Here is a 114,616-nt window from a genome sequence, read left to right on the forward strand (position 1 = left end):
TAGCTGTCAGTAAGCCATGCTCCAGGTCAGGGTGTAGGTGCGCCCACGGCCCTGGTAGTCATACAGGTACGCCGGGCCGTAGGTCGGTGCGTAGAACAACGTCGCCCGCTGCCCCCAGACCGTGCTGTACTGTTTGTCCAGCAAGTTCTGAATGCCTGCGCTGAAGGTGCCGAAGCCGGTTTCCTGGCTGCCCAGCAGGTCGAAGGTGGTGTAACCGTCGATCTCGTGGTCGGCATCGTCCTTGAGGGTGAACGCATGGTTGGCCTGCAGGCGGGCACTGCGGCCATCGCCCTTCCAGCCAACAAACGCCGTGGACTTGGACAGGGACGCATAACGGGCATCGCGTTTCATCCAGCCACCGTCGACGTCTTCTTCCTCGGAGCGGGTCAGGTGCAGCGTACCCCCGGCTTCCCAACCGCTCTGGAAGTGGCGGGTCAACGCACCTTCGAAGCCAAAGTCACGGCTCTTCTGCTCTTCGACATTGATGGTCAGCGTCTGCGAATCGACATTGATGATCTTGTCCGACCAGATGTAGTACAGCGCCGCCTGAGCGTCCCAATCCACGTCGGCATAGCGCCAGCCCAGCTCGACCTGGCGGCTCTTGATGCCGGCCAGCGGGTTGTCTGCGACGCTCAAACCCGGCTTGCCGTAATACTTGGCCGGGTCCGGCAGGTCGAAACCTTCACCGTAGTTGGTCCACACCTGATGGCCATTCTTGAAGTCGTAGATGACGCCGACGTTGTACAGGTTGACCTGGTAATCGTTGCTACCGCCGGGTACGCCTTTGAACTCGCTGACATCCACGTCCATCTGCTGGCGCCGGGCGCCGCCGGACAAGGTCAGGTTGTCGGTGGCATGCCAATCGAGCTGGGCGTACACCGACACACCGTCAACCCGGTAGCTGGGGTAACGCGCGGCCTTGCTGGCCTTTTCCATGTCCAGCCCACCGCTTTCGGATGAGGTCAGGGCGTCGAAGGTGGTCTGCTCGGCGTTGAAGCGCTCGCGGTCCAGGTCGACGCCGTAGGTCAGCTTGAGCGTGTCCCACTGCTTGGCGAACAGGCCTTTGAGGCTTGTGACCTCGAAGTTCTGTTGTGATGCGGCGAAGTACACCCCGCGCGAACCGGTGGGTGTGGCGCGGTTGTAGTACGGGAACGGGTAGAAGTTGTCGTCTTCCTTGCGGTACGAGGCCTGCAGGTAGAAGTCTTGGCCCAGCACATCGGTGTGATGGTAGTTGGCGTTGAGCAACAGGCGCCGGGTACGTGGCTCCAGGTCAGAGGAATAGCCACTGCGCAGCTCAGCGTCTTCCAGGTCCGAGGGGGCGTTGTAGTTGAGGTTGGGGAAGTAGATGCCGGTGCTGCCGTGGTTGCCCGAGTCGTAGTACTGGGCCAGCAAGTCCAGGCTCTGCTCATCGGTCAGCTTCAGCCCCAGGGTGCCGAGCAGGTCAAGGGTGCGGTTGTATTGCAGGTCGGTCTGGGTATTGTCGATGAAGATCTGATCGCCAGCGCCGTCATAGAAGGCTTCGTTCTGTTCGCCGGAAATACCAAGGCGGGCACTGACCCGCTCGTTGCCGCCGCTGATCGACTGGGCGATGCGGGTGGCCAGGTCATCACTGTTGTTGAAGCCGCTGCTGGCACCCAGCTGGGTCTCGAAGCGGGCCGGGCCGGGCTCACCCTTCTTGGTCACGATGTTGATGATGCCGCCGGTGGCGCCGCCGCCGTAAAGGGCGCTGGCCCCCGACAGCACTTCGACGCGCTCGACGTTGAACGGCGAGATGCTGTCGAACTGGCGCGACAGGCCGCGCGAGCTGTTCTGGCTGACCCCGTCGATCATCACCAGCACATTGCGCCCGCGCATGTTCTGGCCATAGTTGGTGCGCCCTTCTGGCGCCAGGTCCAGGCCAGGCACCAACTTGCCGATGGCTTCCTTGAGGCTCACCCCGCTGTCGATCTGCTCACGCAGTTGCTGCTGGTCGACCACCCAAACGGTGCCAGGGATTTCGCTGATCGCCGTGCTGGTGCGCGAGGCCACACTGACCTCGATGGGCTTGAGGTTGACGGCCTGCGGAGCGGCGTCCGCCTTGCGCAGGGTAACCGTGCGGGCATCGCTGAACTGCCAGCTCATGCCACTGCCCGCCAGCAACTGCTGCAGTGCCTGCTCGATGCTGTAGCTGCCCTGCAACGCCGAGCTGTTCAGGCCCGCGACATCGTGGGTGGTGTACAGCAGGTGCAACCCGGCCTGGTCGGCGAAGGCCGTCAGTGCCTGGTCCAGCGCCTGGGCAGGCAGGTCCAGCTGCACTTGGCGGGCTTCCACCGGGGCCTGTTGCGCACCACTTGAGGCCATCGCCTGCAAGGGGCCAGCCAGCATGGCCAAGGCAGTGCAAGACAACAAGGCGTGATGAAGGGGACCGCTGCGGCGGTGCGTAGGCTTGAGCGTAAGGGCCACGAATGAGCTTCCAGGCAAGTCGTAAATGAGAATGGGTTGCTGATCAGTCCCACTACGACGATCTGGCCTGGCTGAACTTGCAGCGGCAGATGAAAAATATTTAGATTATTTTTTACCGGCTCAGTGCACCACGGCCAACCACGGCAAGTAGGTGACCTGCAGGCCATAACGTTGCTCAAGGGTGCGCAGCAGCGCCTGGGGTTCATCGAGGTCGAATACACCGCTGACTTCCAGGGCCGCCAGCTTGGTGTCTGACAGCAGAATGCGACCCTGTTGGTAGCGCTCAAGCTCCGCCAGCACCTGCCCCAGCGGCTTGCCGTTGAAGATCAGCTTGCCGCGCTGCCAAGCGGTCTGTGCACTGGCGTCAGGCGACACCGGTACGCTGCGCTCACCCACCGTGGCTTCGCCCTGGGCCAGCACCACGCGGCCATCACGGCGCACGCTGAAGGTCGCGCCCGTGCCGCGCACCGCCTCGCCTGCGCCATCGACCACAAAGGGCCGTGGGTCACTGGCCGTCTCGAACAAGGCTTCGCCCGCATTGAGCACCACGCGGCGCTCGCGGTCGGTGAACGCGACGGTCAAGGCACTGCCGCTGTTCAGCAGTACCCGCGAGCCATCGGCCAGGGTCACCGCCTGCCGTTGCCCGAGGCCTGTGTGGTAGTCCGCCAGCCAGATAGGCGCCTGCTGCCAGCCGTTATAACCCGCGACCAACAGCGCCAGCGATGCTGCCAGGCCTGCGGCCCAGTGCCGTTTGCGTCGGGCAGGCGGTGGCGCGACAACCTGAGCGGTTGGGGTGTGGCCGATGTCCAGCCACAGTGCCTCTGCCTCGCGCGCGGCCTCGGCATGCGCCGGGCTCAGTGCGCACCAGCGCTGGTAGCGCGCGTGGTCCGCCGCACTGGCGTTGCCCGAATGCAACAACACCTGCCAATCGAGGGCATCGTCAGAGAGGTCGCTGAGCGGTTGGGCGGCTGGCATGGCATAAGGCTCAGTCATGGTTGTGTTTGAGCCAGTCACGGCAATGGCGCAGCGCCTGGCCGATGTATTTTGCCACCATGCTCTCGGAAACGCCCAACCGTTGTGCGATCTGCGCCTGGGTCAGGCCTTCGACGCGGTTGAGCAACAGGGCCTGGCGGGCATTGCTGGACAGTTGCAACAGCGCCTCATCGAGTATCTGCAAGCGCTCGCGGGCGAGCAGCGTGGCCTCGGGCGCAGGCGCCGGGCAGGCCACTTCACCGGTACCCTCGGCGTCCTCGTGGCGGGCGGCGATACGCTGTTCACGGCGCAAGGCATCGATCGCCAGGTTGCCCGCCACCCGGAAAATGAAGCTGCGTGCATGCAGCACCGGCACGGCCTGCTCGTCGATCTTCACCAGCTTCAGGTACGTCTCCTGCGCGACGTCGGCAGCACGCTGCCGGTCGCTCATGCGCCGAGTCAGGAACAGCAAGAGGTCGTCGTAGTGCTCCTGGAAACTCGCCAGCAGACCAGACACGGGAGACGTCAGCATGGGGTAGGAGAAAGGCCAGTAAGAGGAATTGTCGGGCGTTAATGAGAAACAGTATCTTTCATTAGACGCGCTACTTTCAACGTCAACGCGCATTTGCCACACTGGCGGTTGAATTCTTCAGGCAAGGTTGCAACCCATGACTGCCCGATTGCACCGCTGGTTGCTGATACTGCTGATGGCTTACGGCCTCAGTGCCTGCGCCTTGTTCCAGGCGCGTGACCCACTGAATATCAACGTGATTGGCATCGAGCCACTGCCTGGGCAGGAGCTGGAACTGCGCATGGCGGTGAAAATACGTGTGCAAAACCCCAACGAAACCGCGATCGATTACAACGGAATCGCGCTCGACCTGCAGGTGAACGGCCAGCCGCTGGCCGCCGGTGTCAGCGACCAGCAGGGCCACATAGGCCGTTTCGACGAGGCGGTAATCGTGGTGCCGGTGAGCGTGACCGCGTTCTCCTTCCTGCGCCAGGCCTATGGCCTGGGCCAGCGGAGTTCGCTGCAAGGGCTACCCTATGTATTGCGCGGCAAATTGGCCGGTGGGCTGCTGGGCACCGTGCGCTTCACCGATGAGGGCACGCTGGACCTGCCCAAGGCAGCCGGCACCTACTGGTAGACCACTCAGCGATTGCTGTTGGCGGCGGCCATCATCTTGTTGACTTCGCTGCGCACCATGCTGGCGTATTCAGGCGGCGACATGGCCTCCAGTTCAGCCCGCACCCATTCCGCCCATTTACCCTTGCGCCGAGGCTTTTCGGAGATAAGCCGGGCGGCTTCGCCCTTGGCCTTGCCCAGGTTGCTCTGCCACAGTTCGAACAACCGCGCCTTCTCTGCCTCGATCTGCGCCCGTTCCTCGAAGCTCTTGTTGGCCAGATTGAAACTCATGAAGGTACCTGCCTGCTGAAAATGGCCGCTATCTTACACCGTAGCGACGCGTCATCGGAAAGCCGGCGCAACTTTCCCGACGCACCGGCATCCATTGTTCACCCCCCCATTGACGAGGATGAGTTCATGGCCCGAAAAAACGCCGTACAAGCCGCCAGCGATCAGATCAAGGATCAGGTCTTCAGCGAACTGCAGTCACTGATCGAAGAATCCGAAAAGCTGCTCAACGACAGCGCTGCCCTGGTTGGCGAGGAGGCCGAAACCCTGCGCGCGCAAGTCAGCCTCAAACTGCGCCAGGCTCGCCAGGCCGCGAGTAACGTCCGTGACAAGGCTCAACCGGTGGTGGATGCCACCCAGGACTACATCGGCGGCCACCCTTGGCAGACCGTCGCGGTGTCCGCAGGCTTCGGCCTGGTGGTCGGCCTGTTGCTGGGTCGCCGCTACTAAGCCCATTTAATGAACGCAGTGCCGCCTGAACGTTTTCAGGCGGCCTGCGCCATTGGAATGCCGCTATGAAAGCGCAGTTCCTGGTCGGGTGACTGGATCAGCTCGGCTTCTGCCTCACGTACCAGCTCAACCCTGCGGGCGATGTCCGCTTCTTCGCCATACTGATGGGCCAGCTTCAGGTAGCCCTGGTAATGGCGCGCTTCACTCTTCAGCAGGCCGTGGTAGAACGTGCCCAGCTCTTCATCCAGGTGCGGCACCAGCGCGGCAAAGCGCTCGCAACTGCGTGCTTCGATAAAGGCCCCCACCACCAAGGTATCGACCAGCTTGACCGGCTCGTGGGCACGTACCAAGCGGCGCAAGCCGGAGGCATAACGCCCGGCCGACACTGGCCGCAAGGGCACGCCCCGGCGCTTCATCAGGCGCAGCACCTGCTCGTGGTGCACCAGCTCTTCACGGGCCAGGCGCGACATCATGTTGATCAGGTCCAGGTGCGTGTTGTACTTAGCGATCAGGCTCAGGGCAGTGCTGGCGGCCTTGAACTCGCAGTTCTTGTGGTCGATCAGCAGGGTTTCCTGGTCGGCAAGCGCCGCTTCGATCCAGGCATCTGGGGTCGGGCAGCCAAGAAAGGCGTCGATTTCGGGGATCAAGGACATAAGCGTGCAACCAGACAGAACAGGCAGGGCCGGCGATTATACCGGCGGCAACCGGCAGCGCCAGTGACTATGCTTGATGTACATCAAGCGGCGACGGGTGAGACGCCGACTATAGTCAGGCACTGGTCGCCATCTTTGAACGGAGCTCACGCCCATGCAAGCCGTCCGCAGCATCCTCGTCGTCCTCGACCCCGCGCATGCCCACAGCCGGGCCTTGACCCGTGCCAAGCTGATCGCAGGCGTGACCGGCGCGCGCCTGCACCTGTTGATGTGCGACAAAAAGCAGGATCACAGTGCGTTGCTCAGCCTGCTGAGCAGCCAGTTGCACGATGACGGATACGACAACGTCACCCATGAGGCAGCCTGGCGTGACAACCTGCACGACACCATCATCTATGTGCAGCAAGCCGAGGGCTGCGAGTTGGTTATCAAGGAGCATCGGCCGGACAACCCGCTGAAAAAGGCACTGCTGACCCCCAGCGACTGGAAGCTGCTGCGCCTGTGCCCCAGCGCGGTGCTGATGGTGAAAAGCGAACGACCATGGGCCGGCGGGGTGATTCTGGCGGCGGTGGATGTCGGCAACCAGGATGAGGACCACCGCCTGTTGCACGCGAGCATCATCGACCATGGCTATGCGATTGCCGGCCTGGCCAAAGGCGATTTGCACGTCATCAGCGCACACCCCTCCCCCATGCTGTCCGCCTCGGACCCCACCTACCAGCTCAGCGAGACCATCGCCGAACGCTACCGGGAAGCCTGCCGCGCGTTTCAAGCCGAGTTCGACATCAGCGATGACCGCCTGCATGTCGCCGAAGGCCCAGCGGATGTGCTGATTCCCTACACCGAGAAAAAATACGATGCCGTGGTGACGGTGATCGGCACGGTGGCCCGCACGGGTATTTCCGGGGCATTGATCGGGAATACCTCCGAGGTGGTGCTCGATTCGCTCGAAGGGGATGTGCTGGTGCTCAAGAGCGAAGAAGCGATTGCCCACCTGACAGAGCTGGCCCGCGGTTGAAGCAAGCGTGGCCCTTGTAGGAGCAGCCTTGTGCTGCGAAGAGGCCGGTGAAAGCAGCATAGATTCACTGAGCTGGCACCGGCCTCTTCGCAGCACAAGGCTGCTCCTACAAATACAAAGGGCGGCGCGTTTACACCAGCGCCTCGCGCACTTTCGGGTCCAACCCCTCCCCCGCATTGGCCTCGCTCCACGCCAGCAACTGCCGGCGCATTGCCGGCGTCCAGAAGCTCTGGATGTGCTGCCTTACCCCTTGCACCGCCAGCTGCCGGTTCGGTTCGCTGTCAAAATAATGGGCAATCTGGTTGGCCATCTTGACCAGGTTGTCATTGCTCATCGGCGCACCTCGGCTTTCTCATGCTGCTCGGCAGTACGGCGCTCTTTGAGCAGGCGGCGCTGTTCGTCGCTGAAGTCCTGGTAACGCTTCTGCCATTCAGACGGGTGGAACACTTTCACCACCTCCACCGCCGTGACTTTGTATTCAGGGCAGTTGGTGGCCCAGTCGGAGTTGTCGGTGGTAATCACGTTGGCCCCCGACTCAGGGAAGTGGAACGTGGTGTACACCACCCCCGGCGCCACCCGCGCACTGACCTTGGCGCGCAGCACCGTCTGCCCAGCGCGGCTGCCGATACCGACCCAATCGCCATCGCGGATGCCACGGCTTTCGGCGTCGGTGGGGTGCAGCTCAAGGCGGTCGGCGTCATGCCAGGCGACGTTGCCGGTGCGGCGGGTCTGGGCGCCGACGTTGTACTGGCTGAGGATACGCCCGGTGGTCAGCAACAGTGGGTAGCGGCTGTTGACCTTCTCGTCAGTCGGCACGTAGCCGGTGAGCATGAAGCGCCCTTTGCCCCGCACGAACTGGTCGATATGCATGGTCGGCGTGCCATCGGGCGCGGCATCGTTGCAAGGCCACTGCAGGCTGCCATGGCGGTCGAGCTCGGCGTAGCTGACGCGGTGGAAGGTCGGCGTCAGGCGCGCGATCTCGTCCATGATCTCGGCCGGGTGGCGGTACTGCATCGGGTAGCCCAAGGCGTTGGCCAGGGCCACGGTCGCTTCCCAGTCAGCTTTGCCGGCCAGGGGTTCCATGACCTTGCGCACCCGCGAGATACGGCGTTCGGCGTTGGTAAAGGTGCCGTCCTTTTCAAGGAACGAACTGCCCGGCAGGAACACGTGGGCGAACTTGGCCGTCTCGTTGAGGAAGATGTCCTGCACCACCACGCATTCCATGGCCAGCAAGGCGGCCGTGACGTGCTGGGTGTTGGGGTCGCTCTGGGCGATGTCCTCACCCTGGCAGTACAGCGCCTTGAAGCTGCCATCCAGGGCCGCCTCGAACATGTTGGGGATGCGCAAGCCTGGGTCTGGCTGCAAGGTCACCCCCCAGGCCCGCTCGAACTCGGCACGCACACCTTCGTTGGAAATATGCCGGTAGCCGGGCAGTTCATGCGGGAACGAGCCCATGTCGCACGAGCCCTGCACGTTGTTCTGCCCCCGCAGCGGGTTCACCCCTACCCCTTCGCGGCCGATGTTGCCGGTGGCCATGGCCAGGTTGGCGATGCCCATCACGGCGGTGCTGCCCTGGCTGTGCTCGGTCACCCCCAGGCCGTAGTAAATGGCCGCGTTGCCACCGGTGGCGTACAGCCGCGCGGCGGCGCGGATCTGCTCGGCAGGCACGCCACAGACCGGGCCGAGCACTTCTGGCGCGTTTTCTGGCAGGCTGACGAAGTCGCGCCAGCGGGCGAAGTCCTCGGTCTCGCAGCGGGCGTCGATAAAGCGCTGGGCCAGCAAGCCTTCGTTGACGATCACATGGGCCAGGGCGTTGAGCATGGCCACGTTGGTACCGGGGCGCAGTTGCAGGTGCAGCTCGGCGCGGGCGTGGGGCGAGTCGACCAGGTCGATACGCCGTGGGTCGATGACGATCAGCCGCGCGCCCTGGCGCAGGCGGCGTTTGAGCTGCGAGCCAAACACCGGGTGGGCATCGGTGGGGTTGGCGCCGATCACCAGCACCACGTCGGCCTGCATCACCGAATCGAAGCTCTGCGTGCCCGCCGATTCACCGAGGGTCTGCTTGAGGCCATAGCCCGTGGGCGAATGGCACACCCGCGCGCAGGTGTCGACGTTGTTGTTGCCAAACGCCGTGCGCACCAACTTCTGTACCAGGTAGGCTTCTTCGTTGGTGCAACGGCTGGAGGTGATGCCGCCGATGGAATCACGCCCGTACTTGAGCTGGATGCGGCGGAACTCGCTGGCGGCATAGGTTACCGCCTCGTCCCAGCTGACTTCTTGCCACGGGTCTTCGAGGCGCTTGCGGATCATTGGCGTGGTGATGCGGTCCGGGTGGGTGGCATACCCCCAGGCGAAGCGGCCTTTGACGCAAGCGTGGCCATGGTTGGCGCCGCCGTTTTTGTCCGGGACCATGCGCACCAGCTGGTCGCCCTTCATCTCGGCACGGAACGAACAACCGACACCGCAATAGGCGCAGGTGGTAATCACCGCACGCTCAGGCTGGCCGAGCTGCACCAGGCTTTTTTCGGTCAAGGTCGCGGTTGGGCAGGCCTGTACGCAGGCGCCGCACGACACGCACTCCGAGGCCAGGAAGTTGTCCCCGCCAGCGGCCGCCACACGCGAGTCGAAGCCGCGGCCAGTGATGGTCAGGGCGAAGGTGCCCTGGATGTCTTCGCAGGCGCGCACGCAGCGGCTGCAGACGATGCACTTGCTCGGTTCATAGTCGAAGTACGGGTTGGAAACGTCCTTTTTCTCGGCGAGGTGATTGGCGCCGTCATAGCCGTAGCGGACCTCGCGCAGGCCGACCTGGCCGGCGACGGTCTGCAGTTCGCAGTTGCCGTTGGCCGTGCAGGTCAGGCAGTCGAGCGGGTGATCGGAGATGTACAGCTCCATCACATTGCGCCGCAACCCCGCCAGGCGAGGGGTTTCGGTGCGCACCACCATGCCTTCGCTGACCGGAGTGGTGCACGACGCCGGGTAACCGCGCATGCCTTCGATTTCCACCATGCACATGCGGCACGAACCGAACGCCTCGAGGCTGTCGGTGGCGCACAGTTTGGGGATGCTGGTACCAAGCATGGCGGCGGCGCGCATGACCGAGGTGCCAGCAGGCACGCTGATGGCACGGCCGTCGATGTTCAGGCTGACCTGCACCTCGCTGTCGCGTGCTGGGGTGCCAAGGTCGGTCTCGGGGTCGAAGAAATTGATCACTGCGCGGCCTCCGTGTGGGTCAGCCCGAAATCGGCGGGGAAGTACTTGAGCGCGCTGGCCACCGGGTAAGCGGTCATCCCGCCCATGGCGCACAGCGAGCCGTACTGCATCGTGTCGCACAGGTCGCGCAGCAGCAGGGCCTGGTCGTGGCGTTCGGTGAAATCGGTGGTGGCGATCAGCCGGTCCACCACTTCCATGCCACGGGTCGAGCCGATGCGGCACGGGGTGCACTTGCCGCACGATTCTTCGGCGCAGAACTGCAGGGCGAAGCGGGCCATGCTGGCCATGTTCAGGGTGTCGTCCGCCACCACCACACCGCCGTGGCCGAGCATCGCGCCCATGGCAGCGAAGGCTTCATAGTCCAGCGGTGTGTCGAAGTGGCTGGGCGGCACCCAGGCCCCGAGCGGGCCGCCGACCTGTGCGGCCTTCAATGGCCGGCCGCTGGCGGTACCGCCCCCGTAGCCTTCCACCAGTTCGCGCAGGGTCAGGCCAAACGCGCGCTCCACCAGGCCACCGTGGCGGATGTTGCCCGCCAGCTGGAACGGCATGGTGCCCAACGAACGGCCCATGCCGAAATCGCGGTAAAACGCCGCGCCCTTGGCCAAAATGATTGGCACAGACGCCAGGGTAAGCACGTTGTGCACCAGCGTCGGCAAGCCGAACAGGCCCTGCAGGGCCGGCAGGGGCGGCTTGGCCCGGACGATCCCGCGTTTGCCTTCGAGCGATTCCAGCAACGCGGTCTCTTCGCCGCAGATATAAGCGCCAGCACCGACCCGGACTTCCAGGTCGAAGGCCTGGCCGCTGCCGGCCACGTCGTCGCCCAGGTAACCGGCGTCGCGGGCTATGGCAAAGGCCTGGTCGAGCACGCGAATGGCATCCGGGTATTCCGAGCGCACGTAGATGTAGCCTTTGTCGGCACCCACGGCGAGGCCAGCGATGATCATGCCTTCGATCAGCAGGAACGGGTCGCCTTCCATCAGCATGCGGTCGGCGAAGGTACCGGAGTCGCCTTCGTCGGCGTTGCAAACCACATACTTTTGCCCAACCCCGGCATCGCGCACAGTGCGCCATTTGATACCCGCCGGGAACGCGGCGCCACCCCGGCCACGCAGGCCAGAGTCGAGCACAGCAGCGACCACTTCGGCACCGTCCAGTGCCACGGCGCGCTCCAGCCCGGCAAAACCGCCATGGGCGCGGTAGTCGTCCAGCGACAGCGGCCGGGTCACGCCGGCGCGGGCGAACAGCAGGCGTTGCTGGGATTTCAGATAAGGAATGTCTTCAACCGGCCCCAAGGCCAGGCCATGCGCCTGGGGCTGGCCGGCCAAGGCATCGAGTAGCGCCGGCACATCGTCCGCAGTCACCGGGCCGAAACCCTGGCGCCCTTGGACGCTGTCGCATTCGACCAGCGGCTCCAGCCAGTACAGCCCACGCGAACTGGTGCGCTGGATATCGACCGCCAACTGCCGGCGCTCGGCCTCGCGTTGCAGGGCCTCGGCAACCTGGTCGGCACCCACGGCACGGGCCACCGAATCGCAGGGGATGTACACCTTCAGCATGTTTCGCCCTCCAGGCAACCGTTCACCAGGGCACGCAGGCGCTCAGGCGTGAGCCGCGCGTGCAGTTGGCCGTCCAGTTCCAGCGCGGGCGAGCAGGCGCAGGCGCCCAGGCAATACACCGGGCGCAGGCTGATAGCGCCGTCGGCGCTGGTGCCATGGTCGTCCAGTGCCAGTTGGTCGCGCAGTTGCGCGGCCAGGGCCTCGGCGCCACGGCTCTGGCACGACTCGGCCCGGCACAGGCGCAGGGTATGGCGTGCCGGCGCGGTGGTGCGAAAATCGTGGTAGAAGCTGATCACCCCGCGCACTTCGGCCAGGCTGAGGTTCAGGGCATGGGCAATTTCAGGGACGGCCGCATCCGGCACGAAGCCGATGTCTTGCTGAATGGCGTGAAGGATCGGCAACAGGGCGCCGGGTGTGTCCTTTTCACGGGCCAGGATGCTGTGGATCAAAGGCAGGTGGAGCAGTTCATCAGGCATACAGCGGACCTCGGCATCACGGACCCTGCCTGTGTTGTTGTAGGGGCAGGTGTCCGGCGTGTTCTGCTGCGGCGTGCCGGCCACGTCACGGTTGCGGGGTGTCGGCAGCCTCCTTGCCCACGGCCGTGCGTCTGCGCGCACTGGTCCAGGAGCATCCTGCAAGCATGGCACTTGTGGCGCCGGAGGGTTGCATGCGAACGACCAGGCGCATCCTGAAACCGACGTGAGGTTCAGGCTGTTTCAGTTGCCCCGCTTTGCAGTCCGTCAGCCCAGCACGACATGCGGCACAAACCGCGAACTGTCTTTGGTAATCAGCGAATCATCCTCACGAATCCCCATCCCTGCCGCCTTGTCGCCGACCACCCACGAACCGATCAGCGTGTAGCTGTCGCCAAACCTGGGCAGCGGCGCAAACCCTTGCAGGATGTACGGTGCGTCGTCATAAGGGCCGTCTTCGAAGACCCGCTGCCCCGTGCCGGTGCGGATATCGACATTGGCCCCTTCCCGCGAGAAATACGGCTTGCGCACCCACCCTCTAGGCACTGGCCGCGAAGGGTTGTCGTCGACGAAGGCGGGCAACAGATTGGGGTGCCCTGGGTACCACTCCCACAGCAACGGCAAGATGCCCTTGTTGGAGATCAGCGCCTTCCAGGGCGGTTCGACGAACTGCGTGTCGCACCTTGGGATAGCCCTGCCGAAGTCTTCGTGGAAGATATGCTCCCAGGCATGCAGCTTGAACAGCCTCGGGATCGGCCGCCCCTCCAGGTCGACGAACCGCCCCTCGCCATTCAGGCCGATGTCCTCCAGGTCGATGTGCCGGGTATGAATACCTGCGTGAACGGCCATCTTGCGCAGAAAATCCGTGGTGCCACGGTCTTCCACCGAGCCGGAGATGGTCGAGAAGTAGAACGTGCCCTGCCCCGGCTGCGCGGCAAACGCCTGCACCAGGTCTTCGGCCAGGGTATTGAACTGGCTGGCCTGCGCGGGCAGAACGCCTCGCTGGATCTGTTCTTCCAGCCAGATCAGCTGAAACGCCGCGGCTTCGTACAACGAAGTCGGCGTGTCGTAGTTGGCCTCGATCAGTTTCGCCGGGCCATGGCCGTCATAGCTGAAATCGAAACGCCCATAGAGGTGCGGCTCCCGCGCCAGCCACGATTGCCGCACCAGGTCGAAGAATGCCGGTGGAATCGCCAGGCGTGCCATCAGCGCCTCGCTGTCGACGATGCGCCCGACAGCCTCCAGGCACATCGCGTGCAGCGCCTCGGTCGGAGCCTGCAGGTCCCGCTCGACCTGGGCCTGGCTGAACTGGTAGTAACCCCGTTCATCCCAGTAACGCTCGCCGTCGAGGGTGTGGAAGGCAAAGCCTTCTTGCTGGGCTGTCTTGCGCCAGCCTGGGCGCTCTGCGAGTTCGACCTTGCGCATGCTCACCCCCCGAAGAAGCTACCGGACTTGCCGCCCCAGCCGCTTCGAGCCGTCGCCTGGCTGCCAAACCCACCCCGCGAGATGGATGCAGACACCGCCGAGCGCGACGCGCTGCGGCCTGAGGCGCCATAGCTACCGCCGCCGCCGGAGCCACCGCCGCTGCTGCTCTGCTCGTCTTTGTTGCTGCGCTGAATGCCCCCGGCCGTACCGTAGCGCTGCCCAAGCAGGCCATTGCGCTGCCCGGCACCCTCACGATACGCATACAGCGGCTGCGCGCGGTAACGGCGGTCGGCGCTGCTGGTCATCTGCCCCAGTAGCATGCCAGCCACTACGGCGGTAGCGACATGGCCATAACCGCCGCCCTGGGCGTGCGCCGCATCGACCTGGGCCTGGGTCACCTCGCCGGTGGTCTCCAACGCGAACCCACTCATGCGCGGCATGTACCGGCCACCGACGCTGATCTGGCAGCCATCAGGGGAAAATTCTGCTTCGCAGGCGGGCTTGGACACATAGGTCGGCGTGGTGCGCCGGTACTCGGCCAGCGCCTGTTTGTAGGCATCGTTGCAGGCCTTCTCCGGCACCTTGTCGCTGACACAGGCTTCGACACTGTCGTAGTTCACCTGCTGGCTGACGGTGTAGATCTCCTCTTGCGGGCTGCACGCGGTCAGGGCCAAGGGCAGCGAGCTGGCCAGCACCAGCTTGACGGAGCTGCGTCTCATTGGGGGTTTCATGGGAGCTCCTTGGGCGTCAGGCCGACGGGGTCATGCAGGCCGAATTGAGGAAGCCGACGCTGATCGCCACGCTGGCAGCGTAGATGGCCGCGGCCAGCTCACCGGCGGCGATACGCCTGGACAGGTCGCGCAGCACCAGGCTGGTAATGCCAAAGGCAATCAATTGAACCACAGCGGCGATCACGACCCAGGCCACGAAGTCCAGGATGCCAACGCTGTAGGCAATGATATTGCTGGCCGGCAGCGAGAAGCCGATCAGCGAGCCGCCCAAGGCAATGGCCGCGGCCGGGTTGTTCTCACGAATGAGCGCGAACTCCCGGTGCGGGGTAAGGCGGGTGTAGATGAACTGGAACAGCCAGAACAGCAACAGTGCCACGCTGATATAGAGGATGAAGCCAGTCACTGCAGAGGCATTGAGCGACAGGCGTAGCGCGTCGAGCATGGTGAGTCCTTGTCAGGTTACGTGGAAGTCCGTGGGGAGCAGGGTGATGCCGAGCGAGGTGGTGAGGGTGGCCTTGCCCGCCTCGTCTTCCTCCGCCGACAACAGCAGAAATTCGCGGCGCTCAGGCAGGCCGGTGTCGCGGGCGTAGAGCATTGACAGGTGCTGGATGCCATAACGGGCGTCGGGGCTGACCACCCGCTCATACAACGGCACCAACCTGGCCTGACCCGGCTCACGGCCCCACTGGCGGGAATACAGACAGCCGTCGTGTTCGTAGATCGGCAGGCCGACCTTGGACTGGCTACCGACAAGGCGCTGAAGGTGCGCCTCATCGCGGAGGGCTACGGCGCTGTGATAACCGAACAGCACGCTATCGCCCACCTTGTCGCCGTTCATCAGCACTTGCAGCCAGTAGTCTTCGTTGTCCAGGTAATACCGCAGCAGGTGCACCGAATCGCCGAGGTCGACCTCGCCGGTGGCCCAGACCGTTTCCGGGCCGGGAACCTGCAACGCTGAATAACCCTCGAGCAGGGGCTTGAGTGATGCGTCGGGTATGAACCGGCGGCCGTTGAGCAGGCCGAAGGGCGGGTTGGTACTGGGCGAAAGCGGCATCGAACCTTTCCTGAAGCGGGGCAATCCTTGCGAGGGGCGATACCTTAACGGGTTTGGCCGATTGAGCCAATCCAAGCACTGTTTGCATTGATGTCAGGCGCGGCCCTTGTAGGGCCGTGCCTGGCAGGCCTCACGCCACCGCTTTTTCCACCCGGAGCCCGGCCTCCAGCTCGCGCACCAGCGGCAACACATGCTCACCGAAGTACGCCACCTCCTCCTGGAAATGCAGGAACCCTGAAAGGATCAAATCCACCCCCACCGCCTTCAGCGCAATAATGCGCTCGGCAATCTGCAGCGGTGTGCCGATCAGGTTGGTCTTGAACCCATCGTTGTACTGCACCAGGTCCTCGAAGCTGGACGTGGCCCAGTTGCCCTCGCCTTCCGGGCTGGCCGCCCCGGCGTTCTTGACCTCATGCCCGAACGCCTTCACCGCCTCAGGGTTGGCCTTGTCGATGATCTCCTGCAACACCGCCCGCGCCTCTTCCTCGGTGTCGCGGGCAATGATGAAGGCATTCACCCCCACCTTGATCGCATGGCCGTTGGCGGCTGCCTTGGCACGCAGATCGTCGACCTGGGCCTTGATCCCCTCCACGGTATTGCCATTGGTGAAGTACCAGTCCGACACCCGCGCCGCCATGTCCCGCGCTGCTCGCGAGCTGCCACCCTGGAAGATTTCCGGGTGCGGCTGCTGCAGGGGTTTGGGCTTGAGGGTGTAGTCCCGGAAGCGATAGAAATCGCCGTTGAAGGTGAAATTGTCTTGGGTCCAGATGCCCTTCAGCGCACGGATGAACTCCTCTGAACGGCGGTAGCGCTCGTCATGGTCCAGCCACGGTTCACCGATGGCGTGGAACTCGCCCTTGAACCAGCCCGACACCAGGTTGATGGCGATCCGGCCCTGGGTGAACTGGTCGATGGTTGCCAGTTGCTTGGCCGCCAGCGCCGGGTTCCATGGGCCTGGAAGGATAGCCGCGATGACCTTGAGCTTCTCGGTGGCGGCCAGCAGCGCATGGCTGATGGTGACCGACTCGTGCTGGTTGTCAGCGCCGTAACCGGCAGTGAAACGGATTTGCGACAGGGCGTAGTCAAAGCCCGCCTTTTCGGCGATCTGCGCCAGTTTACGGTTGTAGTCGATGTCCCAGCTGGTGCGTTGCTCGATGGTGCTCACCACCAGGCCACCGCTGACGTTGGGGACCCAGTAGGCGAACTTGATTGGGGCTTGGCTCATGGGGAGGCTCCTTGGCTGTCCTCGAAGGGTTGAAGGAGACAACGCAGCAACCGTGCCAAACAAAAATAGCGTTGAGCCTCAATGGGATAGCCAACAGCGCAGACCGGGCGCGGTGCCCTCTGCGCAGCAGACTGTCGAAACACTGTTGCGGGGGCAACACGGCTAGCAGCGACTGGGAGGGTTCTTGCCGATATCACCTTCGGCAAAGATCTTCATTGTTTACATCCTCACTGTGGCGCGCTGACGCATCAGCGGTGCTTGCGCATGCCCATGTGCGCATCATCCATCAGCGCCTTGGCCATTTCGCAAAGAAAGTGCGAGGCCCACACCAACACAGGTTCGTCGTCCATCACGCCGATGAACGAGGCTCGTCTTGAGCAGTCCATCAGCACCGACGCCTGCTCGATTGCATGGTCGCAGCAGTTGCCGGGTTCTACGCGAAATAGGCGCTTGCCCTGTATCACGCCGTCCAGGCACGACGCGGAGCCTATGGTCAAACCCAGCGTGCCGGTGCGTTCTGGTAATACCTTGTCCATTGCATATCTCCCTGCGCTTTCGCGCTGAAAACAACGTTCGCAAGCGCGTCGACGCCCCCTGTAGGAGCGGGCTTGCCCGCGAAGGGCTGCAAAGCAGCCCCGGCATCGGTGAATGTCAATGCAGCGTCTGCATGTGCGGCCTGGCCGTGAGTTGCACCTGCGCAACCGCCGATTCCAGCAATGTGCGCACCGCTTCCATTTCGTGCATGACGGCCAGGGTCATGATGGAGGCAGGCGACTTGGGAAGCATGGAGACGGCGTGGTGGGCGACGGCCAAGGCGCAGAGTACGTACTCCGAGGCCTGGATCAGGGTGTCTTCGAGGTGATGAGGTGTATCGGGGGAGCACGGTGGGTCGGGGACGATCTTGAGCATGGCGAGTCTCTCTAGTTGCACTATTCAGATCGCCACCTGCTCACTTGCAGATGATTGGGTGGCGGCTACATACAGGCCTGCAAGGCCGGGGGCAACTAGAGAGAATGCCCGGCTGGTCCGAGGACCACCCGTACGTAGCCACCATAAAGCGCAGCCGGATGCAGAGCATCTGTGGCTGATGGTGGACTCTTCCTAGTTGACCCTACAGGCTTGCAGACCTGGTCGTTGATTTCTCACCGACGCGGCCAGACTAGAAGGCTCTCCCCCTCACTTCAATGACGCAATGGCCTGCAAAGAGTTATTCAGAAACGCCCTACAAAGAAGAGCCAAAATCTGATCATTTCCGGTAGCTCTGTATCAATTTCGTGCCGCATTTTCCCGCTTGCTCTAAACATATGGAAATCCGTATATTCGATTATCCATATGTAAAGAGCACCTCCATGATCACCCCACCCGAGGTCTTCAAGAACCTGGCCGACGAGACCCGCGCTCGCGCCACCCTGCTCATCGCCAGCCTGGGCGAGCTCTGCGTTTGCGAGCTGATGTGCGCCCTCGACGACAGCCAGCCGAAAATCAGCCGCCATCTCGCCCAACTGCGAAGCAGCGGCCTGCTGCTGGATCGCCGCCAAGGCCAATGGGTGTATTACCGCCTCAACCCGAACCTGCCCACGTGGGTGCACGACATGCTGCAGGTGACGTTGCAGGCCAATGCCACCTGGCTGCAGGCGAACACAGCCCGCCTGCAGCACATGGCCGACCGCCCCGTCCGCGCAGCCGCCTGCTGCTGAAGCCGCCACCCCGCGAGAGAGCCTTCCAATGCAAGTCCTGTTCATGTGCACCGCCAACAGCTGCCGCAGCATCCTCAGCGAAGCGCTGTTCAATCACCTGGCACCGCCAGGCTTCGCAGCCGTCAGTGCCGGCAGTTTTCCCAAAGGCCAGGTGCTGCCGCGCAGCCTCACCACCCTGCAGCAGGCCGGCATTTCCACAGAAGGCCTGCGCAGCAAAGGTAACGATGCCTTCGCCGCCAACCCGCCGGACATCGTCATCACCGTCTGCGACAAAGCTGCCGGTGAACCCTGCCCCGTGTACTTCGGCCCGGCCCTAAAAGCCCACTGGGGCCTGGAAGACCCTTCCGAGGTCGAGGGTGACGAGGCTGCGATTGACGCCGCGTTCAACGCCACGCTGGCCATCATCGAGCGACGCTGCAACGCCCTCTTCGCCCTCCCCTTCAATACCCTCGGCCACGACGAGCTCCAGCGCGAGCTGGACCGCATCGGCACGCTTTAAGGAGGCCCCATGTCCGAGCAACTGCCCAACCTCGACCTGTCCCTGTTCGACGCAGCCCCAGCCGCGCCCCGTGCCAGCGAGCACAAACCGCGCATCCTGCTGTTGTACGGGTCGACCCGCGAACGCTCCTTCAGCCGCTTGCTGACCGAAGAGGCCGCCCGCCTTCTGCAGCATTTCGGTGCCGAGACGCGCATCTTCGATCCCTCCGGCCTGCCGTTGCCTGATGACGTGCCGGTAGAGCACCCCAAAGTGCAAGAACTGCGTGATTTGGTGCTGTGGTCCGAAGGCCAGGTCTGGTGCTCGCCCGAACGCCACGGCGCCCTGTCGGCCGTGTTCAAGGCGCAGATCGACTGGGTCCCCCTGGCCCTCGGCGCCGTACGCCCCACCCAAGGCAAGACCCTGGCCGTAATGCAAGTGTGCGGGGGTTCGCAGTCGTTCAACGTGGTTAACCAACTGCGCGTACTGGGCCGCTGGATGCGCATGTTCACCATCCCCAACCAGTCCTCGGTGCCCAAGGCGTACCTGGAATTCGACGATGCCGGCCGCATGAAGCCATCGCCCTACTACGACCGGGTGGTCGACGTGATGGAAGAGCTGGTGAAGTTCACCCTGTTGCTGCGCGACCGCACCGAGTTTTTGGTGGACCGCTATTCCGAGCGCAAAGAAAGCGCCGAGCAGCTTACGGCGCGGGTTAACCAGCGCTCGATCTGAGTGATTACCGGGGACGGCGCGGCTTTGAAGCCGTCCCCGGCCCTTGACGCAACCTGCGGGTATCAGTACGTTTTCAGCCCCTTCCTTTTCGGCCCCCTCTGCAGTGCACCGCCCAGGCGTTAATTCGCGAAGCGGGCATTCAAGATGCCGACACTTATACGGTCGCCTAATGGCGTGCCGCTACTCCGTTATCAAGTGAACAAGGTTGATTACATGATCATTCGTCAGGCCAACGCCGCAGACCATCCACTGCTGCTCGACATCTGGCTGCGCGCCGTTCGCGCCACTCACCATTTTTTGCAGGCATCCGACATAGACGCGCTGCTGCCGCAGTTGCGCGATGTTTACCTTCCCGCTGTCGAGTTGTGGGTCGGGGTCGATGCTGAAGATTGCCCGTTAGGCTTCATCGGGCTGAATCAGGAGCATGTGGAAATGCTCTTCATCGACCCCGACCTGCGTGGGCGCGGCATTGGGCGTGCGCTGCTGGATTACGCACGCGGTTCGCGGCACACGCTGAGTGTGGATGTGAACGAGCAGAACCCTGAGGCTGTGGGGTTTTATCTGCATTATGGGTTTGTGCAGACGGGGCGCTCTGAGGTGGATGGTGAGGGGCGGCCGTTTCCGTTGTTGCATATGAGTTTGCCGAGTGGAAGGGCCGAGCTTGATGGGCAGTTGGGCTCGCGGAGCTAAGGCATCCGCCCCATGCCGTTTACTGGGCATCCCTAGCGCTCCAAACGTATGATAGCCGTACTCCTTGACAGGCCTTCACTGTATGGCTAGGCCTTTATGAGTAGGGCTATCATGCGTACTGCACAACATGACGGCCAGCCGAATCTACCTACTGACAAACACTTGAATTACCCTGCTGCAAATGTACATAGGCAACACCTATGAGAAACAGCATCATGCCTACAACCACTGAGACTTTATACGTTGCAAAACTGCAAAACCTGATCGTAAAACAACCAAGTCTGCAAAAGAACTCATTCGCAAGACACCAACCATTTCCGACCTTGATATGATCTCTTTCATTCTCGCCTCCACGTTCGCAAAAGTTGAAGTGAAGATGAATACTTACGATTGAGCTTTCCGAGACAGCCTTTGCGAGGGTTCACGCGCTGAGCGAGGAAAGCGAAGCATCTCCTACGACCCATGAAATCTAGACAAACTATTCAGAAGTAGAAATGACAATCCAAAACTCATCTACGCGCGAATGAACCTGAATGAAGCTTTGGAGGAGGTAAAGCTACATGCCACGGGCATTTTCGACGATACTGAAAATCTGGCTGCATTCATGACCATAGACTTTGCATCACTGAACAATGCGTGCCTGCAGTACTTATCGAAGAAGAACCAGCCCCCACATCTTGCGGGTGCCCAGGTGATCATGACCGCGGTGGGTGAGGCAAATCCAGGGACAGGGTTGGGCACTGACATTATGCTCTAATTGTTTGAAAAGGCTGTGACTGTGCCCGCATACACTCGGGTTAACCACGCTTGATGATGCGGGTGCAGATGGTTGCAAATCGATGTATATTTAGTTCATGGGCGTGATTGCTGCAAGTTTCAGTGACTGCTAACCCCGATTGAACGAAATTAGGCTAAGCTGAGCGATCTCCCAAAGGCTGGTAGCTGGTTGCTCAAACCCTACATAGTCGAACACAGCAACCCGCCAGAGCAGGTCCTTAAAAATGGTTAATTCGGTACAACTCGAGCTCATAGACGCGATAAATACTGCACGATCACCAATTGGAGCATTCATGCTTGGAATAGCAGGATATGCAGACCCTAACTCTCAACTAGCCAAACGAGCACACAACATAGTCATCCCTACTAAAGCCAGCCCATCACTACACACTGACAGCATCGGAAGAATCAATAGCCCCCTGGCTTATCATCTACCGCTAAAACCATCTATGGAGCACATAAAGAAAAACCCTAACAAAAATATTGAATTCTTGACCCTACCTATTAAGGCTGCAATCCTTCATGTAGGTGACGCCTTTTCTCGCTTTGGATATTTAAACAAAGCGCCTGAGCTTGAGTTCCTTAGGCACATTAGGAACGCCATCGCCCACGGGAACCGCTTCAATATAAAAACAGAACTAAAAAAAGCAGCTCAGTTCGACTCATATACGATTACTAAGTCCCTGAACGGCACAAAACTTTTGGCCGACGGAACTGAAGATGGTTTTTTGTACGCAGGGGATGCGTTAGCGCTCTTTGACTATCTGGAAGCTCGCCTTTCGGAAAATTACTATTTACTTCCAGACTAAAAACCGGAAATGAAATCAAGTAGATATGGTGTATTGGGGGCTCTACAGCCCATCGCAGGCATCAGCTACTAAGGGTCAGCGCAGGCCTTGAGATTTAAGTAGATCATCTGTTTGAGCAGATCCGAGGCATTACGTGAGGAGCCGTCAGATAACCGAAGCTTCCTGCATGGCTCGCGGCTGTCACATGACGTGATTTGAATGAGCGCTTATCGCTATATTCGACCAACGCCATCAGATCTATCAGAGCAAGATTGCTGCGATATGCGCGCCCAGGGTTGAGAGGAGTGTTGCCTGTATTGGGGCTGCTTCACAGCCCGTCGCAGGCAAGCCAGCTCCTACAGGTGCGGCGTAGGCTTTGAGATTTACGTTGCCGACGCTGGTGCTGGGTGCCAGCGATGGTCCTTAACGTCGAGAGGAATAGGGGCTTCGATGGCCGAACCTGGCTGGGAGGTAGCGCGATATCGAGTATCGCTATGATGCAGTGTGATCACGTCGGGCCAGTCTCGGTGAGGCGGTCTAAATGAGTGCCCATGGCTCACAGAGGTTGAGGTATGGAGGCCTCATGTCGCGCCAATAGCATCCGAAGAACCTGTTTCCGGACGAACCGCGATTTCTCTTGGTAAACTAGCTACCTTCCCTCCTCAAGCGAACATGGCCTGTGTAACAGGCTTAACAATCCGCCAGTGTGTGCACTGCTCGTTGCCACGGGAATTTGCTACACGTCGCCGCCCGGTTGCTAAATCGCAGCCACCGCTTGCTGAAATCGCCCTGAAAACCCCGAATCCGGTACGAAACACGTTGAACGAAATGACTGCAAAATCAGGCACTAACCCAGTTGCGACAAGGCCTGAGCCGTCGCGCCGGTTCTCCGTTGCACCGATGATGGACTGGACAGACCGCCACTGCCGCTTCTTCCTGCGCCTGCTCTCCACGCACACCCTGCTCTACACCGAAATGGTCACCACCGGCGCCCTACTCCACAACGACGCCCACCGTTTCCTGCGCCACGACGTGTCCGAGCATCCGCTGGCCCTGCAACTGGGCGGCAGCGTGCCGGCCGACCTGGCGGCCTGCGCGCGCCTGGCCGAGGAGGCGGGCTACGACGAGGTAAACCTTAACGTTGGCTGCCCGAGCGACCGGGTGCAGAACAACATGATCGGTGCGTGCCTGATGGCCCACCCGGCGTTGGTGGCTGATTGCGTCAAGGCAATGCGCGATGCGGTGTCGACGCCGGTGACGGTCAAGCACCGTATCGGCATCAATGGCCGTGACAGCTATGCCGAGCTGTGCGATTTCGTCGGCCAGGTGCGCGAGGCTGGGTGCCGGAGTTTTACCGTGCATGCGCGGATTGCGATTCTTGAAGGGCTGTCGCCCAAGGAGAACCGTGAGGTGCCGCCTCTGCGCTACGACGTGGCGGCGCAGCTGAAAGCGGACTTCCCGGACCTTGAGATCGTGCTTAACGGCGGGATCAAGACGCTGGCGGAATGCCAGGCGCACCTTGAAACGTTCGATGGGGTGATGCTGGGGCGTGAGGCGTATCACAACCCTTACCTGCTGGCCGAGGTGGACCAGCAGTTCTTTGGCAGCGAGGCGCCGGTGATCAGCCGCAGTGAGGCGCTGGCGTTGTTGCGGCCTTATATCGTGGCGCACATCGAGAGCGGTGGGGCCATGCATCACGTCACGCGGCATATTCTGGGGCTGGCCCAGGGCTTCAAGGGGGCGCGGCGGTTCCGGCAGTTGTTGTCGGCGGATATTCACAAGGCGCCAGAGCCGTTGGTGGTGTTTGATCAGGCAGCGGAGTTGATGCAGGGTCATTGATGAATGAACCAGGGATGGATAGGCAATGAAGAAAAGGCGCACGCGTTCGCAGGGCAGCTTGGGCGTGGCACTGGCGATCTTTGCCCCGGTGGGCATCATTCTGGCGGTCGCCTCGCAATACCCGACGATGATCGAGCGCAGGGGTGAGGCGAGAAAGGCGCAGGCGCGTGCGGCACAGCCGGCGCCTCGCCCTGCGGGGACCACGTTGGAAATCATCATGCCCGACGGCAAACGGCTCCAGGAAGGGCAATCGGGCACGTTGGGCGAAGCCCTGAAAAGCAGGTAGTCGGCACCCTTGGGAACCTCGGGGCTGTGGGTGAATCGAATCATCACCTTGCGTAGAACTTCAGGGGCTTGCCTGCCGTTTTGGGCTGAGACCTTGGGGCTGTTGCGCAACCCCATTCGCGACGCAACGCCGCGCCCACACGCGGTTTGCCCGAGCGGCTTCGACGGGCCTTGAGCGGCCGCCGGGGCTCGGGTAATGTCGAGTCATTGCACAGGACAGAGCACGCCCATGACCTCCAAGCTGGAACAACTCAAGCAGTTCACCACCGTGGTCGCCGACACCGGGGACCTGGACGCCATCACCCGCCTGAAACCGGTCGATGCCACCACCAACCCGTCGCTGCTGCTCAAAGCCGCCGCCATCCCCGGCTATGCCGACCTGCTCAAGCAGGTAAAAGGTGATGCCAAGGGCGATGTGGACCTGGCCTGCGACAAGTTCGCGGTCGCGGTCGGTTCTGGGATCCTCAAAGTCATCCCTGGCCGTATTTCCACCGAAGTGGATGCGCGCTTGTCGTTCGATGAGCCGGCCCTGCTGGCCAAGGCCCGCCAGTTGATCGCGCTGTACGACGCCGCCGGGGTCAGTAAAGACCGCGTGCTGATCAAGCTGGCCTCGACGTGGGAAGGCATCCGCGCCGCCGAGAAGCTGGAGAAGGAAGGCATCCAGACCAACCTGACCCTGCTGTTCTCCTTCGCCCAGGCCCAAGCCTGCGCCGATGCCGGGGTGTTTCTGATCTCGCCGTTCGTGGGCCGTATCTACGACTGGTACAAGAAGAGCACCGGCAAGGAATACGTCGGCGCCGAGGACCCGGGCGTGCAGTCGGTCACGCGCATCTACGACTACTACAAGACCAATGGCTACAACACGGTGGTCATGGGCGCCAGCTTCCGCAACATCGGTCAAATCGAGCAACTGGCAGGCTGCGACCGCCTGACCATCAGCCCCGAACTGCTGCAGCAGTTGAGCGATGACCAGGGCGAACTGCCGCGCGTGCTCAAGCCGGGCAACACGGGCGAGGCCAAGCAGGTATTGAGCGAGAGCCAGTTCCGCTGGGCGATGAACGAAGATGCCATGGGCACCGAGAAGCTGGCCGAGGGTATTCGCCAGTTCGCGCGGGATCAGGAGAAGCTGGAGAAGTTGATGGCTGAAAAGGCCTGATACATTTTGGGTTTGCCTGACGGGCGGGAAATGTTCAGCATTTTCCGCCCGTTTTTGGTTTGGCGCTAAGCTGCGCCAGGCTTCCGAGGTATTTTGAATTCGATGGCCTATTCGCGGGCAAGCCCGCTCCCACCGGTACCGTGCTGCGTGAATGGGCTGTCTAGCCACCAGAGCTGTTGATGACCTCTTCCCTACCCCTCGTTCTCGCCGGCCCGGTACTGCGCCGCCTGGAGCCACAGCGCCTGGCCATTTGGCTGGTCGCAACGCAACCCTTGCAACCTGAATTTGCCCTTGATGGCGTAGAGCACTCGGCCAAGGTCACTTGCCAGGTGATCCCGATAGGCCAGCACGCGTTCATTCATTTGCTGGATATCCACGTTGCCCAGCCGCTCCCCTGCAACCAGACGCTGGGCTACGACCTGCGCATCAATGGCCAGGGCATCGCAGACTGGGCACCCCACATGCTCTACCCCGGCGAAACGCGCCCACACTTCGTGTTGCGTGATCGCCTGGACCATTTGCTGCACGGTTCTTGCCGCAAGCCGCACCACCCCGCCGCCGACGGCCTGCTCTGCGCCGACCGTTTGCTGCAACAGTGCCAACACCCCGAACAACGCCCCGCGGTGCTGCTGATGACCGGCGACCAGGTGTATGCCGATGATGTCGCCGGGCCCATGCTGCGCGCGATCCACGTGCTGATCGAACGCCTGGGGCTGTTCGACGAACAGCTGGACGGTGCAGTCGTCGCCGACAGCGCGGCGCTCTATCGCCACCCGGCCAGTTACTATCACCGCGCCGACCTGCTGCCCGCGCAGGAACGTAACGACAGCCTGCGCGAGCGCTTTTTCGGGGGTAAACGCAAGCCGATCTTCTCGTCCAGCAACGCCGACAACCACTTGGTAACCTTCGCCGAGGTCATGGCCATGTACCTGCTGGCGTGGTCACCTGAACCCTGGCGGCTGGTCAACCTGGACATGCCCGCAGGCCTCACCGATGAACGCCAGGCGCGTTATCGGCAGGAGGTGCCACTGATCGAGGCCTTCGCCGACAACCTCGGCCAGGTGGCGCGGGTGATGGCACACCTGCCGTGCCTGATGATCTTCGACGACCACGACATCACCGACGACTGGAACCTCTCGGCGCAGTGGGAAGAAACCGCCTATGGCCACCCGTTCTCGCGGCGGATCATCGGCAATACGCTGCTGGGCTACCTGCTGTGCCAGGCCTGGGGCAACGACCCGGATGGCTGCGGGCCATTGGTCGAACGCTGCCAGGCGCTGACGGGTGCGCCACTGGCCAGCCAGGCACAGGATGAACTGATCGGCGAGCTGTTGCGCTTCCAAGGCTGGCAGTTCAGCCTGCCCAGCAACCCACCCTTGCTGGTACTCGACACCCGCACCCGGCGTTGGCGCAGCGAAACCAGCCTGGCAAAGCCTTCGGGCCTGCTCGACTGGGAGGCGCTGAGCGAGCTGCAGCAGGCGCTGCTCGATCATCCTTCGGCGATTATCGTGTCACCGGCACCGATCTTCGGGGTAAAGCTGATAGAAACCGTGCAAAAGGTATTCAGCTGGATGGGCTACCCGTTGCTGGTGGATGCCGAGAACTGGATGGCCCATCGGGGCGCGGCCCAGGTGATTCTGAATATCTTCCGCCACTCGCGCACGCCCGGGCATTACGTGGTGCTCTCAGGGGATGTGCACTATTCGTTCGTCTATGAAGTGCTGATTCGTCACCGCCAGCGCAGCCCGCACTTGTGGCAGATCACCAGCAGCGGGATCAAGAACGAATTCCCCAGGCGTTTGCTGGATGTGCTCGACCGGCTTAACCGCTGGCTGTATTCACCGCGCTCGCCGCTGAACTGGTTTACCAAGCGGCGGGAGATGGAAGTGGTGCCGCGTACGCCCAGCGGTAGCAAGGCGGGTGAGCGGTTGTGGAATGGTGCGGGGTTGGGGCAGGTGTTTTTTGATGAGCAGGGGCGGCCGGCACGGGTGTTTCAGTTGGATGCCGGTGGGCGGGATGTGACGGAGTTTGTTGGGCCGGAATGAATGAAGGTTGCCTGTGCCGGCCTCTTCGCGGGTAAACCCGCTCCCACAGGGTTACCGAAGTTCCTGATGCAACGCTAACCCTGTGGGAGCGGGTTTACCCGCGAAGAGGCCGGTACAGGTTTAAAGCGTACTCAAGACCGCTCCAGCGCATTCACCAGGTCATGAAACGCTTCGCGGTTGGAGTCATTGAGCCCCATGAGGATCTTGTGGGCCTCCAGCACCTTGGAGCGCACCACTTCTTCGTTCTGGTCCTGCGACGGCAAGTCGGTCAGGCACTCTGGGCACGGTATTGGGCGATCGACGATGTTGAACACCTGATCGAAGCCCATGGACTGCAACAACCGGGAAATGTCCGGGTTGGTGGTGACCACAGTCGGCAGCAGCCCCACTTTCTGGCGCGACAGGATCGACAACTTGGCCAGCAGGCCCAAGGTGGTGCTGTCGATGCTCTCGGTTTCAGTCAAATCGATGACGATGGCCGAGAAGTTCAGCGCGGTGAAAATCTTCTCGATCGTCGCATCCAGCGCCGAACACAGGGTCAGGCGCACTTCACCGACGAACTTCAGTACAAAGGTACCGCTTTGCTCGGCGAACTGAATTCTACCGGTACTCATTGAAGGTTCCTGCTCAACACCAATAGGGCGATATCATCCGGCATCTCCCCAAGCGTAGCCAATCCAAATCGTTGCCGCAGCCCATCCAGGCTGCCACCCGCTGCCTTGACGATTTCTGGCAAGGCGGCTTCTTTATCTTTGAGCGTGTCACCTGGCAAAAGGTCCAGAATGCCATCGGACATCAAGCTGAGGCTGAACACTGGCGGCAGCTCCACCACCAGGTCCTGGTAACTGGCCTCGTCGAACAACCCCACCGGCAGGCCGCGGCCTTCCAGGTAGCGGGTATTGCCCGGGGTGTACAGCACCGGCAGTGGCAGGTGGCCGCCAACGGCATAGGTCAACAGCCCGGTGTCTTCATCGATCACGCCGCCCACCATGGTCACATGCTTGCCCAACTTGCAGTTGATCAGCCCGCGGTTGATGTGGCTGAGCACTTGCGAGGGCTTGAATTCACGCATCTTGCTCCCGCGCTTGAATTCGAACAACAGGCGCGTGGTCATGAACTTCAGCAACACCGTGACGAACGCCGACGAGGCGCCGTGCCCCGAGACATCGGCGAGGTAGAAGGCAATGCGCCGATCATCCACGCGGAAGTAGTCGGCAAAATCACCCGACAGGTACAGCGACGGGATGATCTGGTGCTCGAAGGCAAACTCGCCGGCCACCCAGGGGCTTTCCGGGAGCATGTTCATCTGCACCTGCCGGCCGGCGGTCTGGTCTTCCTGCAACAGGTGCAGGCTGGCCTCCAGCTCGCGGTTGGCGGCTTCGAGCTTGTCGCGGTAGCGCTGGTTTTCCAGCACCAGTCGCGAACGGTCGAGGGCCCGGCGCACCGAGTGCTCGAGCACGGCAAGGTCTTCCAGCGGCTTGATCAGGTAGTCGGCGGCGCCCAGGCGCAAGGCCTCGACCGCATCGCTCATCACGCCGGCACCCGACACCACGATCACCGGCAGCTGCGGCGCGCGCTCGCTGATCTGGCGGATCAGTTCGAGCCCGCCCATCTGCGGCATGCGCAGATCGCAGATCACAAGGTCGGGCTGGTGTTCTTCGAAGACCTGAAGCCCCTGCTGGCCATTACCGGCCTGGAGGACGCTGAAACCACTGTCTTCAAGATAGGCGGCGAGGCTCGCACGGACCACGTCGTCGTCATCGATGATCAGCAGCGTTGCACTGGTTTTCTGCATGTGGGCGAACGGCGCCGATTTAGGTTGGTGCAGCGGTGTCGGCAAGGCTGACGGCCAGCTACGGGAATACTCTGTGGTAACACTCTACTTGAGTTGTAGGACAAGAAGACCCGCCCGGCAACTGTCAGAGGTACCCTGTAAGGCGCAGACGGTACTCCCATCCGCCAGGCGTTTCAAGCGTGCAAGGGTCGACCTCGCTGCTCTTTACAGGGCAAATCACCGAGAGTTATAAGAAAGCCGACCCGCGCAACCTAAAGGGAAGGATGCAGCATGCCCCAGACACCCTCTAACCACAGCGAAAAACGCGATTTCATCCGCATGCGCATCGACACCGACATCAGCCTGTTGCACCAAGGCCAGGTGATTGCAGCCGTGTGCCTGGACCTGTCCAGCGGGGGCATGCAAGTGCAGGCGCCGCAGCGGTTTCAGGTAGGGGATACGCTTGAGGTGAGGATCGATTCCGATCACAAGGCGCTGAAAGGCCTGCATGCCAGCACCGAGGTGGTGTGGATCGCCGACCAGCCCGACGGGCAGCAGAAATTCGGCCTGCGCATCCTGGCGATGCATTAACGCTGGGGCTGCTTGGCAGCCCCGATGGCTTAAATCAGAAACAATCAGAAATCATCTTCGACTTCGCCGTCCTTTACCTTGAACTCGCGGTTCTGCAGGTAGGCGTTGCGAATGAAGATGTACTTGTCGCCCTGCATCAGCTTCTCAGCCGACAACAGGCTGGCACGGGTATCGACGACATCAACCGCGAGGCTCGTGTTACGCGTCGGTACGTGGTTGATGTAGCGGTAGGGTTCGGTGTAGCTGTCCGGGTACTTGGCCAGGCCGTCACGCACGGTGCTTGGGCCCAGCAACGGGATAACCACGTAAGGGCCACTGCCCACGCCCCAGTAACCCAAGGTCTGGCCGAAATCTTCGTCGTTGCGCTGCAGGCCCATCTTGGTGCCGACGTCGAAGAAGCCACCAAGCCCGAAGGTGGTGTTGACGATCAGCCGCGCCGTGTCCACACCCGCCGCATGCGGTTTGAGCTGCAGAATGTCATTGGCCAGGTTGGTGACATCGCCCAAGTTGCGGAAGATGTTATGGATGCCATCTTCGAGGAACTGCGGCGTCACTGCCTGGTAGCCCTTGGCCAATGGCTTGAGGGCATAGGTGTCGACCGTATCGTTGAACCTGAAGATCGGCCGGTTGACCGCCTCCCAAGGGTCTTCCTCGGTGGCCGCTTGGGTGGCCGCCACGGGCGCCAGCAACAAGCTGGCGCAGACACAGGCCTGGGTGACTCGTTCGATCACACCGGCACCGATCCTACGCATAGATGTCTCTCCATCGAATTTCTTGGCCGCAGCCGCACCGGGCGTGCTGCTGATAAGGCGCAAGTATAAGGGCTTGCGGGCTGATCACCAGCATTACACATTTTTGCTCAAGATTTTGTGAACGTATGTTGCCTCGTCATCGGCTGGTAACAATAGCGGCCTAGCCTGCGGACTATTTCAGGGAAGTTGCCATGCACGATGCGTCCGCCTTCACTGCTGTGCTGTTTGGCCTGCGTGGCTGCCTGGTCCAGGGTGCTAACGGCAACCCCCTGCCCGCGCCCGGCGCCTTGGCAACGCTCACCAGCCTGCGACAGCGCCAGGTGCCCTGCATCTGGCTGGACGACCTGAGTGCCACACAGGGCAAACGCCTGGCCACTGTGCTGCCCGACTGGCTGCCGGGGCACGCGGTCAACGGCGTGCGCTGGCCCGCGCCAAATGCCTGCTGGCAGGCGCTGATGGCACTGGACAGCGCGCGCCTGGATGGCTGCGTACTGGTCAGCGGTGACCCTGCGCTGCTGCAATCGGGCCTGAACGCCGGCTTGTGGACCGTGGGCCTGGCGGCCTGCAGCCCGTACTGCGACCTCAGCTCCCGGCATTGGCAAGCCATGAGCCAACAGGAACAAGACCTGGCCCGTGGCAAGGCCACCCTCGCGCTGTTCAGCCTTGGCGTGCACTCGGTGATCGATCACCTCGAGGCCCTGGACACCTGCCTGCAGGACATCGCCCAGCGTCGGCGCAAAGGCGAAAAACCCTGATACAGCACCTTTGACGCGGATCATGCAAAGCGGCTGCGAGTGGATTACATTGAAAGCAGGCCAGAACCTTTGCCGCTTCGCTGAGGTCCATGGCTTGCCAAGCCATTGATGGAGAAAAGCCAATGCCTGCCCGCGAATTGCAAGAGCGACTGAACAGCTTGCGCGAGCAACTGGACCGTAACGTGCCGCTTTCGGAAGAGGAGCTGGCCGCGCTGCATGAGGAAGCCAGACAAATTGAAGCGCAGCTGAAGCTTGAGGAAGCCACACCGGACAACAACCTGGTGGATGGCGTGAACCTGGCGATCGAGCGCTTCGAAGCCGATCACCCGGACCTGACCGCTACCCTGCGCAGCATTGCCAACTCGCTGCACAGTATGGGTATCTAAATAGCTGGGGGCGCTTCGCACCCCTTTCGCGGGCAAGCCCGCTCCTACAGGACAGCGCGGTCTAAGGGCTGCGCTAAAACCTGTGGGAGCGGGCTTGCCCGCGAATGGGGCGCGAAGCGCCCCCAACGGCCGTGATTTTACTGCCGAACCAGCCGCCCATTCACCGGGCTGATCGCCCCCATGCTGCGGTACGGGTTGATATCCAGCCCACCCCGGCGCACATACCGTGCATACACCGTCAAATGCTCCGGCTGCAGCAGGTTCTTCAAGTCCAGGTAAATCCGCTCCACGCACTGCTCATGGAAGTCGGCATGCTGCCGGAAGCTGATCAGGTAAGTCAGCAGGCTGGCAGGGTCCAGTGCCCTGCCCTTGTACTCGACCACCACACTGCCCCAATCCGGCTGGCCGGTGACGGGGCAGTTGGACTTGAGCAAATGGCTGTGCAGGGTCTCTTCAACCACACGCTGCACATCGCAACGCAGCAACTCCGGCTGCGGCTGCTCATAGTTGCTGATGGCCACATCCAGCGCATCGATGCACTGCCCCGGCAATGCCACAACGCCCTGAGCCTCCACCTCGGCCAACGTGCGAACCTTGACGCCGACCGGCTTGCCAGCCGCCGCAGACAAGTCCTTCTCCAGGCAGGCCTGCAGCTCGCCAATCGAGGCAAAAACCGTTTGGTTCAGCGAGTTCAGGTACAACTTGAACGACTTGGACTCGATGATATTCGGCGAGTCTGCAGGAATGGCGAACTCGCCGATCGCCACCACCGGCTTGCCCGACGGCAGCAGCCACGACAGCTCGAAGCAGTTCCAATAATCCACGCCCTGCCACGGCAGGGTCTGGGCAGTAACGCCCAGCTCGGCCCACTTGGCGGTACGCGGGATCGGGAACAGCAGCTCAGGGGAGTAGGTAGCGATGTATTCGCTGGACTTGCCCAGCGGGGAGTGTTCGGCGGCGGGATGCATGGAAACTGACCTGAAGGTTCGAAATGCCCCTAGTCTACCGTTTTTGCGCCCCGCCTTGGGCCTGATGTCACTCGATGGTCAATGGCCCGACCATCCCTGCCTGGTAATGCCCAGGTACGTTGCAGGCAAACTCGATGGGTGCCGACTTGCGGAACGTCCAAGTCAGTTCGGCACGCTGGCCAGGCGGTACCAGCACGGTGTTGCCCCCGCCGTGGCCGTGGCCTTCACCGTGGTTCATCTGGCCGTGGTCCATGCCTTCATGGTTCATGCCTGCGGTGAACAGCTTACCTTGCATCGCAATCATTTCTTTCTGGTGCTCGGCATGCATGGCCTTGTCGCCCAGGTTGAATTCGTGGGGCAACTTGCCCTCATTGATCAGCACGAAGCGCACCGTCTCGCCCGCCTTGACCTCCAGGCTTTTTGGTTCGAAGGCAATGTCCTTGAGCACCACCTCGACCGTACGGGTGGCCTTGCCAGCCGGGGCAGGCTCGCCAAAGGCGAAACTGTCGGCACTGCCCGCAAACGTGGGCAGGCTTGCCACGGCAAGGGCGGCGGCGATGAATAGGCGTTTCATGATGACTCCAAAATACACAACGTGATGAGAGCACCTTAATCAGGTGGGGCTGGCGGCTACCTGACGGGAAGATTACAACTTTGTCAGTTTGGGCGAGCGCCGACATCGTCACGTATCATTTCCCGGTAGACGCTGCGCCCCCTCCAGAACTGTGGACACTGCATGAAACTGTTGATCGTTGAAGACCAGGCCCGCACCGGCCAGTACCTGAGCCAGGGCCTCAGCGAGGCAGGCTTCGCCACCGAACTGGCAGCCGATGGCGAAACTGGCCAATACCTGGCACTGACCGGCGACCATGACTTGCTGATCCTCGACGTGATGCTGCCAGGCCGCGATGGCTGGCAGATTTTGCAAGCAGTGCGCCAGGCCGGTCTGGACACCCCCGTGCTGTTCCTGACCGCCCGCGATGCGGTAGAAGACCGTGTGCACGGCCTGGAGCTGGGCGCCGACGATTACCTGGTCAAGCCGTTTGCCTTTTCCGAACTGCTGGCCCGTGTACGCAGCCTGCTGCGCCGTGGCGCCAGCCCGAGCCAGGACACCACCTTGAGCCTGGCCGACCTGCGCCTGGACCTGATCCGCCGCCGCGCCGAGCGCGCCGGCCAGCGCATCGACCTGACCGCCAAAGAGTTCGCCCTGCTCGAACTACTGCTGCGGCGCCAGGGCGAGGTACTGCCCAAATCGCTGATTGCCTCGCAGGTCTGGGACATGAATTTCGACAGTGACACCAACGTCATCGAAGTGGCCATCCGCCGCCTGCGCCTGAAAATCGACGACCCGCACACCAGCAAGCTGATCCACACCGTGCGGGGCATGGGCTATGTGCTGGAGGAGCGTCAGGATTGATGCGCCGACTTTCCCTCGGCAGCCGCCTGGCGCTGCTGTTCGCGGCCTGCACCGCTGCCGTTTCGCTAGGGGCTGGCGTGCTGTTCAGCCGCGCCAGCGAGCAGCACTTCATCGAACTCGACCAACAGCTGCTGGAATCTCGCCTGTCGCTGTTTCGCACGCAGCTGGCCGGCGTCGTCGGGCCCGCCGAACTGGGCGCCCGCCTCCCCGCCCTGCGCGATGAACTCAGCCACCAGGCCGACTTGGCCCTGCGCATCAGCGGCCATGACGGTAGGCCGTGGTTCGACAGCCGCACGCAATTGCCCGACACCACGCCACCCTCTGGGCTTGCCACTCTACACACCGACGGCGCCGACTACCGCAGCCTGGCCATGCCCCTGAACCCGGCCGACCCGCAGTCTGCGCAGCTGACCCTGTACCTCGACATCACCCACCATCAGCACTTCCTGCAGGGCATGCAGCGCCTGATCTGGCTAACGGTCGGCCTCTCGGCCCTGGCCACCGCCCTGCTCGGTGCCTGGGCCGTACGCCGGGGGCTGAGGCCGCTGCGGCAGATGGGCCAGGTTGCGGCCAGCGTGTCGGCCCGCTCGCTGACCACCCGCCTGCCAGTGGCGCAGATGCCGGAAGAGCTGGCCGAACTGGCCACCACCGTGAACGCCATGCTGCAGCGCCTGGACGATGCCTTCCAGCGCTTGTCGGCATTCTCCGCCGACATCGCCCACGAACTGCGCACACCATTGTCCAACCTGCTGACCCACACCCAGGTCACCCTCACCCGCCCGCGCAGCCTTGAGGAATACCGCGAGGCCTTGCATGGCAACCTGGAGGAGCTGCAGTGGATGGCGCAGATGATCAACGACATGCTGTACCTGGCCAAGGCCGACCATGGCCTGCTGGTGCCTGGCCAAGCCACGCTGGCACTGCATGAAGATGTCGATGCATTGCTGGAATACTACGCGCCGCTGGCCGAGGACCGCGACGTGACGCTGCTGCGCGAAGGCCAGCTGCTGTTGCAGGGCGACCGCCCCATGCTGCGCCGCGCATTGTCGAACCTGCTCGACAATGCCTTGCGCTTCACCCCACCCGGTGGGCAGGTACGCGTGACGCTGGAGCCTGGGTTACGGGTTTGCGTGGCCAATACCGGGGCGGCAATCGCACCGGCTGCATTGCCCCGCTTGTTTGACCGGTTCTACCGGGTGGACCCGGCGCGGCGCGAAGGCAGCACGGAGCACGCCGGGTTAGGGCTGGCGATCACCCGGTCGATCGTGCAGGCACATGGTGGGCGTATTCGGGCAGAGTGCGAGGGTGGCTGGACGCGGTTTGTGATCGAGTTACCTGGCAATCAATAGAACCGCAGCTCCTGCATCGGCGTGTAGGAGCAGCCTTGTGCTGCGAAGAGGCCGGTGCAGGCAAAGCAGATTGCTGCAGCCTGCACCGGCCTCTTCGCAGCACAAGGCTGCTCCTACACTGAACGCGGATCAGCGCTTCAAACCGCCAGGCCAATCGCCGGTTGCACCTGCGATGCCCGATACGCCGGGTAAATGGTCGCCAAGAAGCTCATCACCAACCCCGCCGCACAGATGATCACCACATCGCCCCACTGCAGTTCCGACGGCAGGCTGCTGATGAAGTACACGTCCGAGGTGAAGATATGCTGGCCGCTGACCCGCTCCAGCCAGCCAACGATCTGGCTGACATTGAACGCGGCAATCACCCCCAGCACACCGCCGATCAAGGTCCCGACAATACCGATCAAGCTGCCCTGGACCATGAACGTACCCATGATCTGCGCAGGCGTGGCACCCAGGGTGCGCAGGATGGCGATATCCGGCCCTTTGTCGTTCACCACCATCACCAGCGTGGCAATGATGTTGAACGCCGCCACTGCGATGATCATCATCAGCAGCAGGCCGATCATGGTCTTTTCCATCTTCATGGCGCTGAACAGGCTGCCCTGGGTGTGCGACCAGTCATCGGCACGGTAGGCATCGCCCAGGCCGGCCGCGATGGCTTTGGACACCTGCGGCGCCGCATACAGGTCATGCAGCTTGAGCCGCACGCCTTGTACCTGGCCCGGCGCCCAACGCTGCATTTCGCCCGCATCGGCGACGTGAATGTACGCCTGCGAGCCATCCAGCTCTGCACCGACCTTGAAGATACCGACCACGGTCAGGCGCTGCATGCGCGGGGTGATGCCACCCGGCGCCTTGCTGATTTCCGGCACGATCAGGGTCAGCTTGTCGCCCGTGTTCAAACGAAAACGCCGCGCGCTCAGTTCACCGAGCACCACGCCAAACTCACCTGGCTTAAGGTCCTGCAGGCGGCCCTGGACAATATGCTGGCCGACAATGGAAACCTTGCCTTCCTCTGCCGGGTCGATGCCGCTGACCTGGATCGGCTGCATCGCGCCCTTGTAAGAGAGCATGCCTTCCATTTCGGTGATTGGCGCCGCGGCCATCACCGCCGGGTCCTTCAGCGCGGCATCGGCGACGGTGCGCCAGTCATCCAGCGGCTGCACACCAAGGATGCTGGCATGGGGCACCAGGCCGAGGATGCGCGAGCTCATCTCGCGCTGGAAGCCGTTCATTACCGACAGCACCACGATCATCGCCAGCACGCCCAGCGACAGGCCGATCATCGAGGTCATCGAGATGAACGAGATGAAATGGTTGCGGCGCTTGGCACGGGTGTAGCGAGCACCAATGAACAAGGGCAAGGGTCTGAACATGTAAAACACCCAATGAAAGAGTTGCGGGGCGGCTCAGGCCACCCCGTGCAAGCGGCTCAGATCGCCACCAGGTGACCGTCGTCGAGTTTCAACACACGGTCCATCTGGCGCGCCAGGTTGAGGTCGTGGGTCACCACCAGGAACGCGGTACGCGAAGCGCTGGACAGCTCCTGCATCAGTTCCTGAATACCCTGGGCGGTATGGTGGTCGAGGTTGCCGGTCGGCTCGTCGAGCATCACCAGGCCCGGGCGGTTGACCAGGGCGCGGGCGATCGCCACACGCTGGCGCTCACCGCCGGACAACTCAGCAGGCTTGTGGTGCAGGCGGTGGCCAAGGCCGACGCGCTTGAGCAGGGCCTCGGCGCGCTCACGCGCCTCAGGGATGGCGGTGCGGCCGATCAACAGCGGCATGCACACGTTCTCCATGGCGGTGAACTCGGGCAGCAGGTGGTGAAACTGGTAAACGAAGCCCAGTGCCCGGTTGCGCAACAGGCCACGCGCGCGCTCACCCAGGGCCGACAGCTCCTCGCCCGCCAGCCAGACACTGCCCTGGGTAGGCGTGTCGAGGCCACCAAGCAAGTTGAGCAAGGTGCTCTTGCCAGAGCCCGAGCTGCCGACGATGGCCACGCGTTCACCCGGGTGCAGCTCCAGCTGCAAGCCAGACAGCACCTGCACCGACTCCGGGCCCTCGTCGTAGGACTTGCCCAGGTTGCGGCAACTCAGAACGGCTTTATCACTCATGCGCGACTCACTCATAACGTAGCGCCTCTGCAGGCTGGGTGCGGGCCGCACGCCAGGCCGGGTACAGGGTGGCGAAGAAACTCAGGACCAGTGCCGCGGCACAGACCATGTACACGTCATTGGCCATGATCTGCGACGGCAGGTAATCAATGAAATACACGTCGGCGTTGAGGAACTTGTGCCCGATCAGCTTCTCAATGCCGGCAATCGCCGCACTCACGTTGAGCGCGGCAAGAATGCCGACCCCGGCGCCGATCAAGGTACCGATCACCCCGATCACCGTACCCTGCACCATGAAGATGGCCATGATCTGCCCAGGCGTGGCGCCGAGGGTGCGCAGGATCGCGATGTCGCCGCGCTTGTCATTGACCACCATCACCAGGGTGGAAATGATGTTGAACGCCGCCACCGCCACGATCAGCAGCAACAGCAGGCCGATCATGGCCTTTTCCATGCGGATCGCCTGGTAAAGGTTGCCATGGGTGCGGGTCCAGTCACGGCTGTAGAACTCCTGCTCGCCCAGCTGTTGGGCGATAGACCAGGCCACGCGCGGCGCCTGGAACAGGTCGTCGAACTTCAGCCGCAGGCCTTGCACCTGGTTCGGTTTCCAGCGGTGCAGGCGGGACAGGTCGCTGATGTTGGTCAGGCCCAGGTAACCGTCGATTTCGCCGGCGCCCACGTGGAAGGTACCGACCACGGTAAAGCGCTTCATGCGCGGGAACATGCCGGCCGGGGTCACGCTGACCTCGGGGGCGACGAAGGTCAGCTTGTCGCCGATGGCCACACCCAGCTTGGCGGCGGCCTTGTCGCCGATCATGATGCCCCACTCGCCCGGTGCCAGCTGGTCGAGACGGCCTTGCTGGACGAAGTTGTCGATGATCGACACCTCGCGCTCGCGGGCCGGGTCGATGCCATTGAGCAGCACCTTCTGCACCTTGCCTTCATGGGTCAGCAGGCCCTGCATCTGGGTGAAGGGCGCTACCGCCACCACCTGCGGATTCTGCTTTACTTGTTGGGCAAGCGCAGGCCAGTCGTCAAGCGGCTGGCCGCTCTCGAGCGTGGCATGGGGAATCATGCCGAGCACGCGGGTACGCATCTCGTGGTCGAAACCGTTCATGACCGAGAGCACCACGATCATGACCACCACGCCCAGGGCGAGGCCGATCATCGAGGTCAGGGAAATGAACGAGACGAAGTGATTGCGACGTTTGGCACGGGTATAACGCGTGCCGATGAATGCGAAAAGAGGTCTGAACATGTCGGGGCTTGTTCGGATGAAAGGGAACGTCCTTGTGGCGGGGCGCTTACGGCGGCTTTACACTCGGACCACCGCCGCTACCATGGGTTCGCCATGACGACATTAGACGAAGAAGATCGCCGCGAATACTACCGCATCGCAGATCGGATCGCACTTCAAATCAACCCCTTGAGCGCGGCTGAAGCCCTTGACCCAGAAGTGTTGCAGGATGATTCGCCGCTGTTCAACCTGCTCAGCGAGCTGCACCTGTCCGACTTCGAAGCCCAGCACCTGCTGCGCCAGCTGAGTGACAAGGACCGCACCCTGGCGGCGTTTTTGCGCGCGCAAAGCAAACGCCTCGACCTGCTCAGCGCCGTGGTCGCGCAAACCCTCATCGGTGAGGTCGGCCAGCCGCAGGCAGTGGTCATCTCCGAAGGCGGCATCGAGTTCACCCAGGCCCAGGCCATCGCCCCCGACACCCGCGTGAAGGTGAAGATGGTGCTGATGCCCCGCGCCCACGGCCTGCTGCTGCGCGGCAAGGTTACCCACTGCGACCCACGCCCAGGCGGCGGCTTTGAGGTCGGCACCGAATTCATCGACATGACCGACGCCCAGCGCCAACTGCTGGCCCGATACATCCTGCAGCGCCAGCAACAACAACGGCGCCAGCAGTTGGAGCAGAATGACCCTGCCTCCTGAGCCTCTTCCCCTTGAATTGAAGGAACGAACGTGACCCTGATCTACGGCCATCGCGGCGCCAAGGGCGAAGCGCCCGAGAATACCCTGAACAGCTTCCGCCAGTGCCTGTCCCACGGCGTCAATCGCTGTGAACTGGACCTGCACCTGTCGGCCGACAACGAACTGATGGTGATCCACGACTCGACGCTCAAGCGCACCACCGGCCGACGCGGCAAGGTGGTCGAGCACCCGGCAGCCGACCTGGTCACCTACGACGCACGCAAAGGCGGCCCGGGCCATGTGCAGCCCTGCCCTATCCCGAAACTGGAAGAACTCTTCGAAAAATGCGCCTTCGAGCATTGGCAACTGGAGGTCAAGAGTGCCTCGCGCACCCGCGCCGCCACCACGGTGCTGGCCATTCGTGAACTGGCCCAGCAGTACGGCCTGCTGGACAAGGTCACCATCACCTCGAGCTCACGCGACGTGCTGGGCGCCGCACAAGAGCTGGTACCCGACGTGTCTCGCGGGTTGGTGGCCGAATACGCCTGGCTCGACCCACTGAAGGTCGCGCAAAACTACGGCTGCGAGTTGCTGGCTTTGAACTGGACACTGTGCACCCCAGAGCGCCTGCTCAAAGCCCAGGGCCAGGGGTTGCATGTGTCGGTGTGGACAGTCAACGAACCGGCACTGATGCGCCGGCTCGCTGATTTTGGCGTGGACAGCCTGATTACAGACTTTCCCGGTTTGGCCAAGACCACCCTCGGGTAGGGCTGAAATCGGTATCCCCGACCGGCTCAGGCCACCGGTCGGAGCCGCTTAAAAAAGCCGGTTCAGGCCGTCGTAGGCAGCTACCCGATAGGCTTCGGCCATGGTCGGGTAGTTGAACGTGGTGTTGACGAAGTACTTCAGGTTATTCAGCTCGCCCGGCTGGTTCATGATCGCCTGGCCGATGTGGACGATTTCCGAAGCCTGGTAGCCGAAGCAATGCACGCCGAGGATTTCCAGGGTTTCGCGGTGGAACAGGATTTTCAGCATGCCCTGTGGCTCGCCGGCGATCTGCGCGCGGGCCATGCCCTTGAAGAAGGCCTTGCCCACTTCGTACGGCACTTTGGCCTGGGTCAGTTCCTGCTCGTTCTTGCCGATCGAGCTGATCTCCGGAATGGTGTAGATACCGGTCGGCACGTCATTGACGAAGCGCCAGCTGCCATTGTCGACGATGCTGCCCGCTGCCGAACGGCCCTGGTCATGGGCGGCACTGGCCAGGCTCGGCCAACCGATCACATCACCGGCACCGTAGATGTTCGACACGGTGGTGCGGTAGGCCTCGTCGACCTCGATCTGGCCGCGGCTGTTGACCTTGATGCCGATGTTTTCCAGGCCCAGTTTGTCGGTGTTGCCGGTACGGCCGTTACACCACAGCAAGGCGTCGGCCTTGATCTTCTTGCCCGACTTCAGGTGCAAAATCACACCGTTGTCCAAGCCTTCGACCCGGTCGTACTCCTCGTTGTGGCGCACGGTGATGTTGTTGTTGCTGAAGTGGTAGCTCAGCGCCTGGGAAATTTCCGAATCCAGGAAGCTCAGCAACTGGCCACGGTTATCGACCAGCTCGACCAGCACACCCAGGCCGCTGAAGATCGAGGCGTATTCGCAACCGATCACGCCGGCGCCGTAAACGATCAGCTTGCGCGGAGTGTGGCTGAGGCTGAGGATGGTGTCGCTGTCATAGACGCGCGGGTGGTGGAAGTCGATGTCGGCCGGGCGATACGGGCGCGAGCCGGTGGCGATGATGATCTGCTTGGCGTTGAGCTTTTCGACCACACCGTTGGGGCAGACCACTTCGATGGTCTGCTCGTCGGCGAAGCTGCCGGTGCCGAAGAACAGGTCGACACGGTTGCGAGCGTAGTAGCCGGTGCGCGAAGCGACCTGCTTGGCAATGACCTTTTCGGCGCTCTTGAGCACGTCCGGGAAGGAGAACCAGCGCGGCTCGCCGATGGCGCGGAACATCGGGTTGGTGTTGAACTGCATGATCTGCCGCACCGAGTGACGCAGTGCCTTGGACGGGATGGTGCCCAAGTGGGTGCAGTTGCCGCCGACCTGGCGACGGCTGTCGACCATCGCCACCTTGCGCCCTGCTTTGGCGGCGTTCATTGCCGCGCCTTCTCCGGCCGGGCCGGAACCCAGCACCACTACGTCGTAGTTGTAGACAGCCATGCGTACTCCTTCAGAACTGGCCCGCGAGTCACGGTGGCTCGCGGGGCGCGATCATGTCGCCGGGGCGCCATGAGAAAATTCGGTTGCAGTCTAATCAAGCGTGAACGCCGCGCACATTAACCCTTGGTCGCGTCGTAGGCCAATTTTGCCTGCACTACATGTGGTTCACCGATTCCCTGGCGATCATCCATCCTTGCGCTTTCACTCGCCTTTCATTGCCCGCGAAAACGCTGGGGTCGCTCGGGAGACGAAGCCACCCTCGGCCCGAGTCACCAGTACGGCGGCAAGGTTATGGCTGACGGCGAAATCCCAGCCGCGCTCGGGGCCGAGAATCAGCAGCAGGGTCGAGAACCCGTCAGCCTTCAGCGCCGAGGCGTCGAGCACAGTGGCCGCAGCCAGGTCGTGCGCGACCGGGCGCCCGAGACGGGCATCGAAGGTGTGCGAATAGCGCCGGCCATTCTGCTCGAAATAGTGGCGATAGTCACCCGAGGTCGATACCGAAAGGCCATCCACCGGGATGACTTGGCGGGCGATCTGGCGGTCTTCACGGGGCAGCTCGAGGGCGATGCGCCACGGGCTGCCGTCGGGTTTGCGGCCAACCGCCTTGAGCTCGCCGGTGGCTTCGGCGATGAAACTGCTGATGCCCATGGCCTGCAGGCGCTGGGCGATCAGGTCGACGGCGTGGCCGGCGGCGATGCTGTTGAAATCCAGTTCCACCGGGGCATCCTTGCACAATGCCTGGCCTTCGATGCGCAGGTGCTGGTAGCCCACGCGCAGGCGGGCCTGGGCCAGGGCTCGCGGGTCGGGCACCTGCTCGTGACGGGCCTGGGGGCCGAAGCCCCAGAGGTCGAGCAGCGGCTCGACAGTGAGGTCGAAGGCGCCGGCACTTTGCGCCGCCAACTGCTGGCCGAAGCGGACCAGGTCGAGCATGTCTGATGGCAATGCCAGGCATTGATTGGCCGGCAGCTGGTTGAACTGGCTGACAGTGGAATCGCTACGGTAGGTGGAATAGTGCTGGTCGATGCCCTGGAGGATGGCTTCGACTTCAGCCTGCACCTGGGCTGGGGCCGGGCCACCGGGGGCGCGGACGTACTGGATGCTGTAGCTGCTGCCCATGGTCGGGCCGCCCAGGCGCTCAAGGGTCGGGCCCTGGTTGCAGGCGGTGAGGAGCATCAGGATGAACAGGAGGGCTGCGCGCAAATTCGGACTCTCGGTCGCCGACACTGGCCTCTTCGCGGGTAAACCCGCCCCCACAAGGTATTGCACCGCCCTCAAGAACGCGGACGAACCTGTGGGAGCGGGTTTACCCGCGAAGAGGCCAGTAGAGACAACATAAATGCTAGGCAAAAAAAACGGGAACCCGAAGGTTCCCGTTTTTTCATTGCCTTACAAGCGAATCAGCGTGGAAACGCTGGCGGGTTCACACCGGCCATGTCTTCCATCACACGAACTACCTGGCAGCTGTAACCGAATTCGTTGTCGTACCAAACGTACAGCACAACGCGGTTGTCGTTGGCGATGGTCGCCTCTGCGTCAACCACACCGGCGTGGCGCGAGCCGACGAAGTCGGTCGAAACCACTTCCTGCGAGCTGACGAAGTCGATCTGCTTGTGCAGCTCCGAGTGCATGGCCGTCTGGCGCAGGTACTCGTTGATCTCTTCGCGGGTGGTGGGCTTTTCCAGGTTCAGGTTCAGGATAGCCATCGAGACGTTCGGCGTCGGTACGCGAATCGCGTTGCCGGTCAGCTTGCCCTTCAGCACGGGCAGTGCCTTGGCGGCTGCAGTGGCGGCACCGGTCTCGGTGATAACCATGTTCAGCGGCGCGGCACGGCCACGGCGGCTGCCCTTGTGGAAGTTGTCGATCAGGTTCTGGTCGTTGGTGAACGAGTGAACGGTTTCGACGTGGCCGTTGACGATGCCGTACTTGTCGTTGACAGCCTTCAGCACCGGCACGATGGCGTTGGTGGTGCAGGAAGCGGCCGAGATGATCTTGTCATCGGCGGTGATGTCACCGTGGTTGATGCCGTGCACGATGTTCTTCAGCGCGCCCTTGCCAGGTGCGGTGAGGATCACGCGGGCAGCGCCCGGGCAGGCCAGGTGCTGACCCAGGCCGTCGGCATCACGCCATACACCGGTGTTGTCGACGATCAGCGCGTTGTCGATGCCGTACTGGGTGTAGTCGACTTCGCTCGGGTTCTTGGCGTAGATAACCTGGATCAGGTTGCCGTTGGCGGTGATGGTGTTGTTGGCTTCGTCGATGGTGATGGTGCCATCGAACGGGCCGTGCACCGAGTCACGGCGCAGCAGGCTGGCACGCTTGACCAGGTCGTTCTCGGCGCCTTTGCGCACGACGATGGCACGCAGGCGCAGGCCGTCGCCACCACCGGTCTTCTCAATCAGGATGCGCGCCAGCAGGCGGCCGATGCGGCCGAAACCGTACAGGACGACGTCGGTGCCTTTACGGGCCGAAGCGTTCTGTTGGCCAACTACGTCAGCCAGCTCTTCACGCACGAACTGCTCGGCGCTGCGGCCGTTGCCTTCCTGCTTGAACTTGTTGGCCAGCTTGCCCAGGTCAACCGAAGCGGCGCCCAGTTTCAGCTCGCTCATGGCCTTGAGCAGAGGGAACGTCTCGTGGACAGACAGTTCGGTCTCGTCGGTCTGACGATGACGCGCAAAGCGGTGGGCTTTGAGGATCGAGATAACCGAACGGTTGATCAGGCTGCGGCCATAAATCGAGCTCACCACGTTGTTGTTGCGGTAGAGCTGACCGATAAGCGGGATCATCGCTTCAGCCAATGCTTCACGATCAATCCACTCACCAAGACACTGGTCGGGCTTCTGAGTCACGGGAACCTTCCACATGTAGGGACAGAAAAAAGGGGCTACATTATGACGCCCCAACGCGGAACGGGCAATGAGCGCCTGTCGCGGCAGCCAGAGCCAGTGTTCATGGCCTTTGGAGCCTGACAGCAGGCACCAGCACCGGTACAATCGGTGTCTTTGCCGCAACGCTTGGAGTGCAATCTCCCGTGTCAGTTCTGCGCCTACCGCAACTGTCGGCCACGGCCGGCAAACAAACCTGGGGCAACCTGCCCGGTGCCGCCCTCAGCCTTGCCATTGCCGAAGCCGCCAGCAGCGCTGGCCGCTTTACCCTGCTGCTGACCGCCGACAGCCAGGCCGCCGACCGTCTGGAACAGGAGCTGCGCTTCTTTGCCCCAGACCTGCCGGTGCTGCCCTTCCCCGACTGGGAAACCCTGCCCTACGACCTGTTCTCGCCGCACCAGGACATCATCTCCCAGCGCATTGCCAGCCTGTACCGGCTGCCGGAGCTGAGCCACGGCATACTCGTCGTGCCGATCACCACCGCCCTGCACCGCCTGGCGCCGACCCGCTTCCTGCTGGGCAGCAGCCTGGTGCTGGACATCGGCCAGACCATCGACGTCGAGCAAATGCGCACGCGCCTTGAAGCCAGCGGCTACCGCTGCGTCGACACCGTTTATGAACATGGCGAATTCGCCGTGCGCGGCGCGCTGATCGACCTGTACCCCATGGGCAGCAAGCTGCCCTACCGCATCGACCTGTTCGATGACGAAATCGAGACGCTGCGCACCTTCGACCCCGAGACCCAGCGCTCGATCGACAAGGTCGACTCGGTGCGCCTGCTGCCGGCGCGCGAATTTCCGATGCAAAAAGAGGAAGTGACCCGCTTCAAGGCGCGCTTCCGCGAACGCTTTGACGTCGACTTCCGCCGCAGCGCGATCTTCCAGGACCTGGCCAGCGGCATCATTCCCGCCGGCATCGAGTACTACCTGCCGCTGTTCTTCGAAGACACCTCGACGCTGTTCGACTACCTGCCCAGCGACACGCAGGTGTTTTCCCTGCCGGGCGTCGAGCAGGCCGCCGAGCACTTCTGGAACGACGTACGCGGGCGCTACGAAGACCGCCGTGGCGACCTGAGCCGCCCGCTGCTGCCGCCTGCCGAGCTGTTCCTGCCGGTGGAAGACTGTTTCGCCCGGCTCAAGCAATGGCCGCGGGTGGTCGTCAGCGCCGAAGACGTCGAGGCAGGTGCCGGCCGTGAACGCTTCCCAGCACGCCCCCTGCCCGAACTTGCCATCGAGGCCAAGGCCAACCAGCCACTGGCGGCGCTGTCCAGCTTCCTTGACCAGTTCCCTGGCCGCGTACTGTTTACCGCCGAGTCTGCGGGCCGTCGCGAAGTGCTGCTGGAACTGCTCGAACGCCTGAAACTGCGCCCGCACACCGTCGAAGGCTGGGCCGACTTCATCACCGGCTCCGAGCGGCTGGCGATCACCATTGCCCCGCTCGACGAAGGCCTGGTGCTGGACGACCCGGCCCTGGCCCTGATCGCCGAGAGCCCGCTGTTCGGCCAGCGCGTGATGCAGCGCCGACGGCGCGACAAGCGCGGCGAGACCGCCAACGATGCGGTGATCAAGAACCTCACCGAACTGCGCGAAGGCGCACCGGTGGTGCACATCGACCATGGCGTGGGCCGCTACCTGGGCCTGGCTACCCTGGAAATCGACGGTCAGGCCGCCGAGTTCCTCACCCTGGAATACGCCGAGGGCGCCAAGCTGTACGTGCCGGTGGCCAACCTGCACCTGATCGCCCGCTACACCGGCAGCGATGACGCCCTGGCGCCGCTGCACCGGCTCGGCTCCGAGGCCTGGCAGAAGGCCAAGCGCAAGGCCGCCGAGCAGGTGCGTGATGTCGCCGCTGAGCTGCTCGACATCTATGCCCGCCGCGCCGCGCGCAAGGGCTACGCCTTTGCCGACCCCGCTGCCGACTACGCCACCTTCAGTGCCGGGTTCCCCTTCGAAGAAACCCCCGACCAGCAGAACGCCATCGAAGCCGTACGCGCCGACATGCTCGCGGCCAAGCCGATGGACCGCCTGGTGTGCGGCGACGTGGGCTTCGGCAAGACCGAAGTGGCCATGCGCGCGGCCTTCATCGCCGTGCACAGCGGCCGCCAGGTGGCGGTGCTGGTGCCCACTACCCTGCTGGCCCAACAGCACTACAACAGCTTCCGCGACCGCTTCGCCGACTGGCCGGTAACCGTCGAAGTGATGAGCCGTTTCAAATCGGCCAAGGAAGTCGCCAGCGCGGCGGCGGACCTGGCCGAGGGCAAGATCGACATCCTCATCGGCACCCACAAGCTGCTGCAGGACGATGTGCGCTTCAAGGACCTGGGCCTGGTAGTGATCGACGAAGAGCACCGCTTTGGCGTACGCCAGAAGGAACAGCTCAAAGCCCTGCGCAGCGAAGTGGACATTCTCACCCTGACCGCCACGCCGATTCCGCGCACCCTGAACATGGCCGTGGCCGGCATGCGCGACCTGTCGATCATCGCCACACCGCCCGCCCGACGCCTGTCGGTGCGCACGTTCGTCATGGAACACAACAACAGCACGGTCAAAGAAGCCCTGCTGCGTGAACTGCTGCGCGGCGGCCAGGTGTACTACCTGCACAACGACGTGAAAACCATCGAGAAGTGCGCTGCAGACCTTGCCGAACTGGTCCCGGAAGCGCGTATCGGCATCGGCCACGGCCAGATGCGCGAGCGCGAGCTGGAACAGGTGATGAGCGACTTCTACCACAAGCGCTTCAATGTGCTGATCGCCTCGACCATCATCGAGACCGGCATCGACGTGCCAAGCGCCAACACCATTGTCATCGAGCGCGCCGACAAGTTCGGCCTGGCCCAGTTGCACCAGTTGCGTGGCCGGGTCGGCCGCAGCCACCACCAGGCCTACGCCTACCTGCTGACGCCAGCGCGTCAAAAGGTCAGCAGCGACGCCGAGAAGCGCCTGGAAGCCATCGCCAACACCCAGGACTTGGGGGCAGGCTTTGTACTGGCCACCAACGACCTGGAAATCCGCGGCGCTGGTGAACTGTTGGGCGAAGGCCAAAGCGGGCAGATCCAGGCGGTCGGTTTCACCCTCTACATGGAAATGCTCGAACGGGCGGTCAAGGCCATCCGCAAGGGTGCCCAGCCAAACCTCGAACAGCCACTGGGTGGCGGCCCGGAGATCAACCTGCGCCTGCCGGCCCTGATCCCCGAGGGCTACCTGCCCGATGTGCATGCACGCCTGATCCTTTACAAGCGCATCGCCTCGGCCGCCGACGAAGAAGGCCTCAAGGACTTGCAAGTCGAGATGATCGACCGCTTCGGCCTGCTGCCGGAGCCAACCAAAAACTTGATGCGCCTGACCTCGCTCAAGCTGCAGGCGGAAAAGCTCGGCATCAAGAAAGTCGATGCTGGCCCCAACGGCGGCAAGCTTGAGTTCGAGGCCGAGACACCGGTCGACCCGCTGACCCTGATCAAGCTGATCCAGGGGCAGCCCAAACGCTACAAGTTCGAAGGCGCCACCCAGTTCCGTTTCCTGGTACCGATGGAACGCCCCGACGAACGTTTCAACACCCTTGAGGCGCTGTTCGAGCGCCTGACCCCACAGTCTGCCTAAGGAAGATCCATGCGTGCCATCCGTTGCCTGACCCTGCTGCTGGCGCTGTTCGCGCCAGCCGCCTTCGCCGAAGGCCTGTATCAGGTAGAAATGATCCTGGTGCGGCAAAACAGCGTCCCCGCCTTCACCAGCCCGTTCGCCCCCGAAGACTGGAGCGCCGGTGCGCCGCGCCTGGACAAGGCCGCCGAGCGCCCACTGGGGCTGGACGATGAAACCACCCGCCTGCAAGCCACCGCCGACTACACCGTGCTGATGCACAAGGCCTGGCAGCAGCAGGTCGGCAGCGAACCCAGCCGCATCGCCCTGGGTGAAGGCGAAGAGCAGTTCGGCCACTTCCCCATCGAAGGCAACCTGAGCATCGCCGAAGGCCGCTTCATCGCGGTGGAGGCCAACTTCTGGGTCAACCAGCTCGACGGCAACGGCAGCGTGCTGCGCAGCGAGCAATTCAAGCAAAGCAACAGCAACGTCAAGGGTGGCCAATTGACCTTCCTTGATGGCGGGCACCTCGCGGTGCTGCTGAAGATCACGCCACCGGGTACACCGAAGATGCCGGTGATGGACCCGGAGTTGATGGAGCAGTGATGTGAGCGAGACCGATGCGCAGTTCTTTATCCGGGGGCTTGACACCTGGAGGTTCGCGTTTGACCGCACTACGCTGCAACGCGGCTTCGACTATGCAGAGGAAGGCAGGAGCGAAATCGTATCCATCCTGGACCTGACCATCCGCGCGCAGTGCGCAGGCTCTGGCGGCCGCGCCTATTACCAGCGCATCACGCTGGACATGACCGAGGACGGCCTTGAATGCGAGGGCACCTGCTCGTGCCCTGTCGGTAACAATTGCAAGCACTGTGCAGCGGCGCTCTATCTGCTTGAACGGGGCCCGGACTGGGTCGAAGGCACACCTGACGAACCCCTTGCCGTTACGCCAGCAGCGCAGCAGTCCCTTGAATTGCCCCCCGAACTCGCACATTGGGTCGAGGCCCTGGAAGTACCGGCAGCCCTTGCCACAGAACCCGCCAAGCGCAAAGGCCCTGCACTCTACTATGTGGTGAGCAACAACCATGGCCAGTGCATGCTCAGCGTGTTCAAAGGCACCCGGCAGCCCGATGACAGCTTGAAGCTGGGCCGGCCCAGTTCGATGCCCGAGCTCATCTACTACACACCCAAGTACGTGACCGATGAAGACTTGCGTGCGCTGCGGCTGATCGATGCCCTCAGCAAGGATTACAGCCTGCCCGTCGCACGCCTGGAAGGCAAAAAGGGCGCCGAACTCTACGAGTATGCCCTCGCCACCGGCCGCTTGCTGTATGGCCAACAGCAGAAACCCCTGGCCCAAGGCCCCGACCTGCACGCCGAATTTCGTTGGGTTCGGCTGGACAACGGCAGCTACCGCGGCGCCTGGCACCATGCTGAAAATACCCACATGCTGGCACTGCCGGTCGACCCCCTCTATTACGTCGACCCACACAGCGGGCAGACCGGCAAACTGCTGCATGACCTTGACCCGTTCATTGCCAGCCAACTGGCCAGCGCCCCGACGGTTCCCGAGCACCTGATCATCCCCCTGAGCCATCGCTTGAACGCATTGAACCGCCAGGTTCCGACGCCCACCAAGGTCCGCAGCGAACAGATCGACACGATCGAGCCTCGCCCTCACCTGACCCTGGGCAGCCTCGAGTACAGCGCCTACATGCCCAAGACCGGACGCATGCAGCGCCAGATGCAGCACCGCGCCGCGCTGTCGTTCGACTACGACGGCCTGCGCGCCAGCGGCAACGACGACAAGCCGTTGACCCGCCTGGTAGATGCCACCAGCCAGCGCATTCGCCGCCAGCCCAAGGCCGAACAGGCGCTGCGCAAGACGCTACGCGACCTCGGCTTCAAGGCCGCCACCCGGCAGAGCAAGGCCCTGCCAGACAGTGCGGGCGAGATGCACCAACTGCCGGATGACGAGGCCTGGCTGCACTTCGCCCGCAACGGCTTGGCACAACTGCGTGAAGCCGGCTGGGTGATCGACATCCACCGCGATTTTTCCTTCAACCTGCACGAGGTGGACGACTGGTACGCCAGCATCGACGAAGCCCCCGGGCATGAATGGTTCGACCTGGAACTGGGCATCGTGGTCGATGGCCAGCGCCACAGCCTGCTGCCGATCGTGCTGCAGTTGCTGCGCAGCAACCCGGAGCTGCTGCGCGCCAGCGAACTGGCCCGGCGCAGTGACGACGAACACTTGCTGATCGACCTTAACCGCGGCCGCCTCGACAGCCCCGCGCTGCGCGTCGCCCTGCCCTACGGCCGGATCAAGGCGGTGATGGGCACCCTTGGCGAGCTCTACCTGCATGAAGACGCCGCAGGCCCTTCACTGCGCCTGGACCGGGCCGATGCCGCGCGCCTGAACGAGCTCGATCACCTGCCGCTGCACTGGGAAGGCGGCGCGCACGTGCGCGACCTGGGCAAGCGCCTGCGTGACGCACGCGACCTGCAGGTCGAACCGCCCGCACAACTGAACGCGGCCCTGCGCCCTTATCAGCAACAAGGCCTGAACTGGTTACAAGCCCTGCGCGAAATGGGCACGGGCGGCATCCTCGGCGACGACATGGGCCTGGGCAAGACGCTGCAAACCCTGGCTCACCTGTTGCTGGAGAAACAATCCGGCCGCCTGACCACTCCCGCCCTGGCGGTGATGCCGACCAGCCTGATACCCAACTGGCTCGACGAGGCCAAACGCTTTGCCCCCGACCTGCGCGTGGTGGCACTGCAGGGCCCAGGGCGCAGCAAGCATTTCGCCACGCTGCACGACTATGACCTGGTGCTCACCACCTATGCCCTCGTGCCCCGCGACCTCGAACACTTGCGCACGCAGCACTGGCACGTGCTGGTGCTCGACGAGGCGCAGAACATCAAAAGCAGCACCAGCAAAGCCGCCCTCGCCGTCTGCGAGCTGCAGGCCGAGCAGCGCCTGTGCCTGACCGGTACGCCGATGGAAAACAACCTCGGCGAGCTGTGGTCGATCTTCCACTTCCTGATGCCGGGCTGGCTGGGCGACCTCAAGCGCTTCAACCAGGATTACCGCACCCCGATCGAACGCCGCGGCGACGCCGAACGCATGGCCCACCTGGTCAGCCGCATCCGCCCGTTCCTGCTGCGCCGCACCAAGGAACAGGTGGCCACCGAACTGCCCGCCAAGACCGAGATGGTGCACTGGGTCGAGCTCAGCGATGCTCAGCGCGATACCTACGAGGCGGTGCGGGTGGCGATGGACAAGAAAGTGCGCGACGAAATCGCCCGCAACGGCGCCTCGCGCAGCCAGATTGTCATCCTTGATGCCCTGCTCAAGTTACGCCAGGTGTGCTGCGACCTGCGCCTGGTGAAGGGCGTCGAGACCAAGGGCAACCAGGCCGATAAAGGCAAGCTCGGCGCCCTGCTGGAAATGCTCGAAGAGCTGCTCAGTGAAGGCCGGCGGGTACTGCTGTTCTCCCAGTTCACCTCGATGCTGGCACTGATCGAGCAAGAACTGCAAAAGCGCAAGGTGCGTTACAGCCTGCTGACCGGCGACACCCGCGACCGACGCACGCCGGTGCAAGCGTTCCAGCAGGGTGACAGCGAAGTGTTCCTGATCAGCCTCAAGGCGGGTGGCACCGGGTTGAACCTGACGGCTGCGGACACGGTGATCCACTTCGACCCCTGGTGGAACCCGGCCAGCGAAAACCAGGCCACCGACCGCGCCTACCGCATCGGCCAGGACAAACCGGTGTTCGTGTTCAAGCTGATTACCCGCGGCACGGTGGAAGAGAAGATTCAGCTGTTGCAGCAAGAGAAGGCGGCCCTGGCGGCAAGCCTGCTCGATGGCGGGCAGGCCGGGCAGTGGCGGCTGGGGGATGATGAGATCGAGGCGCTGTTTGCCCCCTTGCCCGGGAAGCGCGGCCGTTAAGCGCTTGTGAGCAATCTCTGTAGGAGCAGCCTTGCGCTGCGAAGAGGCCAGTAACAACACCCTTGATCTTCGCTGGTGTTACCGCCGCCTTCGCAGCACAAGGCTGCTCCTACCGGGAGGTGGGTAAATCCGGCCTACCGTCGAATACGGCCGGCACAGTCAATCGACCAACTGCGCCTCTTTCAACGCCCCCAACGCCTCCAGCCAACGCGGCTGCTGGCGATAATCGGTGCGCGCAAAGCCCTGCCCCTGCATCCGTGCAATGCGCGGCGAAGGCTTGACCTTCAGCCGCTGCGCCGCACTCAATGCCAGCTCTGCCGCCGCCCGGTCGTTGCACACCAGGCCCATGTCGCAGCCAGCACTCAACGCTGCTTCGATGCGGTTGGCCGCATCCCCGACCACGTGCGCACCGGCCATGGACAGGTCGTCACTGAAAATCACCCCGTCAAAGCCCAGCTCACCGCGCAGGATGTCTTGCAGCCAACGCCGCGAGAAGCCGGCCGGCTGGTTATCGACCTGCGGGTAGATCACGTGGGCCGGCATCACCGCTGCCAGCTGGCCGCTGAGCCGGGTGAAGGGCACCAGGTCCGCCTGACGCAACTGTTCAAGGCTGCGCTCGTCCGTGGGGATGGCCACGTGCGAGTCGGCCTCGGCCCAGCCGTGCCCCGGGAAGTGCTTGCCACAGGCCGCCATGCCCGCAGCGTTCATGCCGCGAATGAAGGCCGCCGCCAGTTGCGTGGCGCGCTGTGGGTCACCCTCGAAGGCGCGGCTGCCGACCACCGCACTGCGCTGGTGGTCCAGGTCGAGCACGGGGGCGAAGCTCAGGTCCAGGCCTACCGCCAGCACCTCGGTGGCCATCAACCATCCGCACTGCTCCGCCAGGTAATCGGCGTTGTCGTTGTCGGCCAATGCACGCATGGCCGGCAGGCGCACGAAGCCTTGGCGCAGCCGCTGCACACGCCCGCCCTCTTGGTCGACGGCCAGGATCAAGTCCGGGCGAATCGCGCGAATGGACGCGCACAGTTCGCGCACCTGGCGCGGGCTGTCGATATTGCGGGCAAAGATGATCAGGCCGGCCACTTCAGGTTGGCGCAGCAGGTGACGGTCTTCGGCGGTCAGCCATTTACCGGCGATGTCCACCATCAAGGAGCCTTGCAGGCTGACGGTCATGGGAAATCCTTCATTGAAGACTTAAAGAAGCCCACTGGGGGCAAGCCGCCTCTTCGATGCGCACCCGGCAATGGGCCGGCACGCGGTCGAACAGGCCAAGCAAATCGGTGTTGTGCAGGCGTATGCAGCCATGGGACAGCGGCACGCCCAAAGGTTCGGTCTCAGGTGTGCCATGCAAGTAGATATAGCGGCGGAACGTGTCGACGGCGCCGAGGCGGTTGACGCCCGGCTCGCAGCCGCTGAGCCAGAGGATACGGGTGAGGACCCAGTCCCGCCCGGGAAACCGCGCCTGCAGCTCAGGCGACCAGACCTCACCGGTCCAGCGCCGGCTACGCAACACCGCGTTCAGCGGCAGGCCCGCGCCAATTTTCGCCCGTACCTGATGCAGGCCACGCGGCGTGCAGCCCGATCCATTGCGCTCGCCGGCGCCGTTACGCGCCGTGGACACCGCCAGGCGCAGGCACAAGCGGCCCTGGGCGAACCCATAGAGGCATTGGTCGGCAAGGGAGATGTGCAATAGATCGAGATCGGGCATGGGCGCTAGCTTAGCCGAAGCGCCCTGCCCCGCCCAGCCTTCAGGCCTTGGCGGTGGCTGTGCTGCTGGTCTTGCTGCGCGGGCGCAGTTGCGCGGCTGCCATGGCTTCGTCGGTGACCCCGCTATCAGCGCGCATCCCTGCTGCCAGGAACGGCACCATCAGGCGCATGACCTGCTCAATTGAGGTATTGATGCCAAAATCGGTTTCGGCGATGGCGCGCAACGCCTTGATGCCGGACATGCTGAACGCTGCAGCGCCGAGCATGAAGTGCACGCGCCAGAACAGCTCCAGCGGCGGAACCCGTGGCGCGGCTTCGTTGACCAGCAGCATGTAGCGGCGGAACACCTTGCCGTACATGTCTTCCAGGTAACGCCGCAGGTGCCCCTGGCTCTGGCTGAAAGCCAGCCCCAGCAGGCGCATGAAGATAGACAGGTCATTATTGCTGCGCGGCTGCACGGCCAGGGCCTGCTCGACGAGCATTTCGAGCAGCTCTTCGAGGCTGGGCTTTTGCTCCGGGCGCGCCTGGCGACGCTCGAGTTCACGTTCGAGGCTGGCACAGAAAGGGCCGAGGAAACGCGAGAAGACCGCCTGGATAAGGGCCTTTTTGGAACCGAAGTGGTAGTTGACCGCCGCCAGGTTCACCCCGGCCTTGCTGGTGATCAACCGCAACGAGGTTTCAGCGAAGCCTCTTTCCGCGAACAGCTGCTCGGCAGCATCGAGAATGCGTTCAACGGTTTCCGATTGGGCCATGATTATTCCGCCAGACAAACAGGTGTTTGAAACATACGTTTCAGGCCTGCGTCTGTCAAGGCTCGGTGACTGGGCGGTCGCCATTTAAAAACGCCAATGACCGCGCTGCAAGCGCCATTCTCGCTGTTTCTTCGTACAGGGTGCTTGCAGCTCATCCAGTACTGTATATAATCCCAGTCACTGTATAAAAAGACAGAGCGCTCACCATGTTGAAACTGACGCCACGCCAAGCTGAAATTCTCGCGTTCATCAAACGTTGCCTTGAAGACAACGGCTTTCCACCGACACGCGCTGAAATCGCTCAGGAGCTGGGCTTCAAATCGCCCAACGCCGCCGAAGAGCACCTGAAGGCCCTTGCTCGCAAAGGCGCCATCGAGATGACCCCCGGCGCATCCCGCGGCATCCGTATCCCCGGGTTCGAGGCCAAGGCCGACGAAAGCGGCCTGCCGATCATCGGCCGGGTCGCAGCGGGCGCACCGATCCTCGCTGAGCAGCACATCGAGCAATCCTGCAACATCAACCCTGCCTTCTTCCACCCTCGCGCCGACTATCTGCTCCGCGTGCACGGCATGAGCATGAAGGATGTCGGCATCTTCGACGGTGACCTGCTGGCAGTGCACACCTGCCGCGAAGCCCGCAATGGCCAGATCGTCGTCGCCCGCATCGGTGACGAAGTGACCGTCAAGCGCTTCAAGCGCGAAGGCACCAAGGTCTGGCTGGTTGCCGAAAACCCCGAATTCGCCCCCATCGAAGTCGACCTGAAAGAACAGGAGCTGGTGATTGAGGGCTTGAGCGTCGGCGTCATACGCCGCTGATCCAGGAGGCGCCATGCAGCAGTTCATTCACGCACCCGAGCAAGCCCAGTTGCCATTGTTCGAAGCATTCCTTGCCCAGCCCATTCTGCCGGGCCTGAAGGCCAGCGAGCAGACGCGCAAGAGCAGCCACCCCGAGCTGTTCAGCGAGCTGTCACTGCGCGGCGCTGCCGAGCATTGCCAGAGCCTGTTGGCCCCGGTCCTGCGCGAACTGAGCGAAGAGGAAGACGCCCGCTGGCTGACCCTGATCGCCCCACCCTCGAGCCTGACCCAGGCCTGGTTGCGCGATGCCGGCCTCAACCGCGAACGCATCCTGCTGCTGCACCCTCGTGGCAATCAGAGCCCGCTGCAACTGACCTGCGAAGCGTTGCGCCTTGGCCGCAGCCACACCGTGGTCAGCTGGCTTGGCAGCGTCAATGCCAGTGCACGTCAACTGCTGCTGCGCTCAGCCAGCACCGGAAACGCACAAAGCCTGAACATCCGCCTCGGCTGATGTTCAGGCTTTGCCTGTTACTTCAAAAGCACTGATACCACGCAACGCGATCAATGCAGAACGCGAGGGCCTTCGTCGCGTTCGAGCTCGCCGTCCATCAGGCGACCTGCCATCTGCACGCCGACACTGAGCATGGCCTTGGCCACTTCTACATGCTGACCCTGCAGGAACGCCTTGGCGTCTTCCGAGAAATCCAGGGTTACCAGAGAGCCCTCATCCTCCGCACGACGCAGTTCGATCCGGCCATCAGGCAACTCGACAATTTCCAGAAAAGACGTAGACATAAAAGGCTGTTCTCCACGAAAGGCCAACATTGTATCAGCCGCAGCGGCTATCAGCACTCACTCAACGCGTCACGGAAACGTCTCACCAAGCTTTTAAGATTGCTGCGCCAGCTTTCCAGCTCTTCACGCGACAGCGCAGGCTGCTCGGGCTCATCGAGATTGACGGCCTGAATCAGCGGCTGGGTGACATCGGTTTTAGGCGTTTTTTTCGCGACCGGTGGTCGGAACAAATCGGCATAAGCACTCAGCATTTGCGCCAGCCAGGTTTCGCGCTGACGGGCCAATTCCAGCAGCTCGGCCACCTCGGGGATAGCGATGCCATTTAGCGCATCGCCTTCAAGCAGTTGCTCGACACTCGACGCCGTTGGCAGGCGGTAGTAGCCACCAATTTCATGGCACAGGCCCAGAAGCGCGCCGTACAAGTGGAACAGCGCCGATTCGCGTTCGGCCTGGACCAGGCCCTGAGCGTTCATGGCTTGGCCCTGTTCGGCTTTGGCCATGGACTCGAGCGCGAGGCCGGCGAAGAACAGTTTCTGGTTGGTGCGGGTGTAGAGTTCCTGGGCCATCTCGAGTGACCTCCCTAAAGGCTGGTAAGCGATTAGGATCAGTTTCAGGGATGGCCTGGCCGGCCGCAAGCTGAATGTCGCATAAACAACTGGGGCCGCTTTGCGCCCCATCGCCGGCAAGCCGGCTCCTACAGGGAAAGCGCCACCGTTGAAATGGCACTGTACCTGTGGGAGCCGGCTTGCCGGCGATGGGCCGCAAAGCGGCCCCCGTTCAACGCCAATCAGCGCTTGTCTTCAACCTTCCACGCATTGCCGTCGTAGAACGCCTTCCACCCCGTCGGCTTGCCATCGACCTCGGACTGCACGTACTGCTCCTTGGTCTTGCGGCTGTAGCGAATCACCGCTGGGCGGCCTTCCGGGTCCTTCTGCGGGGCATCGCAGAGGAAGTGGTACTTCGGATCGATCTCATGCTTGTGCGGGACGATCTCCAGCACCAGCGGCGCACGCGTCTCGCGGTTTTTCGGGAACTGGCTGGCCGCCAGGAACAACCCCGAAGCACCGTCGCGCAACACATAGGTGTCATCGACCTTCTCGCACTTCAGCTCTGGCATTTCCACCTTGTCCATCTTCGGTGGCGCCGCCTCACCGCTTTTGAGCAGCTTGCGGGTGTTCTTGCACGCAGGGTTGGTGCAACCGAAGAACTTGCCGAAACGGCCAGTCTTGAGTTGCATCTCGCTGCCACACTTGTCGCACTCCAGGCTCGGCCCTTCGTAGCCCTTGATGCGGTAGCTGCCCTCTTCGATCTCGTAGCCCGCACAATCCGGGTTGTTACCACAGATGTGCAGCTTGTGCTTCTCGTCCAGCAGGTAGGCGTCCATCGCCGTGGCGCAGATCGGGCAACGGTGCTTGCCCAACAGCACGCGGGATTCCGATTCACCCTCGTCATCCGCGGCAATCTCGTCACCTGGCACCAGGTTGACGGTTGCCTTGCAACGTTCCTTGGGCGGCAGGCTGTAGCCCGAGCAACCGAGGAACACGCCGGTGGAGGCGGTACGAATCATCATCGGGCGGCCACATTCCTTGCACGGAATGTTGGTCATGGTCGGCTGGTTGGCACGCATGCCGTTTTCGGCCGACTCGGCCGTCTGCAGCTTTTTGCTGAAGTCGCCGTAGAACTCGTCGAGCACGTTCTTCCAGTCACGCTCGCCCTGGGCCACGTCGTCGAGGTTCTCTTCCATGCCGGCGGTGAAGCCGTAGTCCATCAGGTTGGAGAAGCTCTCGGACAGGCGCTCGGTGACGATGTCGCCCATCTTCTCGGAATAGAAGCGGCGGTTGTGCAACGTCACATAGCCACGGTCCTGGATGGTCGAGATAATCGCCGCGTAGGTCGACGGGCGACCAATGCCGCGCTTTTCCATTTCCTTGACCAGGCTGGCTTCAGTGAAGCGCGCTGGCGGTTTGGTGAAGTGCTGGCTCGGGTCGATCTGGATCAGCTTGAGCGCTTCACCTTGGACCATTTCCGGCAGCACATCGTCTTCGCCAGGCTTGCTCTGTTGCGGCAGCACACGGGTGTAACCGTCGAACTTGAGGATACGGCCCTTGGCACGCAGCTCGAAGTCGCCAGCCGCCACCGTGACGCTGGTGGACAGGTACTGCGCCGGCGGCATCTGGCAGGCGAGGAACTGGCGCCAGATCAGCTCGTACAGGCGCTCTGCGTCGCGCTCCATGCCGCTGAGCTTGGTCGGATGGGTGTTGACGTCAGAAGGACGAATCGCTTCGTGCGCCTCCTGGGCGCCTTCCTTGCTGCCATACACCAGCGGGTTTTCCGGCAGGTACTGCTTGCCGAACTCGCGCTCGATGTAGCTGCGCGCCATGTCCAGGGCATCGGCCGACAGGTTGGTGGAGTCGGTACGCATGTAGGTGATGTAACCCGCTTCGTACAGACGCTGGGCCATCATCATGGTTTTCTTCACGCCAAAGCCCAGGCGGTTGCTCGCGGCCTGCTGCAAGGTGGACGTGATGAACGGCGCCGAAGGCTTGCTGCTGGTCGGGCGGTCTTCACGCTTGACCACGCTGTAGCTGGAAGCCTTGAGCTTCTCCAGCGCTGCCATGGCCTGTGCTTCGTTGAGTGGCTTGAAGGCCTCGCCTTTCTCGCGCGCCACTTCGAAACGCACCTTGGCGTTCTTGGCGGTGCCCAGGTCGGCGTGGATCTCCCAGTACTCTTCGGGGATGAAGGCACGGATCTCGCGCTCGCGCTCGACCACCAGCTTCACCGCAACCGACTGTACACGGCCTGCAGACAGGCCACGGGCGATCTTGGCCCACAGCAGTGGCGAAACCATGTAGCCCACCACGCGATCGAGGAAGCGCCGCGCCTGCTGGGCGTTGACGCGGTCGATGTCCAGCTCGCCCGGTTGCGAGAAGGCCTCTTGAATGGCCTTCTTGGTAATTTCGTTGAACACCACGCGCTTGTAGCGGGTGTCGTCACCACCGATGGCTTCGCGCAGGTGCCATGCAATGGCCTCCCCTTCGCGGTCCAAGTCGGTTGCGAGGTAGATGGTGTCAGCATCCTTGGCCAGGCGGCGCAGCTCTTCGATCACCTTTTCCTTGCCAGGCAGGATCTCGTACTTGGCCTTCCAGCCGTGGTCGGGGTCGACACCCATGCGTGCCACCAGCTGGCGGCGTGCCTTTTCTTTCGGCGAAAGGGCCGGCGCCTCACCCGCAGCCTTACCACGCTTGGCGGCCGGCTCTTTGCTAGCGCTGGCCGAACCGCTGGTGGGGAGGTCTCGGATATGGCCGATACTCGACTTCACCACGTACTGGTTGCCCAGGTACTTGTTGATGGTCTTGGCCTTGGCCGGGGATTCCACAATGACCAGCGATTTGCCCATGGATCGGAGTATTCCTGAATCTGAAGATGAAAAACGCGTCAGGTGCCAGACGCGGCACCGCTATATATAGTGGCAAAACAGTGAGGTCAAGCGCGGTCGATCACTCGTGCGACTTGGCCAGCAGCCCAGGCAACCCTTCTTCGGCCTTGACCAAAGCAAAGCGTGGCACCTGCTCGCCGTCAACCTCGACGGACTCCTGGAACATCGAAAGAGGCCGTACCCAGAACCCGTATTCACCATACAGGCATTGGTAGAAGACCATCCACTCTTCAGTTTCGGAGTGCTGCGCAACACTGAAGACACGGTACTCAGGCCCCTTGTAGTGCCGGTATACGCCTGGCTGTATCTGCATGTCGCTCACCCTTTTTAATAAAACCTGTAAAAAACAAAACCGGGGCACAAGGCCCCGGCTGCTGTCCCGCGACGCGATCAGACGCGTTCGAAGACAGTGGTGATGCCCTGGCCGAGGCCGACGCACATGGTCGCCACCCCCAGAGTACCGCCATTCTGCTTCATGACGTTGAGCAGGGTGCCGGAAATACGTGCACCCGAGCAACCGAACGGGTGGCCCAAAGCAATGGCGCCGCCGTGCAGGTTAACCTTCTCATCCATCTTGTCGAGCACTTTCAAGTCTTTCAACACAGGCAAGGCTTGTGCGGCGAAGGCTTCGTTGAGCTCGATGAAGTCGATATCGGCCATGCTCAGGCCGGCACGCTTGAGGGCTTTCTGGGTCGATGGCACCGGGCCGTAGCCCATGATTGCCGGGTCGACACCGGCCACGGCCATGGCGCGAATCACCGCCAATGGCTGGATGCCCAAGTCCATGGCGCGCTGGCCAGACATGACGATCATGCACGAAGCACCGTCGGTGATCTGTGACGAAGTACCCGCGGTGACGGTGCCACCTTTCGGGTTGAACGCAGGCTTCAGCGAGGCCAGCCCTTCGAGGGTGGTTTCCGGGCGAATGGTCTCGTCAAAATCGAAGACCTTCAGGAAGCCATTCTCGTCATAGCCCTGCATCGGGATGATCTCGTCCTTGAACTTGCCTTCGACCGTCGCCTTGTGTGCGAGCTGGTGCGAACGCAGGCCGAACAGATCCTGCTGTTCACGGCTGATACCGTGCATTTTGCCGAGCATCTCTGCAGTCAGGCCCATCATCCCGGAAGCCTTGGCAGCATGCAAGGACAGGTGCGGGTTAGGGTCGACGCCATGCATCATGCTGACGTGGCCCATGTGCTCGACGCCGCCAACCACGAATACATCGCCGTTGCCGGTCATGATCGCCTGGGCGGCGGTGTGCAGCGCACTCATCGACGAGCCGCACAGGCGGCTGACGGTCTGCGCCGCCGAGGTGTGCGGGATCGGCGTCATTAGCGACGCCATGCGGGCAATGTTCCAGCCCTGCTCGAGGGTCTGGTTGACGCAGCCCCAGATCACGTCCTCGACTTCTTTGGGGTCGACCTTGCCGTTGCGTTCCAGCAGTTTGGTGATCAGGTGCGCAGACATGTCTTCGGCGCGGGTGTTGCGGTGCATGCCACCCTTGGAGCGGCCCATTGGCGTGCGACCGAAGTCGACAATCACCACGTCTCTTGGATTCAGGCTCATATCAAATCTCTCGCTCTACGCTCAGTTGAAGAAGCGCTGGCCATTTTTGGCCATTTCGCGCAGCTTCGCGGTCGGGTGGTACAGCGGCCCCAGGTCAGCGTACTGATCGGCCAGGGCGACGAATTCGGCGACACCGATCGCGTCGATGTAGCGCAATGCACCACCACGGAAGGGAGGGAAACCAATGCCGTAGACCAGGCCCATGTCGGCTTCGGCGGCAGTTTCGACGATGCCGTCTTCCAGGCAGCGCACGGTCTCCAGGCACAGCGGGACCATCATCCAGTTGATGATGTCTTCGTCAGTGACTTCACGCTGCTCGAACACGATCGGCTTGAGCACGTCGAGCACGGCGGCGTCGAACACCTTCTTCGGCTTGCCACGCTTGTCGGTCTCGTAGGCGTAGAAGCCCTTGCCGTTCTTCTGGCCCAGGCGGTTGGCCTCGTACAGGGCATCTACCGCCGAGCGGCGCTCGTCCTTCATGCGGTCCGGGAAGCCTTCGGCCATCACGTCGCGGCCATGGTGGCCGGTGTCGATGCCGACCACGTCCATCAGGTAGGCAGGGCCCATGGGCCAGCCGAACTTCTCCATGACCTTGTCGATGCGCACGAAGTCGACGCCAGCGCTGACCAGCTTGGCGAAACCGCCGAAGTACGGGAACAGCACGCGGTTGACCAGGAAGCCCGGGCAGTCGTTGACCACGATTGGGTTCTTACCCATTTTCTTGGCATACGCCACGGTGGTGGCGACCGCCACTTCACTGGACTTCTCGCCGCGAATGACTTCGACCAGCGGCATCATGTGCACCGGGTTGAAGAAGTGCATGCCGACGAAGTTTTCTGGGCGCTTGAGCGCTTTGGCCAGCAGGTTGATGGAGATGGTCGAGGTGTTGGAGGCGAGGATGGCATCCTCTTTCACCTGGCCTTCGACTTCTGCCAACACGGCTTGCTTGACCTTCGGGTTCTCGACCACGGCCTCGACGACGATGTCGACGTGGGCGAAGTCGCCGTAGGACAGGGTCGGGCGGATGGCGTTGAGCGCTTCAGCCATCTTGGCGGGGGTCAGGCGGCCTTTTTCAACGCGATTGCCCAGCAGCTTGGAGGCTTCATTAAGGCCCAGCTGAATGGCGTCTTCGCGGATGTCCTTCATCAGGATCGGCGTGCCCTTGACCGCCGACTGGTAGGCGATGCCGCCACCCATGATGCCGGCGCCGAGCACGGCGGCCTGCTTCACGTCACGGGCGATCTCGTCATGGGCCTTGGCCTTGCGCTTGAGCTCCTGATCGTTCAGGAACAGGCCGATCAGGCTCTGGGCAACCGAGGTCTTGGCCAGCTTGGCAAAGCCTGCGGCTTCTATTTCCAGGGCCTTGTCACGGCCGAAGTTGGCGGCCTTCTGAATGGTCTTGATGGCTTCGACCGGCGCTGGGTAGTTCGGCCCAGCCTGGCCTGCGACAAAGCCTTTAGCCGTCTCGAACGCCATCATCTGCTCGATGGCATTGAGCTTGAGCTTTTCCCGTTTCGGCTGGCGCTTGGCCTTGTAGTCCAGCTCGCCGCTGATGGCGCGCTTGATCAGGTCCAGGGCACCGGCTTGCAGCAGCTCAGGAGCGACCACGGCATCGACGGCACCGACCTTGAGGGCGTCTTCGGCACGGTTTTCCTTGCCGGCGGCAATCCACTCGACCGCGTTGTCCGAACCGATCAGTCGCGGCAGGCGCACGGTACCGCCGAAGCCTGGGTAGATGCCGAGTTTGACTTCAGGCAGGCCAATCTTGGCAGTGCTGGCCATGACCCGGTAATCGGCCGCCAGGCACATTTCCAGGCCACCGCCCAGGGCGATGCCATTGATGGCGGCAACGGTCGGCACTTCGAGGTCTTCGAAGGCATTGAAGATGCGGTTGGCTTCCAGGCTGCCGGCTACCAGCTCGGCCTCGGGCAGCTTGAAGTTGTCGACGAACTCGGTGATGTCGGCGCCGACGATGAACACGTCCTTGCCGCTGCTGACGATTACGCCCTTGACTGAAGCGTCGGCCTTTATGGCATCGACCGCTTCGCGAAGCTCGTTCAGGGTCAGGCGATTGAATTTGTTGACGGACTCACCCTTGAGATCGAACTTGAGTTCGACGATGCCACTTTCAAGAGCCTTAACCGTGATGGCTTTACCTTCGTAAATCATCAACTGATCTCCACGATATGGAAGCTAACTGTACACGCCGGTCGCTGCTGCATCAGGCAGGCCATGCCGCCCTGCCCCAGGCACACCCGTCAGCGCGCTAGTCGGGACTATGAACGAGCCGTGTGACATACAAACGCTCAATTCATACGCCCGTTTGATTTGGGTGTGCACACATTCTCCGAAAAGATCAGCGTTGTCAAATGCTCACGCACTGAGTGAAAACGCGACTTTCCGGTCATTTTGTAGGGTCTGGGTACAAAGCATGACGTCAGTGATCGCTGCACATTCATGCCAGCAATTGACCATGGGAAAACAGGCCCGTGCCTGCCAGGGGAAGATTTTTTTCAGCAGATCGCTGGCAGCCGGCTACACTGCCATTGGCTTCAAGCATTCCCGGCCTGCCTGGCCTTTTCTGCGCAGCAGAACGCAAAGCGGCGACTTGGCACCCCACCCCTTCAGGGGCTCTGCCAAGCCGCCGCTTTGTCGTTTAACGCCGCTTTTTAATTGGCGAGGGGTCAGGCGAGGGTTTCGAGGACGTGCGCAATATCCTGCAATACAGATTTATCGCCCCGCTCGGTCCAGTACAAAGCGATCATGCGGGGGTCGGCCTCAACCTTGTAGACACTGGCCGGCAAGCGCGCAAAAGCCTCGGCAAGGCGCGGGTCCTCACACGGCTCGCGCCATTGGTTCCACCACACGCCTGGCGTGACCTGCCAGTAGCAGAAGCTGTCCTCGCGCCCCTTGCGCCGCCCACGGTGGTACTGCGGGCAGGGGCTTGGCGGCTCCTTTTCCAGCCAGTGCGGCCACTGCTGAGGCGCCAGCTGCATGGCCAAACCCATGCGACGCGCTTCCAGGCGCAGGTTCATCTGCTCGCCCTGCTTGCGCGACGTGCGCAACCAGGAAAGCGGGCTGAGAATCAGCGCAAGGATTGACACCACCAGCAATACCGTCATATCAGTAGACCCCATAAAGCGTTGCAAATGAGCTGGTTAGCCATTTTTCACGGAAGACCCGCCCGAAAGCGACCATACTTCTTCTATCGCGATTGTCAGGAGTACCGCTCATGCAATACGAACATTTGTTGGTCGCCGTCGACCTGACCGAAGAATGCGACCCGGTGATCAAGCGCGCTATGAAGCTCGCGGAACCGTCAGGCGCCAAGGTATCCCTGGTACACATCGTCGAACCCATGGCCATGGCATTTGGCGGCGACGTGCCCATGGACCTGTCGCAACTGCAACAGCAGCAGTTCGACCAGGCCAAGGAGCGCATGGAGCGCTTGTACAACAAATACCCGGACATCAACCGCGGTGATTCCCACCTGACCTACGGCCAGCCACGCCAGGAAATCCACCAGCTGGCCAAGGACCAGAAATGCGACCTGATCGTGGTCGGCAGCCATGGCCGACATGGCCTGGCTTTGCTGCTCGGCTCCACTGCCAACGACGTGCTGCATGGCGCGCCATGCGACGTACTGGCGGTGCGGCTACAGAAGAAGGAATGATTTGACCTGTACCGGCCCCTTCGCGGGGCAAGCCCGCTCCCACAGGTACGCCACAAGCCTTGAGACATGTGGCGTACCTGTGGGAGCGGGCTTGCCCCGCGAAGGGGCCGGCTCAGGTTAACCGCTGATCAGCCTTCCAGCTCAGCCCAGCGCTCTACCAGCACATCCAGCTCGCCTTGCAGCTTCTCGATCTGTGCCAGCACCGCCGAAGTCTCGGCGATTGGCCGCTGATAGAAGCCCGCCGCATTCACTTCTTCCTGCGCCTCAGCCATGCGCTGTTCGATCGCGTCGATCTGCCCAGGCAACATCTCCAGCTCACGCTGCAGTTTGTAGCTGAGTTTCTTCTTCGAGGCGTCGGCCACGGCTGCTGCGGGCGCAGGTGCGGCTTGCACGTCCTGCTTCTCCACCACCGCGCTGTTAAGCTCGGACTTGCCGCCCTTGCTTTCGGTCACGCCCAGCAACTTCGGCGAACCGCCCTGACGGATCCAGTCCTCATAGCCACCGACATACTCGCGCACCTTGCCCTCGCCTTCGAACACCAGGGTGCTGGTGACGACGTTGTCGAGGAAGGCCCGGTCGTGGCTGACCATCAGCACGGTGCCCTTGTAGTTGGACAGCACCTCTTCGAGCAGCTCAAGGGTTTCCACGTCCAAGTCGTTGGTCGGTTCGTCGAGCACCAGCAGGTTGGCCGGCTTGCTGAACAGCTTGGCCAACAGCAGGCGCGCACGCTCGCCACCCGACAGCGCCTTGACCGGCGTACGGGCACGCTGGGGGCTGAACAGGAAGTCGCCCAGGTAGCTGAGCACGTGGCGGTTCTGGCCATCGATCTCGATGAAATCGCGGCCTTCGGCCAGGTTGTCGATCACGGTCTTTTCCAGATCGAGCTGATGGCGCATCTGGTCGAAGTAGGCCACTTCCAGCTTGGTGCCACGCTCGACCTTGCCCGAGATAGGCTCCAGGTCACCGAGCATCATCTTGAGCAAGGTGGTCTTGCCGGTACCGTTGGCACCCAGCAGGCCGATACGGTCCTGACGCTGCAGGACCATGGAGAAGTCCTTGACCAGCATTGGGCCGTCGGCATGGGCGAAGCTGATATTTTCCAGCACCATGACCTGCTTGCCGGACTTGTCCGCCGCCTCGATCTGGATGTTCGCCTTGCCCTGACGCTCACGGCGCTCGCCGCGCTCGACGCGCAAGGCCTTGAGGGCACGTACGCGCCCTTCGTTACGGGTACGCCGGGCCTTGATGCCCTGGCGGATCCACACTTCTTCCTGGGCCAGGCGCTTGTCGAACAGCGCGTTGGCGGTTTCCTCGGCGGCCAGCGCCGCTTCTTTGTGCACCAGGAAGCTGGCGTAATCACCGTTCCAGTCGATCAGCCCACCGCGGTCCAGTTCGAGGATGCGAGTAGCCAGGTTCTGCAGGAAGGACCGGTCGTGGGTAATGAACAGTACCGCGCCATTGAACCCGCGCAGCGCCTCTTCAAGCCAGGCGATCGCACCGATGTCCAGGTGGTTGGTCGGCTCGTCGAGCAGCAGCAGGTCAGGCTCCGACACCAGCGCCTGGGCCAACAGCACGCGGCGGCGCCAGCCACCGGACAGCTCGGCCAAGGTCTTGTCGGCAGGCAGTTGCAGACGGCTCAGGGTGCTTTCCACCACCTGCTGCAGGCGCCAGCCGTCACGGGCTTCGAGCTCGTGCTGAACGTGCATGAGTTTTTCCAGGTCTTCGTCGCCCTGGATGTTCTGGCTCAGGTGATGGAACTCGGCCAGCAACGCGCCAACGCCATCGAGGCCCTCGGCCACCACATCGAACACGCTGCGCTCGTCGGCCAGCGGCAATTCCTGCGGCAGCTCGCCGATCTTCAGGCCCGGAGCGCGCCAGATCTCGCCGTCGTCGCCCTTCTGCTCGCCTTTGACCAGGCGCAGCATGCTCGACTTGCCGGTGCCGTTGCGGCCGATGATGCACACCCGCTCGCCACGAGCGATCTGCCAGGACACTTTGTCCAGCAGCGGCATGGCGCCGAATGCGAGGGACACATCGCTGAATTTGAGCAGGGTCATGTTGGTCTCCATAAATCGGGCGCGCATTCTACCTGACTTGGGCCCCCACGGCATTAAGTTGACCACCCGGTGAGGGCTTTACGACATCTGGTCGAACATAATGTCTTGATACAAGCGCTGTGCTTTCATCTGCCGCCGGCAAACGGCTAAGCTAAGGCATAGCTTCCAACAGTGCTGGCTTCGCCGTCACTTCCCCATGGTTCAACTGCCCGGACGTATCATGCGCAGCCGCCTGTTACAGATTGCATCCTGCTTGCTGCTTACCGCCGCCACCGCCAGCGCGGCGCAGGCCCTCGACCTCACTCAACAGCGCCAGTACTACGACGAGGCCAAGCGCGCCCTGGCCAAGGGCGACAAAGGCCCGTACCTGCGCTATGCCCAGCAATTGCGTGATTACCCGCTGACGCCCTACCTGACCTACGACGAGCTGACCGCACGCCTGAAGAGCGCCAGCAACGAAGAAATCGAAGGGTTCCTGGCCAAACACGGCGACCTGCCCCAGGCCAACTGGATGAAACTGCGCTGGTTGCGCTGGCTGGCCGAGCGCGGCGAATGGAACACCTTCGTCAAGTACTACGACCCCAAGCTCAATTTCACCGAACTGGACTGCCTCAACGGCCAGTACCAGCTCAGCCACGGCCTGCGCGCCGAAGGCTATGCCACGGCCGATAAACTGTGGAATGTCGGCAAGTCGCAACCGGCGGCCTGTGACACACTGTTCGGCATGTGGGCCGCCGAGGGCCAGTTGACCGAGGCCAAACGCTGGAACCGCACCAAGCTGGCGGCCCAGGCGCGCAACTACGGCCTGGCCAACAACCTGGTCAAAACCCTGACCACCCTCGGCCCGCAAGGGCGCCTGCTGATCGATGTGGCACAGAAGCCCGAGCTGCTCAACCAGCCGTCGCGCTTCACCCCGGTCAACGAGGCCATGTCCGACGTGGTCAGCCTCGGCTTGCGCCGACTGGCCCGGCAGGACCCGGAGCGGGCCATGGCCCTGCTCGACGACTATGCCCAGCGCATGCACTTCTCGCGCGACGAGAAGGTCGCCATCGCCCGCGAGATCGGCCTGACCCTGGCGCGCCGCTACGACCCACGCGCGCTCGACCTGATGACCCGCTACGACCCCGAGCTGCGCGACAACACCGTCAGCGAATGGCGCCTGCGCCTGTTGCTGCGCCTGGGCCGCTGGGAAGATGCCTACGAGCTGACCAAGCGCCTGCCCCAGGACCTGGCCAGCAGCAACCGCTGGAAGTACTGGCAGGCACGCAGCCTCGAACTGGCCCAACCGAACAACCCGCAGATTCCACTGCTGTACAAGACCGTGGCGCGCGAGCGTGACTTCTATGGTTTCCTCGCTGCCGACCGTGCACAAACCCCCTACCAGCTGAACAACAAGCCCCTGGTGCTGAGCCAGCAGTTGGTCACTAAGGTGCGCAATACCCCGGGCATTCAACGTGCACTGGAATTCCATGCCCGCGGGCAGATCGTCGAAGGGCGCCGCGAGTGGTACCACGTCAGCCGCCACTTCACCCGTGACGAGATGGTCGCCCAGGCACGCCTGGCCTATGAACTGCGCTGGTACTTCCCGGCCATTCGGACCATCAGCCAGGCCCAGTACTGGGATGACCTGGACATCCGCTTCCCGATGGCCCACCGCGACACCCTGGTGCGCGAGGCCAAGGTCCGCGGCCTGCATTCAAGCTGGGTGTTCGCCATTACCCGTCAGGAAAGTGCCTTCATGGAGGATGCGCGCTCCAGCGTGGGCGCCAGCGGCTTGATGCAGCTGATGCCGGCCACCGCCAAGGAAACCGCGCGCAAGTTCAGCATCCCGCTGGCCTCGCCGGCGCAGGTGTTCAACCCTGACAAGAACATTCAGCTGGGGGCCGCGTACCTGAGCCAGGTGCACAGCCAATTCAATGGCAACCGGGTACTCGCTTCGGCGGCCTATAACGCCGGCCCCGGGCGGGTACGCCAGTGGCTCAAGGGCGCTAAACACCTGAGCTTCGATGTGTGGGTGGAGTCGATCCCGTTCGACGAGACGCGCCAGTACGTCCAGAACGTGCTGTCGTATTCGGTGATCTACGGGCAGAAGCTCAACTCGCCGCAGCCGCTGGTGGATTGGCACGAGCGCTACTTCGACGATATGTAAGCCACCCCTTGTAGGAGCAGCCTTGCGCTGCGAAGAGGCCGGTAAAAGCACCGAGGATCCAGGGTGTTTTTACCGGCCTCTTCGCAGCCCAAGGCTGCTCCTACAGGACTTCGACCTTCATCCCCACTTCCAGCACGCCACAACCATCCACCGCCAGGTTCTGCCCGAACAACACATCCCCTTCTTTCTCGCGGAACGTTTTGAGCGTGGTCATGGGCTCGCGGTCCGGGCTGCGTTCGCCGGTCCGTGGATCGATGGTGGTGAGAATGCACCGCACGCTGGGCTTGAGCACGCGAAACTCGAGGGTGCCGATACGAACCCGCTTCCAGCCGTCCTCGGCGAACGGTTCTGCGCCTTGCACCACCAGGTTGGGCCTGAACCGTAGCATCTCCATGGGCCGGCCAACGCGCCGACTGAGCTCGTCCAACGACCCCTGGCCGATCAACAGCAGCGGAAAACCATCCGGAAACGCCGCACGGTCACTGTTCAAGCCATAACCATTGGGCAGGTAACGCGCCCGTTGCTCCGGGCAATACACCAGCCGCACGTCCTTGCCCAGCAACGCCGACAGCCAGTGCGCCGCCGCCTCGCCAGCATCGGGCACCCGCAGGGTGTCGCGCCAGATAGTCACGCCCCGCAAGTCATCGTCGGTAAGCGGTACAGGCACCCGCAATGGCACCTGCCCTGGGGCCTCCAGCAGCAACTGCCCAGCATCGTCATCGCTCGCCCTGAGCTGGCCGAGCTGTGGCCAGGCACGCTGGGTGAGGAAGCGGCCATTTTCCGCCTCCACCACCATCTAGCGACGGTCACCCAACAACCCCAACTGGCCGACCGGCGAAGCCTGCAGGCTTTGCGCCTGCCCCGACTTCACCGGGTATCGATACAACTCACTCAGAAACATCCCTGCCGCCTCGCGTCATTCGAAACGCCAAGCTTATACCCGGCAGGGCCAGGGATCACGCAGTAGCCGTATCCAGCAGCAGGCGCTGCTTGACCACCTCGACCAGGCGATCCGGCTGGAACTTGGACAAGAAGTTATCGCAGCCCACCTTCTTGACCATGGATTCGTTGAAACTGCCCGACAACGAGGTATGCAGCACCACGTAGAGCTGACGCAAGCGGGCATCGCTACGGATCTCGGTGGTCAACCGGTAACCGTCCATCTCCGGCATTTCGGCGTCGGTGAACACCATCAGCAGCTTCTCGCACACATTCTCACCGGCGTCAGCCCAGCTTTTGAGCAGGCGCAGCGCCTTCAAGCCATCACTGGCCACGTGCAGCTTCATGCCCAGTTGCGACAGGGTGTCACGCAGCTGTGCCAAGGCAACGCTGGAGTCGTCCACCAGCAATACTTCACGGCCTCTGGCGCGGGCCAGCACGGGGTCGGCAAGCCGTTCGCCGGAGACCTTGGCGTTGTACGGCACGATTTCTGCCAGGACCTTCTCCACATCGATCACTTCGACCAGTTTCTCGTCGACCTTGGTGATGGCGGTCAGGTAGTGCTGGCGCCCGGCACTGGTCGGCGGCGGCATGATCGCTTCCCAGTTCATGTTGACGATGCGGTCGACGCCCCCCACCAGGAAGGCCTGCACCGAGCGGTTGTATTCCGTGACGATGATAGTGCTGTCCGGCCCGGGTTGCAGGGGCCGCATGCCGATCGCCTGGGACAGGTCGATCACCGGCAGGGTCTGCCCACGCAGGTTGACAACGCCGCAGACAAAGGCATGGCGCTGCGGCATCAGGGTCAGCTTGGGCAGTTGGAGCACTTCCTGCACCTTGAACACGTTGATCGCGAACAGCTGCCGACCTGCCAGGCGGAACATCAGAATTTCCAGGCGGTTCTCGCCCACCAATTGCGTGCGTTGGTCTACTGTGTCGAGAATGCCAGCCATTGGAAACCCCCAGGCTTGAGTCGGAAAAGTGTATTCATCCACCCTGTATCGGCGGGTTCACGCGCACCTTGACCCTTGCGGGAAAATGCCGCGAAGGTAATTGATATCACTTTACCATCATGCTTTACTGCGGGCACATCCAGGCTGGCCTGTGCCCGTTAGCACCTTGTTGCACCCTGGCCTCTCATCAGGGAAACCCTTAGATGCAATCGGGTGCAACCTGATGTTCGCGATATCCATTAGCCATTAATGTGACGCCATTCTCATTGCATGAATGGAGTCAGGCTTTTGTTCGCTACCGTATCGCCGTGCCCGCCCCTTGCCCGCGCCCAACGCGCCCGAGCGTCCTGATGGACAGTGCCTTATCGTTTGAAGGTGCGTTGCAAGACTTTCTGCTGGATGCGCAAGTCTTGCTGAGCCAGTCCCAGGAATGCCTGCAGCACCTGGAACTGATCGACAACGACGCAGACGCCTGCGGTTGCCTGAACACGGCCCTCGACACGCTCGCGAGGCGCGCCGCCCGCCTGGACCTGCTCGAAGTTGCCCACTACGCCACCGTTCTGCAGCAATTGCTCGCACCGGCCTGCCAGCAGCAGCGCCTGCAACGTGAAGCCCTGCCCGCAACCGACGCTTGCCTGACCCTGCTGGCCTGGCAACTCGAGCTGATCGACCCGCGCACCGGGCAGCTGAACCTGGATACCGGCGAACAAATCACATTGCTCAATGAACTGGCCAGCGTGCTCGATCAACCATTACCGCAAGCCTGTGCCGCCTGCGATGAGCGCGGCAGCCACTGCACTCACCCGCACACAGCCACGACAGCCGCCCAAGGCACGCACCCCCGCGTTTCACATTAACTAACAAAAGAGTAACTAAGGGCGTTGTTGGCCAAACTTGGAAGTTTCGCCAACTGTCGCCAGCACTGCGCGCGTGATTATTGCCCTAGTTACACTCGGCATGATTGACAGCCGAATAGCGGCTGGCACTTTGCTATTGACTTGAGTCGGACGAACGTGCCGAAACAGCCCGTAAACATGAGGTTTCAAAGCATTGCCCAACAGCGACCAACGCCGTGTGAAGTGTTACCATGCTCGCCAGCGACCGCCTGCAGCCGGCATCAAGGCTGATTGAGGACGTGCCCCGCAAAACATATAAAGTACTGCGCCAAAGCCTCTGGTAAGACTTGTGCAAGGCCTCCATCAGCAATACTTCAGTGGCTTTTCTATCTATGCTCCCACGCTTGAAGACTCTTCTGCGCTGCTGCTCCCGCACTGCCCTGCTGCGCTGGATGACGATCGTGCTGTGCGTGGCCTCCATGGTCGCCAACCTGCTGCTGTACATGGCCGGCCAAGCGATACCGGCCAGCCTGTTGCTGCTGCAGGTCGCGGCGATGCTTGGCGTAGGCCTGCACGTGGGCCTGGGGGCCGGGTCGATCCGCCTGCACCCGGCAGAACTGGCCAAGCGCATGCTGATGGTGCAGGAAAGCGAGCGCCAGCACCTGGGCCGCGAACTGCATGACGACATCGGGCAACTGCTCACCGCAGCCAAGCTTCAGTTGCAATGGTTGCAACGGCGTATGCCCGATGAGTTGCACAGCCACTGCGACACCCTGCGCACCACGCTCGACAACGCGCTGAGCAACGTGCGCGATGTCTGTGCCCTGCTCAACCCTCGGCAACTTGCCAGCCTGGGCCTTGAGGGCAGCCTGCGTGCGCACCTGCTGCGCACGCTGGAAAAAACCGATGTGCACTGGAGCCTGGTCTGCAATCAACGCCTGGGCGGCATTGACGAAGCCGTCGCCATGGCGGTGTTTCGCATCACCCAGGAAGCCGTGACCAACATGCTGCGCCATGCCCAGGCGCGCAATCTGTCGATCCGCCTGCAACGCAGCCCCGCAGGGCTTGCCTTGATCATTCAGGACGATGGCCGCGGTTTTGTTCCCGCCAGGCACCCGGCCGAAGCAGGGCAACGCGGTTTGGCCGGCATGCAGGAACGGGTGACGGCCTTGCAGGGGCGTCTCGACATCACCAGCCAGCTTGGCGTGGGCACGCAGATCGAAGCGCTGTTCCCGTGGCCGCCACGCACCCAGGAACGCGCCAGGAGCTTTACCGCCCATGACCTGTAGACTGCTGTTGGTGGACGACCACTCGCTGATCCGCGCCGGGGTCCGTGCACTGGTCTCCGACATCCCGGGCTACTGCGTGGCCGGTGAAGCCGATGACGGCAACCTGCTGCTCGAGCACGTGCGCAACCTGGCACCCGACATCGTCCTGCTGGACATTTCCATGCGCTCGACCAGCGGCCTCGATGCCCTGACGCAACTGCGCGCCAGCGGCAGCACCTGCAAGGTGCTGATCCTGTCGATGCACACCGACCCGGACCTGATCATGCGGGCCCTGGAAAGCGGCGCCCATGGCTACCTGCTCAAGGACACCAGCGCGACCGAGCTGGAGCAGGCCCTGAGCGCCTTGCGCAACGGCGAGCGCTACCTCAGCCCGGCGATCGCCCACACCGTCATCAACCAGGCGCTGCTGCATACCCAGCACCGCAAGCAACCGAACCGCGACCGCCACAACCTGACCGCACGCCAACTGGAAATCCTGCGCCTGATCGTGCGCGGCAAATCCACCCGGGAGATCGCCAGTGGCTTGGGGCTCTCGATCAAAACCGTGGAAACCCACCGTTCGCAAATCATGAAACGCCTGCAGATTCACGATGTGGCGGGCCTGGTGCTGTACGCGGTGCGCGAAAAAATCATCAGCCTGGACGACTGAGCAACGGCGAGTCGACCGGCAAGTGCACCTGCAACGCGGCGGGCTTTGCCTCGAAGCGCAGGCTGTCGACCTGCAGCGGCTCACCGTCGAGGTTGATGTCCAGCCCCTGCGAACTCTTGATCTCAACCCAGGGCAGCCTGGCCCGGACAAACAACCCATCCCCGGCCAGCAGGTCGCGCAACGCCCCCACCACTTCCTGCGGCGCTGGCAGTATGGCGACATCCAGCAGGCCATCGTCTGCCAGCGCCTCGGGGCACAGTGCCTGCCCGCCGCCGGCTTGCCGGCCATTGCCAATGCCCAGCGCCAGCAGATCACCTTGCCAGTGAAAGTCGGGGCCCTGCAGCTCCACTGAGGCTGCCTGCAACTCGCTGAAGCGCGACAGCCCCGTGAACAGGTAGGCCGCAGCCCCCAGGACCTTTTTCAGGTCCTCCGAGGTGTTGGCCGTGACCTGGCTGCCGAAGCCGCCGGTGGCCATGTTGAGGAACAGCTGACCACCGACCTGGCCCAGGTCGATAGGCCGCGCCGGGGTGTTCAGCAGTGCCAGTGCGGCGTCCGGCTCCAGCGGCACGCCCGCAGCCTTGGCGAAATCATTGGCGGTGCCCAAGGGCAACAGCGCCAGGCTGGCCTGGGACGCTGCCAAGCCCATGGCTTCAGCGACATCGCGCAACGTGCCATCACCGCCGCCCGCGACAATATGGGTGTAGCCAGCGGCCAGCGCCTCGCCCACCAGGCGCTGAGCGTCCCCGGCTTCCCAGGTGACCCGCACATCCAGAACCCAGCCGCTCTCGCGCATCGCCAGCACGGCACTGCGCAGCGCTTCGTTCATCGCCTGCTTGCCGTGCAGGATCAACATTGCCTTGCGCCCTTGCATCGCGCTTCTCCATGAAAAAATAGCTAACCCAGATCTCGACCACCGACACACACCGATCGTTGCATGCCCAGCACAATAACACTGGATTTCACCCATTTTTTACACGCCCGCGAATGCACGGCTATGCTCAGGAAAGCCACCTTTGACAAGTATTTGACCCAGGTGAATAAATTTACCAAAGAGTCAAACTATTGACTTTTTATCACCTGATGTCTGCTCCACCGACAGCCATGGACGCGCCCCGGCAGCAGTGATCGGCTGACTGCCGACGGGCGCGTCTTTTTATCCGCGATCTGTTACGAGGGTTCCGGGTCATGCGCATTCTCTGGACACTGCCCTACTTACCCTGGCCGACCACCAGCGGCGGCAAGACTCGGCAATATCACCTGCTGCGCGAACTCGCCCAGCGTGGGCACCGGATCACCCTGTTGGTGCAGTCCAAGATCCCCCTGAACGATGCGGCCCGTGAAGCCCTTGAACCCTGGGTCGAGCGCCTGATCGTGTTGCCCAGGCGCGCCCTGCACAGCCCACTCAACCTGCTGGCGTCACCGATCATCGACTATCCCATGCGGGCGATCATCAATGGTTTGGCGCCCTGCCTGAGGCACCGCTTCGAGCAACTGCTGGACGAACCCTGGGACGTCATCCAGATCGAGCACAGCTACAGTTTCCAGCCGTTCGAAAAAGCCCTGCAGGCGCGCGGGCTGCCCTTCATGCTCAGCGAGCACACCCTGGAATCGGTGATGGGCGGCGCCTGCCATGACCGCCTGCCGCTGTGGCTGCGCCCGCTCAATGCATTCGACCGCTGGCGCTATCGGCGCTGGGAGCAGCGGGTGCTGCGCCAACCCAGCGAAGTGGTGGCGGTCAGCAGCCACGACGCCGAACTGATCGCCCAGATCAGTGGGCGCCCGGTAAATGTGGTGGTCAGTGGCGTGGACTGCGATTTCTACCAGCACGTGCAACCGGCGTTGCACAGCCAGCGCCTGCTGTTTGTCGGCAACTTCGAATATGGCTCGAACCTTGAGGCCATCGAATGGGCGCTGGAAGAGATCATGCCGCAGGTGTGGATGAGTAACCCGGCCGTGCGCCTGGCCATAGCCGGCCACGCCCTGCCGGCCAGCTGGAAGCTGCATTGGAACGACCCACGGATCGAGTGGGTCGGCTACCGCCCCGACCTGCGCGAGCTGCAACGTCGCTCGGCACTGTTCTTCGCCCCGCTGCTGTATGGCGGAGGGTCCAAGGTGAAGCTGCTCGAGGCGATGGCTGCGGGGCTGCCGGTCATCACCACCAGCAAGGGGGTATCAGGGCTGGCCGTGAACAACGGCGAACACTACCTGGGCAGTGACGATGGTGACCAACTGGCCCTGCTGATCACCCAACTGCTCAACCAGCCTTGGCGCATGGCCCAATTGAGCGAAGCCGGCCGGCAATTCGCCCGCCAGCGTCACGATTGGAGTATTGCCGCCCAGCAATTGGAAAACGTGCACATGCGCCTCAACCAGGTGCAACCCGCCAGCGACACACCACTGGCGGGCGGCTGGCTTGGGCGCTCAACCAAGTAGCTCGCTGAAAGGGATGAACGGCACACTGTCGCCCTGCTTCGGCGTACTGCCTTCACGCACCTCGACCAAGCCCTCGGCCCAGGCCGCGCTGCGCAGCACGCCAGAGCTCTGGTTTTTGTAGATACGCACCTGGCCCTGCTCGATGCGTGCGCGCAGGTACTCGCGGCGCGTACCTGGCTTGGGCCAGTCGAAGCCCGCTGGCATGTCGAAGCGCAGCGGCGTGACATCGGCCACGCCTTGGCGGCGCAACAGATACGGCCGGGTCAGCAACCCGAACGTGACCAGCGTGGACGCCGGGTTGCCCGGCAAACCAATCACCGGGACGCCACGAAAGTGCCCGAAGGTCAGCGGCTTGCCCGGTTTGATCGCCAGCTTCCACAAGGCCAACTCGCCGGCCTCGCGCAGGGCGGCACCCAGGTAATCAGCCTCGCCCACGGAAACGCCACCGGTAGACAAAATCAAGTCGACATCGCCCAATGCCGCCAGGCATTCACGGGTGCGCGCCAGGTCATCGGGCAAAATCCCCGCATCCCGCACCTCACAACCCAAGCGTTGCAGCCAGCTGACCAGCAAGCGGCGGTTGCTGTTGTAGATTTGCCCTGGCCCCAGGGGCAGGCCAGGCTCGATCAGCTCGTCACCGGTCGACAGCACCGCCACGCGCACTTTACGCACCACATCCAGACGGGCCTGGCCAAGGGTCGCGGCCAAGCCCAGCTCTATCGGGCCCAAGCGTGTGCCGGCGCTCATCACCTGCTCGCCCTGGCGTGTTTCCTGGCCTTGCGGACGAATGTTCTGGTCGACCTTCAGCGGTTCGAGGAAGCGCACCCGGCCATCGTCAGCCACTTCGGCGTTTTCCTGCATTTCGACGCAGTCGGCGCCAGCCGGCACCGGCGCGCCGGTGAAGATGCGGGCACAGGTACCCGGCTGCAGCGGCTGCGGCGCATGGCCGGCAAAAATCCGTTGGCTGACCGGCAAGGGCTCACCCTGCCAATCCGCCAGGCGCAGGGCATAGCCGTCCATGGCGCTGTTCGGCCAGGGCGGCAGGTCGAGCGAGGCCACCAGGTCACGCGCCAGCACGCGTCCCTCGGCGTCGGCCAGCGACACATTTTCGATGTCCTGGATGGGTGCGGCTTCTGCCAAGGCCAGCAGCCGCGCCAATGCGTCTTCCACCGGCATCAGGGGCCGGGCTTGGGCAGACTCAACCACGGCTTTCACAGGCCGCTGCCTGCTTCAGGTGGGGCACGAAATTGCACGGGCGATGGCGGGCATCGAGCTGCTCGGCCAGGATGCCGTCCCAACCGGTGCGTACCGCATTGGTCGAGCCCGGTAAGCAGCACACCAGCGTGCCATTGGCCAGGCCAGCGAGGGCCCGCGATTGCACGGTGGAGGTACCGATGTCGGCCACGGAAATCTGCCGGAACAGCTCACCGAAACCGTCCACCTGCTTGTCCAGCAGGCAGGCCACGGCCTCCGGGGTGCTGTCGCGGCCGGTGAACCCAGTACCGCCGGTGATCAATACCACCTGCACTGCGTCATCGGCGATCCAGGTCGCGACCTGGGCGCGGATCTTGTACAGGTCGTCCTTGAGCAATACCCGCGATGCCAACTGGTGGCCGGCCGCAGTCAGGCGATCGACGAACAGCTGACCGGAGGTGTCATTGTCGAAGGTGCGCGTGTCGCTGACCGTCAACACGGCGATGTTCAGGGGCACGAAGGGGGTATCTGCCTTGGCTTTCATGGGGGTCCGTCACAAGAAGATGGGATGGCGCATTTATAACACAGCACCCCCCGATACAACCTCGTGCCCCTGTGGCTTGCCCTTGGTCAATACCCTGGCTTTACCGCTATGCTGCACTGGAAAGGAACTTGCGTGGACGCCCTGCGTCTTAAAGTCATCTAGCACTGTCGCACTGGAGAAACACGATGATTCAACGGACCCTTCCCGCCTTCCTGCTTGCCTTGGGCCTGGGCGCCCTCGCCGGCTGCGCATCGCCGACCGTCATTACCCTGAATGATGGCCGCGAGATCCAGGCAGTGGACACCCCGTCCTTTGACGAGGACTCTGGTTTCTACGAATTCGAGCAACTCGACGGCAAGCGTACGCGCCTGAACAAAGACCAGATTCGTACCGTCAAAGAGCTGTGATTCAGCACCCCTTTTTGGCAAACGCCCTTTTAACAACAAGGGCTTGCGTGCGAAAAAGGGATGCAGTAGGATTTCGTTCATCGGAGTGTAGCGCAGCCAGGTAGCGCGTCTCGTTCGGGACGAGAAGGCCGCAGGTTCGAATCCTGTCTCTCCGACCAAATCCTATTCAAAAAGCCCGCCTTGCGCGGGCTTTTTGTTGTGCGCGAAAAAATCCCCCTGACCTGTAGGAGCAGCCTTGCGCTGCGAAGAGGCCGGCGCAGGCCTACCCATCAGTGGTGCCTGTACCGGCCTCTTCGCAGCACAAGGCTGCTCCTACAGTCAGTGACGCAACTTATTGCTCGGCTCAGCTTTTGCCCATAGCTGGGCACTATCTGCTTCAGCTTGGCCTGCCATTAGTTGTGCGTAAGAAATACCGCTGACCTGCAAAATACCGCCGACCTGTAGGAGCAGCCTTGTGCTGCGAAGAGGCCGGCGCAGGCCTACCCATCAGTGGGTGCCTGTACCGGCCTCTTCGCAGCACAAGGCTGCTCCTACAGTCAGTGAAGCAACGCTACTTATTGCTCGGCTTGTACCGGCACATACAGCAGTTGCAGGCGCTCGCTGCTCCACGCCCGGGTCTGGTTGGTCAGCGCCAGGTCGTTGTTCAGCTTTTGCCCATAGCTGGGCACGATCTGCTTCAGCTTGGCCTGCCATTCAGGGGTTTTGAGGCGGTCCTTGAAGGTCTTCTCCAGCACGGTCAGCATGATTGGCGCGGCGGTCGAGGCACCCGGGGAAGCTCCCAGCAGTGCAGCAATGCTGCCATCCTGGGCGGCGACCACTTCAGTACCGAACTGCAGCACGCCACCGAGCACGGGGTCCTTCTTGATCACCTGCACGCGTTGACCGGCCTGCAGCAGCTTCCAGTCTGCGTTCTTGGCATTGGGGAAGTACTCGCGCAACGCATTCATGCGGTCATCGAAGCTGAGCATCAACTGCCCCATCAGGTACGTGCTCAGGTCGATGTTGTCGATGCCGGCGTTCACCATGGGCAGCACGTTGTGGCTGTTCAGCGAGGCGAACATGTCCAGCAACGAGCCCTGCTTGAGGTACTTGGTGGAGAAGGTCGCGAACGGCCCGAACAGCAACACTTGCTTGCCGTCGATCATCCGGGTGTCCAGGTGCGGGACCGACATCGGCGGTGCGCCGACCGAGGCTTTGCCATACAACTTGGCCTGATGGCGTGCAACCACGTCCGGGTTATCCGTCATGAGGAATTGACCGCCCACCGGGAAGCCGGCATAGCCTTCGGCCTCGGGGATGCCCGATTTTTGCAGCAGCTTGAGCGCGCCACCCCCGGCACCGATGAAGACGAACCGGGCATTGACCGCCACCTCGTGACCGCCCTTGGCCAGGTCGGCCACCACCACACGCCAGGTCCCATCGTCGTTGCGCACGATGTCACGCACTTCGTGGCTGAGGTTCAGGGTGACGTTGGGGTTGCGGGTCATCGACGCGAACAGTTGACGGGTGATCTCGCCGAAATTCACGTCGGTGCCGATTGCCATGCGCGTGGCGGCGACCTTCTGCGCAGGGTCGCGGCCTTCCATCACCAGCGGTGCCCAGTGGCGGATCTGCTCGTGGTCTTCGCTGATTTCCATGCCACGGAACAGCGAGCTGTGCTGCAGGGCATCGACGCGTTTGTGGAGGAAGGCAATGTTGTCGTCACCCCAGACGAAGCTCATGTGCGGCACGTTGTTGATGAACGACTTCGGGTTGCTCAGCACGCCTTGCTCGACCTGGTAGGCCCAGAACTGCTTGGACACCTCGAACTGCTCGTTGACCCCCACGGCCTTGCTGATGTCGATGCTGCCATCCTTACCGACACTGGTGTAGTTCAGCTCGCAGAACGCGGAGTGGCCGGTGCCGGCGTTGTTCCAGGCATTGGAGCTTTCTTCGGCGACCTGGTCCAGGCGCTCGTAGACGTCGACCTTCCAGTTCGGCTCAAGCTCCGTGAGGTAAGTGCCCAGGCTTGCACTCATGATGCCGCCGCCAATCAGCAGAACGTCGACGGTCTTTTCCGGCTCCGCGGGTTTGGAGCAGCCGATGACGCTCAGGCAAAGGAGCGTCAGCAGTATTTTTTTCATTAGCTCAATCCAATTGATGTGAAGGATTGGCAGTCGTTGGCCCCGGCATGCACGCCCGGATGTTGTTGTGTTCTCGTTGGGTGTTTCGCGGGATCGGGGCACGATCGCCTCGGGCCGTGGCCCGGGCGCGCTTAAGCAGGGAATGTGCCAACCGGGCTTAGACCAATGGCTAAGGGGTGAGGCAGCGGGTCGCATGGCGACAATCCGCCACACTTACGCCAGGTTCGCTAGGTTGATGGCGGATTTCCCCGGGGCCGCTGCGCGCCCCATCGCCGGCAAGCCGGCTCCCACACCGGCACTGGATTGCTTGAGACTTGCGCCATACCTGTGGGAGCCGGCTTGCCGGCGATGGGGCGCGCAGCGGCCCTGAACAGCAGGTCAGGCCGTCAGCCGCGACGTCACTTCGCCCAACTGCCCCGACAACCCATGCAAACGCTGCCCAGCCTGTTCGGTCTGCTGCACTGCTTCCTGGTTGGTGGTGGCGATGCGGGTAATCTCGATCAGGTTGCGCGAAATATCCTCGGCCACACTGGTCTGCTGCTCCGCCGCCGTGGCGATCTGCCGGTTCATGTCGCGGATGGCCTCCACCGCCAAGGTGATGCGCTGCAACATCTGCCCGGCCTGCTGGACCTGCTCGGCCCCCTCTTCGCTGCGCTGCTGGCCACTTTCGATGGCTTTGACCGCCTCCACCGCACCCGACTGCACCGCCTCGATGATCTGGTTGATCTCGGCAATCGACGCGGCCGTGCGCTGGGCCAAACTGCGCACCTCGTCCGCCACCACCGCAAAGCCTCGTCCGGCCTCGCCCGCGCGGGCTGCTTCGATGGCGGCGTTGAGCGCCAGCAGGTTGGTCTGCTCGGCAATGCCACGGATGACTTCGAGCACCTTGCCGATCCGCGTACTGTCATGTTCCAGGTCGCGAATCACCGCCGCCGTGCCGGCGATTTCGCGGTTGACCACGCCAATGATGTCGATGGTCTGCTGCATCACCTGCTCACCAGCCTGTGCACTGTGGTCGGCATCATCGGCAGCGCGGGCGGCGTCGACGGCGTGGCGGGCCACTTCCTGGGCAGTGGCGGACATCTCATGCATGGCCGTCGCCACTTGGTCGGTGCGCTGGAACTGGTCATGCGTGCCGCGCGCCATGTCGGCGGCGATGCTGCGCAACTGGCCACTGGCGCCTTCCAGCTCTTGGGCGTTGTCCTGCAGCCGGCCGACGGTCTCGGCCAAAAAGTCACGCAGGGTATTGGCCGCCCGTGCCAAACGCCCCAGCTCATCCTCGCGGCGGCTGTCGACGCGGGCGCCGAAGCGGCCCTGGCTCAGTTGCGCGACATAGTCGATCAACTGGCGGATCGGTTCGATCAGGCTGCGGTTGATCAGCCACAGGCTGAGCAGGCCAACCAGCACCGCCGACGCCAGCATCACCAGCAGGCCCAGCCACACGGTGCGCTCAGCGCTGGCATTGATGGCCGCAGCCCGTTCACGGGCATCGCCGCGCAGTTGTTCGACCAGTTCGCTCATCTGTTCGCTGGCGGCACGGTCCACGCCCTTGACCGCCAGGTCGCCTGCTACCGGGTCGCCCCCTGCAGCGATAAACGCATTGCGGCCCTGCGCATAGGCCTGGCCCAACTGCCGATGGCTATCTCGCAGCTGCTGCAAGGGGGCTTTGAGCCTAGTGTCACTGCTGTCGATCAATTGCCCCAGCAACTGCTGAACCTGCTGCTCGCGCGCCTGAAACTGCTGCCAGTACTTGTCCAGCTCGGCGGGCTGGCGACCGCGCAACAGCACGTTCTTCCATTCCTGCACCTGGACCTTGAACTGCAGGTTGGCTTCATCGATCAATTGCGAAGCGCGCAGCGGGCCATCGACCAACTCGGCATAGCCACGCACGCTGGAAGACAAAAACTGGAAACACACCAGGGCGATCAGCAGCATGGCCGCCAAGCTGCCGCCAAGCAGGGAGAGAATTTGCACTCTGAGGGATTTACGCAACATCGCAGATCTCAAGACCAGTAGGAAAGGAACAGCGCACACCGGCAGCGCTGGGAAAGACACTCCATGTCCTCGTAGGCTGGCGCGCAAAAAAAAGGCTGCCATCGTTCGATAGCAGCCAGCTTGAGCACTTGCGCAACATTTGAGGCCAATAGTGTCAGGCAATTCCTACAGAAATGTTACATAACCAAGACAGGCTAGCCTGTGGTGAACTGCAGCGAGGCCAGCCGGGCATACAGCGGGCTTTCTTCGATCAGCTGGCGATGTGTGCCCACTGCCACCACACGCCCCTTGTCGATCACCGCGATGCGATCAGCGTGCTGCACCGTGGCCAGGCGGTGGGCAATCACCAGCGTGGTGCGACCGGCCATGAGGCTGGGAAGGGCTTGCTGGATCAGGTGTTCGCTTTGCGCGTCGAGGGCGCTGGTGGCCTCGTCCAACAACAGGATCGGCGCATCTACCAGCAACGCACGAGCAATTGCCAAGCGCTGCCGCTGCCCGCCAGAAAGGCCAATACCGCCCTCCCCCAGTTGTGTCTGGTAACCCTGCGGCAACTGCTGGATAAACCCGTCGGCGTGCGCACCACGGGCCGCTGCTTCGACTTCCGCCAGCGTTGCTTCTGGCCGGCCATAGCGAATGTTGGCCTCTACCGTGCCGCGAAACAACGAAGGGTTCTGCGCAACCAGGGCGAACTGCCGGCGCAGCTCGGCGGGGTCGAGTTCGGTAACAGCCTGCCCGTCGAGCAGGATGCGCCCCTGCTGAGGGTCGTAAAACCGCAGCAGCAGGTCGAACAGGGTGGATTTGCCAGCGCCCGAAGGCCCGACCAGCGCCACGGTCTGCCCCGGCTCGATTGTCAGGCTCAGGCCGTCGATGGCAGCGACTGTGGGCCGTGACGGGTAGGCAAAGTGCACCTGCTGTAACTCGATATGCCCCGTCACACGGCCGTGCGGTAACGAGGCCGCTACGTGGGGCGGCAGAATCGCACTGCGCGCCGCCAACAGCTCGGCAATGCGCTCGGCCGCACCTGCGGCACGCTGCAGCTCGCCAATCACCTCGCTGAGGGTGCCGAAGGCGCTGCCGACGATCAGGCTATAAAACACGAAGGCGGCCAGTTCGCCTGCCGAAATACGCCCGGCGATCACGTCCATGCCGCCCACCCAGAGCATGACGCCCACAGCGCCCAGTACCAGCACGATGACCAGGGTGATCAGCCAGGCGCGCTGGGCAATACGCTGCCTGGCCACGTTGAAGGCCGCCTCGACAGTGCCCGCGAACAGCTCGCGATCGAGCGGTTGGTGGTTGTAGGCCTGGACGGTCTTGATCTGCCCAAGGGTCTCGGCCACGTAGCTGCCGACATCTGCCACGCGATCCTGGCTCTGCCGCGACAGGCTGCGCACACGACGGCCAAACAACAGGATCGGTGCTAGCACCAGTGGCAAGGCCACGACCACGATGCTGGTCAGCTTGGGGTTGGTGATAAACAGCAGCACCACGCCCCCGATCACCATCAAGGCATTACGCAGGAACATCGACAGCGAAGAGCCGATCACCGACTGCAACAGCGTGGTGTCGGCCGTCAGCCGCGACTGGATCTCGGAGCTGCGGTTGTCCTCGAAAAAGCCTGGGTGCAGGCCGACCAGATGATCGAACACCGCGCGGCGAATATCAGCCACACAGCGCTCGCCTATCCATGAGACCAGGTAGAAGCGGCTGAACGTCCCTACCGCCAGTGCCAGCACCAGCAGCAGGAACAGGCCTATGGTCTGGTTGAGCTGGTGCGCGGAACGGGTCATGAAACCCTGGTCCACCAGCAGGCGAATGCCCTGCCCCATCGACAGCGTGATAGCAGCGGTGACCACCAAGGCCAGCAACGCCAGCAGCATCTGCCGGCGGTACGGGCGAACGAACTGCCAACTCAGGCGCAAAGCGCGACGTTGACCTGCAGAAACGGATTCGGGCATGGCGGCAACCAAAACGGCGAGGATGCAGCAGACTACCACTCATCGGCACGCGAGGAGCGACCGAGGGTGGCTATAGCTTTTCGATCTAAACAGCCTCTGGAGCTTTAGCGCCGTTTCTGTTGGACTGTTTCTGCCATGACGCCCAAGGGCTGTCACTGGCCAGTCATCGCACAGGGTTACCCTGAGTTTCAACCTGATGAGGAGACCGATATGAGCTTGCAGCATGGCAGCGACACCGCAAAACCGCAGAACACCCCGCAACCTCAGGCGTGCGGTTCGATCATCGACGCCCAGGGGCGCGAGGTTCCGATCACCGAGCAGATGATCCAGAAAGCCTGCGAGAAGCTGGAACAAAGCCGGGTCGGAAAAGCCCAGAAGGGCTGATCGGCGAATTCATTACAACCCGGCGCGTGCGCCGGGTTTTTATTGCCCGTCACTCAGACCAACACCCCACCCAACGCACTGACCAACTGCGCCAGTTGCGGCGACTCGCCACGAATCCGCACCGCCAGCCCTTCGACCTCACGCCGCGGCGGATACTGCTTGCGCAACTGATCGAAGGCCGCGCGCTGCTCGGCTGGGTCGTCGCTCAAGCTGCGGCGGAAGTCCGCGTCGTCACGGCGCGGGTCGTACACGGCGCGGCACAGGGTGGCCAAGGCCCAGGCCGGGTCGGTACTGGCATCGAGCTCGATCTGCGCCAGCGGCGGCTTGGGCAGCAGGTCGGCCAGGTTCACGCGCTCAGCTTGGCCGAGAAAACGGCACAGCGCCTGATAGATCTGCGCCGTGCCACGCTGCCGGCCATCAAGGCTGTAGCCGGCGATGTGCGGCGACGCCAGCGTGCACAGGTCGGCCAGTTGCAGGTCGACCTGCGGTTCGCCTTCCCACACATCGAGCACGGCGTGCACGTCTTCACGGTCCAGCAGCAGCTCACGCAAGGCCGCGTTGTCCACCACCGGGCCACGGCTGGCGTTGATCAGCCACGCGCCGGGGCGCAGCTGCGCCAGTTGCGCCTGGCCCAGCAGGTGCCAAGTAGGGTGCTCGCCGCCACGCTGCAAGGGGGTGTGCAGGCTGATGACATCGCACTGTTCCAGCACCGTCTCGAGGCTGACGTAATCGCCCCCTTCGGCGGCCTGACGCAGCGGGTCACACACCAGCACCTTCCAGCCCAAGCCATGCAGTACACGCACCAGGCGGCCACCGACCTCCCCTGCGCCCACCACGCCATACGTGCGCGCAGGCAGCGCCACACCGTCCAGCTCGGCCAGGGTCAACAGGCTGCCCAGCACGTAGTCCACCACACCGCGGGCATTACAGCCCGGCGCGCTGCTCCAGTGGATGCCCGCTTCGGCAAAGTAGTCCAGGTCGAGGTGGTCGGTGCCGATGGTGCAAGTGCCGACAAAACGCACCCGGCTGCCTTCGAGCAGCTGGCGGTCGACCTTGGTCACCGAACGCACCAGCAGTACGTCGGCGTCCTTGACGCTGGCGGCATCAAGGCTTCTGCCCGGATAGCGGCGGATCTCGCCGAAACCTTCAAAGAAGGCATCGAGCAGCGGAATGTTCTCGTCGGCAACTATCAGCATGGCGCTCTCCTGTCAGGGGAACGCAGTGTAGGCGCTACGCGCGGCGTGTTCCAGAGCGGCTCAGTCGGCTTTCTTGCGGATCCAGTACAGGAAGGTGCCCGCATCCTCTTGCTGCTGCAGCAGCTCGTGGCCGAGGAAGTTGCAGAACTTGGGGATATCGCGGCGGGTCGACGGGTCGGTGGCGATGACCTTGAGCAGGCCACCAGCAGCCAGGTCCCGGACGTGCTGGTGCAGCATCATCACAGGCTCCGGGCAGTTCAGGCCGGTGGCATCGAGGACGGCGTCGGGGGTGAAGTCAGTCATGGGTGGCTCCAAAAATGATCGTCATTGTCGCGCATCGTGCGGCGCGGACCAAGGGCCACGCGCCGCCCCTGCACTCAACGCGGCTTCAGGTCCAGCCTGCGCAGGTGGCAGGTCACTTCCTCACGGTCGTGATACAGCTGCTTGCAGGCGATCGAAACCCGGATCTTGCGCGCCTTGAACGTGGCTTCCATGCGGTCGAGCAGGCGCCGCACCTCGGCGTAACGCTGCTTCATCGGCAGTTTGAGGTTGACCACCGCCTCGCGGCACAGGCCTTCCCCCAGCCAGGTCTCGATCAGCGAAGTGGTCCGCGCCGGCTTCTCGACGATGTCGCAAACCATCCAGTCCACCGGCTGCTTCGGCTGCCAGGTAAACCCATCTGCCATCAGGTGCTGGACCAGCCCGGTGTCCATCAGGCTTTCGGCCATCGGGCCGTTGTCGATGGCGGTGACCAGCATGCCGCGGCGCACCAGCTGGTAGGTCCAGCCACCCGGCGAGGCGCCGAGATCGACCCCGGTCATGTCGTCGCCCAGACGCTGCTCCCACTGCTCGCGGGGGATGAACTGGTGCCAGGCTTCTTCCAGCTTCAGGGTTGAACGGCTGGGCGCCTCACGGGGAAACTTCAGGCGCGGGATGCCCATCGGCCAGAGGGCGCTGTTGTTGCCTGCGGCCAGGCCAACAAACACGCGCCGGCCAGTGATGAAGGTCAGCAACAGCCGCGGGCGGCTGGCGTCTTCGACCAGGCGGCCGGCCTTTTCCAGGGCCTTGCGCAGGGGCACTTCGAATTTACGGCAGAACGTCGACAGTTCCTTGCCGTCGTTGCTGTCGAGCACCTCCAGCCACAGGCTGCCGAAGACAGGCAGGTCGGCCAGGTGCTCCAGCAACACGCTGATGCGGTCGCTCTCTGGCAACTCGACATAACCGCCGCGGGCCCACTGACGCGGGAAAATCAGCTCAGCGAAGCGCAGTTCCCCCATCAGTCGCTCGGCGCCGTTGGCCTCGGTGCAGACAAACTCGGCGCTGGCGCTCTGCGGTTTGCCTTTGGCATAGCCGGCAACCCCCAGGCGGGCAGCGTGTTCGCTGATTTCGGCGCAGACCTCGCCCTCGAAACCGGGCCGGCAATGCATGAACAGGGTACTCATCTCTCACTCCACTACGGCGGGCGCGCAACAGGCGCCGGCAGGGCGGCGATAATAAAGGAAGTTCGGAACCTGCGACACGTCCCGCCGGTCCAGAAAAGGGTCAGCCAAGCCAAACCGGTCTAACCTGACCATTCAGCCAGGTCCGTACCGTGCGGATCGAAACAGAGCGGTGACACCGGCAAACACCCGATTTGCCGGCCACCGGCGCAGAAGGAGTTGGCAATGCCCTCGCTCGATAGCCTGAACACGCTCAAAACCCTCAAGGTCGATGACCTTACGTATCACTATTACAGCCTTACCGAGGCCGCCCGCCAGCTGGGCGACCTGCAACGCCTGCCCATGTCGCTGAAAGTGTTGCTGGAAAACCTGCTGCGCTGGGAGGACGGCAAGACCGTCACCGGCGACGACCTGCGCGCCATCGCCCAATGGCTTGAAGCGCGCCGCTCCGACCGGGAAATCCAGTACCGGCCGGCCAGGGTGCTGATGCAGGACTTCACCGGCGTGCCCGCCGTGGTCGACCTGGCAGCCATGCGTGCCGCCATGGCCAAGGCCGGTGGCGACCCGCAGCGGATCAACCCGCTGTCGCCGGTCGACCTGGTGATCGACCACTCGGTGATGGTCGACCGCTACGCCACCCCCGAGGCCTTTACCCAGAACGTCGACATCGAGATGCAGCGCAATGGCGAACGCTACGCCTTTTTGCGCTGGGGCCAGAACGCCTTCGACAACTTCCGCGTCGTGCCGCCGGGCACCGGCATCTGCCACCAGGTCAACCTGGAATACCTGGGCCGCACCGTCTGGACCCGCGACGAAGACGGCCGCACCTACGCCTTCCCAGACACCCTGGTCGGCACCGATTCGCACACCACCATGATCAACGGCCTGGGCGTGCTGGGCTGGGGTGTTGGCGGCATCGAGGCCGAGGCGGCCATGCTCGGCCAGCCGGTGTCGATGCTGATCCCGGAAGTGATCGGCTTCAAACTCACCGGCAAGCTGCGTGAAGGCATCACCGCCACCGACCTGGTACTGACCGTGACACAAATGCTGCGCAAGAAGGGCGTGGTGGGCAAGTTCGTCGAATTCTACGGCGACGGCCTGGCCGACCTGCCCCTGGCCGACCGCGCCACCATCGCCAACATGGCCCCCGAGTATGGCGCCACCTGTGGCTTCTTCCCGGTCGACGAGGTGACCCTCGACTACCTGCGGCTTTCGGGCCGCCCGAAGGCAACGGTGCAACTGGTCGAGCAGTACTGCAAGGCACAAGGCCTGTGGCGCCTGCCAGGCCAGGAACCGCTGTTCAGCGACACGCTGGCGCTGGACATGGACGAGGTCGAGGCCAGCCTGGCCGGGCCCAAGCGCCCTCAGGACCGCGTCGCCCTGGGCCAGGTCAGCCAAGCGTTCAACCACTTCATCGAACTGCAGCCCAAGCCGCTGGCCAAGGAAGTCGGCCGCCTGGAAAGTGAAGGCGGCGGCGGTGTGGCGGTGGGCAACGCCGACCAGGCGGGCGAAATCGACTACAGCCACGCAGGCCAGACCCACACCCTGCGTGATGGCGCGGTGGTGATCGCCGCAATCACCTCGTGCACCAACACCTCCAACCCGAGCGTGATGATGGCCGCCGGGCTGGTGGCGAAAAAGGCCCTGGAAAAAGGCCTGCAGCGCAAACCTTGGGTCAAGAGCTCGCTGGCCCCTGGCTCCAAGGTGGTCACCGACTACTTCGAGGCAGCCGGGCTGACGCCGTACCTGAATGAGCTGGGCTTTGACCTGGTGGGCTATGGCTGCACCACTTGCATCGGCAACTCCGGCCCACTGGATGAGGCGATCGAGAAAGCCATTGGCAGCGCCGACCTGACCGTGGCCTCGGTGCTTTCGGGTAACCGTAACTTCGAGGGCCGCGTGCACCCGCTGGTCAAGACCAACTGGTTGGCGTCGCCGCCGCTGGTGGTGGCCTATGCCCTGGCCGGCAGCGTGCGCGTTGACCTTACCCGCGATTCACTGGGTACCGGCAAGGACGGCAAGCCGGTGTACCTGCGCGATATCTGGCCCAGCCAGCAGGAAATCGCCGCCGCCGTGGCCCAGGTCGACACCGCGATGTTCCACAAGGAGTACGCCGAAGTCTTCAAGGGCGATGCAAAATGGCAGGCCATCGAGGTGCCGCAAGCGGCCACCTACGTCTGGCAGGACGCGTCTACCTACATCCAGCACCCCCCGTTCTTCGACGGCATCGGCGGGCCGCCGCCAGCGATCAAGGACATCCAAGGGGCACGCATCCTGGCCCTGCTGGGCGACTCGGTCACCACCGACCACATCTCCCCGGCCGGCAACATCAAGGCCGACAGCCCTGCCGGGCGCTACCTGCGCGACAAGGGTGTGGAACCGCGGGACTTCAACTCCTACGGTTCACGGCGGGGCAACCATGAGGTGATGATGCGCGGTACGTTCGCCAACATTCGTATCCGCAACGAGATGCTCGCGGGCGAGGAAGGCGGCAACACCTTGTACGTGCCCACGGGTGAAAAACTGTCGATCTACGATGCCGCCATGCGCTATCAGGCAGAAGGCACGCCGCTGGTGGTGATCGCCGGCCAGGAATACGGCACCGGCTCCAGCCGCGACTGGGCCGCCAAAGGGACCAACCTGCTGGGGGTCAAAGCAGTGCTGGCGGAAAGCTTCGAGCGTATCCACCGTTCAAACCTGGTGGGCATGGGCGTGCTGCCGTTGCAGTTCAACGCCGGGCACGATCGTAAGCAACTGGCGTTGACCGGAAAAGAGAAGATCGATGTGCTGGGCCTGAACGACGCGCACATTCGGCCGGGCATGAGCCTGAAACTGCGCATCACTCGTGAGGACGGGCAACAGGAGCAGATCGACGTGCTGTGCCGGATCGATACCCTGAATGAGGTCGAGTACTTCAAGGCCGGGGGGATCTTGCATTACGTGTTACGTCAGCTGATTGCTGGAGGGTAGGTTTAGCCGTGGTTTAGCGGCGCTCTTGAGATCCAGCGCCGCCTGCGCGGCGATTCGCAGCACAAGGCTGCTCCTACATTTTTTTGGGCCAATTTTTCCTGAAGCGGTCGCGCGCCGGCACAGGCGTAACTGGCCCGGAATACCTGTAGGAGCAGCCTTGTGCTGCGAAGCGCCGCGCAGGCGGCGCTCGATCTCATACACGCCAACGCCCTAGAGGCGCCCCCCTCCTCCCTTCACGCATGCTGGCTCTTTGCCGCCCACTAAGTCATCATCCGACCCGCCCGTCATAAATTAGCAATAATGCCGCTATCTTCATCGAAATCAGCCGCTCCCTAGCTCAAACCAGAAGATGGCTCATTGCCACAAATCAAGCACATTAAATATCCATTCAATAAAACCAGTGGCTTGCCGATACCTCACCAAAGCCTTGCGGATTCTTGCGGATTACCGACCCATGCGTAACAACCAGCCGATTACCCAGAGAGAACGGACTTTCCCTGCCCAGCAGCGGTTGATCTCCACCACCAACGCCAAGGGCGTGATCAGCTACTGCAATGACGCGTTTATCGACATCAGTGGGTTCACGCGCGAGGAGCTGACCGGCGCGCCGCACAACCTGGTGCGTCACCCTGACGTGCCGGCCGCGGTATTTGCCCACATGTGGCAGACCCTCAAGCAAGGCCAGCCCTGGATGGGCATCGTCAAGAACCGCTGCAAGAACGGTGACCACTACTGGGTCAACGCTTATGTCACGCCGGTTTTCGACAACAACCAGGTGGTCGGCTTCGAGTCGGTGCGGGTCAAGCCCACCGCCGAACAGATCCGTCGTGCCGAAGCCCTCTACCAGCGCCTCAACCAGGGCAAGTCGGCGGTGCCACGTCGCGATCAGTGGCTGCCGATTCTGCAGGACTGGCTGCCGTTCATCCTGGTCAGCCAAGTGGGCTTCCTGATCGGCAACTGGCTGGGCCACTCCTGGGGCTTCGGCCTGGCCGCCGCCCTGTCGGTACCGCTCGGCCTGCTCGGCCTGACCTGGCAACAGCGCGGCCTCAAGCGCCTACTACGGCTGGCCGAGCAAACCACCTCCGACCCGCTGATCGCGCAGATGTACACCGACAGCCGTGGGGTTCAGGCCCGCTTGGAAATGGCCATGCTCAGCCAGGATGCACGCATGAAGACCTGCCTGACGCGGCTGCAGGACAGTGCCGAACACCTCAGCGAACAGGCACGGCAATCCGACGCGCTGGCCCACCAGAGCTCCTCCGGGCTGGAGCGCCAGCGCGTGGAAACCGAACAAGTGGCAGCCGCCGTCAACCAAATGGCCGCCACCACCCAGGAAGTGGCCAACCACGTACAGCGCACCGCCGACGCCACCCAGGAAGCCAATCGCCTGACCAGCCAGGGCCGGCAGATTGCCGGTGAAACCCGCGAGGCCATCGAGCGTTTGTCGGCCGCCGTGGGTGAAACTGGCCAGACGGTGACGCAATTGGCCAAGGACAGTGACGAAATCGGCGGTGTGGTCGATGTGATCAAAGGCATCGCCGACCAGACCAACTTGCTGGCACTGAACGCTGCCATCGAAGCGGCCCGCGCCGGTGAGATGGGCCGTGGCTTTGCCGTCGTGGCCGATGAAGTACGCCAGTTGGCCCAGCGCACCGCCGAGTCCACCGGGCAGATCCACAACCTGATCGCCAAGCTGCAGCAGACCGCCAGCAACGCGGTGCTGACCATGGAAACCGGCCATCGTCAGGCGCAGGAAGGGGTCGACCGGGTGATGCAGGCCGATGAGGCTTTGGTCGGAATCAGCGAAGCGGTGGCCAACATCACCGACATGGCGACCCAGATTGCGGCCGCTACCGAAGAGCAGACCGCTGTGGCCGACGAGATCAGCCGCAACATCAGCACCATCGCCACACTGGCCGACCAGACCGCCGAACAGGCCCAACATTCGGCACAGCTCAGCGAAGAGCTGACCAGCACGGCGGGGAGCCAGTACTCGCTGGTGGAGCGCTTCAACCGCTGAGACGCTGCGCTTTTGTAGGAGCAGCCTTGTGCTGCGAAGAGGCCGGGGTGGGCTGCAGATATCTGCTTTGCTTGCACCGGCCCTTTCGCAGCGCAAGGCTGCTCCTACAGAGACCGCGGATGGCAGACGGGTGCGCTACCCGTCTGTACGCTTCAACCCTGAGACGCGGGGCTTTTGTAGGAGCAGCCTTGTGCTGCGAAGAGGCCGGTGTGGGCTGGGGCGTTACCAGTCCAGGCGCAACCGGGTCTCGAAGTAGCGCTCTTCCCCCGTCAACGGGTCATCAAAACGCAAGCTCTGCGCCAACAACTTCAACGGCTTTTGGTAATCGTCTTCGACCTGGAGCAGTTCAGGGTAGAACGGGTCGTTGCAGATCGCCGCTCCCAACGCCGCCATGTGCACACGCAACTGATGGGTCTTGCCGGTCACAGGCGACAAACCGTAACGCCACAAATTGCCCTGCGTTTCCAGCACTTGGGCAAAGGTTTCGCTGTTGTCCGCGCCCTCGACCTCATGCATGCGAAAAAACGGCTCGCCATGCACCAGACGGCTTTTATGCACCAACGGGAACTCATGCTGCGGCATGGCAGCGGCGATGGCCTGGTAGCGCTTGTCGATTCGTCGCTCGGGGAACAAGCGCTGATACGCACTGCGGGTCTGCGGGTTGGCAGAGAACAGGACCAGCCCTGCGGTATGCCGGTCGATGCGGTGCAATGGCACCAGATGCGGATTGTCCAGGCGCCGGATCAGCCGGCGCAACAGGGTCTGCTCGACATATTCACCGGTGGGTGTAACCGGCAGAAAATGCGGTTTATCGGCGACCACCAAGTGCTCATCCACGTGCAGAACGGCCTCCTGCACAGGGATAGGCCGCTCGTTCGGCACCTCGCGAAAATAATGCAAGCGCATGCCACGTCGGTAAGCCAGTTCGGCAGGGATGGCCTGCCCCTGGGCATCCAGCACCCGGCCTCGGGCAAAGCGGTCAAGCCACTGCGCGCGATCAATGGCCTTGAAATGGTCACACAGGCAATCGAGCACCGTCGCCCAGTTGCCGGGTGGCAGGCACACCGTGCTGGCTTGCTGGCGGGCGGGGTCGAAAGGCGGGGTCATGGCAGTGCTCGAAAGGTACAAGGCCGCGCATTATCCCCCAAGCCCGCCACCTCAACCAGCCTGATCCCGCGCCTCGCTGCGCTCCTTCAACCAACGCAGTACCTGCACCGCCTCCCAGCGGCCGGGGTCATACAAGGCATACAACAACCCCTGATAACCCACCACATCCAGCCCACGGTGGTAGCCGGCACGCTGGAACAAGGCCTCGATTTCGGCAAAACAGGTGTTGAAGTGGACCTTGCCGAACGGTGTGCGGTCATCGGTCACCAGGCCCTCGAGGCGCAGTTCCAGAACGGCGTCGCACACCCGCTCGACGGGCATGCGGTTGACGCTGTACTTGAGTTGCTCGACGTTGAGCATGGCCTTACCTCGTATACTGTATTTATATACAGCATACGGACTTGCCCTCGCCGTCGTCAATTCGCCCTCGGCTCATTGCAGCCCCGGCAGGTACCCCGTGACCACCGGTGCGCCGAACAGCGCGCGTATTCTTTCAAGTGCGCCACACAGCACCTGCAAATTGGCCAGAGCCTCGGGCTCACGGCGCGAGAAACGTCACCACTTGCTCGGCATCGAACGGCCAGTGCAGCTCAGCGCCGGTGTCACACCGCCGCAGCACGGGAATGATCAGGCCGTAGCGCTCGAACATGGCCTCGTTATCGGCAATGTCGACCAGTTCCACCAACAGGCCATAATCGACGAAAGGCATCAGCACGGCCTCGGCCACTTCGCACAGGTGGCAGCCGAGGGTGCCGAACAGTTGGCATTCAGGCAGCATGGGGCGGGTCTCGGTTTGGCTTTGGAAAAGCCTATTCTAGGTCCGTACCGCCCTGCGCGCACCTGACCTCGCTCAATCCTGACTGGTTGCACCGATGCGGTGCAGCGACAGGTCCGCGCCCTGGAACTCCTGCTCGTGGCTCAAGCGCAAGCCGTGCACTGCGCGGATTGCACCATAGATGGTAAAGCCCCCCAGCAATGCCACAAGTACCCCCATCAAGCTGCCCAGCAATTGGCTGACCAAGCTGACGCCACCCATGCCGCCCAGCGCCGCCTGGCCGAACACGCCGCAGGCAATGCCACCCCACACGCCACACAGGCCGTGCAGCGGCCACACGCCCAGCACGTCGTCGATTTTCCAGCGGTTCTGCGCCGCGGTAAAACTCCAGACGAACAGCACCCCGGCCACCAGGCCGGTGGCCAGCGCGCCAATCGGGTGCATCAGGTCGGAGCCAGCACAAATCGCCACCAGCCCAGCCAGCGGCCCGTTATGCAAGAACCCTGGGTCGTTACGCCCGGCCAGCAGCGCCGCCAAGGTGCCCCCGACCATGGCCAGTAACGAGTTGATCGCCACCAGGCCGCTAACCCCCTGTAAGGTCTGGGCGCTCATGACATTGAAGCCGAACCAGCCAATGATCAGGATCCACGACCCCAGCGCCAGGAACGGAATGCTCGACGGTGCGAAGGCCACCAAGCGCCCATCGCGGTACCGCCCGCGCCGGGCGCCCAGTAGCACGACGGCGGCCAGTGCCAGCCAGCCGCCCATGGCATGCACCACGACGGAACCGGCAAAGTCATGGAACGGCGCGCCAAAGCGTGCTTGCAGCCAAGCCTGCACGCCCAGGTTGCCGTTCCACACCACGCCTTCGAAGAACGGGTAGACAAACGCCACGATCAACGCCGTGGCACACAGCTGCGGGACAAAACGCGCCCGCTCGGCAATCCCTCCAGAGATGATCGCCGGGATGGCCGCCGCGAACGTCAACAGAAAGAAGCATTTGACCAGCGCATAGCCATGGTCGGCTGCCAGTGCCGTCGCCGGCTGGAAGAAGTTCACGCCATAGGCGATCCAGTAGCCGATGAAGAAGTACACCAGCGCCGAGATGGCAAAGTCGCTGAGAATCTTCGACAACGCATTGACCTGGTTCTTGTGCCGCACGGTGCCCACTTCGAGAAAAGCGAAGCCAGCATGCATGGCCAGCACCAGAATGGCGCCCATGAGGATGAACAGGGTATTCGAACCGTGGACCAGAGAGTCCATCGCGCTGTGCATGTGTTCCATGAAATAGGCAGACCTGCTGAAAAGGCACCAGGACAGTTCAAGAACCTGCATCCCTGCACCGAATCGGTGCCAGCCCCCTGCCCTATCGGATGACATGGGCGAGGCCTGCGTGGTTTTTTCTTGGGTTTGTCGTGGATTGGGTTAAGGTTTAACGGTACACGTCACGCAGGGTGCCCTGAATCGGCGCAATGCCCGCCGGTGGCGCCCCGCAACGTGGCAAAGACTTAGCAAAGCCCATACCAGCACAGGCACTTGAACCTTCCGCGCGTGCTATCACTCGAACTACCATCACACATCGACAGGGAGAGACCCCATGGCCAGCAAATCGGCAAAGACTGCGCAAGAGATATTGATGGCTGACTTCCAGGCCCTGGTCCGCGATACCGAGAAGCTGCTTGCCGACACGGCGAACCTCGCCGGCGACCAAGCGGATGAATTGCGCGAGCAGATCCACGACCGCCTGACCCAGGCCCGCGAAACCCTGCAACTGACCCAGGAATCGGTGCGCGACCGTGGCCAGGCGGCCCTCGGCAGCGCCGAGCAGTACGTACAGGAGAACCCCTGGCAGGCCATCGGCATCGCCGCAGGCGTCGGTCTGTTGATCGGCCTGCTGGCCAGGCGCTGAGAGGTCACCCATGGAGAATGACGCCATCGGCACCAGCGCTTCCGGCAAGCGCCTGGGCGCGGCCATGCTCGGGCTGCTGCACAGCCACATCGAACTGTTCGGGATCGAGCTGCAGGAACAGAAAGGCCGCACCTTGAGCTTGTTGCTGTTCGCAGGCTTGGCACTGGTGTTCGCCCTGCTCTTGCTGACAGCACTGTCAGGGTTGCTGTTGGTGCTGCTGTGGGACAGTTATCGCCTGGCGGGCATCATCGGCCTGTGCGTGTTCTATGGATTAGCCGCGCTGTACTGCGGGTTGCGTTTGAAAGCGGCAGTGTTCGACGAGTCATCGCCTTTCGGCGCGACCCTCGAAGAACTCGCCAAGGACCGGGAGCGCCTGTTGCCATGAGCCTGCCTGAACTCCCTAACACCCGTAACCCACGCGAACTGCGCAAATCGCTGCTGCGCCTGCGCATGGAGATGCACCGCCAGGAAATCCGCCACGAGTCGGGGCAGCTGCTCGAACCCCTGCAGCGCATACGCGGCATGGGCAGTTCGCTGCACGGGGGGCTTGGCATCAAGCACGCCCCGCTGTGGGGCATTGGCGCCGTGGTCGCCTTGGGCTTTTTGACCGGCAAGGGCGTACGCAGCGGCAACCTCACCCGGCTGGTACGCCTAAGCAGCAGCTTGCTGCCGCTGATCCGCCTGTACCTGCAAAATGGCCGGCGACCCTGACATTTAGCCCCCAACACGCCCCGTGTAGGAGCAGCCTTGTGCTGCGAAGAGGCCGGTGCAGGCAAAGCAGATACCTGCAGCCCACACCGGCCTCTTCGCAGCACAAGGCTGCCCCTACAAAAAACCGCGTCAACCTTCAGCTTGCATGGTGCCTCTCGACCCAGGAAGCTATGCCCATCGACCGACAGGAGATCGAGCCTTGGACTGGCATACCCTGCTGACCCGCGAACGCCTGGGCAAAGCCCTGTACAGCCCCGAAGAACTCGGGCGCAGCCCCTTCCACAAGGACCACGACCGGATCATCTTCTCCGGCGCCTTCCGCCGTCTGGGGCGCAAGACCCAGGTACACCCCGTCTCCAGCAACGACCATATTCACACGCGCCTGACTCATTCACTGGAAGTCAGCTGCGTCGGCCGCTCGCTCGGCATGCGGGTGGGCGAAACCTTGCGTGACAGCCTGCCGGACTGGTGCGAGCCCAGTGACCTGGGGATGATCGTGCAATCGGCCTGCCTGGCCCACGACATTGGCAACCCACCGTTCGGCCATTCCGGCGAAGACGCCATCCGCCACTGGTTCCAGCAGGCAGCAGGGCGTGGCTGGTTGGACGACATGAGCGACGACGAGCGTGCCGATTTCCTCAACTTCGAAGGCAACGCCCAAGGCTTTCGTGTCCTCACCCAACTGGAGTATCACCAGTTCGACGGCGGCACCCGGCTGACCTACGCCACCCTCGGTACTTACTTGAAGTACCCCTGGAGCGCCCGTCATGCCGATGCCCTGGGCTACAAGAAACACAAGTTCGGCAGCTACCAGAGCGAACTGCCACTGCTCGAACAGATCGCCCGCAAACTGGGCCTGCCACAATTGGAGGACCAGCGCTGGGCACGCCACCCTCTGGTCTACCTGATGGAGGCCGCAGATGACATCTGCTACGCGCTGATCGACCTGGAAGACGGCGTGGAAATGGAATTGCTGCAGTATGCGGAAGTCGAGGCGCTGCTGCTCGACCTGGTAGGTGACGACCTGCCGGAGACCTATCGCCAACTCGGCCCCCGCGACTCGCGCCGGCGCAAGCTGGCGATCTTGCGCGGCAAGGCCATCGAACACCTGACCAACGCCGCCGCCCGCGCCTTCGTCGAGCAGCAAACGGCGCTGCTTGGCGGGCACCTGAGCGGCGACCTGGTCGAGCACATGCACGGCCCGGCCAAGCACTGTGTACTGCAAGCCAAAGACATGGCGCGCAACAAGATCTTCCAGGATAAACGCAAGACCCTGCACGAGATCGGCGCCTACACCACGCTCGAGATTCTCCTCAACACCTTCTGCGGCGCGGCCCTCGAACAGCACGGCGGCCGCACACCGTCGTTCAAGAGCCGCCGTGTACTTGACCTGATTGGCAACAATGCACCGGACCCGCACGCCTCACTGCACAGCGCGTTCCTGCGCATGATCGACTTCATCGCCGGGATGACCGACAGCTATGCCAGCGAAATGGCCCGCGAAATGACCGGGCGCTCCAGCCCGACCTGAGCCAGGCGGGTGCAGCTTGTGCTAAGGCGCTCGCTGCACCTGTCTACCTAGGAAACTTCCTACCTATGCCAGTCACTGATAAACAACACGACTAACAATCAATGAAAAGTTACCAAACAAGGTTTGACATCGAGTTCCATACGCTCATTGCGTAGCCCGATTTGTTTTATCCTGTAAGCCATTTCCCATATAGAGCTAATAGCCCTTCCTCGCATGCCCGATGACTTCCAACTGGGATAAGGTGCCAGCCGTCACCCTCACTCGCCCGCAGGGAAGTTGAACATGCATTCCGTATTTATAGTCGACGACCATCCCGTTATCCGTCTGGCCGTCCGTATGTTGCTGGAGAATCAGAACTACAAGATCGTCGGCGAATCGGACAATGGCGTAGATGCCATGCAGATGATTCGAGAGACCACGCCCGACCTGGTCATCCTCGACATCAGCATCCCCAAGCTAGACGGGCTTGAGGTACTTTCCCGGTTCCAGGCCATGTCCCTGCCACTGAAGGTGCTGGTATTGACCGCCCAGTCCCCGGCGTTGTTCGCCGTGCGCTGCATGCACTCGGGCGCTGCAGGCTATGTGTGCAAACAAGAAGACCTGAGCGAACTGCTCAGTGCAATCAAAGCCGTGCTGGCCGGGTATAACTATTTCCCCAGCCAGGCCATCAAACACAATCAGACGGTCAATGCAGACCTGCAACTTTTCCGACAGGTCAATGACCGTGAATTGATGGTGTTGCAACTTTTCGCTCAAGGCCGAAGCAACAAGGAAATCGCCAAGGGCATGTTCCTTAGCAACAAGACGGTCAGCACCTACAAGAAGCGCCTGATGCACAAACTCCAGGTCGACACCTTGGTGGACCTGATCGAAATGGCCAAACGCAACGCGCTGGTCTGAGGGTTTCATGGCGCGCCTTCTCGCCCGGCTGTTACTCGCCCTGGCGCTGTTCAGCGCTGGGGCCCAGGCCCACCAACACAGCGCTTCTGCCTACGCACTGCTGGCACGTTCACCGGCAAAGCCAGCTCCGCTTTCGCTCACGCCCCAACAACACCAATGGCTCGAAAGCCGTCACGAGCTGGTGCTGGGCACTTCAGCACCCGACTACCCGCCTTTCGACATCACCAGTGGCGGCCGTGACTATCAAGGCCTCACCGCCGAATATGCCAACCTGATCGGCCTCGCCTTGCAGTTGCCGGTGCGGGTGCTGCGCTTTTCAAACCGTCAGGCTGCCGTTGATGCACTGAAACGCGGCGACATCGACCTGCTCGGCAGCGCCAATGGCTATGAGGCAACCACGGACGGCCTGGCACTTTCGCACCCTTACGCGGTTGACCAACCGGTGCTGGTCACCCGTGAAAACGAAGGCCGCGCACTGGACATGGGCCTGGAAGACATGCGCCTGGGCATGCTCTACCACTACCTGCCAAGGCAGGAGGTTGGCAGCGCCTACCCGAAAGCCCATCTGTTGGCGTTCGGCTCGTCTTCCCAAGCCTTGAATGCCGTGGCATTCGGCCAAGCCGACGTGTTCATCGGCGACACCATCTCCACCCACTATCAACTCAACCGCGGCCACCTGCCTGGCCTGCGCATTGCCAATTTCAGCAAGCACGAAGCCATCGGCTTCAGTTTTGCCGTGCGCCAGCAGGACACGCTGCTGATGGAGCTGGTGAACGCCACGCTCGACAGCCAGTCCGCCACCTTGCGCACCAGCATCTTCAAGCGCTGGAGTGCAGGCAGCGACCTGCTGTTGACCGACCGCAAGCTGCAACTGACGAAGACTGAGGAATTCTGGCTGCAACGCCACCCTGTCATGCGCGTGGCGATCGACGACACGGCAGCCCCGGTGTCCTTCTTCGACAGTTCGGGCTATTTCAGGGGCATCACTGCCGACCTGCTGGAGCTCATCCGCCTGCGCACGGGCCTACGCTTCGAGGTGCAGCGTGCCAGCGGTATCGCCGACATGATCGCCCGGCTCAAGGACGGCCGGGCGGATGTAATTGCGGCGCTCACCACCGATGGCGTGGCCAAGCAGACCCTGCAAATCAGCCGACCCTACCTGGACAGCGTCTATGTGCTGGTCAGCCTCGCTGACAAGGGGCAATTCGCCTCCCTGGAACAGCTGAAGGACCGACGGGTCGCGATTACCCGATACAGCGCGATGGACGTCATGCTCTCCACGCGCTATCCGCGCATTGGCCGGATCGAAACCGAGAGCACCTTCTATTCCATGGCCTTGCTCAAAAGCGGCGCTGTCGATGCCGTGATCACCACCTTGATCGATGCCAACCATGCTGTGGCCGCCAACCCCGACCTGGTCATACGCACCACGGTCGGCAGCGAGCCTGCCAGCTACGCCATGGCAGCCAGCGACCAGTCGCCGACGCTCGTTTCGATTCTGGACAAAGCGCTGTTGAGCATTTCGCCGGAAGAACTGGGGGTGATCAATAACCGCTGGCGTGGCTACAGCCTGCATGACGACAGCACCTGGCAGAAATTTCGCCGGCTTGCCTGGCAAGTGCTGCTGGGCACGGCGCTTCTGTTGCTGCTGGCACTGATCTGGAATGCCCGCCTGCGCCTGCAGATCAGGCAACGGCAAAGCGCCGAGCGGGCATTGAACGACCAGCTGGCGTTCATGCGCGCGCTGCTCAACGGCACCCCCCACCCCATGTATGTGCGTGACCGTGAGGGCTGCCTGCAAAGCTGCAACGACAGTTACCTGGAGGCTGTACAGGCCTGTAACGAGGAAGTCATGGGCAAGCACCTGGAAGAAAGCCTGTTCGCTGACCGCGAGCAGACCCGCCAGATCCACGCTGACTACCTGAAGGTCATGGCGGCAGGCACTCCGCTGATCATCGATCGCCCCTTGCGGGTCAAAGGCCGGGAAATGACCATCTACCACTGGATACTGCCGTACCGTGACTCGCTGGGCGAGGTACAAGGCATCATCGGCGGCTGGATCGATATCAGTGACCGCCGCCAGCTGGTGCTGGAGCTGCGCCAGGCCAAGCAGCAAGCCGAGGATGCCAACCGTGCCAAGAGCACGTTCCTGGCCACCATCAGCCATGAAATTCGCACCCCGATGAACGCGGTCATCGGCATGCTGGAGCTGGCCGTCAAACGCGCCGACCAAGGGCGGGTGGACCGCTCCGCCCTGGAGCTGGCCTATCACTCGGCCAAGGACCTGCTGGGGCTGATTGGCGACATCCTCGACATCGTGCGCATCGAATCCGGGCACCTGTCACTGGCGCCAGAACCGGTCGACCTGGCGGCGCTGGTCGAGTCGGTGGGGCGCATCTTCGATGGCCAGGCACGGCAGAAAGGCCTGGCGCTGGAAGTGATCATCGAGCCATCGGCTCGCTGCCATGCATTGCTCGACCCGCTGCGCTTCAAGCAGGTCTTGTCCAACCTGGTCAACAACGCCATCAAGTTTACTGAACATGGCCAGGTGCGCATCTGCGTCTGTTTGCAGGACGAAGGCACGCCCTCCTCCCCGATGCTCGAACTGGAGGTGCGTGACAGCGGCATCGGCATTCACGCCGATGACCTGCAGCGCCTGTTCAACCCGTTCATTCAGGCCAACCCGCACAGCCCAGGCGCCCGTGCGGGGACCGGGCTTGGTCTGGCCATCTGCCGAACCCTCTGCGACATGATGGGCGGCACCTTGACGATCAAAAGCCTGGAGGATGTTGGCACCCAGGTTCGCCTTAAGATGCCTTTGCAAACCGTCAGCGCCGTGTCGGTCGGGCTGCCGGTTATCGAGAACCTCGACGTGCCCGATCCACGCTTGAATGTGCTGGTGATCGACGACCACCCCGCCAACCTGCAGTTGATGGCCCAGCAGCTGGGCTACCTGGGCCTTGGCCATACGTGCGCCAGGGATGGCCGCGAAGGCCTGAGCAGCTGGCGTGCCGGCACCTTCGATGTGCTGGTGCTCGACTGCAACATGCCGCACATGAACGGCTATCAGCTGGCCAGTGCGATACGTGCTGAAGAACGGCAACGCGGGCGACCGCGCTGCACCATCCTCGGCTATACCGCCAACGCGCAACCCGAGGTCATGCGCAAGTGCCTGGATGCCGGCATGGATGACTGCCTGCTCAAACCCATCAGCCTGAGTACCCTCAGCCAGCGCCTGGCCGGCCTCAAGCCGCAGAGCCGGCAGCCGTGGCGACGCAAACCCTTTGACTTGAATGGCCTGGGCGCGATCGTCGGGCCGGACCCAAAGGACCGCGAGCGTTTTCTCACGGCGCTGCACCAGAGCCTGCGCACCGACCTGATGATCTTGATGGACCTGCCCTCCGACGACGCCGCCGCCGTTGCCGACCAGGCGCACAAGATTCTCAGTGCCGCGCGCCTGCTGGAAGCCACGCAGCTGATGGCGGCGTGCGAAGCGCTGGAAAACATGGGTTTAACAACCCCGCAACGTCTGCTAAGGCGTCAGGCGCTGGCACGGCACATGCGCCGCGTGGAAATGGCCTTGGCTGGAGAGCTTGCAGGTACCGACGAACGTCAATCAGGAAGGCAGCCAAACGCCGAAGCTGGTAGACTGCGCGGCGATATTACCTAAGAGGATTGTTTCATGGCCACTAACCGCTCCCGTCGCCTGCGCAAAAAGCTGTGTGTCGACGAGTTTCAGGAATTGGGCTTCGAGCTGAACCTGGACTTCAAGGAAGATCTGGATGACCAGGCAATCGATGCATTCCTCGATGCCTTCCTGGAAGAAGCCATGGACGCCAATGGCCTCGACTACGTAGGCGGTGACGATTTCGGCCTGGTGTGCTCGGCCAAACGCGGTTCGGTCAGCGAAGAACAACGCGCTGCCGTCGAAGCCTGGCTCAAAGGCCGTGGCGAACTGACCAAGATCGAAGTCAGCCCACTGCTCGACGCCTGGTATCCGGACAAGCCGATCAACGCGGCTGAGTGATACCTGTGCGGCACCCAGCGGCTTGAACGCTGAAAAGGCCACCCTTTGCGGTGGCCTTTTTTGTGGGTGGCGTTTTCCGTCGAACGTGGCCCATCGTGGCTACGCTTGGGGCATAATGCGCGTTCTATTACGTTCTGGGGCCATCATCTCTTACAGCCCCAATGTCCTTTTCCCTCGCCGCAGGGTATTTACTGAATATGATCAAAACGCTCCGTCCCCTCGTTCTCGCCGGCCTGCTGCTGCCCTTCGCCTTGCCCAGCCAGGCCGCCGCCGTCAATACCAGCCTGCCGCCCAAGGTGCAGCAGGCGCTGAAAGCCAACAAACTGCAGGACACCGCACTGTCGCTGGTGATGCTGCCGCTGGATGGGCCTGGCGCGGCGACGGTGTTCAATGCCGATGTGTCGGTAAACCCGGCCTCGACCATGAAACTGGTCACCACCTACGCGGCCCTGGAACTGCTCGGCCCGACCTTCCAGTGGAAAACCGAGTTCTACACCGACGGCACCCTGAGCAACGGTGTGCTCAACGGCAACCTCTACCTCAAAGGTGGCGGCGACCCCAAACTGAACATGGAAAAACTCTGGCTGCTGATGCGTGACCTGCGCGCCAACGGCGTGCGCACCATCACCGGTGACCTGGTGCTGGACCGTAGCCACTTCGTACAGCCTAACCTGCCGCAGTTCAACGATGACGGCGGTGACGTCAACAAGCCCTTCCTGGTCAAACCCGACTCGCTGCTGGTCAACCTCAAGGCACTGCGCTTCGTTGCCCGCAACGATGGCGGCAAGGTGACGATCGCGGTCGAACCGCCGATTGCCAACATCCGCATCGACAACCAGGTCAAAGCCGTGGCGTCCAAGCAGTGCACCGGTGATGTGCGCTACAACCCTGTGCAACAGGCCGATGGTGTCAGCGTGGTGGTCAGCGGCCAGCTGGGTGATGGCTGCAACTCGCAGACCTACCTGTCGCTGCTCGATCACCCGGCCTATGCCGCCGGTGCCGTGCGGGCGATCTGGAACGAACTGGGTGGCAGCATTCAGGGCAGCGATCGCGTCGAGAATGTCCCCAAAAGCGCACGCCTGCTGGCACGGGCCTTCTCGCCTGACCTGGTGGAAGTGATCCGCGACATCAACAAATACAGCAACAACACCATGGCCCAGCAACTGTTCCTTAGCCTGGGCGCGCAGTTCCGTACCGATGCCGATGGCGATGACGCCCGCGCGGCGCAACGTGTAGTGCGCCAGTGGTTGGCGAAAAAGGGCATCACCGCGCCACACCTGGTGATGGAAAACGGCTCCGGCTTGTCGCGCGCCGAGCGCGTCAGCACCCGCGAGATGGCGGCGCTGCTCCAGGCCGCCTGGAAGAGCCCCTACTCCGCCGAGTTCATCAGTTCCATGCCGCTGGTGGGCATGGACGGCACCATGCGCAAGCGCCTGAAACGCACGGCAATGACCGGTGAAGGCCATATCAAGACCGGCACGTTGAACACCGTGCGCGCCATCGCGGGCTTCAGTCGTGATAGCAATGGGCATACCTGGGCAGTGGCGGCGATTTTGAACGACCCGAAACCGTGGGGGGCATCGCAGGTGCTGGACCAGGTGCTGCTAGACCTGTATCGCCAACCGAAGCTGGGTGCTAGCGCTGCGGCCAACTGAGGGTAGGAGCGGCCTTGCGTCGCGAAAGGGCTGCGCAGCGGCCCCCTGATTTCAGTGTTAACGCATAAAGTGCGGGGCCGCGTTGCGGCCCTTTCGCGACGCAAGGCCGCTCCTACACGAGGCTCAGGTCAACTCCGCTTCGACCCGGTCCCGTCCTGCCTGCTTGGCCGCATACACCCCGGCATCCGCCCGCAACAACAACGCGTCAGCCCCCTCCCCTGGCCGCCAGCCCGCCACACCAAAGCTCGCCGTGACCTCGCCCACCCCCTCGATCGGGACGTTGCGCACGCTTTGCCACAGCTCAAGCGCCAGCAACCGCGCCTGCTCGGCATCGCTGCCTGGGCACAGCACCATGAACTCTTCCCCTCCCAACCGGCAGAACACGTCGGTTCGCCGCAGGCGATGGCCGATGCGCTGGCACAGGCTGCGCAGCACCAGGTCGCCCACCGCATGGCCGAACTGGTCGTTGATGCGCTTGAAGTGATCGATATCGAGCATGATCACCGCCAGCGCCAGGCCATCGCGCTGGGCGCGGTCCAGCTCGGCCTTGAGCCGCTCCTGGAAATAGCGCCGGTTATGGATACCGGTCAGTGAATCGGTCACCGACAGGGCACGCAACTCCTCCTCCACCCCCTTGAGGTCGGAGATGTCGGTCAGGTAGCCATGCCACAAGGTACATCCCGCCTCACCCACCTCCGGGGTCGCCTCGCCACGCACCCAGCGCAACCCCGCCCGCGGCAAGCACACCCGGTATTCTTCGCGCCACGGCGTAAGGTGGGCGGCGGAATAGCCCACCGAACGGCGCACGCGCTCCAAGTCATCGGGATGAATGCGCTCGAACACCACCGTGGCATCCTCACGCAACTGCTGCAGGTCGACCTCATAAATGTCGTAGAGGCCTTTGCTGGCATACGGGAAGCAGGAATGGCCATTGGCATCCAGGCGGTACTGGTAGATGCCGCCCGGCACTTCGGCACTGAGTTTTTCCAGCAGCCGGTCACGCGCGGCCAGCGCCTCGTGCACCCGGCGCCGCTCGGTGACGTCAATGCAGATGGCCAGGTAGCCAACCCACAGCCCTTGTTCATCGAGCATGGCGGTAACCAGCATGTTGGCCACAAGGTGATTGCCATCGGTGCGTACCAAGGTCCACTCGCCAGGCTCTTCACCCCTTTCCTGCACCGTTTCGGCAAACATGGCCTGGCCGCCGGCGATGTGGCGCCCGTAGCGTAGGCTCAAGGCGTGGGCGCGCTGGCTGAGCTCGTCGGGCAACACCAGGTCCTCGAGGCGCAAATGGCCGATCGCCTCGTTGGCCGAATAGCCGAGCATGCGCTCGGCACCGGCATTGAAGGTGCTGACCACCCCCTTGAGGTTGGTGGCGATGATCGCCACCTGGGTCGCTGCATCCAGCACGCTGCGCAGCTGGTTATGGGTGCCGCGCAAGGACTGCTCGCTGACCCGCAGCTCGGCCGTGCGCTGCTCGACCAGGGTCAAGGCGCGCTGGCGCTGGCTAAACAGGTTGTAGAGCAAGGCACTGAGCAGCACGCTCAACAGCCCACCCAACAGGCCGACGGTCAGTGCAGCCGAAGAATGATTGGCCTTCAGAAAAGCCTGGCTCGGCCGAATGAGCAACTGGAAAGGGTGATCGGCCAAGTACAACAACTGGCTGCTGGCCAGGGCCAGGGGCGCGGCCTCATTTCGTGAGTCGAACACCACTTCAGGTCCTTTCAGCCCGGACGGGTCTTCGATACGCACGACCAGGTTGTCATCGGCCGCCGCCGGCAGGCCATCGCTGATGAGATCGCGCAGATTGAGCAACGCCATCACATAGCCCACCGCTGCGCCTTGGGGGGCGGCGTCGGAGAACACCGGTGCCACCATCAACAGGCCGCGTGCATCCGCTGCCGGCCGAACAGCGCCAGTCTCCGATATGGCCAGAGGCTCCGACACCGCCATGCTGCCAGGTTCCAACGCACGCGCCAGGGTGGCCTGCCGCGCACCTTTGCCAGCCAGGTCAAGCCCGTAAGGAAGCGCAGGCGCGTCGGTCGACTGGGTGAAGCGCACAGGAAAGTAGTGATCACGCAGGGGCGCCGGTTGCCAAGCGCCCTGCGCATCCTGATCGCGGATCACATAGTCCTGGCCCAACCAGGTAGCGGTGCTGTGCTCGAATTCGGCGCGCTGCGCGGCCTCGACCCGCGGCGCCCAAGCGTAAGCCAGGGTGCGGCGCAACAAGGGCCGTGCATAGCCCTCGAATTCGCGGGGGGTAACCTCGTTGGAGAAACTGAAGAAACGCCGCAGCCCGTCCAGGCGCTGCTGCTGATCGTCAAAGCGCTCAGCGATGCGGCTGAAGCGCTCGCTGGCCAGCAACTCGAAGCGCTGGCGCAACTGCTGCTTGTAGAACGCCTGCGCGGCAAGGGCCAGGACGGCTGACAACAGGCAGCCAGCCACCAATGCCACCAGCGCCACCGCCCACGCGGACACGCCTTCGGTGCACAGGCCAAGCAACCTCGCACGCACGCCAAACTTGGACATACACCCATCTCGTCACGTCAGCGTCCTGCGGATTATCTTGCCCTGGCATCAGTTATAGCTATTGGCCACTAGCTGCGCAATGTACCTCGTCGCCTCAACGCAATTGCAGGCGCCACGCCCGGTGGATACGGTTGTTGCGGGCGAAGTCCGGGTCCAGGGTCTGGGCGCTGATTTCCTCCACCGCATAACGTGCCATCAGGTGTTCATCGAGCTGGAACTTGCGGAAGTTGTTGGAGAAATACAGCACGCCACCCGGCGCCAGGCGCGCCATCGCCAGGTCGAGCAGCTGCACATGGTCACGCTGAACGTCGAACACCCCTTCCATACGCTTGGAGTTGGAGAAGGTCGGCGGGTCGATGAAGATCAAGTCATAGCTGTCACGGTTGGCATCCAGCCAGGCCATCACATCGCCCTGCTCCAGGCGGTTACGCTCGGAGAAGCCGTTGAGCGCAAGGTTGCGCCGCGCCCAGTCCAGGTAGGTTTTCGACAGGTCGACGCTGGTGGTGCTGCGAGCACCGCCCTTGGCCGCATGCACGGTGGCCGTGGCGGTGTAGCAGAACAGGTTGAGGAAGTGCTTGCCGGCGGCCTCGCGCTGGATGCGCATGCGCATCGGGCGATGGTCGAGGAACAAGCCGGTGTCGAGGTAGTCAGTGAGGTTGACCAGCAGCTTGACGCCGCCTTCGTTAACTTCCTGGAAGCGCCCCTCAGTGGCTTGGCGCTCGTACTGGCGGGTGCCGCTCTGCCGCTCACGGCGTTTGAGCACCACGCGCTGAGGGGAAATACCCAACGCCTGCGGGATCGCCGCCAGTGCATCGAGCAGGCGCGCCTGGGCCTTTTCCGGGTCGATCGAGCGTGGCGCGGCGTACTCCTGCACGTGCACCCAGTCGTGGTAAAGGTCGACTGCCAGGGCGTACTCGGGCATGTCGGCATCGTACAGGCGGTAGCAGTCGACCTGCTCGCGACGGGCCCACTTGCCCAGTTGCTTGAGGTTCTTCTGCAGGCGGTTGGCGAACATCTGCGCGCCTTCCGACAAACGCGCCGGTTCGCTGGCCTGCGGCTCCTGACGACGGGCATCGGTGGGTTCAGCCTGGGCGTCACGGCGCTCGCCGGTCACGAACTGGTCAGGCTGCACCTTGAACAACAGCAGCTTGCACGGCAATGCCCCGTTCCAGAAGGCGTATTGCTTGTGGCTGCGAATGCCCATGCGCTTGCCCAACTCCGGTGCCCCGGTGAACACCGCGGCTTCCCAGCCCATGCACGCCTGGCGCAGACGCTCGCCAAGGTTCTGGTAGAGGTACAACAGGCTGGCTTCGTCACCCAGACGCTCGCCGTATGGCGGGTTGCTGATCACCAGGCCTTTCTGGTTCTGGTCAGGCCGCGGCTCGAAGGTGCTGACCTCGCCCTGGTAGATCTTGACCCAGTCGCTCAGGCCCGCGCGCTCGACGTTGTTGCGCCCCGGCTGGATCAGCCGCGGGTCGGCCTCGTAGCCACGGATCCACAGCGGTGGCTTGGCCAAACCGGCCTGCGCACGCGCTTGCGCCTCGTCGTGAACCTTGCGCCACAGTGCCGGCACATGGCCAAGCCAGGCACTGAAGCCCCAGCGTTCGCGCTTGAGGTTAGGGGCGATGTCGGCGGCGATCATGGCGGCTTCGACCAGGAAGGTACCCACACCGCACATCGGGTCGGCCAGGGCGCCGCCTTCGGCAGCGATGCGTGGCCAGCCGGCGCGGATCAGCACGGCTGCCGCGAGGTTTTCCTTGAGCGGCGCGGCGCCTTGCTGCAGGCGATAGCCGCGCTGGTGCAGGCTGTGGCCGGACAGGTCGAGCGAGAGAATCGCCTCGCCACGGTCCAGGCGCAGGTGCACGCGCACATCCGGGTCGATCTTTTCCACCGACGGGCGCAGGCCTTCGCGGTTGCGCAGCTTGTCGACGATGGCGTCCTTGACCTTGAGCGCACCGAAGTGGGTGTTGTCGATGCCCGAGCCGTGGCCACTGAATTCCACCGCAAGGGTGCCGTCGGCCGCCAGGTGGTCTGCCCAGTCAACCGCGTTGACGCCGTCGTAGAGGTCGTCGGCGTTCTTCATGTTGAAGCGTTTGAGAACCAGCAACACCCGGTTCGCCAGGCGCGACCACAGGCACAGGCGGTAGGCGGTTTCCATGTCGGCGGCGCCGCGAATGGCCGAGGTGTGCTCACGCACTTCATCGAGGCCGAGGCCCTTGGCCTCTTCAGCGAGCAGGCCTTCCAGGCCTTTGGGGCAGGTGAGGTAAATTTCGAAACGGTCCGACATGAGTATTCCAGAGCCTTGGGCTATTTGACTGACGAGGCGACGCATCGCCCCGCGATGTTTGCCCGAACACCCTTCCAGCAGGCATCCGAGTGGCCATTGCCTGCGCGCAAGTGCGCAGCGCAACAACCGGGCCGCCTGACCGACCAGCACTTCGCCAGGGGCAAAGACAGCTTAGATCATCAGGCAGTATTAAAAATTCGAGCGATGCAGGGGCCGATGTGACCCTTCGTCGCATTTCAAAATAATTCTGTCATCGCGCAGCGACGCTGGCGAAATGACGTCAATGATCGGCAAACCCCGATCATTGCGGGCTCAGCGACAAATAAGGTTGAGTCGCATTTATTTACTTATCCCTTCACCCTTAGAAACGTTACGTCCTTATGACAAATCGATCATTCACACTGTGACGCGCATTCGTTAGAACTGGTCTCAGGCCGCTTCGCAACGAGGCGGCACCTTCCGCTCGCCACGCCGGCAGCGAGCGCAAACCGGCAGAAAGACTCTGCCCGGCCTCGGAGAGGCCGACGGGACATTACAGTCAACAAGTGAGGGCAACACCCTATGAGAAGACTTAAGCGTGATCCGTTGGAAAGAGCATATTCACGTGGCTACCAATACGGGGTCACCGGCAAATCCCGCGAACTTTGCCCTTTCAATCTTCCTTCTGTTCGCCAAGCCTGGATCAACGGCTGGCGCGAAGGTCGCGGTGATAACTGGGACGGCATGACTGGCACCGCTGGCATCCATAGACTCAACGAAAATCACGCCGTTGGCTGATCGAGGACACTGAATTCGATTTACCAAGCACGCCCCATCCGGGCGGCGGGCTTCGGCCCAGGGGCCCCTTGATGGGGCCCTTTTTATGCCCGCGATTTATGCGCGTGGCAGAGCGGCAATCGCATCGACCGATTCGCGAATCAGCGCCGGCCCCTTATAAATGAAGCCCGAGTAAATCTGTACCAGGCTGGCACCCGCAGCGATTTTCTCGGCGGCGTGGCGCCCCTCGGTAATGCCACCCGCCGCAATGATCGGCAGCTTGCCGCCCAGCTCACCGGCCAACACCTTCACCGTGTGGGTGCTCTTCTCAAGCACCGGCGCCCCCGACAGACCACCGGCTTCGCCGCCATAAGGCAAGTGCTCGACGCCTTCGCGGCTCAGGGTGGTGTTGGTAGCGATCACCGCATCCATGCCCGATTCCATCAGCGCAGCAGCCACCAGTGCGGTTTCTTCGTCGCTCATGTCAGGGGCAATCTTGATCGCCAACGGCACGCGCTTGCCGTGCGTGACTGCCAACTGCTCACGGCGCTCGGCCAAGGCATCGAGCAACTGCTTCAGCGAGTCACCAAACTGCAGGCTGCGCAGGCCCGGTGTGTTCGGCGAGCTGACATTGACGGTGATGTAGGTGGCTTCGGTGTAGACCTTGTCCAGGCAGATCAGGTAGTCATCGACCGCCCGCTCGACCGGGGTGTCGAAGTTCTTGCCGATGTTGATGCCCAGTACGCCGTTGTAGCGCGATGCCCGCACGCGTTCGAGCAGGTGATCGACACCCAGGTTGTTGAAGCCCATGCGGTTGATGATCGCCGTTGCCTCTGGCAGACGGAAAATCCGCGGCTTCGGGTTGCCGGGTTGCGGGCGCGGTGTGACGGTACCGATCTCGACGAAGCCGAAGCCCAGTTGGGCGAAGCCGTCGATTGCCGCGCCGTTCTTGTCCAGGCCAGCGGCGAGGCCCACCGGGTTGGCAAAGTTCAAGCCCATGACCGACACCGGCAACGCCGCCGGCTGTTTGCACAGCATGCCGTTGAGGCCGAGACGGCCACCGGCACCGATCAGGTCCAGGGACAGGTCGTGGGAGGTTTCCGGGGAAAGCTTGAACAGCAGCTGGCGGGCCAGGGTATACATGGGCGGGCAAGGCTCGGGGTGAATGAGGGGGCGATTATAGCCAGCGCACGGCTGGCATGACAGTAAATCCTCGGGCCGCTTGGCACATGCGTTGCTTCGCTTACCACACACTGCCTTTTCAGTACGGGCGAGGATCCTTGTGAACACAGCACCCCGAGCAACGCCCCTGGCCTGGGTCAACGGCAGCGACGCACCGGAAAAAACCAGCCTGAACATTGGCTTCATGGCCCTGACCGACTGCGCCTCGGTGGTGGTCGCCGCCACCCAGGGCTTTGCCCAGCAACACGGCCTGACCCTCAACCTCAAGCGCCAGGGCTCTTGGGCGGGCCTGCGCGACAAACTGGTCAGCGGCGAGCTGGATGCTGCGCACTGCCTGTATGGCCTGGCCTATGCCGTGCACCTGGGCATTGGCGGTGTGCCCGCCAGCGACATGGCTGTGCTCATGGGGCTGAACCAGAATGCCCAGGCCATCAACCTGTCCCCGGCTCTGCAACGCAAGGGCGTGACCAGCCCTGAGGCACTGGCGCGCCTGGTGCACCAGCAGGGTGCACGCCTGACCTTTGCCCAGACCTTCCCCACCGGCACCCACGCCATGTGGTTGTACTACTGGCTGGCGAGCCAGGGCATCCACCCGCTGCGCGATGTCGACAGCGTGGTGGTGCCGCCCGCGCAGATGGCCGCGCATATCCAGGCTGGCCGCATCGACGGGTTTTGTGCAGGCGAACCTTGGGCGGCGGATGCCGTCGCCAAGGGCCAGGGCTTTACCCTGGCAACCAGCCAGTCGATCTGGCCAGACCACCCGGAAAAGGTGCTCGCTTGCGCCCGCGCCTTCGCCGAGCAGTACCCCAACAGCGCCCGCGCCCTGATCAAGGCGATCCTCGCAGCCAGCCGCTTCATCGAGCAAAGCCCCGAGAACCGCCGCAGCACCGCGCAGTTGCTCAGCGGCAGTGCTTACCTGGACACGCCGACGAGCACTATCGAGCCCCGCCTGCTGGGTGACTACCAAGACGGGCTGGGCAACCAGTGGCAAGACCCCCACGCTTTGCGCCTGTTCGACCAGGGCCGGGCCAACCTGCCGTATTTGTCCGACGGCATGTGGTTCATGACCCAGTTCCGCCGCTGGGGACTATTGCGAGACGACCCCGACTACCTCGGCGTGGCCAGCCAGGTTCAGCAACTGGCGCTTTACCACGAAGCGGCAGACGCCCTAGGCATAGCGTGCCTTGAGCATCCGATGCGAAGCAGCCTGCTGATCGACGGCACCCGCTGGGACGGCAGCGACCCCTACGGCTATGCCCGCAGCTTCAGCCTGCACGCCTTGGGCGACACACCCGAAGCCCGCGTTGGCCTGTGAGGGGGATGAACATGCTGCGTATCCTGCTGATCGACGACACTCAAAACAAACTGGGCCGGCTCAAGGCCGCCTTGAGCGAGGCCGGTTTCGACGTGATCGAAGCCCCTGGTCTGACCATCGATTTGCCCGCCTGCGTCGAAACGGTGCATCCGGACGTCGTGTTGATCGATACCGACTCACCGGACCGCGACGTGATGGAACACGTGGTACTGGTCAGCCGCGACCGACCGCGGCCTATCGTGCTGTTTACCGACGAGCACGACCCCGGCGTGATGCGCCAGGCAATCCAGGCGGGGGTCAGCGCCTATATCGTCGAGGGCATCCATGCTGCGCGTTTGCAGCCGATTCTGGATGTGGCAATGGCCCGCTTCGAGAGCGACCAGGCCCTCAGGGCGCAGTTGCTGGCGCGTGACCAGCAACTGGCCGAACGCAAGCGGATCGAACAGGCCAAGGGCCTGCTGATGAAGATGAAAGACTGCAACGAAGAGCAGGCCTACACCCTGATGCGCCGCCAGGCCATGAGCCGCCAGCAGAAGCTGATCCAGGTGGCCGAGCAGATCATCGCCATGCACGAGATGCTGGGCTGAGAAGGCATAGCCCTTTGGGCTGTGCTATCGCGCGAGAACAAAGATCGTAAGCGAGCCTCCAAACCTGTGGGAGCCGGCTTGCCGGCGATGCAGGCGCCACGGTGTATGGCACCGGCTTTGCCGGTGATCGCCGGCAAGCCGGCTCCCACATGGCCCTGCTAAATGAATCAGTTATGTGTTGTTCAATGACAGCAGGGTCACCCGCGAAGCGGCCGCAGCAATGTTGGCCCATCTCTTGCTGAACAAACATCACCGGTAGCCAACGGCGGTTGCCCCACTTAAATCCCGACAAAGACGTCGCTCACCCTTCCACAGCCGTGGACCGGGTAGCGGCGTCTTTTTCGTTCCGTTGCTTTGCCGAGTGAGGTGTTCAATGAGTACCAGCTTCTGGAAATCCGGGCATGTGCCCACGCTGTTCGCCGCGTTCCTGTATTTCGACCTGAGCTTCATGGTCTGGTACCTGCTCGGCCCACTGGCGGTGCAAATCGCAGCCGACCTGCAGTTGAGTGCACAGCAACGGGGCCTGATGGTGGCCACGCCGATCCTGGCCGGCGCAATACTGCGCTTTGCGATGGGGCTGCTGGTTGACCGCCTTTCGCCCAAGACCGCCGGCCTGATCGGCCAGGTGATCGTCATCGTCGCCCTGGCTGGCGCTTGGTACCTGGGCGTGCACAGTTATGAGCAGGCCTTGCTGCTAGGGGTGTTCCTCGGCTTTGCCGGCGCCTCGTTCGCGGTTTCGCTGCCGCTGGCCTCGCAGTGGTACCCGCCGCAGCACCAAGGCAAGGCCATGGGCATCGCCGGGGCCGGCAACTCCGGTACGGTGTTCGCCGCTTTGCTGGCTCCCGCCTTGGCTGCAGGCTTTGGCTGGAACAACGTGTTCGGCTTCGCCCTGATCCCGCTGTCGCTGACCCTGGTGGTGTTCGCGCTGCTGGCACGCAACGCGCCCGAGCGGCCCAAGCGCAAAGCCATGGCCGACTACCTCAAGGCCCTCGGTGACCGCGACAGCTGGTGGTTCATGTTCTTCTACAGCGTTACCTTCGGCGGCTTTATCGGCCTGGCCAGTGCCCTGCCCGGCTACTTCAGCGACCAGTATGGCCTGAGCCCGGTTACCGCCGGCTACTACACAGCCGCCTGCGTGTTTGCCGGTAGCCTGATGCGCCCGCTCGGCGGCGCTCTGGCCGATCGCTTTGGCGGCATTCGCACCCTGTTGGGCATGTACAGCGTGGCCGCCATCTGCATCGCGGCCGTAGGCTTCAACTTGCCCAGCGCGGCGGCGGCGCTGGCGCTGTTCGTCAGCGCCATGCTCGGCCTGGGCGCTGGCAATGGCGCCGTGT

General features: G+C 62.8%; 101 protein-coding genes, 1 tRNA gene and 3 pseudogenes (1 of these 105 cut by a window edge). 48 read left to right on the plus strand and 57 right to left on the minus strand.

Annotated features, from left to right (window positions below; genetic code table 11):
• Window positions 1–6 precede the first annotated feature (6 nt).
• The 3 genes and pseudogenes from D886_RS0125395 to D886_RS0125405 form a co-directional block, all read right to left on the minus strand.
• Entirely contained in the window at window positions 7–2,442 is a 2,436-nt protein-coding gene (locus D886_RS0125395) for a TonB-dependent receptor (protein WP_027596574.1), read from the minus strand.
• 120 nt (window positions 2,443–2,562) lie between these two features.
• On the minus strand, window positions 2,563–3,435 hold the full coding sequence (locus D886_RS0125400) for a FecR domain-containing protein (protein WP_256215371.1): 873 nt from the start codon (window positions 3,433–3,435) through the stop codon (window positions 2,563–2,565).
• Between the two features lie 4 nt (window positions 3,436–3,439).
• Window positions 3,440–3,946, minus strand: a pseudogene (locus D886_RS0125405) (RNA polymerase sigma factor); the annotation flags it as partial.
• A gap of 136 nt (window positions 3,947–4,082) precedes the next feature.
• Between D886_RS0125405 and D886_RS0125410 the strand changes: the two are divergent.
• On the plus strand, window positions 4,083–4,562 hold the full coding sequence (locus D886_RS0125410) for an LEA type 2 family protein (RefSeq protein WP_027596577.1): 480 nt from the start codon (window positions 4,083–4,085) through the stop codon (window positions 4,560–4,562).
• A gap of 5 nt (window positions 4,563–4,567) precedes the next feature.
• On the opposite strand, the gene D886_RS0125415 is transcribed toward D886_RS0125410, so the two are convergent.
• Window positions 4,568–4,831: a hypothetical protein gene (locus D886_RS0125415; protein WP_027596578.1), complete on the minus strand. Its 264-nt coding sequence runs from the start codon at window positions 4,829–4,831 to the stop codon at window positions 4,568–4,570.
• Window positions 4,832–4,957: 126 nt separating this feature from the next.
• Between D886_RS0125415 and D886_RS0125420 the strand changes: the two genes are divergently transcribed.
• On the plus strand, window positions 4,958–5,278 hold the full coding sequence (locus D886_RS0125420) for a YqjD family protein (protein ID WP_027596579.1): 321 nt from the start codon (window positions 4,958–4,960) through the stop codon (window positions 5,276–5,278).
• Between the two features lie 35 nt (window positions 5,279–5,313).
• On the opposite strand, the gene D886_RS0125425 is transcribed toward D886_RS0125420, so the two are convergent.
• Window positions 5,314–5,931: a tRNA-(ms[2]io[6]A)-hydroxylase gene (locus D886_RS0125425; RefSeq protein ID WP_027596580.1), complete on the minus strand. Its 618-nt coding sequence runs from the start codon at window positions 5,929–5,931 to the stop codon at window positions 5,314–5,316.
• Between the two features lie 154 nt (window positions 5,932–6,085).
• Between D886_RS0125425 and D886_RS0125430 the strand changes: the two genes are divergently transcribed.
• Complete coding sequence (locus D886_RS0125430) at window positions 6,086–6,949, plus strand: universal stress protein (protein ID WP_027596581.1); 864 nt, start codon at window positions 6,086–6,088, stop codon at window positions 6,947–6,949.
• A gap of 130 nt (window positions 6,950–7,079) precedes the next feature.
• On the opposite strand, the gene D886_RS0125435 is transcribed toward D886_RS0125430, so the two are convergent.
• The 11 genes from D886_RS0125435 to D886_RS0125485 all read right to left on the minus strand — a co-directional run bounded on the left by D886_RS0125435 (window position 7,080) and on the right by D886_RS0125485 (window position 17,532).
• The gene (locus D886_RS0125435) at window positions 7,080–7,283 is read right to left on the minus strand and encodes a formate dehydrogenase subunit delta (RefSeq protein WP_027596582.1); all 204 of its coding nucleotides are present in this window, start codon (window positions 7,281–7,283) and stop codon (window positions 7,080–7,082) included.
• Window positions 7,280–10,159: a formate dehydrogenase subunit alpha gene (fdhF, locus tag D886_RS0125440; protein ID WP_027596583.1), complete on the minus strand. Its 2,880-nt coding sequence runs from the start codon at window positions 10,157–10,159 to the stop codon at window positions 7,280–7,282. Before fdhF ends, D886_RS0125435 begins: the two co-directional genes overlap by 4 nt.
• A complete protein-coding gene (locus D886_RS0125445; RefSeq protein ID WP_027596584.1) occupies window positions 10,156–11,715 on the minus strand; it encodes an NADH-quinone oxidoreductase subunit NuoF in 1,560 nt (519 codons plus the stop codon). The genes fdhF and D886_RS0125445 overlap by 4 nt, the downstream gene beginning before the upstream one ends.
• Complete coding sequence (locus D886_RS0125450; RefSeq protein ID WP_027596585.1) at window positions 11,709–12,191, minus strand: formate dehydrogenase subunit gamma; 483 nt, start codon at window positions 12,189–12,191, stop codon at window positions 11,709–11,711. The genes D886_RS0125445 and D886_RS0125450 overlap by 7 nt, the downstream gene beginning before the upstream one ends.
• Before the next feature lie 264 nt (window positions 12,192–12,455).
• Window positions 12,456–13,613 (minus strand): glutathionylspermidine synthase family protein, encoded by a 1,158-nt coding sequence (locus tag D886_RS0125455; protein WP_027596586.1) that lies wholly within the window; start codon window positions 13,611–13,613, stop codon window positions 12,456–12,458.
• Between the two features lie 2 nt (window positions 13,614–13,615).
• Window positions 13,616–14,332 (minus strand): DUF1190 domain-containing protein, encoded by a 717-nt coding sequence (locus D886_RS0125460; protein WP_027596587.1) that lies wholly within the window; start codon window positions 14,330–14,332, stop codon window positions 13,616–13,618.
• A gap of 28 nt (window positions 14,333–14,360) precedes the next feature.
• A complete protein-coding gene (locus D886_RS0125465; protein WP_027596588.1) occupies window positions 14,361–14,786 on the minus strand; it encodes a DUF350 domain-containing protein in 426 nt (141 codons plus the stop codon).
• A gap of 12 nt (window positions 14,787–14,798) precedes the next feature.
• Window positions 14,799–15,398, minus strand: a complete 600-nt coding sequence (locus tag D886_RS0125470) for a DUF2491 family protein (protein WP_050580805.1) — start codon at window positions 15,396–15,398, stop codon at window positions 14,799–14,801.
• 130 nt (window positions 15,399–15,528) lie between these two features.
• Entirely contained in the window at window positions 15,529–16,623 is a 1,095-nt protein-coding gene (gene sfnG, locus D886_RS0125475; RefSeq protein WP_027596590.1) for a dimethylsulfone monooxygenase SfnG, read from the minus strand.
• 248 nt (window positions 16,624–16,871) lie between these two features.
• Window positions 16,872–17,159: a DUF3077 domain-containing protein gene (locus D886_RS0125480; RefSeq protein WP_027596591.1), complete on the minus strand. Its 288-nt coding sequence runs from the start codon at window positions 17,157–17,159 to the stop codon at window positions 16,872–16,874.
• Between the two features lie 115 nt (window positions 17,160–17,274).
• Entirely contained in the window at window positions 17,275–17,532 is a 258-nt protein-coding gene (locus D886_RS0125485; RefSeq protein WP_027596592.1) for a hypothetical protein, read from the minus strand.
• A gap of 440 nt (window positions 17,533–17,972) precedes the next feature.
• Between D886_RS0125485 and D886_RS0125490 the strand changes: the two genes are divergently transcribed.
• The 10 genes from D886_RS0125490 (at window position 17,973) to D886_RS0125535 (ending at window position 27,110) form a co-directional block, all read left to right on the plus strand.
• Window positions 17,973–18,320 carry a metalloregulator ArsR/SmtB family transcription factor gene (locus D886_RS0125490; protein ID WP_027596593.1) on the plus strand — a complete coding sequence of 116 codons (348 nt, stop codon included), beginning with the start codon at window positions 17,973–17,975 and terminating at the stop codon, window positions 18,318–18,320.
• Window positions 18,321–18,348: 28 nt separating this feature from the next.
• A complete protein-coding gene (locus D886_RS0125495; protein ID WP_027596594.1) occupies window positions 18,349–18,819 on the plus strand; it encodes an arsenate reductase ArsC in 471 nt (156 codons plus the stop codon).
• Window positions 18,820–18,828: 9 nt separating this feature from the next.
• Window positions 18,829–19,530 carry an arsenical resistance protein ArsH gene (gene arsH, locus D886_RS0125500; RefSeq protein WP_027596595.1) on the plus strand — a complete coding sequence of 234 codons (702 nt, stop codon included), beginning with the start codon at window positions 18,829–18,831 and terminating at the stop codon, window positions 19,528–19,530.
• Between the two features lie 213 nt (window positions 19,531–19,743).
• The gene (locus D886_RS27335; RefSeq protein ID WP_050580806.1) at window positions 19,744–20,220 is read left to right on the plus strand and encodes an acetyltransferase; all 477 of its coding nucleotides are present in this window, start codon (window positions 19,744–19,746) and stop codon (window positions 20,218–20,220) included.
• 523 nt (window positions 20,221–20,743) lie between these two features.
• On the plus strand, window positions 20,744–20,977 hold the full coding sequence (locus D886_RS28505) for a hypothetical protein (protein ID WP_027596596.1): 234 nt from the start codon (window positions 20,744–20,746) through the stop codon (window positions 20,975–20,977).
• Between the two features lie 313 nt (window positions 20,978–21,290).
• Window positions 21,291–21,806: a hypothetical protein gene (locus D886_RS0125515; RefSeq protein ID WP_143491104.1), complete on the plus strand. Its 516-nt coding sequence runs from the start codon at window positions 21,291–21,293 to the stop codon at window positions 21,804–21,806.
• A gap of 807 nt (window positions 21,807–22,613) precedes the next feature.
• Window positions 22,614–23,624, plus strand: a complete 1,011-nt coding sequence (gene dusA / locus D886_RS0125520; RefSeq protein WP_027596598.1) for a tRNA dihydrouridine(20/20a) synthase DusA — start codon at window positions 22,614–22,616, stop codon at window positions 23,622–23,624.
• Window positions 23,625–23,649: 25 nt separating this feature from the next.
• Window positions 23,650–23,910: a hypothetical protein gene (locus tag D886_RS27340; protein WP_050580807.1), complete on the plus strand. Its 261-nt coding sequence runs from the start codon at window positions 23,650–23,652 to the stop codon at window positions 23,908–23,910.
• 228 nt (window positions 23,911–24,138) lie between these two features.
• On the plus strand, window positions 24,139–25,065 hold the full coding sequence (tal, locus tag D886_RS0125530; protein WP_027596599.1) for a transaldolase: 927 nt from the start codon (window positions 24,139–24,141) through the stop codon (window positions 25,063–25,065).
• A 179-nt stretch (window positions 25,066–25,244) separates the two neighbouring features.
• On the plus strand, window positions 25,245–27,110 hold the full coding sequence (locus D886_RS0125535; protein WP_027596600.1) for an alkaline phosphatase D family protein: 1,866 nt from the start codon (window positions 25,245–25,247) through the stop codon (window positions 27,108–27,110).
• Between the two features lie 131 nt (window positions 27,111–27,241).
• Here the strand turns inward: D886_RS0125535 and rssC are convergent, their stop codons facing one another.
• The gene (gene rssC, locus D886_RS0125540) at window positions 27,242–27,724 is read right to left on the minus strand and encodes an anti-sigma factor antagonist RssC (protein WP_027596601.1); all 483 of its coding nucleotides are present in this window, start codon (window positions 27,722–27,724) and stop codon (window positions 27,242–27,244) included.
• The gene (rssB, locus tag D886_RS0125545) at window positions 27,721–28,905 is read right to left on the minus strand and encodes a two-component system response regulator RssB (protein ID WP_027596602.1); all 1,185 of its coding nucleotides are present in this window, start codon (window positions 28,903–28,905) and stop codon (window positions 27,721–27,723) included. The genes rssC and rssB overlap by 4 nt, the downstream gene beginning before the upstream one ends.
• Window positions 28,906–29,175: 270 nt before the next feature.
• Between rssB and D886_RS0125550 the strand changes: the two genes are divergently transcribed.
• Window positions 29,176–29,475 (plus strand): PilZ domain-containing protein, encoded by a 300-nt coding sequence (locus D886_RS0125550; RefSeq protein ID WP_027596603.1) that lies wholly within the window; start codon window positions 29,176–29,178, stop codon window positions 29,473–29,475.
• A 44-nt stretch (window positions 29,476–29,519) separates the two neighbouring features.
• Here the strand turns inward: D886_RS0125550 and D886_RS0125555 are convergent, their stop codons facing one another.
• Window positions 29,520–30,227: a VacJ family lipoprotein gene (locus D886_RS0125555; RefSeq protein WP_027596604.1), complete on the minus strand. Its 708-nt coding sequence runs from the start codon at window positions 30,225–30,227 to the stop codon at window positions 29,520–29,522.
• A gap of 191 nt (window positions 30,228–30,418) precedes the next feature.
• On the opposite strand from D886_RS0125555, the gene D886_RS0125560 reads away from it, so the two are divergent.
• Together D886_RS0125560 and D886_RS0125565 are read left to right on the plus strand one after the other, a co-directional pair.
• Window positions 30,419–30,982, plus strand: a complete 564-nt coding sequence (locus tag D886_RS0125560; RefSeq protein ID WP_027596605.1) for a hypothetical protein — start codon at window positions 30,419–30,421, stop codon at window positions 30,980–30,982.
• Window positions 30,983–31,104: 122 nt separating this feature from the next.
• Window positions 31,105–31,368 (plus strand): DUF4404 family protein, encoded by a 264-nt coding sequence (locus D886_RS0125565; RefSeq protein ID WP_003248815.1) that lies wholly within the window; start codon window positions 31,105–31,107, stop codon window positions 31,366–31,368.
• A gap of 137 nt (window positions 31,369–31,505) precedes the next feature.
• Here D886_RS0125565 and queF read toward each other — a convergent pair whose 3' ends face one another.
• Window positions 31,506–32,336: an NADPH-dependent 7-cyano-7-deazaguanine reductase QueF gene (queF, locus tag D886_RS0125570; RefSeq protein ID WP_027596606.1), complete on the minus strand. Its 831-nt coding sequence runs from the start codon at window positions 32,334–32,336 to the stop codon at window positions 31,506–31,508.
• Window positions 32,337–32,403: 67 nt separating this feature from the next.
• Window positions 32,404–32,910 (minus strand): plastocyanin/azurin family copper-binding protein, encoded by a 507-nt coding sequence (locus tag D886_RS0125575; protein WP_027596607.1) that lies wholly within the window; start codon window positions 32,908–32,910, stop codon window positions 32,404–32,406.
• A gap of 162 nt (window positions 32,911–33,072) precedes the next feature.
• Between D886_RS0125575 and cinR the strand changes: the two genes are divergently transcribed.
• Both cinR and D886_RS0125585 read left to right on the plus strand, forming a co-directional pair.
• Window positions 33,073–33,753 (plus strand): two-component system response regulator CinR, encoded by a 681-nt coding sequence (gene cinR / locus D886_RS0125580; protein WP_027596608.1) that lies wholly within the window; start codon window positions 33,073–33,075, stop codon window positions 33,751–33,753.
• Entirely contained in the window at window positions 33,750–35,102 is a 1,353-nt protein-coding gene (locus D886_RS0125585) for a heavy metal sensor histidine kinase (protein WP_027596609.1), read from the plus strand. Before cinR ends, D886_RS0125585 begins: the two co-directional genes overlap by 4 nt.
• Before the next feature lie 137 nt (window positions 35,103–35,239).
• Here D886_RS0125585 and D886_RS0125590 read toward each other — a convergent pair whose 3' ends face one another.
• From D886_RS0125590 to D886_RS0125600, 3 genes are read right to left on the minus strand one after another with little or no spacing between them, the layout of a single operon-like run.
• A complete protein-coding gene (locus tag D886_RS0125590; RefSeq protein ID WP_027596610.1) occupies window positions 35,240–36,481 on the minus strand; it encodes a lipoprotein-releasing ABC transporter permease subunit in 1,242 nt (413 codons plus the stop codon).
• A gap of 56 nt (window positions 36,482–36,537) precedes the next feature.
• Complete coding sequence (gene lolD / locus D886_RS0125595; RefSeq protein WP_172960376.1) at window positions 36,538–37,221, minus strand: lipoprotein-releasing ABC transporter ATP-binding protein LolD; 684 nt, start codon at window positions 37,219–37,221, stop codon at window positions 36,538–36,540.
• A gap of 7 nt (window positions 37,222–37,228) precedes the next feature.
• The gene (locus D886_RS0125600; RefSeq protein ID WP_027596612.1) at window positions 37,229–38,479 is read right to left on the minus strand and encodes a lipoprotein-releasing ABC transporter permease subunit; all 1,251 of its coding nucleotides are present in this window, start codon (window positions 38,477–38,479) and stop codon (window positions 37,229–37,231) included.
• Window positions 38,480–38,572: 93 nt separating this feature from the next.
• Here D886_RS0125600 and D886_RS0125605 point away from each other — a divergent pair, with 93 nt between their 5' ends.
• Together D886_RS0125605 and D886_RS0125610 are read left to right on the plus strand one after the other, a co-directional pair.
• Window positions 38,573–39,157: a PilZ domain-containing protein gene (locus D886_RS0125605; protein WP_027596613.1), complete on the plus strand. Its 585-nt coding sequence runs from the start codon at window positions 38,573–38,575 to the stop codon at window positions 39,155–39,157.
• Between the two features lie 30 nt (window positions 39,158–39,187).
• Window positions 39,188–39,904, plus strand: a complete 717-nt coding sequence (locus tag D886_RS0125610; protein WP_027596614.1) for a glycerophosphodiester phosphodiesterase — start codon at window positions 39,188–39,190, stop codon at window positions 39,902–39,904.
• A 48-nt stretch (window positions 39,905–39,952) separates the two neighbouring features.
• On the opposite strand, the gene sthA is transcribed toward D886_RS0125610, so the two are convergent.
• The 3 genes from sthA to D886_RS0125625 form a co-directional block, all read right to left on the minus strand.
• Window positions 39,953–41,347 (minus strand): Si-specific NAD(P)(+) transhydrogenase, encoded by a 1,395-nt coding sequence (sthA, locus tag D886_RS0125615; RefSeq protein ID WP_027596615.1) that lies wholly within the window; start codon window positions 41,345–41,347, stop codon window positions 39,953–39,955.
• 201 nt (window positions 41,348–41,548) lie between these two features.
• Entirely contained in the window at window positions 41,549–42,547 is a 999-nt protein-coding gene (locus D886_RS0125620; RefSeq protein WP_027596616.1) for an FAD:protein FMN transferase, read from the minus strand.
• Window positions 42,548–42,744: 197 nt separating this feature from the next.
• Entirely contained in the window at window positions 42,745–44,208 is a 1,464-nt protein-coding gene (locus tag D886_RS0125625; RefSeq protein WP_027596617.1) for a glyceraldehyde-3-phosphate dehydrogenase, read from the minus strand.
• A 167-nt stretch (window positions 44,209–44,375) separates the two neighbouring features.
• On the opposite strand from D886_RS0125625, the gene mfd reads away from it, so the two are divergent.
• Genes mfd through D886_RS28145 form a run of 3 tightly spaced genes read left to right on the plus strand, consistent with a single transcriptional unit; the run spans window position 44,376 to window position 51,756 of the window.
• Window positions 44,376–47,825, plus strand: coding sequence for a transcription-repair coupling factor (gene mfd / locus D886_RS0125630; RefSeq protein ID WP_027596618.1), 3,450 nt, complete (start codon window positions 44,376–44,378; stop codon window positions 47,823–47,825).
• A gap of 9 nt (window positions 47,826–47,834) precedes the next feature.
• Window positions 47,835–48,407: a CsiV family protein gene (locus tag D886_RS0125635; RefSeq protein WP_027596619.1), complete on the plus strand. Its 573-nt coding sequence runs from the start codon at window positions 47,835–47,837 to the stop codon at window positions 48,405–48,407.
• A 1-nt stretch (window position 48,408) separates the two neighbouring features.
• Window positions 48,409–51,756 carry a DEAD/DEAH box helicase gene (locus D886_RS28145; RefSeq protein ID WP_081717571.1) on the plus strand — a complete coding sequence of 1,116 codons (3,348 nt, stop codon included), beginning with the start codon at window positions 48,409–48,411 and terminating at the stop codon, window positions 51,754–51,756.
• A 159-nt stretch (window positions 51,757–51,915) separates the two neighbouring features.
• Here the strand turns inward: D886_RS28145 and nagZ are convergent, their stop codons facing one another.
• The 3 genes from nagZ to D886_RS0125655 are packed head-to-tail and all read right to left on the minus strand — an operon-like array spanning window position 51,916 to window position 54,212.
• On the minus strand, window positions 51,916–52,914 hold the full coding sequence (nagZ, locus tag D886_RS0125645; protein WP_177323913.1) for a beta-N-acetylhexosaminidase: 999 nt from the start codon (window positions 52,912–52,914) through the stop codon (window positions 51,916–51,918).
• Between the two features lie 22 nt (window positions 52,915–52,936).
• Entirely contained in the window at window positions 52,937–53,461 is a 525-nt protein-coding gene (locus D886_RS0125650) for a L,D-transpeptidase (protein ID WP_027596621.1), read from the minus strand.
• A gap of 40 nt (window positions 53,462–53,501) precedes the next feature.
• Entirely contained in the window at window positions 53,502–54,212 is a 711-nt protein-coding gene (locus D886_RS0125655; RefSeq protein ID WP_027596622.1) for a TetR/AcrR family transcriptional regulator, read from the minus strand.
• Window positions 54,213–54,418: 206 nt separating this feature from the next.
• Between D886_RS0125655 and lexA the strand changes: the two genes are divergently transcribed.
• Window positions 54,419–55,027, plus strand: a complete 609-nt coding sequence (gene lexA / locus D886_RS0125660; protein ID WP_027596623.1) for a transcriptional repressor LexA — start codon at window positions 54,419–54,421, stop codon at window positions 55,025–55,027.
• Window positions 55,028–55,040: 13 nt separating this feature from the next.
• On the plus strand, window positions 55,041–55,517 hold the full coding sequence (gene sulA, locus D886_RS0125665; RefSeq protein ID WP_027596624.1) for an SOS-induced cell division inhibitor SulA: 477 nt from the start codon (window positions 55,041–55,043) through the stop codon (window positions 55,515–55,517).
• Window positions 55,518–55,567: 50 nt separating this feature from the next.
• On the opposite strand, the gene D886_RS0125670 is transcribed toward sulA, so the two are convergent.
• The 7 genes from D886_RS0125670 to D886_RS0125700 form a co-directional block, all read right to left on the minus strand.
• Complete coding sequence (locus D886_RS0125670; protein WP_004376430.1) at window positions 55,568–55,801, minus strand: hypothetical protein; 234 nt, start codon at window positions 55,799–55,801, stop codon at window positions 55,568–55,570.
• A gap of 50 nt (window positions 55,802–55,851) precedes the next feature.
• Complete coding sequence (locus D886_RS0125675; RefSeq protein ID WP_027596625.1) at window positions 55,852–56,367, minus strand: DUF6586 family protein; 516 nt, start codon at window positions 56,365–56,367, stop codon at window positions 55,852–55,854.
• A 221-nt stretch (window positions 56,368–56,588) separates the two neighbouring features.
• A complete protein-coding gene (topA, locus tag D886_RS0125680; protein ID WP_027596626.1) occupies window positions 56,589–59,198 on the minus strand; it encodes a type I DNA topoisomerase in 2,610 nt (869 codons plus the stop codon).
• Between the two features lie 100 nt (window positions 59,199–59,298).
• The gene (locus D886_RS0125685) at window positions 59,299–59,550 is read right to left on the minus strand and encodes a DUF1653 domain-containing protein (RefSeq protein WP_027596627.1); all 252 of its coding nucleotides are present in this window, start codon (window positions 59,548–59,550) and stop codon (window positions 59,299–59,301) included.
• A 77-nt stretch (window positions 59,551–59,627) separates the two neighbouring features.
• The gene (gene fadA / locus D886_RS0125690; protein ID WP_027596628.1) at window positions 59,628–60,803 is read right to left on the minus strand and encodes an acetyl-CoA C-acyltransferase FadA; all 1,176 of its coding nucleotides are present in this window, start codon (window positions 60,801–60,803) and stop codon (window positions 59,628–59,630) included.
• A gap of 21 nt (window positions 60,804–60,824) precedes the next feature.
• Complete coding sequence (gene fadB, locus D886_RS0125695; RefSeq protein ID WP_027596629.1) at window positions 60,825–62,972, minus strand: fatty acid oxidation complex subunit alpha FadB; 2,148 nt, start codon at window positions 62,970–62,972, stop codon at window positions 60,825–60,827.
• Window positions 62,973–63,487: 515 nt separating this feature from the next.
• Window positions 63,488–63,925, minus strand: coding sequence for a hypothetical protein (locus tag D886_RS0125700; RefSeq protein ID WP_027596630.1), 438 nt, complete (start codon window positions 63,923–63,925; stop codon window positions 63,488–63,490).
• Window positions 63,926–64,035: 110 nt separating this feature from the next.
• On the opposite strand from D886_RS0125700, the gene D886_RS0125705 reads away from it, so the two are divergent.
• On the plus strand, window positions 64,036–64,476 hold the full coding sequence (locus D886_RS0125705) for a universal stress protein (protein ID WP_027596631.1): 441 nt from the start codon (window positions 64,036–64,038) through the stop codon (window positions 64,474–64,476).
• Window positions 64,477–64,604: 128 nt separating this feature from the next.
• Here D886_RS0125705 and D886_RS0125710 read toward each other — a convergent pair whose 3' ends face one another.
• Window positions 64,605–66,533 carry an ATP-binding cassette domain-containing protein gene (locus D886_RS0125710; RefSeq protein WP_027596632.1) on the minus strand — a complete coding sequence of 643 codons (1,929 nt, stop codon included), beginning with the start codon at window positions 66,531–66,533 and terminating at the stop codon, window positions 64,605–64,607.
• Window positions 66,534–66,753: 220 nt separating this feature from the next.
• Between D886_RS0125710 and D886_RS0125715 the strand changes: the two genes are divergently transcribed.
• Window positions 66,754–68,682: a transglycosylase SLT domain-containing protein gene (locus D886_RS0125715; RefSeq protein ID WP_027596633.1), complete on the plus strand. Its 1,929-nt coding sequence runs from the start codon at window positions 66,754–66,756 to the stop codon at window positions 68,680–68,682.
• A 100-nt stretch (window positions 68,683–68,782) separates the two neighbouring features.
• Here D886_RS0125715 and D886_RS27350 read toward each other — a convergent pair.
• Window positions 68,783–69,583, minus strand: a pseudogene (locus tag D886_RS27350) (MOSC domain-containing protein).
• A gap of 55 nt (window positions 69,584–69,638) precedes the next feature.
• A complete protein-coding gene (locus D886_RS0125725; RefSeq protein ID WP_027596634.1) occupies window positions 69,639–70,574 on the minus strand; it encodes a chemotaxis protein CheV in 936 nt (311 codons plus the stop codon).
• Window positions 70,575–70,924: 350 nt separating this feature from the next.
• Between D886_RS0125725 and D886_RS0125730 the strand changes: the two genes are divergently transcribed.
• From D886_RS0125730 to D886_RS0125740, 3 genes are all read left to right on the plus strand, one after another.
• A complete protein-coding gene (locus tag D886_RS0125730; RefSeq protein ID WP_027596635.1) occupies window positions 70,925–71,431 on the plus strand; it encodes a hypothetical protein in 507 nt (168 codons plus the stop codon).
• A gap of 371 nt (window positions 71,432–71,802) precedes the next feature.
• The gene (locus tag D886_RS0125735) at window positions 71,803–72,699 is read left to right on the plus strand and encodes a sensor histidine kinase (protein ID WP_027596636.1); all 897 of its coding nucleotides are present in this window, start codon (window positions 71,803–71,805) and stop codon (window positions 72,697–72,699) included.
• Window positions 72,689–73,348, plus strand: a complete 660-nt coding sequence (locus D886_RS0125740; RefSeq protein WP_027596637.1) for a response regulator transcription factor — start codon at window positions 72,689–72,691, stop codon at window positions 73,346–73,348. The genes D886_RS0125735 and D886_RS0125740 overlap by 11 nt, the downstream gene beginning before the upstream one ends.
• Here D886_RS0125740 and yegS read toward each other — a convergent pair.
• Window positions 73,332–74,219 carry a lipid kinase YegS gene (gene yegS / locus D886_RS0125745; RefSeq protein WP_027596638.1) on the minus strand — a complete coding sequence of 296 codons (888 nt, stop codon included), beginning with the start codon at window positions 74,217–74,219 and terminating at the stop codon, window positions 73,332–73,334. The two genes, D886_RS0125740 and yegS, sit on opposite strands and share 17 nt — an antisense overlap.
• Before the next feature lie 314 nt (window positions 74,220–74,533).
• Between yegS and D886_RS0125750 the strand changes: the two genes are divergently transcribed.
• Window positions 74,534–75,781, plus strand: a complete 1,248-nt coding sequence (locus D886_RS0125750) for a glycosyltransferase family 4 protein (protein ID WP_027596639.1) — start codon at window positions 74,534–74,536, stop codon at window positions 75,779–75,781.
• Here the strand turns inward: D886_RS0125750 and glp are convergent.
• Window positions 75,770–76,957 carry a gephyrin-like molybdotransferase Glp gene (gene glp / locus D886_RS0125755; RefSeq protein ID WP_177323914.1) on the minus strand — a complete coding sequence of 396 codons (1,188 nt, stop codon included), beginning with the start codon at window positions 76,955–76,957 and terminating at the stop codon, window positions 75,770–75,772. The genes D886_RS0125750 and glp overlap by 12 nt on opposite strands.
• Window positions 76,958–76,979: 22 nt before the next feature.
• A complete protein-coding gene (gene moaB / locus D886_RS0125760; RefSeq protein ID WP_027596641.1) occupies window positions 76,980–77,519 on the minus strand; it encodes a molybdenum cofactor biosynthesis protein B in 540 nt (179 codons plus the stop codon).
• A gap of 185 nt (window positions 77,520–77,704) precedes the next feature.
• On the opposite strand from moaB, the gene D886_RS0125765 reads away from it, so the two are divergent.
• Window positions 77,705–77,926, plus strand: a complete 222-nt coding sequence (locus tag D886_RS0125765) for a YgdI/YgdR family lipoprotein (protein WP_027596642.1) — start codon at window positions 77,705–77,707, stop codon at window positions 77,924–77,926.
• Window positions 77,927–78,007: 81 nt separating this feature from the next.
• A tRNA-Pro gene (locus tag D886_RS0125770) sits at window positions 78,008–78,084 on the plus strand.
• 396 nt (window positions 78,085–78,480) lie between these two features.
• Here the strand turns inward: D886_RS0125770 and mqo are convergent.
• The 4 genes and pseudogenes from mqo to D886_RS0125785 all read right to left on the minus strand — a co-directional run bounded on the left by mqo (window position 78,481) and on the right by D886_RS0125785 (window position 84,002).
• Window positions 78,481–80,049, minus strand: coding sequence for a malate dehydrogenase (quinone) (gene mqo / locus D886_RS0125775; RefSeq protein WP_027596643.1), 1,569 nt, complete (start codon window positions 80,047–80,049; stop codon window positions 78,481–78,483).
• A gap of 378 nt (window positions 80,050–80,427) precedes the next feature.
• A complete protein-coding gene (locus D886_RS28970) occupies window positions 80,428–81,195 on the minus strand; it encodes a methyl-accepting chemotaxis protein (protein WP_371098766.1) in 768 nt (255 codons plus the stop codon).
• A 165-nt stretch (window positions 81,196–81,360) separates the two neighbouring features.
• A pseudogene (locus tag D886_RS28975) lies at window positions 81,361–82,146 on the minus strand (methyl-accepting chemotaxis protein); the annotation flags it as partial.
• A 92-nt stretch (window positions 82,147–82,238) separates the two neighbouring features.
• Window positions 82,239–84,002, minus strand: a complete 1,764-nt coding sequence (locus D886_RS0125785; protein ID WP_027596645.1) for an ABC transporter transmembrane domain-containing protein — start codon at window positions 84,000–84,002, stop codon at window positions 82,239–82,241.
• 210 nt (window positions 84,003–84,212) lie between these two features.
• On the opposite strand from D886_RS0125785, the gene D886_RS28435 reads away from it, so the two are divergent.
• A complete protein-coding gene (locus D886_RS28435; RefSeq protein WP_172960377.1) occupies window positions 84,213–84,386 on the plus strand; it encodes a PA1571 family protein in 174 nt (57 codons plus the stop codon).
• A gap of 53 nt (window positions 84,387–84,439) precedes the next feature.
• Here the strand turns inward: D886_RS28435 and pdxB are convergent, their stop codons facing one another.
• From pdxB to rlmM, 3 genes are all read right to left on the minus strand, one after another.
• Entirely contained in the window at window positions 84,440–85,582 is a 1,143-nt protein-coding gene (gene pdxB / locus D886_RS0125795) for a 4-phosphoerythronate dehydrogenase PdxB (protein WP_027596646.1), read from the minus strand.
• 60 nt (window positions 85,583–85,642) lie between these two features.
• Window positions 85,643–85,885 carry a sulfurtransferase TusA gene (gene tusA, locus D886_RS0125800; protein WP_027596647.1) on the minus strand — a complete coding sequence of 81 codons (243 nt, stop codon included), beginning with the start codon at window positions 85,883–85,885 and terminating at the stop codon, window positions 85,643–85,645.
• A gap of 74 nt (window positions 85,886–85,959) precedes the next feature.
• Window positions 85,960–87,024 (minus strand): 23S rRNA (cytidine(2498)-2'-O)-methyltransferase RlmM, encoded by a 1,065-nt coding sequence (gene rlmM, locus D886_RS0125805; protein ID WP_027596648.1) that lies wholly within the window; start codon window positions 87,022–87,024, stop codon window positions 85,960–85,962.
• 222 nt (window positions 87,025–87,246) lie between these two features.
• On the opposite strand from rlmM, the gene acnA reads away from it, so the two are divergent.
• Window positions 87,247–89,991 (plus strand): aconitate hydratase AcnA, encoded by a 2,745-nt coding sequence (gene acnA, locus D886_RS0125810; protein ID WP_027596649.1) that lies wholly within the window; start codon window positions 87,247–87,249, stop codon window positions 89,989–89,991.
• A gap of 454 nt (window positions 89,992–90,445) precedes the next feature.
• Window positions 90,446–92,011, plus strand: a complete 1,566-nt coding sequence (locus D886_RS0125815) for a PAS domain-containing methyl-accepting chemotaxis protein (protein WP_027596650.1) — start codon at window positions 90,446–90,448, stop codon at window positions 92,009–92,011.
• 222 nt (window positions 92,012–92,233) lie between these two features.
• Here the strand turns inward: D886_RS0125815 and D886_RS0125820 are convergent, their stop codons facing one another.
• The 4 genes from D886_RS0125820 to D886_RS0125835 form a co-directional block, all read right to left on the minus strand.
• Complete coding sequence (locus D886_RS0125820) at window positions 92,234–93,118, minus strand: pseudouridine synthase (RefSeq protein ID WP_027596651.1); 885 nt, start codon at window positions 93,116–93,118, stop codon at window positions 92,234–92,236.
• 51 nt (window positions 93,119–93,169) lie between these two features.
• Window positions 93,170–93,478, minus strand: coding sequence for a hypothetical protein (locus tag D886_RS0125825; RefSeq protein WP_027596652.1), 309 nt, complete (start codon window positions 93,476–93,478; stop codon window positions 93,170–93,172).
• Window positions 93,479–93,656: 178 nt separating this feature from the next.
• Entirely contained in the window at window positions 93,657–93,896 is a 240-nt protein-coding gene (locus D886_RS0125830) for a glutaredoxin family protein (RefSeq protein ID WP_027596653.1), read from the minus strand.
• A gap of 72 nt (window positions 93,897–93,968) precedes the next feature.
• Entirely contained in the window at window positions 93,969–95,177 is a 1,209-nt protein-coding gene (locus D886_RS0125835) for an ammonium transporter (RefSeq protein WP_027596654.1), read from the minus strand.
• 313 nt (window positions 95,178–95,490) lie between these two features.
• On the opposite strand from D886_RS0125835, the gene D886_RS0125840 reads away from it, so the two are divergent.
• The 8 genes from D886_RS0125840 (at window position 95,491) to dacB (ending at window position 104,626) form a co-directional block, all read left to right on the plus strand.
• Entirely contained in the window at window positions 95,491–95,802 is a 312-nt protein-coding gene (locus D886_RS0125840; RefSeq protein ID WP_027596655.1) for a YqjD family protein, read from the plus strand.
• A 10-nt stretch (window positions 95,803–95,812) separates the two neighbouring features.
• Window positions 95,813–96,187 carry a phage holin family protein gene (locus tag D886_RS0125845; protein WP_027596656.1) on the plus strand — a complete coding sequence of 125 codons (375 nt, stop codon included), beginning with the start codon at window positions 95,813–95,815 and terminating at the stop codon, window positions 96,185–96,187.
• On the plus strand, window positions 96,184–96,513 hold the full coding sequence (locus D886_RS0125850) for a hypothetical protein (RefSeq protein ID WP_027596657.1): 330 nt from the start codon (window positions 96,184–96,186) through the stop codon (window positions 96,511–96,513). Before D886_RS0125845 ends, D886_RS0125850 begins: the two co-directional genes overlap by 4 nt.
• A gap of 199 nt (window positions 96,514–96,712) precedes the next feature.
• On the plus strand, window positions 96,713–98,044 hold the full coding sequence (locus tag D886_RS0125855) for a deoxyguanosinetriphosphate triphosphohydrolase (protein WP_027596658.1): 1,332 nt from the start codon (window positions 96,713–96,715) through the stop codon (window positions 98,042–98,044).
• 282 nt (window positions 98,045–98,326) lie between these two features.
• Window positions 98,327–98,944 carry a response regulator transcription factor gene (locus D886_RS0125860; RefSeq protein WP_027596659.1) on the plus strand — a complete coding sequence of 206 codons (618 nt, stop codon included), beginning with the start codon at window positions 98,327–98,329 and terminating at the stop codon, window positions 98,942–98,944.
• Window positions 98,945–98,951: 7 nt separating this feature from the next.
• Complete coding sequence (locus D886_RS27355) at window positions 98,952–102,614, plus strand: ATP-binding protein (protein WP_050580808.1); 3,663 nt, start codon at window positions 98,952–98,954, stop codon at window positions 102,612–102,614.
• A 12-nt stretch (window positions 102,615–102,626) separates the two neighbouring features.
• On the plus strand, window positions 102,627–102,971 hold the full coding sequence (locus D886_RS0125870) for a YggL family protein (RefSeq protein ID WP_027596660.1): 345 nt from the start codon (window positions 102,627–102,629) through the stop codon (window positions 102,969–102,971).
• Window positions 102,972–103,168: 197 nt separating this feature from the next.
• Window positions 103,169–104,626 carry a D-alanyl-D-alanine carboxypeptidase/D-alanyl-D-alanine-endopeptidase gene (gene dacB, locus D886_RS0125875; protein ID WP_027596661.1) on the plus strand — a complete coding sequence of 486 codons (1,458 nt, stop codon included), beginning with the start codon at window positions 103,169–103,171 and terminating at the stop codon, window positions 104,624–104,626.
• Between the two features lie 123 nt (window positions 104,627–104,749).
• Here the strand turns inward: dacB and D886_RS0125880 are convergent, their stop codons facing one another.
• Both D886_RS0125880 and rlmKL read right to left on the minus strand, forming a co-directional pair.
• Window positions 104,750–107,155, minus strand: coding sequence for a diguanylate cyclase (locus tag D886_RS0125880; protein ID WP_027596662.1), 2,406 nt, complete (start codon window positions 107,153–107,155; stop codon window positions 104,750–104,752).
• A gap of 94 nt (window positions 107,156–107,249) precedes the next feature.
• A complete protein-coding gene (gene rlmKL, locus D886_RS0125885; RefSeq protein ID WP_027596663.1) occupies window positions 107,250–109,442 on the minus strand; it encodes a bifunctional 23S rRNA (guanine(2069)-N(7))-methyltransferase RlmK/23S rRNA (guanine(2445)-N(2))-methyltransferase RlmL in 2,193 nt (730 codons plus the stop codon).
• Between the two features lie 561 nt (window positions 109,443–110,003).
• Between rlmKL and rmf the strand changes: the two genes are divergently transcribed.
• A complete protein-coding gene (gene rmf / locus D886_RS28150) occupies window positions 110,004–110,219 on the plus strand; it encodes a ribosome modulation factor (RefSeq protein WP_003248687.1) in 216 nt (71 codons plus the stop codon).
• Between the two features lie 96 nt (window positions 110,220–110,315).
• Here the strand turns inward: rmf and D886_RS0125890 are convergent, their stop codons facing one another.
• Window positions 110,316–111,341 (minus strand): quinone-dependent dihydroorotate dehydrogenase, encoded by a 1,026-nt coding sequence (locus D886_RS0125890; protein WP_027596664.1) that lies wholly within the window; start codon window positions 111,339–111,341, stop codon window positions 110,316–110,318.
• 139 nt (window positions 111,342–111,480) lie between these two features.
• On the opposite strand from D886_RS0125890, the gene D886_RS0125895 reads away from it, so the two are divergent.
• The 3 genes from D886_RS0125895 to D886_RS0125905 form a co-directional block, all read left to right on the plus strand.
• A complete protein-coding gene (locus tag D886_RS0125895) occupies window positions 111,481–112,695 on the plus strand; it encodes a CmpA/NrtA family ABC transporter substrate-binding protein (RefSeq protein WP_027596665.1) in 1,215 nt (404 codons plus the stop codon).
• Between the two features lie 11 nt (window positions 112,696–112,706).
• The gene (locus tag D886_RS0125900) at window positions 112,707–113,282 is read left to right on the plus strand and encodes an ANTAR domain-containing response regulator (protein WP_027596666.1); all 576 of its coding nucleotides are present in this window, start codon (window positions 112,707–112,709) and stop codon (window positions 113,280–113,282) included.
• 373 nt (window positions 113,283–113,655) lie between these two features.
• Window positions 113,656–114,616, plus strand: partial view of a NarK/NasA family nitrate transporter gene (locus tag D886_RS0125905; protein ID WP_027596667.1) — the 5' portion only. The gene runs 251 nt beyond the window's last position; only the first 961 of its 1,212 coding nucleotides appear in the window; its start codon is at window positions 113,656–113,658; its stop codon lies beyond the right edge, outside the window.

The sequence above is a fragment of the Pseudomonas sp. LAIL14HWK12:I7 genome (assembly GCF_000483465.1).
GTDB classification, from domain to species: Bacteria; Pseudomonadota; Gammaproteobacteria; order Pseudomonadales; family Pseudomonadaceae; genus Aquipseudomonas; species Aquipseudomonas kermanshahensis.

Coding starts and splice junctions, on each gene's coding strand:
- D886_RS0125400 (WP_256215371.1), bottom strand. CDS start 3,435: ATGACTGAGCCTTATGCCATGCCAGCCGCCCAACCGCTCAGCGACCTC.
- D886_RS0125410 (WP_027596577.1), top strand. CDS start 4,083: ATGACTGCCCGATTGCACCGCTGGTTGCTGATACTGCTGATGGCTTAC.
- D886_RS0125415 (WP_027596578.1), bottom strand. CDS start 4,831: ATGAGTTTCAATCTGGCCAACAAGAGCTTCGAGGAACGGGCGCAGATC.
- D886_RS0125420 (WP_027596579.1), top strand. CDS start 4,958: ATGGCCCGAAAAAACGCCGTACAAGCCGCCAGCGATCAGATCAAGGAT.
- D886_RS0125425 (WP_027596580.1), bottom strand. CDS start 5,931: ATGTCCTTGATCCCCGAAATCGACGCCTTTCTTGGCTGCCCGACCCCA.
- D886_RS0125430 (WP_027596581.1), top strand. CDS start 6,086: ATGCAAGCCGTCCGCAGCATCCTCGTCGTCCTCGACCCCGCGCATGCC.
- D886_RS0125435 (WP_027596582.1), bottom strand. CDS start 7,283: ATGAGCAATGACAACCTGGTCAAGATGGCCAACCAGATTGCCCATTAT.
- D886_RS0125445 (WP_027596584.1), bottom strand. CDS start 11,715: ATGCTGAAGGTGTACATCCCCTGCGATTCGGTGGCCCGTGCCGTGGGT.
- D886_RS0125450 (WP_027596585.1), bottom strand. CDS start 12,191: ATGCCTGATGAACTGCTCCACCTGCCTTTGATCCACAGCATCCTGGCC.
- D886_RS0125455 (WP_027596586.1), bottom strand. CDS start 13,613: ATGCGCAAGGTCGAACTCGCAGAGCGCCCAGGCTGGCGCAAGACAGCC.
- D886_RS0125460 (WP_027596587.1), bottom strand. CDS start 14,332: ATGAGACGCAGCTCCGTCAAGCTGGTGCTGGCCAGCTCGCTGCCCTTG.
- D886_RS0125465 (WP_027596588.1), bottom strand. CDS start 14,786: ATGCTCGACGCGCTACGCCTGTCGCTCAATGCCTCTGCAGTGACTGGC.
- D886_RS0125470 (WP_050580805.1), bottom strand. CDS start 15,398: ATGCCGCTTTCGCCCAGTACCAACCCGCCCTTCGGCCTGCTCAACGGC.
- sfnG (WP_027596590.1), bottom strand. CDS start 16,623: ATGAGCCAAGCCCCAATCAAGTTCGCCTACTGGGTCCCCAACGTCAGC.
- D886_RS0125480 (WP_027596591.1), bottom strand. CDS start 17,159: ATGGACAAGGTATTACCAGAACGCACCGGCACGCTGGGTTTGACCATA.
- D886_RS0125485 (WP_027596592.1), bottom strand. CDS start 17,532: ATGCTCAAGATCGTCCCCGACCCACCGTGCTCCCCCGATACACCTCAT.
- D886_RS0125490 (WP_027596593.1), top strand. CDS start 17,973: ATGATCACCCCACCCGAGGTCTTCAAGAACCTGGCCGACGAGACCCGC.
- D886_RS0125495 (WP_027596594.1), top strand. CDS start 18,349: ATGCAAGTCCTGTTCATGTGCACCGCCAACAGCTGCCGCAGCATCCTC.
- arsH (WP_027596595.1), top strand. CDS start 18,829: ATGTCCGAGCAACTGCCCAACCTCGACCTGTCCCTGTTCGACGCAGCC.
- D886_RS27335 (WP_050580806.1), top strand. CDS start 19,744: ATGATCATTCGTCAGGCCAACGCCGCAGACCATCCACTGCTGCTCGAC.
- D886_RS28505 (WP_027596596.1), top strand. CDS start 20,744: ATGAACCTGAATGAAGCTTTGGAGGAGGTAAAGCTACATGCCACGGGC.
- D886_RS0125515 (WP_143491104.1), top strand. CDS start 21,291: ATGCTTGGAATAGCAGGATATGCAGACCCTAACTCTCAACTAGCCAAA.
- dusA (WP_027596598.1), top strand. CDS start 22,614: ATGACTGCAAAATCAGGCACTAACCCAGTTGCGACAAGGCCTGAGCCG.
- D886_RS27340 (WP_050580807.1), top strand. CDS start 23,650: ATGAAGAAAAGGCGCACGCGTTCGCAGGGCAGCTTGGGCGTGGCACTG.
- tal (WP_027596599.1), top strand. CDS start 24,139: ATGACCTCCAAGCTGGAACAACTCAAGCAGTTCACCACCGTGGTCGCC.
- D886_RS0125535 (WP_027596600.1), top strand. CDS start 25,245: ATGACCTCTTCCCTACCCCTCGTTCTCGCCGGCCCGGTACTGCGCCGC.
- rssC (WP_027596601.1), bottom strand. CDS start 27,724: ATGAGTACCGGTAGAATTCAGTTCGCCGAGCAAAGCGGTACCTTTGTA.
- rssB (WP_027596602.1), bottom strand. CDS start 28,905: ATGCAGAAAACCAGTGCAACGCTGCTGATCATCGATGACGACGACGTG.
- D886_RS0125550 (WP_027596603.1), top strand. CDS start 29,176: ATGCCCCAGACACCCTCTAACCACAGCGAAAAACGCGATTTCATCCGC.
- D886_RS0125555 (WP_027596604.1), bottom strand. CDS start 30,227: ATGCGTAGGATCGGTGCCGGTGTGATCGAACGAGTCACCCAGGCCTGT.
- D886_RS0125560 (WP_027596605.1), top strand. CDS start 30,419: ATGCACGATGCGTCCGCCTTCACTGCTGTGCTGTTTGGCCTGCGTGGC.
- D886_RS0125565 (WP_003248815.1), top strand. CDS start 31,105: ATGCCTGCCCGCGAATTGCAAGAGCGACTGAACAGCTTGCGCGAGCAA.
- queF (WP_027596606.1), bottom strand. CDS start 32,336: ATGCATCCCGCCGCCGAACACTCCCCGCTGGGCAAGTCCAGCGAATAC.
- D886_RS0125575 (WP_027596607.1), bottom strand. CDS start 32,910: ATGAAACGCCTATTCATCGCCGCCGCCCTTGCCGTGGCAAGCCTGCCC.
- cinR (WP_027596608.1), top strand. CDS start 33,073: ATGAAACTGTTGATCGTTGAAGACCAGGCCCGCACCGGCCAGTACCTG.
- D886_RS0125590 (WP_027596610.1), bottom strand. CDS start 36,481: ATGTTCAGACCCTTGCCCTTGTTCATTGGTGCTCGCTACACCCGTGCC.
- lolD (WP_172960376.1), bottom strand. CDS start 37,221: ATGAGTGATAAAGCCGTTCTGAGTTGCCGCAACCTGGGCAAGTCCTAC.
- D886_RS0125600 (WP_027596612.1), bottom strand. CDS start 38,479: ATGTTCAGACCTCTTTTCGCATTCATCGGCACGCGTTATACCCGTGCC.
- D886_RS0125605 (WP_027596613.1), top strand. CDS start 38,573: ATGACGACATTAGACGAAGAAGATCGCCGCGAATACTACCGCATCGCA.
- sthA (WP_027596615.1), bottom strand. CDS start 41,347: ATGGCTGTCTACAACTACGACGTAGTGGTGCTGGGTTCCGGCCCGGCC.
- D886_RS0125625 (WP_027596617.1), bottom strand. CDS start 44,208: ATGTGGAAGGTTCCCGTGACTCAGAAGCCCGACCAGTGTCTTGGTGAG.
- D886_RS0125635 (WP_027596619.1), top strand. CDS start 47,835: ATGCGTGCCATCCGTTGCCTGACCCTGCTGCTGGCGCTGTTCGCGCCA.
- D886_RS0125650 (WP_027596621.1), bottom strand. CDS start 53,461: ATGCCCGATCTCGATCTATTGCACATCTCCCTTGCCGACCAATGCCTC.
- D886_RS0125655 (WP_027596622.1), bottom strand. CDS start 54,212: ATGGCCCAATCGGAAACCGTTGAACGCATTCTCGATGCTGCCGAGCAG.
- lexA (WP_027596623.1), top strand. CDS start 54,419: ATGTTGAAACTGACGCCACGCCAAGCTGAAATTCTCGCGTTCATCAAA.
- sulA (WP_027596624.1), top strand. CDS start 55,041: ATGCAGCAGTTCATTCACGCACCCGAGCAAGCCCAGTTGCCATTGTTC.
- D886_RS0125670 (WP_004376430.1), bottom strand. CDS start 55,801: ATGTCTACGTCTTTTCTGGAAATTGTCGAGTTGCCTGATGGCCGGATC.
- D886_RS0125675 (WP_027596625.1), bottom strand. CDS start 56,367: ATGGCCCAGGAACTCTACACCCGCACCAACCAGAAACTGTTCTTCGCC.
- topA (WP_027596626.1), bottom strand. CDS start 59,198: ATGGGCAAATCGCTGGTCATTGTGGAATCCCCGGCCAAGGCCAAGACC.
- D886_RS0125685 (WP_027596627.1), bottom strand. CDS start 59,550: ATGCAGATACAGCCAGGCGTATACCGGCACTACAAGGGGCCTGAGTAC.
- fadA (WP_027596628.1), bottom strand. CDS start 60,803: ATGAGCCTGAATCCAAGAGACGTGGTGATTGTCGACTTCGGTCGCACG.
- fadB (WP_027596629.1), bottom strand. CDS start 62,972: ATGATTTACGAAGGTAAAGCCATCACGGTTAAGGCTCTTGAAAGTGGC.
- D886_RS0125700 (WP_027596630.1), bottom strand. CDS start 63,925: ATGACGGTATTGCTGGTGGTGTCAATCCTTGCGCTGATTCTCAGCCCG.
- D886_RS0125705 (WP_027596631.1), top strand. CDS start 64,036: ATGCAATACGAACATTTGTTGGTCGCCGTCGACCTGACCGAAGAATGC.
- D886_RS0125710 (WP_027596632.1), bottom strand. CDS start 66,533: ATGACCCTGCTCAAATTCAGCGATGTGTCCCTCGCATTCGGCGCCATG.
- D886_RS0125715 (WP_027596633.1), top strand. CDS start 66,754: ATGCGCAGCCGCCTGTTACAGATTGCATCCTGCTTGCTGCTTACCGCC.
- D886_RS0125725 (WP_027596634.1), bottom strand. CDS start 70,574: ATGGCTGGCATTCTCGACACAGTAGACCAACGCACGCAATTGGTGGGC.
- D886_RS0125730 (WP_027596635.1), top strand. CDS start 70,925: ATGGACAGTGCCTTATCGTTTGAAGGTGCGTTGCAAGACTTTCTGCTG.
- D886_RS0125735 (WP_027596636.1), top strand. CDS start 71,803: ATGCTCCCACGCTTGAAGACTCTTCTGCGCTGCTGCTCCCGCACTGCC.
- D886_RS0125740 (WP_027596637.1), top strand. CDS start 72,689: ATGACCTGTAGACTGCTGTTGGTGGACGACCACTCGCTGATCCGCGCC.
- yegS (WP_027596638.1), bottom strand. CDS start 74,219: ATGCAAGGGCGCAAGGCAATGTTGATCCTGCACGGCAAGCAGGCGATG.
- D886_RS0125750 (WP_027596639.1), top strand. CDS start 74,534: ATGCGCATTCTCTGGACACTGCCCTACTTACCCTGGCCGACCACCAGC.
- glp (WP_177323914.1), bottom strand. CDS start 76,957: ATGCCGGTGGAAGACGCATTGGCGCGGCTGCTGGCCTTGGCAGAAGCC.
- moaB (WP_027596641.1), bottom strand. CDS start 77,519: ATGAAAGCCAAGGCAGATACCCCCTTCGTGCCCCTGAACATCGCCGTG.
- D886_RS0125765 (WP_027596642.1), top strand. CDS start 77,705: ATGATTCAACGGACCCTTCCCGCCTTCCTGCTTGCCTTGGGCCTGGGC.
- mqo (WP_027596643.1), bottom strand. CDS start 80,049: ATGAAAAAAATACTGCTGACGCTCCTTTGCCTGAGCGTCATCGGCTGC.
- D886_RS28970 (WP_371098766.1), bottom strand. CDS start 81,195: ATGGCGCGCGGCACGCATGACCAGTTCCAGCGCACCGACCAAGTGGCG.
- D886_RS0125785 (WP_027596645.1), bottom strand. CDS start 84,002: ATGCCCGAATCCGTTTCTGCAGGTCAACGTCGCGCTTTGCGCCTGAGT.
- D886_RS28435 (WP_172960377.1), top strand. CDS start 84,213: ATGAGCTTGCAGCATGGCAGCGACACCGCAAAACCGCAGAACACCCCG.
- pdxB (WP_027596646.1), bottom strand. CDS start 85,582: ATGCTGATAGTTGCCGACGAGAACATTCCGCTGCTCGATGCCTTCTTT.
- tusA (WP_027596647.1), bottom strand. CDS start 85,885: ATGACTGACTTCACCCCCGACGCCGTCCTCGATGCCACCGGCCTGAAC.
- rlmM (WP_027596648.1), bottom strand. CDS start 87,024: ATGAGTACCCTGTTCATGCATTGCCGGCCCGGTTTCGAGGGCGAGGTC.
- acnA (WP_027596649.1), top strand. CDS start 87,247: ATGCCCTCGCTCGATAGCCTGAACACGCTCAAAACCCTCAAGGTCGAT.
- D886_RS0125815 (WP_027596650.1), top strand. CDS start 90,446: ATGCGTAACAACCAGCCGATTACCCAGAGAGAACGGACTTTCCCTGCC.
- D886_RS0125820 (WP_027596651.1), bottom strand. CDS start 93,118: ATGACCCCGCCTTTCGACCCCGCCCGCCAGCAAGCCAGCACGGTGTGC.
- D886_RS0125825 (WP_027596652.1), bottom strand. CDS start 93,478: ATGCTCAACGTCGAGCAACTCAAGTACAGCGTCAACCGCATGCCCGTC.
- D886_RS0125830 (WP_027596653.1), bottom strand. CDS start 93,896: ATGCTGCCTGAATGCCAACTGTTCGGCACCCTCGGCTGCCACCTGTGC.
- D886_RS0125835 (WP_027596654.1), bottom strand. CDS start 95,177: ATGGAACACATGCACAGCGCGATGGACTCTCTGGTCCACGGTTCGAAT.
- D886_RS0125840 (WP_027596655.1), top strand. CDS start 95,491: ATGGCCAGCAAATCGGCAAAGACTGCGCAAGAGATATTGATGGCTGAC.
- D886_RS0125845 (WP_027596656.1), top strand. CDS start 95,813: ATGGAGAATGACGCCATCGGCACCAGCGCTTCCGGCAAGCGCCTGGGC.
- D886_RS0125850 (WP_027596657.1), top strand. CDS start 96,184: ATGAGCCTGCCTGAACTCCCTAACACCCGTAACCCACGCGAACTGCGC.
- D886_RS0125860 (WP_027596659.1), top strand. CDS start 98,327: ATGCATTCCGTATTTATAGTCGACGACCATCCCGTTATCCGTCTGGCC.
- D886_RS27355 (WP_050580808.1), top strand. CDS start 98,952: ATGGCGCGCCTTCTCGCCCGGCTGTTACTCGCCCTGGCGCTGTTCAGC.
- D886_RS0125870 (WP_027596660.1), top strand. CDS start 102,627: ATGGCCACTAACCGCTCCCGTCGCCTGCGCAAAAAGCTGTGTGTCGAC.
- dacB (WP_027596661.1), top strand. CDS start 103,169: ATGATCAAAACGCTCCGTCCCCTCGTTCTCGCCGGCCTGCTGCTGCCC.
- D886_RS0125880 (WP_027596662.1), bottom strand. CDS start 107,155: ATGTCCAAGTTTGGCGTGCGTGCGAGGTTGCTTGGCCTGTGCACCGAA.
- rlmKL (WP_027596663.1), bottom strand. CDS start 109,442: ATGTCGGACCGTTTCGAAATTTACCTCACCTGCCCCAAAGGCCTGGAA.
- rmf (WP_003248687.1), top strand. CDS start 110,004: ATGAGAAGACTTAAGCGTGATCCGTTGGAAAGAGCATATTCACGTGGC.
- D886_RS0125890 (WP_027596664.1), bottom strand. CDS start 111,341: ATGTATACCCTGGCCCGCCAGCTGCTGTTCAAGCTTTCCCCGGAAACC.
- D886_RS0125900 (WP_027596666.1), top strand. CDS start 112,707: ATGCTGCGTATCCTGCTGATCGACGACACTCAAAACAAACTGGGCCGG.